The sequence below is a fragment of the Pseudomonas sp. PB106 genome, from assembly GCF_009764645.1.
Taxonomy (GTDB): domain Bacteria; phylum Pseudomonadota; class Gammaproteobacteria; order Pseudomonadales; family Pseudomonadaceae; genus Aquipseudomonas.
This window is the reverse complement of record NZ_RWIM01000209.1, coordinates 1-92,938: the sequence shown is the minus strand read 5'-3', so window position 1 is coordinate 92,938 and position 92,938 is coordinate 1. Positions and strand designations below refer to the sequence as shown.

The window sequence follows — 92,938 nt, the reverse complement described above, 5'->3', positions numbered from 1 at the left end:
CATTGAAAAATCAAAGTCAAAAGATCGCAGCCTGCGGCAGCTCCTACAGGGGAATGTATCGGGCATAAAAAAGCCCGCGCTGCCTTCACAGGCAACGCGGGCTGATCGTTCCCACGCTCCGCGTGGGAATGCATCCAGTGACGCTCCGCGTCACCGGCCAAACGCTTACTTCTCGACGAACGCACGCTCGATCAGGTAATCACCCGGCTCGCGCATCCGCGCCGAAATCTTCAGACCGAAGCTGTCGAGCACTTCGCTGGTCTCGTCGAGCATGCTTGGGCTACCGCAGATCATCGCGCGGTCGTCCTGCGGGTTGATCGGTGGCAGACCGATGTCGCTGAACAGCTTGCCGCTGCGCATCAGGTCGGTCAGACGGCCCTGATTCTCGAAAGGCTCGCGGGTCACGGTTGGGTAATAGATCAGCTTGTCACGCAGCGCTTCGCCGAAGAATTCGTTCTGCGGCAGGTGCTCGGTGATGAATTCGCGGTAGGCGACTTCGTTGACGTAACGCACACCGTGAACCAGGATCACTTTTTCAAAGCGCTCGTAGGTTTCCGGGTCCTGGATCACGCTCATGAACGGCGCCAGGCCAGTGCCGGTGCTCAGCAGATACAAGTGCTTGCCCGGGTTCAGGTCGTCGAGCACCAGGGTGCCGGTAGGCTTCTTCGAGATGATGATCTCGTCGCCTTCCTTCAAGTGCTGCAGCTGCGAGGTCAGCGGGCCGTCCTGCACCTTGATGCTGAAGAACTCCAGATGCTCTTCCCAGTTCGGGCTAGCGATCGAGTAAGCGCGCATAAGCGGGCGGCCGTTAGGCTGTTGCAGGCCGATCATCACGAACTGACCGTTCTCGAAGCGCAGGCCCGGATCGCGGGTGCACTTGAAGCTGAACAGAGTGTCGTTCCAGTGATGAACACTGAGGACACGCTCGTGGTTCATGTTGCTCATGTACGTTTGACTCCTGGAGATTGGGTCTGCGCTGGCTTTTGAAGGCGACGGTGCGCAATTGCATCGCATTCTAATAGCGACGACAATATCTGTTAACTGGATTATTAAGATAAGGGTTATCGGTTATATCGATATGCGATTTACTCTCCGTCAACTGCAAGTCTTCGTCGCCGTCGCTCAGCAGGAAAGCGTATCCCGTGCTGCGGGTCTGCTCAACCTCTCGCAGTCGGCCGCGAGCACGTCGATCACCGAACTGGAGCGCCAATCCAGCTGCCAGCTGTTCGACCGCGCCGGCAAACGGCTGAGCCTCAACGCCCTCGGCAAACAGCTGCTGCCGCAGGCGGTAGCCCTGCTCGATCAGGCCAAGGAAATCGAAGACCTGCTCAACGGCAAATCCGGTTTCGGCTCGCTGTCGGTGGGTGCGACCCTGACCATCGGCAATTATCTGGCGACCCTGTTGATCGGCAGCTTCATGCAGCGCCACCCGGAAAGCCAGGTGAAGCTGCATGTGCAGAACACTGCCAATATCGTGCAACAAGTCGCTCATTACGAAATTGATCTGGGTCTAATCGAAGGCGATTGCAGCCACCCGGACATCGAAGTGCAGAGTTGGGTCGAGGATGAACTGGTGGTGTTCTGTGCGCCGCAGCATCCGCTGGCGCAACGCGGCAGCGCGACCATGGAGGAGTTGACTCACGAAGCGTGGATTCTGCGCGAACAAGGTTCCGGCACGCGGCTGACTTTCGATCAGGCCATGCGTCACCATCGCAGTGCGCTGAATATCCGTCTGGAGCTGGAACACACCGAAGCGATCAAACGCGCGGTGGAGTCGGGGCTGGGGATTGGCTGCATCTCGCGGCTGGCGCTGCGTGATGCGTTCCGGCGCGGCAGTCTGGTGCCGGTGGAAACGCCGGACCTGGACCTGGCCCGGCAGTTTTACTTCATTTGGCACAAGCAGAAGTACCAGACCTCGGCGATGCGCGAGTTTCTAGAGCTGTGCCGCGCGTTCACCGCCGGGGTGCAGCGCAGCGACGAGATCGTCTTGCCGACAATCGCTTAAAGCAGAATCACCGCCCACACCAACGCGATCATGCTCAGCGCGACGAATTGCGCGGCGCTGCCCATGTCCTTGGCGTTCTTCGACAGTGGGTGCAGTTCCAGCGAGATGCGGTCGATGGCCGCTTCCACCGCCGAATTGAGCAGCTCGACAATCAACGCCAACAGGCACACCGCGATCAACAGCGCCTGTTCCACACGGCTGACATTCAGAAAGAACGTCACCGGAATCAGCACCACATTGAGCAGCACCAGTTGGCGGAACGCCGCTTCACCGGTGAAGGCGGCGCGCAGACCGTCCAGCGAGTAACCGGAGGCGTTGAGGATGCGTTTCAGGCCGGTCTGGCCCTTGAAAGGTGACATAAGGTAGAAACCAACAAAAAAGGAGTGGGAAAGCTAGATCAACAAAAGTCAAAAAAGCGTGAAGACGCCAGTCTTTATTGGCTCGGAATTGACTCAAGTTGTTGCAGCAGTAAAGCCGCTTGCGTGCGAGTGCGCACATTCAGCTTGCGAAAGATCGCGGTGACGTGGGCCTTGATGGTCGCTTCCGACACGCTCAGCTCGTAGGCAATCTGCTTGTTCAGCAGGCCTTCGCAGACCATGGTCAACACGCGAAACTGCTGCGGGGTCAGGCTGGCGAGCCCGTCGCTGGCGGCTTTGGCTTCATCGGAAACGGCGACCGCTTCGAACGCTTGTGGCGGCCAGAACACATCGCCATCGAGCACTTTGCGCACGGCTTCCTGAATCACACTGAGGTCGCTGGACTTGGGAATGAAGCCACTGGCGCCGAACTCACGGGATTTGACCATCACCGACGCTTCTTCCTGCGCCGAAACCATCACCACCGGAATCTGCGGGTATTGTCCGCGCAGCAGCACCAGCCCGGAAAAACCGTAGGCGCCGGGCATGTTCAGGTCCAGCAGGACCAGGTCCCAGTCAGCCTTTTCGGTCAGGCGGGTCTCCAGTTCGGCGATGCTCGCCACTTCAACCAAGCGTACATCCGGGCCAAGGCCCAGCGTCACCGCTTGATGCAGGGCGCTACGAAACAGGGGGTGATCATCGGCAATCAGGATGTCGTATGTGGCCATTTTTCAAATGATCCTGTTTTTTGATGGCAGACACGGTGCATTCCGGTCTGGCCAAAGCAACTCAAGATGCCGCTTTTGAAGCGATATCCACAGGGGCACGTTCAACGCCAATCAACAGCAAACACGGCGTTTCAAACCTTGGCCGCACCCTAATCGGCGCCAAGCATGCCCAGCGAAGACTGGGTGGTCAAGCAGCACGGCCGCCGCTGCGTACAGTATGGGCCACTATTGGGCCAACTCCGGCTGCGGCTTTCGTATATAGGGCAGCAGCTCGGCGTGCGCGGGGGTCGATTCATTCATGTCCAGTTGTTGCTTGGCACCAAGGTAGTGCTGGCTGAACACGTCGAAATAGGCGTCCAGCGCAGAAGCCGCGTCGCTGTCACCCGCCAGTTCGAGACATAGCGCAGCCACTTCGGCGGTGCACAGATGTTCGCTGCGGGTCGAACGGCGCAGACGATAGCGCGAGAGTTTGTCGGGTAGCAGGCTCAAGATCGGCAAACGGTCGAAATACGGGCTCTTGCGGAAGATCTTCCGCGCTTCAGTCCACGTGGCGTCGAGCAGAATAAACAGTGGGCGTTTGCTGCTATCGACAGCGACGGTATTGGTCACCCGCGACGGCTCGACGTATTCGCCGGGAAACACCAGATACGGCTGCCATTGCGGGTCATTGAGCAATTCGAGCATCTGCGGATCAGGCTCGGTGCGCGACCAGATGAACGCGTGGTTATCGCGCACTACATCAGCAATCAGCCAACCGGTGTTGCTCGGTTTGAACACTTCCTTGCCGGTCATGATCAGGCACACGCCCGAGCGCGTTTCAACGCTCGGCCGCCACGCGCACAGACAATGGCTGATGATCACCCGGCAGTCGCGGCAACGTTCGGAGCGAAAGCCACGGGCCTGAATCGGCTTGATGCCCTCATCTTCGCGCTGGTCGCGCAGACGGGCGACGGCGTTGGGGGCATGGTTCATCGTAGATAACGCCGAAAAGCAGGAAAACTCGACACGAACAACACTCGGCAGGGCAATAAAGGCCGGCAGTTTACCAGAGCGACGGGCACAAGCCTGTACCCTCCCGACCGGCTCCCCTATAATTCGCCGCCACTGAACGCACAGCCCCGAGGCTGGTCGAACCACCAGTCACCGAATCAGGAGAGTTTCATGCTGCGCCTTATCGTTCCCACCGCTGCCATTCTGCTGGCGTCGTCCTTCACCGCTCAGGCCGCCTCCCTGAGTGAGCAGAATCTGAACCGCGAGCTGCGCAACGTCGCCGCCCAGAGCAGCGTCGGCACGCCACGCGCCATCAGCGAAGACATTCTTGATCAGGGCTTCACCGTTGAAGGCACGCAGTTGATCAATCACCTGAGCGTGCAGAAGAGCCACGCCGACAAAATGCGCGCTGACCCAAAAGCGGTGTATTTCCAGTTGGGCGCCTCGGTGTGCAACAACCCGTCGTTCCGCAAGCTGATGGCCAAGGGCGCGATCATGCGTTACGACTTCACCGAAGTGAAAACCAACAAAGCGATCGGTTCCGCCAGCTACCAGGAATCGGATTGCCCGAAAGCCGGCCCGGCGAAGAAGAAGTAATCATCGCGAATTGGCGCGCCGCTGTTCATCCTCGGCGCGCAGTTCGGCCAGCAAGGCCTGTAGATAGTGCGAACGGCGCTCGCCACCCGCCAACCGCCGGCAGCACTCCTCTTCGAGACTGACCTGATGGGTCTCGGCTGATGCCTTCAACATTCGATACAACTGCGTATCGATCTCCAGAATCACTCTGGCCATGTGTCCCGCCTCCTTGCCACCCGCAAATCCTTGAATAGCGTGCACCTTGCGTACGGTCGTTGACGCAAAGCTGTCGTACGGCGCCTGTAAGTTAGTTAATCAGAGGGATTGCCACCCGGCGCACGTTCAGACGAGCGGTGTCGGCATTGGCTGAACACAATAAACGGTTGCCAGCCAGAACGTTGCGGCGCAATGATCGAGTCGGCGCAAATCCTCGCAAGCGTCTAGATTCAGAGTACTCCCGATCATTTTTTCAACGGCAGAAAAGGAACTGCCGATCGTGTGTTTTTTTGCAGCGCGGCACTGACGTCGCTCGTCAGGGCCGCCCGCTCTGTGCAGAAGGAGACGTTGAATGCCTTACCAACCGAATGACCTCCTAAGTCGTCATTTTCAGGAAAGCGGTCCCGACCTCATCACTCAGGTCGAAGAACAACTCCGCCGTGTTTCCCCCAACAGCCCCAACCTTCCCATCTACCGCGACATGATCCTGACCGTGCTGCGCATGGCCCAGGAAGACCACAACCGCTGGAACGCCAAGATCACCCTGCAAGCCCTGCGCGAACTGGAGCAAGCGTTCCGGGTGCTGGAGCAATTCAAGGGTCGACGCAAAGTCACCGTATTCGGCTCGGCACGTACACCGGTCGAACACCCGCTGTATGCCATGGCCCGAGAACTCGGTGCGGCGTTGACGCGCTCGGACATGATGGTCATTACCGGCGCCGGAGGCGGCATCATGGCTGCCGCCCATGAGGGTGCCGGTCGTGATCACAGCCTCGGGTTCAATATCACCCTGCCCTTCGAACAACATGCCAACCCGACCGTCGACGGCACCGGCAATCTGCTGCCGTTCCATTTCTTCTTCACCCGAAAACTGTTCTTCGTCAAAGAAGCCGATGCACTGGTGTTATGCCCGGGTGGTTTCGGCACGCTGGATGAGGCGCTGGAAGTGTTGACGCTGATCCAGACCGGTAAGAGCCCGTTGGTGCCGGTGGTTTTACTGGATGCGCCGGGTGGCACGTTCTGGCACGGGGCGATGGACTTCATTCGTCAGCAACTGGAGGACAACCGTTACATCCTGCCCACCGACATGAAACTGATGCGCCTGGTTTACAGCGTCGAAGAGGCGGTGGAACAGATCAATCAGTTCTACAGCAACTTCCACTCCAGCCGCTGGCTGAAGCGCCAATTCGTGATCCGCATGCATCACAAGCTCAGCGATCAAGCGCTGGCGCACATGCAGGAAGCGTTCGTCGATCTGTGCCTGAGCGACCAGTTTCATCAACACGCCTACAACGGCGAGGAACACGACGAAGCACAATTCAGCCATCTGGCCCGACTGGCCTTCGCCTTCAACGCGCGCACCCACGGGCGCCTGCGGGAGTTGATCGATTACATCAACCTGCCGGAAAACTGGGCTGATTCCAAACCGCAAACGGCGCAACGCGGCCGCGAACCGTCACAGGTAATTTGAAGGCAAAAAAAAACGGCCCGCTATTTTCATAGCGGGCCGTTTTTATTGAATCGGATTAATCGTCCATGCCTCGACCGCTGAACAAGCGGTTGATCATCTCCATCGAAAACCCCCGATACGCAAGAAACCGGCCTTGCTTGGCCCGTTCTTTTGCATCAATCGGTAAATGTCCGGAGAACTTCCTGCGCCAGGTGTCCTGGAGTTGTTCCTGCCAACTGATACCGCTTTCGCGCAGGGCGAGTTCGATATCGGCACGCTGCAAACCGCGCTGGCTCAGTTCCTCACGAATCCGCAGAGGGCCATAACCGGAACGCGCCCGGTAAGAAACAAAGCTTTCAAGGTAACGGGCTTCGGAAAGCAGCCCCTCTTCCGTCAAACGGTCGAGGGCTGTTTCGATCATCTCCGCCTCGGCGCCGCGCTGGCGCAATTTGCGCGTCAGTTCGACTCGACCATGCTCGCGACGTGCGAGCAGGTCCATGGCGGTTCGCCGCACCGCGACGAGGGTATCGAGTACGGCGGTGGTCATCGCTGCAATCAGATGTCAGCGTCGGCCAGGTCGTCTTCAGTCTCTTTGACTGCAGAAGCCTTGGAGTCGATCACCGCCGGAGTCAGCAGCTTGTCACGCAGTTGCTTCTCGAGCTTCGCGGCGATTTCCGGGTTGTCTGCCAGGAACTTGGCCGAGTTGGCCTTGCCCTGACCGATCTTGGTGCCTTCGTAGGCATACCAGGCGCCGGACTTCTCGACGAAACCGTGCAGCACGCCCAGGTCGATCATCTCACCGTTGAGGTAGATGCCCTTGCCGTAAAGAATCTGGAACTCGGCCTGACGGAACGGCGAAGCGACCTTGTTCTTCACAACCTTGACGCGGGTTTCGCTGCCGACCACTTCGTCGCCTTCCTTCACCGCGCCCGTACGGCGGATGTCGAGACGAACCGAAGCGTAGAACTTCAGCGCGTTACCACCGGTGGTGGTTTCCGGGCTACCGAACATCACACCGATCTTCATACGGATCTGGTTGATGAAGATCACCAGGCAGTTGGCGTTCTTGATGTTACCGGTGATTTTACGCAGCGCCTGGGACATCAGACGGGCTTGCAGGCCCACGTGCATGTCACCCATTTCGCCTTCGATTTCAGCCTTCGGTACCAGAGCTGCCACGGAGTCGACGATGATCACGTCAACGGCGTTGGAGCGCACCAGCATGTCGGTGATTTCCAGAGCCTGTTCACCGGTGTCCGGCTGGGACACCAGCAGGTCATCAACGTTGACGCCCAGCTTGCCGGCGTACTCTGGGTCGAGGGCGTGTTCGGCGTCGACGAATGCGCAGGTCGCGCCAGCTTTCTGAGCCTGAGCGATCACGGACAGTGTCAGTGTGGTTTTACCGGAAGATTCCGGACCGTAGATTTCAACGATACGGCCTTTTGGCAGACCGCCAATGCCGAGCGCGATGTCCAGACCCAGAGAGCCAGTGGAAATAGCCGGGATCGCCTGACGGTCCTGATCGCCCATACGCATCACGGCACCCTTGCCGAATTGACGTTCGATCTGACCCAGGGCCGCAGCCAAGGCTTTCTTCTTGTTGTCGTCCATTAAAGTCCTCACGTAATCAATAAGGCCTGACGGCCAACACCTGTATAAGTAGCCAGTATTATTCCACAGCGTTCGCGGATCGCCTACCCCTGATTTTCGATTTCTCGTGCCGCTAGTCGCAGGAGCCCCTCTAGCGCGGCCTTCACCGTTTGTCGGCGGACTTCATCGCGGTTACCGGGGAAGTGCTGAACCTCACTGATCACCGTCTCGCCAACGCCCCAGGCCAACCACACCGTACCGACCGGCTTGTTCGGCGAGCCACCGTCCGGCCCGGCAATGCCGCTGACCGCCACGGCAAACCGCGCCAGGCTTTTTTCCTGCGCGCCACGCACCATCGCTTCGACCACTTCAGGACTGACCGCGCCCACCGTCTCGAATAGCTCGTGTGGGACATTCAGCTGCTGGGTTTTCTGCCGGTTGGAATACGTCACATAACCGGCTTCGAACCACGCTGAACTGCCCGGAATACGGGTGATCGCTTCTGCAATGCCGCCGCCGGTACACGACTCGGCGGTGGTGACGTGGGCATTGAGCACTTGCAGACGTCGGCCCAGTTCGGCGGCCAATTGGGTGGTCTCTTTCACGGCATGCTCCGGATCGTGTGGAATGCCTCCACCGTACACGAGCCGGTTGCGCTTTCAATACACAGACTCATTCAAAATGTTCGGGTTCCAGTGCTCTGACATAGGCCTGACAGGCCTGCAAGGCGATCAATCCGCGGTCGCCCGTGTCGGTGATGGCGATAATTCGTTGAGCATGCGCCGGGTCAAGTCGGGCGCGTACGGTTGCAGGATCCACGCGGCCGGCGCCGGCGGTGGCTGGCACGTTGCAGCCTGGGGCAACGTCGCTGGCGTCGAGAAGGACTGACAGGCGCACATCAGCAGTAGCAAGAAGATCGCGCAGGCGATCCTGATCACGTTGGGCATCGCTCAGTGCTCGGTAATGGCTTTGTTCACTGGTCGCGAGCCGTTGCTCCAGCGCCAGACGTTTATCCCGTTCAACCTGTTGGGCGGTCGCGGCGGTCAGGGTCAGTTGATTGAGGTTTTCGGCGTTTAACCGCGCTTGCTCAGCCAGTTGTTGCCCGTAACGCCAATCCTGCAACTGCCAGGCCACGGCAAAAGCTCCCAGCGCCAACAACAAGATGCCGATCATTCGCCAGGGGATTGGCATAACACCGCCCTCGCCCGCGCCCAGATTTCCAGGCGATCCTGCAAACCGTTCAACCCGCCGTTGATGCGACGGGTGATCGTGTTGAACTGCTCACGGTCGGCCAGCTCGTTCAAGCCGTTCTGCTCCCAGAACCACGCAGCGGATTCAGCCGCCCATTGCGGTTGCTCGAGCAGCTCGGGCAACGATAACAGCCGCTCATCGCCAAACAGGCCAACGCTGCATTGTCGATAATTGCTACGGCCAGTGATTTGTATCAGCCCACGTCCGCGATACTTTTGCCCGTCGCCATCAGCCTCTGGCGTATTGCCCAGACGCAGCGCCAATGTGCCGGTGTCGTATTTGCTCAGGTATTGGTTGTTGCCCAGCTCGCGCACATAGCGCAGTTGCCCCGACTCGTGGCCGACCTGCGCCAGAAACGCAGCCATGCGTTTGGGCGTGTCGATACGACGCCGCGTCATGGCGGCGTTGAGCACCGAAACAAAAACGCCCGCTTGGGAGCGGGCGTTGGGCATGATGTCGATAAGGTTGTTTTCAGTTATTTGCATAATGCTTGATCCTCCCTGGATGTGCTGCGATTGAACCATGGCCGACGGCCCAGACCTGCCAGCCATTTCTTTCCGGAGTTTTCCGCGCCAGCATCCTCGGGGAATAAAGTGGGCTCACAGAGCCGCTGCCAACCAGCGCGGCGCCACCGGACGATGCTCACTGAAAGGAAAGAACGACCCTTGCGGCCAGTCGCGCAACCCGCGCCGATAGGTTTGCAGTTCGGCGTATTGATCGGTGGTCAATGTCGTAACACCGTCGTATTCAAGTTCATCGCGGTCTCGCGCAACCAAGCCGTCGGTGGCGGCCAGTTGCGCGGTACGCCAGCGACGCTCTGTGGCTTCGACTTCCTCTACCGAGGGCGGCGGTGGGTCAACCAGAATTGGATAGCCATTTTCCGTGCACGCTCCAATCATTTCTGGACTGAGCGCCAGTTGCTGTAGCAGCGCGATCCAGTATCCCTGCAGTATCTCCATGACGTCGTCGGGAATATCCGCGGAGTTCACAGCCTGAGGGTAAGCGCCCCGTGTACTGGCGCTGAACAACATAGGGTAAATGTTCATTCGATAGCCCTTTGCAATATAGTTCACGCTCCACCTGCACTTGATTAACGGGCAGCATTGCGGATTTCATCCTTCAACCCAGCAGGCTCCCTTAGGGATTCAAGGCGCAGAGAAATCAGTCCTTGGCTGCAGCCTTCGGATCCAGGCACGCGGCATCAATCACGCAGCGATAGCTGTTTTCACGATTGCCGCTGGCAGTGACTTTTTCGATCGACCAGCGCCCACGCATGAAGTCTGGCCAGGTGTCGTCGAGCAACAACAGTCCTTCAGCCGTCAGCAGTGGATTGCCCGGACAGGTGACTTTCACCTTGTACTTTTTGCGCAGCATCTTGCGCACTTCACCCTCGCCGACCGCGATGGCGTCGGCTTCGTTGGGCTGTTGCTGGCGGATAACCTTGTGCGGCGCCACACCGGTTTCAATCCAGCGCACCACAGCCGCCGCCGCATCCCAGAAACAGGTCTTGCAGCCTTGTGTCTGCTCGCGCGCGGCCTCTTCCAGGGTGGCGCTGATGAAGGCCTGATCGCCGGGACGATTATCGTGGGTGACCGACAACGTCACATCCGGCAGGTCCTGGCCCGAGATTGTTTTGATCTGACCGGGGCGCGCCAGCACATACGCATCGCCATAAGGTTTGGCGACCAGGTTGTACTTCTTCGCCAGCCGCGTCAGAAAGCCCATGTCGGTTTCATTGGACTGGTCGACGTGGGCGATTTTGATCATCGCCACGTCCGCTGCGACGCGCGATGAAAAACCGTGCTGCGTCACCAGTTTGCTGAACAATTGGCCGAGCGTCGTGGGCCCATGACTGGCGGTGCGGCGCTGCTTGAAGCCGGTTTCATCATCCTTGGTAAACGGCGCGGCAGTGGCCACCAGAGTCAGGCGAAACGGAAACAGTGTCGGCGTCAGGCGAGTGACTTTGAACTGGCCTTTGTCGACCATCTCCTCCATTTCCAGGTAACCCACCAGCAGGCCGATTTTTCCGCCGAGACTTGGCAGCCCTTCGAGTCCTTCCAGATCAATGGTCAGGGTCAGTTGATCGGACTCGATACCGGCGGCGTCAATGTGCTCCCAACTGATCAGACGCTGGTTGAGCAGATCGGCGTTTGCGCCATAAATCTGCACGACCGGGGTAAAACCCAGTGCCATACAACCTCCTTAATCCCAGGCCGTGAGTGCTTTGATCGGGGTGGATTTGCTGTCGAGTTCAGGCAACACGACCCAGATGCCAGCAGGCAAAACCGGGCCGTGCTCGGCCAAAGTCGGGTTGAGTTTCCACAGCGCTTGTTCGGCGGCGTCATCGCTGCGCCCGGTTTCGCGGTAGAGCAGCAGATTCACTGAATCACCGGCCACGCTTCGTACCTTACGCATTGTTGAACTCCGCTAACTCGATGACCCAATCGACCACCATCGCGGTGCCGTCATCGATGATCTGGGTCTGGGTTTCCTGAACGTTGTTGATCCGCCACAGACCCCAATTGCGCCCGATGCCATCAATCAGCGGCAGCGGGATTCGTAGCGCCTGCAAGGCACGCAATTCATCGAGTCGATCCATGGCCACGGCGTACATCGACTTGCCGGTGATGGTCAGGGTTTCCGGTTTCTGCCCGGTCTGACTGGATTTGGGCTTGCTGGTGAGGATGGGCAAATCCGTCCAGCCGCCATCGGTTTTGCGCAACAACTGGTGGTACGCAAAGTTGCGCGACAGGCCGAAAATGAAACTGCCCAGTGCCATTTGTTGTTTCATCAGGCGACTCCATCGGTCAGGGCTGCGTCACGTCGTGTGGCGAGAGGATTGGTCGGCATGATCTGGCCCAACTGAATCATTGTTGTCTGCACCACCAGATTGGCCAGTGCCTGGGCGCTGCCCTGATCCTGACCATTGATGTGAATGGTAGAGTTGAACGTGACAGGCTGGTTGGCGGCTGTGGAGGCAAGTGCCGCAGGGATCGTGGAGGTCGCCGAGGTCGCGATGAGGTCTTTACTGACCTGTGCAGGAGAGCCGAGACGATCGACTTGTGTCCCTAGCTTTTCGCCCAGGGATTCACCGATGGCCCCGCCCGCCATGCTCCCCAGCCACCCGCCGACCATGGTGCCCACACCCGGCAGAATCAACGTACCCAGTGCAGCACCGACAGCGGCACCCACAGACGACCCGGCTAACGATGCACCGGACGACACGACGGCACGCTTATCGCCGCTCATGACGCCGTTGACCATTTCATATCCGGCGCTGAGCAACCGCAGCGGCGGTGCCCGTCTGGCAAGCAGTCTGCCTGCCCTGGCGTAAGAACCGGCCAGTGGAGCAGCCGGTGCAGAACTGACGGCTGATGAGCCTGCAAATGCCGTCATGGTTCCCGGCCAGTACGTGCCGGACATGCGGGGCAGAACGGGTGGTGCCGGTGGAGCACTGATCCGTGGTGGCCGAGGGATCACCGTGCGAGGGCTTTTCGCACCTTGACCGGTTTGTTTACGTCGGACTCGAGGCTTGATGCTTGACCGGCGAGGCTTGAGTCTGTCACCCGTCCCGCCGCCCAGCGGTTTGCAACAGCAGTCATGGCCCGCGCCATTTCCGGCCGACGTTTTCTTTGCTTTCGGGTCTTCAATATCGGCAATCAAACCGCCAAGACCGAACGGCAATTTTGAAGCGACGCCCTTGAGTAGTTTGTCGGTGAAATTGCCGAATGCCTTGGCGATCACCGCCACCACGATGGCCGACAGTCCCACGCCCGCAAGGGCCAACGCCGTCGAGGTCTTGGGATGGGCTTCAGCCATATCGGCCACGCCATTGGTCATATTCGTCAGCGAATCCAGCGTGCCGGTCGCATCCGGCGCCAACGCCGTGATCAGACGATTGAGACTGGCATCGAACGCGTTCCAGCTTCGCTGAGGGTCTTTGCCCGCAGGCTCGGCGCTGCGTTCAATCGCGCCGCTGTAAGCCGGGGTCAGTGGATCATTGGGCTTGAGCAATGAAAGCGGCGTCTGAACCTCGCCGGGTTTGCCCATCCACTGAAGCACGCCCCCCTCACCCTTGAATGCCGATGCGAGGCTGCTCTGGGTCGCTTGCGAGGACACAAGCGACGACGTTCCTTCCAGTTTGGCCGGAGCGACCAGCGAAATCGCTTTTTGCAGGTCTTCGGGTTTCGCCAGCAGTTTGCGTACACCGTCGTCGCCACTGAAAAGTGTCTTGATCAGCGCTGCTTGCTGCTCTGCCGGTTGTTGCTTCAATGCCGCCAACGCTTTGACAAGGTTGTCCGGTACGTTTTCGGTCAACTTGCCGGGATCAAGCCCCAACGCCTTCCACGCCGACTGCTCGGCCGCCGACCCTTGGGGCCCTTTGGCCAGGGCTGCGCTGATGCTTTTCACCGACGCCCCGGCACCGGCCTTGTCGACGTCAGCATTGAGCAACGCGGCTGACAGCGCCGCCAACTGCTCGGGCAGGATCCCCGCTGCAACGGCCGATTCGCCGGATTGCTGCACGACCGAGCCGATGTCGGCAGCCGTCGCATTCAGTCCACTGTTGCCCAGATGCTGAGTCGCATCAGCCAGCAGCTGACCTTGAGTGTGATCCAGTCTCATCGAGACTTGCCAGGCCGACAGCATTTCACCGGCCGACTTCAGACTGATGCCGAACGCCGACGCATTGACCGCTGCATCCAGGGCAAAATCCAGCAGCACTTGTTCCTTGTCGGCGCCCTTGAGACCCGCACCAATCCCGGATCTGCCAGCCGCGACTTCGACCTGCACCAGATCCACGACCGTCGCCCCACTGCCGGAAACCCGTTTGTCGGTGGCCAGTTTGAGGTTGGCTTTCGACAGTGTGTCGAGGTCGCCACTCAGGCCTTGAACCTGCTTGAGCTGAGCCATGGCGGTTTCCAGGGCCATGTCCGATTGCAGATAGGCCGGAGGCGAGCGTTGTTCAATCTCAGCCTTGAGCTTTGACTTGCTATCGCCGCCTGCCGCCGGCGCGGTAGCTCCCACTGGCACCTTGAATGATGCCAGTGCCGTGTTCAGCCCCAGCACAACAGCGCCGAGTTTGATCTGTTCACGCACCAGACTGCGGATGTTCAGGCTGGCCGTAAGCAGCGCCTCTTTCAGTTCGGACAGTGGTTTGACCAGGCTGTCTGTGGCCGATCCCCCTGCCGACAAGCCGGAACCCGCGCCTGCGGTTTGCGCGGCGTACATCAGCGAAAACGATTTGTCTGCCATTGCCGCTCTACTCCTGTTTCACGCCAAGGCGAGTGATCGCTATGCCGTAGCGGCGCAACGCCTTTTCGGCGTCCCATTCCAGAATTTCCGCTTCACTTACCGGGTAAATGAGCGGGACGATATCGAGGATTACTTCGATATCGCGTTCCGAAAGTAGGCCGCCGGCTGGTTTAAAAAATCGTCTATGCGCACCTGCAATTGCGTCCAGTCCGGGACGGTCATCAGGGCCAGATCGGGGATCATCAGGCCGGTGCAATGGGCGGTGATGAACTCGGCGCGTTCCTTGGCCGTTTGCAGTTTCTTCATCACTTTGGTGGCACGCAGCACCGGCATTTCCAGGCTCAGCGAGGTCACGGTGCGGCCGGTCACGGCGAGCGGTTGCAGCAGTTGCACCTGATCGGGATCAACGGACTTTTCCGCGTCTTCGACCTGGTCGAGAAAATGCGAAGACGGTTGGGTCGACATCTCGTGCACGTACTGCGCGATGCTCACGTAGTCCGGGCGTTTGAGCTGGTCGAGTTCCTTGACCGACAGGCCGGTGGCGAGCAGTGCCAGTTCGAAGAACTGATCGTCTTCATCATCGCCGGCGCGTTGCAGCGCTTCTTTTTGCGCGGCGTAGAACAGTGGCTTGAGCTGGATTGTCTCGATCTGCGAACCGTCGTCACCGGTGATCGGCGACAGCAGCTCATGTTGGGGTGGCATCCACGACATGTATGAATTCCTTGGTGATTCTGGGGGTGTAGACATTCCCTTGTAGGAGTGAGCCTGCTCGCGATAGCGATCCTTCAGTCAGATCGATGTCGACTGGACTGACGTCATCGCGAGCAGGCTCACTCCTACAGGGGGTTGGCGCTGTGCCGGATTACGGCATCAGCACCGCACGACGGGCATCACCAAGGATGTCGACGCCGTTGAGTACGAACTTCTGGGTGCGCACGTCGATGTCGATCACCGGCACGCCGTTTTCCAGACGGTTGTAGGTACGGCAGGACAGCTCCAGTGTGGTGATGGCTTTGCTACCCATTTTCAGCGCATCTTCAGCCAGAGATTTCAGCTTGCCGCCTACTGTGTGATAGGTGAACCAGGTGTTGCCGTCCTGATCCTGTCCGGCTTCACGCACGTTCAGCAGGATGTCGTCGCCCAGTTTCACGCCCATCGCCAACAACACTTCAGCACCGGTGCCTTGCAGCTTGAGCGTGGCATTCAGCGCCTTCGCGCTCTTGGCCATTTCCTCAACGATGAAGCGCCCGCCCGTCATGCTTTCCATGTCGAAGTCGATCTTCGGCGGGGTGAATTCCTCAACGGTCGCCGACAGCGGCAAGCCTTGCAGGGTGGCCGCGATGGCCTGTCTTACGCGGTTGGTAAACATTAGAGAACGTCCTCCAGGAACTGCTCGATGATTTCATCGCGGGCGTTGAGTTGATAAACCATGTGTTCGTTCGGCGCGTAGCGGCCGTAATCGATGACCACGTACCAAGTGCCGTTCTTGTACTTCTCGACGCTGTTCAGTTCCGGGTGCAGGTACACGCTGCCGCCAGGAATGGTTTCGTCGGCGACCAGGGTTTGCAGCCAGTCGTTGATGCGCTTGACCTCTTGATCCATGAAGGATTTGGTGAGGTTTTTGGCCATGGCTTTCTGGCCGGCTTTGACCAGCTTGCGGCTGATCGCATCTTCGAGACCGACGTAGCTGATGAACTTGCCGGTGATCGAGCGGTTGCCCAGCAGCGAGAAGCCGCCAAGCACGGTGCGGGCGTAGTAGCTGACGCCGTAGCGGTTGAGCAGATCGCCTTCGGTGGAGGTGTCGAGGATGTTGTATTCAACGACCCGCGACACGTCTTCGGCGTAAGTCACCTGATTGCCCGGGCTCTCCCACTGCTTGACCTTGGCCAGCGCGGCAATCGCCAGGCTGGAAGGCGACAGGAAAACGTTTTTCTTCGCCGCTTTCGAGTACACGGCGGGCATGTTGTGCACCACCAGGCAACGGTCGAAACCGAGGTCGGCGCCACCGAGTTCCTGGCTGTACAGCACTTGATCAGCGACCGAGGCGTCCTTGCCGTCCAGCACCACACGGGCCTTGATGCGCTTGCCGAACGAGGCGAACTCGCCGGCCACCGCTTTGGTCCCGGTGAAGCCCGGCGCGCCGATGATGGTCAGGTCTTCCGGGACACTGCCCAGCGCGGCCAGACCGAGCTTGCGACCGGTCAGCGGATCGACGCCGCCGATCACGTTGTTGACGGTGTCGGCCGGCGTCGCGCCCGCTTCGACGATGACCACGTACACCGGCACCTTGACCACTTTGAGGATCTGGTAAACCGCGTGGTACAGGGTGCCCTCTTCCGCACCGGTCGGATCGAGCAGCGCATGGGTGGTGAAGCTATTGATGCGGAACGCTGCGTTACGCGGAATCAGCGGATCGGCGTTCGGCGCAGTGCCGACCAGACCGATGACGTTGTCACCCAGGCCACCCATGGCCTCGGGGGATTCGGTGGCATTGACGGTAATGCCGTTGTGCTCGAAGTTCAAAACCTCAGCCATGTTCAGTCAGCCTTCTTGGCAGCGGCCTTTTTGGCCTGGGTGGATTGGGTTTTCAGTTCCAGTCGACCGGCGAAGTGCAAGGCACTCGCTTCGACGTCAAGCAGATCAAGGTCTTGGCCGATGCTCGACCAGTGCCCACCGCCGGTGGGGAATGGGACGAGCACGGTGTAGGTTTGGCGGTTTGCCATATAGGTTTCTCCAGAGACGAAAAAGCCCCTTCGTTTGAGGAAGGGGCCAAATTGCTGATCAGCGGGCAAAAAAACGCCCCGACAGTGCGGGGCGTTTTTAATCAGGCAGGCTGGCGAGCCATTCCGGCGCTGCCGGCCGGTGTTCGCTCAAGGGCGACTCGCCGCCCACCGGCCAGATACGAAGCGCGCGACGGTACGTTTGCAACTCGATGTATTGCGCTGGCGTCAGCAGCGTCGGCCAACGCTCCACTTCATCGCGGTAACGGGTCACAACGCTGTCAGTGCTTGCCAGTTGCACGTTGCGCCATGCACGTTCAAACGCTTCCAGTTGCCCCGGAGGATCAATCAGCACCGGGTAGCCGTCATCATTCGCGACGATGATCTTGCCGCTAGACTGGCCGTTCAATAATTCCATCCAATACTCTTGCGTGATTTCAACAGCATCGCTTGGAATGTTGGTGTTAATGGCAGGATTGTAAAAACCGCCAGTGGATTTCGAATAAAACATAGGTTCTTCCTTGTTTGATAACCAACAATCTAATCGACCCGGCTGGATAGCCAGATAGGAAAACGCCCCAAGGTGTGGGGCGTTTGTTGAGGCACTGGGACGGGTCACACTGGCGCAGGGTCCGGCCAGCCTTCGTTGAGCATCACGTCCGAATAGGTGCTCGCTTCAACTGCCTGCAGCAACTCAAGTTCACGATCAAAACACGCTTGAACGTGTGCGCGGACCGCTTTGGCAATGGCGAGAATCTGGCCGGCGTCGATCTCGACGAAACCGTTGAGTGTTTTGAAGTTGCAGCGGTAACTCGGGTCGAGAATCGCTGAGAGTCCAGTGCTGGCAATCAGCGACTGGCTGTCACGTGAAGTATCGATCTGCAGCTCATTGACGATGACGCCCGCAGCCTCCTGCACATAGCGTTGCTCAGCGATCAACGCTTGCACTTCAGGTTTCGACAGAACTGGGTCGGACGGCGGGGTAAACGTCCATTCAGTCCCCGATTCGACGGCTGACCAGCCACGCGCCGGCATGACCCCCTCAGGTACTTGAACCCAAGTAAATGCGGGATGAAACTCGGCGCAGACGTCATCATCCAGCTGCTTCAATTCTGCGACGATATCGTCACAGATCCATGCGTAGGTTTTCATGCATATTCCTCGAAGATTGCCACGCCATTGGCACCGGCCGCGCCTGGTCTGGCGACACTCGAAGGCCCGACAGGGGAGCCACTGGCACCAGAGCCGTAACCAGATCCTGGTTTAGCGCTTGCAGCAACATAGCCGCCACCTCCGAAAGGTGAACTCCCGCCAGTTCCAGCCAGAGTCGAGCCATTGGTGGAGATGCCATATCCGCCAGACATCCCTGCACCGTTGAACACGGTTCCACCCTGGGCAGGCAACCCCGGTATTCCTGCGCCCCAAAGCCCGGAGATACTGGTCGATACCGAAGTGCTCGGACTTGATCCACCTCCCCCAGGGCAGGCCATCAAAGTTCCAACAGTCGTACTGCCACCGGGCTGGCCGGCAGCTCCAGCCGAACCACCCGCCCCACCCTCGCCTACAGAGACAAACAGGCCTGCGCCGATTTCGCTTGCAGCAAACCAGCCTTCAGCCCAACTGCCGCCCGCACCACCACCGGAAGCCGAGCTTGCTGCGGCGCCTGTTGCGGCAGTTCCACCGCTACCACCACCGCCGCCGATTGCCCTGATGCGAACTTTCTTCATACCGGGGGTGGGAATGTATTGAGCTGTTGAAGTGATAACCTGCGTGCCGAGATACCGACCTGTTCGCGCGGCCAGCTCGGCGATGTCGATGTTTCCCTGATTGACCGGTGCGCTCCAGGCCTTGATGCACCACATGACCGCGATGTTGCGAGAGCGGGTCTCAGACGCCAGCCGAGCGCCGGCCGCTCCTGTAGCGAGAATCCTGCCGTTAACCAAGCCGCCCTTGTAGTATGGAACAGTCGGAAAATCGAACGTGGTGATGTTGCCGTCTGTCGGCATCACTGAGCCGCTGCCAGGTGTCAGCACGGTGTGCCAATGCTCTTGCAATGCATCAGCCTGCAAGCTGCCGATCAAACGACCAGCGTCCACACCGCGCCCATGGTCCCAGCCACGCAGGAACTCACCACGCGATTCCGGCAGTCGGAAATTACCCGCGCCTTCATCGCCTTTGTTGTAGGTAGTGCCGAGGTATGAGGCAAGGTCTGGATAAGTTGCAATGCTTTGCACACTGCCATTCAGTTCGAGAAAACCTGCCGGCACGGTGCCTGTAGGGAAGGCCAGAACGGCGCCCACCGGAACGGTGGATTTAACCTGTTCCACATCCTTGGCCAACGCGGCAATGTCGATGTTTCCCTGATTGATCGGCGCGTTCCAGGCTTTGATGCACCACATGACCGCGAGGTTGCGTGGACGAGCAGAGCCATAGACAGAGGCTGAGCCAAGCGGTGCCGCAGTAGAAGGAACGCCAGACTCTGCAACACCTGGGTAAAGCCCGGCTGCCACAGTATCCGCACCAAATGAAGCAATGGTGTCCGCCGACGCCGCCGTTGTTCTCGGCGCCTGAATGCCTGCACCACCGGCTGAAGTGTCATAACTGACCAGCGTGCCCTTCTGCCAGCTACCCACCGTGCGATCTGCATCAACGCCACGCCCATGATCCCAACCACGCAGGAATTCGCCGCGGGAATCCGGCAGCCGGAAGCTGCCTGCACCTTCATCACCTTTGTTGTAGGTGGCGCCTAGGTACGCAGCCAGATCCGGATAAGTCGCAATGCTCTGCACACTGCCATCCAGCTCCAGAAAACCGGGTGGAACGATACCTGTAGGGAAAGCCATTACCGCACCGACTGGGACGGCTGATCCGAGCCGCGATACTTCCTTGACCAGTGCTGCTACGTCGATGTTTCCCTGATTGACCGGGGCGTTCCAGGCTTTGATGCACCACATGACGGCGATGTTGCGCGGTCTTACAACTCCGCCATCCGCCAGTATCGATGAGGTTACAACCCCCGAAGTCGTATAGGTCCTGGCTACTCCAGGATAGTCAGCGGAAATAAATACATCCGCTTGCGCAGCCGCCACCGATGCCTGCACAACTTCGACCGTGAGGTTCGGATTAGGATTACTGTCAAAAGTAGTTACCGTACCCTTTTGGGGCGAGCCAACTACACGGCCAGCATCGACGCCTCGTCCATGATCCCAACCACGCAAGAATTCCCCACGCGCCTCAGGCAAACGGAAGTTTCCTACGCCCTCATCACCCTTATCAAACTTGCCGCCCAGATAAGCACTCAAGTCCGGGTACGTCTCGCTGCTCTTGACGCTGTTATCCAGCTCGAGAAAACCCGGCGGTGGTGCATCAACCGGAAACGCGACAATCGAACCCACCGGCAACGCCGATGCTTTGGCGATCAGCGCTTCAACTTCAGCCTTGGTATACGAATCCTTGATGCCAAATCCAGCCAACGTTTCAGGATTCGCACCCGCCGTCGCCCGGCCATATTCATCAACCGTCAGGCTCTTGTAAGTCCCGGCAGCAATCCCGGTACGACCGGCGAGCATCTTGAACGTCAGCGCAGTTGTGCCGAGGGTGATCGGCGCGTTGGTGGTCAGGTGCCACAGCGAATCTCCGTTCGCCGTACCCTCCTCGACCATGACCGTCAGGCCCGGCGTGACCTTGGCGTTGCTGTTGGCATCCGTCGCCCGCACCCAGTCACCATTGGCAACAACCCACAAGCCGTTGTCCTTGGCCAGTGTTTGACTCGGCAATAGCACACGGTCACCAGCGACCACGGCGACACCGTCAATCTGCTGCGCGCCGTTCAGCACGACATTGCCAGTCGCAGCGACCCGCACCGATTGTTTGCCATCCAGTTTGCCGAGTTCTTCGGCGAGATAACTCATGACCCAGGCACGCGTGGCTTTGACCACGGTGTCGTCAATCTGCAACGTCACCAGCGATGCATTACTCGTTTCGAAAATCGAGCGAATGTAGAACTCTTTACCGGAACCCGACGTTGCCAGAACCGGTTTGAACGACTCCGGGTATTTGACGATGGCGTAGAGAATCCCGGTGTCGGTCCACAGCCCTGCTTCGCGCACATACCAGCCGCCAACATCTGGCGGAATGGTCACTTCGGCGAGCAGCCAGCTCGGATTTTTCTCGTCCTGGAACAGCGCATTGAGCGGACCACGCCAGACTTCGCGTTTCAGCGCGGTGGCGGTGGCCGCCGGGTTGTAGACCGTGCCGCCGCCGTCGCCGACGGAAATCTGCGTCAACTTGATCGGCGTGCCTGCGGCTTTGCACGCCGTTTCGTAGGCAATCCCTGCGTTGGTGAGCAGGGTGTAATAGTCAGCCATTCAGGCCCCCTGAGGATAAATAGTGGATGTTTCGACGGTGTAGAGCGCCGCCGCCATGAACGCTTCGCCCGAGGTTTCGAGCCCTTCGATGACGATCGGATAAACCGTGGTCAGCTCACCGCAGAACGTCGCGGCGCCGATGACGTGATTGCCGAACGCGCTGAGCCCCACCGAGACCGTCAGCACATCCCGCTCGCTTTTCGCATCGGCCAGGCGTCGGTCGAGACGGGCGTCGATGGCTTCGCTATAGGGTTGTTCGCTGAAGGCGCGCACGGAAAAGCTGTACGGCGCGCCGGGCGGTGTCTGTTCGTACCAGGCGCGGATTTCCGGGCGCAGTTGCAAACCCTTGGCGGCGTTTTCCAGCGCCTTGCGAATGCCGGCCTGACGCGCCGTGGGCCAGGCTAATTCGACGGTCAGGCGTTTTTCCGCTTCCGGCGCATCGGTGCTCCATTCGGCGACACCCCGATCCGCTGCCAGATACGGCAGAAAAGCGACCGGCGTTTCGCTGGGGTTCATCAATTCGGGGAACGGCGGCGCGATGCGATCCAGCAATGCAGCGAAGCCCAGATCCAGCCCGCGTTCGGGGGTCGAGCTGTTGGCGGGCAACAGCGTCGGGCGCTGAGTTGTTTCACTCATAGCGTCAGCACCTCGACTTCAACCGCCGTGCAGTACGGCGCTTGAAACGCCGAGGTCACGATCGGCGCCAGCGGTTCAAGAATCTGCAATTGCACGGCGCCGGCGCTGTGCAGCGTGAAGTCGATCCAGCTCGGATCGACCCGGCCTTCGAGGCGATGACAGCTGTCAGCGTAGGCCTGTAATTGCTGCTGCGCCGCGACTTTTGTCAGGCCGGAATCAGGGCCGGAATTGATCTTGGCGACGACGCGAATTTTGTAGCGCTGAATGTCGGCAGACTTGACGGTGACGAGGTCGGTTTCCGGTCGCACATCGGGCCGTGCGAAATGCTGCCGCACACCGTCGAGCAAGGTTTCGGACGCTGTGCCGTCGCCCTCTCGCGCCAGCACCGTGACTTGCACTTCGCCGGGCGCGGTGCGGCGGCCATTGCCATCCTTGACCTGCGCGGCGAGGCCGTCCGGGTTGAAGGTGTACGTGACGTTCACAACCCCGGCATCGCTGGATTCGACGCTCACCGTTGGCCGCTCACCGAGGGTGAACACTTCGCGGCGATACTGCATTCGCGAACCCGCCGCCGGTGCATGGGGCGCCAGGTAATAGCGCAACCGCGCATCGTCGTCGCTTTCATAAATCGCCGGCACCGGTGGGAATGCGGCCGGGTCGCCGGCATCCAGCAATTGCCGCTCAAGGCCCATGTCGGCCAGTCGCGCATCGAGGTTGCTGCCCGTCGCCCACCACGCCAGCATCTGCTTGATACGTGCGTTGTATTTGCGTTCGTGGGTTTGCAGCCGGACGCAAAAGGCTTCCAGCGCCAGGGTCAGCAACTCGCTTTCGTTGTCGAGACTGGTCTTGAGTTTTGCCGCGCTGTCCGGCGAGCGCGCAGCGACGTATTCGATGACGAACGCCTTGAACTCGGCGAGCAAATCCTCAAAGGCCTCGACGGTGATCAGCGAAGGTTCGGCCAGTTGGTTCTGCCCGGGAATCAACATGCTCATGTCACGACCTCGAAGGTTTGTTGACGGTTTTTCCAGGTGCCGGCGAAGCGCAGCAGCAGTCCAGCGCCCTGACGGCTGGCGACGATCACTTGCGGCTGAAAATCACTGATGCCGTTTTGCGCGTTGTAGAACGCTTGCGCCGCGTGGCTCTGCGCTAGCAGCAAGACGTCGTCACCGAGGTTCTGCCCCAACAGCGAGGGGATCAGCGATCCGTACAAGGGCCGTTTTTGCCGGGTGCCCAGCGGCGTGGTCAGGGCCCGGGTCGCGCGCTGCACAAACTGCAGCCAGTCGTCGACCGTGGCCCCGCTGTCTCTATCGATTCCGATCATGGGAAACTCTTGAATCAGGGGCTGATGACGCGGCCCTGGTGATCGACCAATGGGCCGCTGAAGTGCACGCCGGAGGCGTCGATGGTCAGGCCGACAGCGCCCAGTTGCAGGTTGATCGCTTGTGGCGTCATGGTCAGTTGCGCCGGGCCGATGCTCAGTTCCAGCGCTTCACGAGAACCGCTGAAAGCGGCCGGGCCGTTCTGCCAGTGCAGGGTGTGGGTGGCGTCGTCGTAGCCGCTTTCGCTGCCGTCCTGATGTACACGACGAGTCAACGTCGGCACCGTCGAGGCCGGTGGAAAACGGTCACTGTTCAAACCGAACAAAGCCACGCTCTGCGCGCCGCTTTCGCCGCTGCCGTAGTTGAACAGCAAGCACTGCTCGCCCACGCTCGGGATCCGCGATTCGCTCTGCGCCCCGGCACTCGGGTTGAAGAACTTGATGGCCGGCGTCAGCAAGCCGCCGTGGCTGACCTGACAGGTGTTGCTCGCTGCATCGACCGTCTGGCAAATGCCGATGCGGCAGAAGCTCTCGGCGCGGCGGTTCAGGTCTTCGATCTCCGCTTCCATTTCCGCCAGGCGCTCGATGAGCGGGCCCAGTTGCATGCGCAGTAATGCGTCGAACATCGGTCAGCCCTCCAGCGCGGTGTATTGATCGGGATCGTCGATGTTGCTGACCTCCCAGGTGCGGGCGAATTTTGGCGTGCCGAGCGGGTCGTCAAGCAAGGTCGGACCGAGGTAGAGGGTCTGCTCGAACGTCAGGGTCCAGGCCTTGAATTGCTCGCCGAACAATGACGGCAAGCCATCGATGTTGGTCGGCAAATCACATTGATCAGCGGGCAAGTTCCAGCGGTTATCGGTGATCAGGTTTTTCAGCACGGCAATCAGATCGCACGCGGCAAACGCGGTCGCAGAAAGCGCTGGAATGACTTGCAGCGACACCGTCATGACATGAGCGATACGCCCGTCAGCGGCACGCACTCCTGATGCATTGCGGTCGAAGTCGATCAGCACCCAGGCCTGATCGCCTGGCGCCGTGAAATCGTCGTGATTGCCGACGCTGATATTGAGCCCGGCGGTGTTGCGCAGCGTCGTCGCGATGGCGGTGAACAATTGCGACGGCTGTTGGATCGGTGTGGGCATACATGACCTCCTTTTCAATCGTCCACGCGCAGCCCTGCCGCCCAAAGGGCGGCACGAATGACATTCAAGGTTAAGGCTGGTCGCGGGGTGGAACTTCGCAGACGCCGATGCGCTTGGCGGCCCAGCGTTCGTACAGACCGATGGCCACGTCGGCACCGGCCATTGCGGTGAGGCAGCCGAAGGCGCCAGCGGCCCAGATCGACATGCCGGCGGCATACAGCAGCATGATCGCCGACACGCCGCAGATCATGCAGGCGCCAGAGCGCAATGCCAGCCGCCGCAGCAGTGGCCAGCCACGAGCGCCCTCTTTGTCGGCGCGCCACATTTCGCCGGACACCCCGCCGACGACGGCGAAGAGGATGACTAGCCAGATCGGCATGTCCGCCAACGCTTGTTGCTCGTTTGTCATGTCACGCCTCCTGGGGGTGATTGATGAGTGGTGTGTGTTGGGTTCAATCGGGTTCTCTTGAGGTAGGCATTCCAAAAAGCCCGGCGCGGCGGCCGGGCTTTTCAGTAATGCAGACCAGAACAATCAGACCGACACTCAGGCCAGGGAAAAAGGTACGGTTTTGAGCTCTTCAGTAAGGGGCAACTGGCCAGACGATCGTCGCCGGGTAGCCCGGTTGTTTGTCGATGTCGCTGACGGCAATCGAATAGAGCTTGTGCGCCAACAACTTTGACTGCTCGTCAGGCGTGGCGACGTTAATGTCAGCCTTGAACTGCAAGGAGTTGAGCAGCAGCCAGTTGGCCGCTGCGTTCAACAATTGCCATTTCTGCAATTGCGCTTGATCGATCAGCTCTTGCTCGGTCGGTGGCGGCGGCACGTAGGCGGCGAATGTCCAGACACCGTCGGTTTTGGTCGCGACCCAACCCAGTTGCACTTCGGGGTGGTCGGTCACTTCTGCCCAGATGATGCTGGGGTGAAACATTTGCGTGATGTCACCGTCAGTTTCGAAGAACTCGACGATTCGATCCTGATCAACACGTCCATATCGGCGCATGGTGTTTTCCTTTTCAGAGTGGCTGGTTGAACGACTTGTCGACATGCAGTGCCTGCGGCAATGGATGGCGATGTTTGAGCCTCAGGCAGGCATTCCGAAAAGCCCGGCCACGATGCACCGGGCTTTTCAGTAATGCGCTCCTTCGCCTTCCTTCAAATCCTGTGTCCAAGAAGGAAGCTGACTTTTCGGCGCTACTGGCGCGGTACGAGTCCGTTCATATTGTTTTTCCGACCGCGGTCCCTGCCCGCCGGATAACTGCTTCTGGTGCTTTACGCTGCACACCCGGGTCAGTTGCCAACCCTCTGAACCGTTTAGGCCGGTTCATCGCTGCCTGTTCTTGTGGAACTAAAGAGCTTTCTTGCCAGCCGCTTTGTCGAGCGGCTTGGTAGCAAGAATATGCATGGATGCATATACAGTCAATGCATAAATGCATTTATTTATGCACTTAAAATGCACAGACGCATGGAGACCCCGTCCAGCAAGGCTTTGAGGGTTTTCTGCAGGCGAAAAAAAACCCGCCGAGAGGGCGGGTTTCATTTGAAGTCGATCAGATCAGCGGGCGTACATGCCCCACCAGAAGACGTGTCCGAGGATGACGATCTGCTCTTCCTGGATCTCATGGAAGCTGTAGTCCTCGTCCGGATGTTCATCGCGATTGAAGCTGCGCAGACGAATGCCGGTCGGCAAGCGGTAGAGTTGCTTCACCCGTAACTGACCATTGTGATTGATCGCATACAGGTCGCCATCAATGATGTCGCCGATGCCGCACTTGCCCGCGTTGACACCGACGGTGGCGCCATCACGCAGCACCGGCAACATGCTGTTGCCACGCACGGTCACGCATTTGGCCTGGTCGAACTGCACACCGTTATGGCGCAGGCTGCGCTTGCCGAAGCGCAGGCTAGAGCGCTCGCTCTCTTCAATGACGAATCTTCCTGATCCTGCTGCCAATTCAACCTCGCGAAGGAACGGCACCGATACTTCGTCATCATCGACAGGCGTGTCGTCGTCCCACAGCATTATGTCCTTGAGTTCCGCGTGTACGGCATCACGCGTGGCGCCTGCCGCCTGCGCGACATCCGCGCGCCCGCGCAACTGATCGGTACTGACATTGAAGTACTCGGCAATCTTCGAAATGTGTTTATCCGAGGGATCGACGATCTTCCCGCTGAGAATCCGCGAGAGAGTGGATTGAGGCACGCCGGTGCGACGGTGGAGCTCCGTGGGGGAGATCCCGTGCTGGTCGAGCAGTGCTCTTAAGACGGAGGCTACGTTGCGTTTTTGCATAACGTGCATAGTGCTTGAACTCTTTTGCGAACACAAATGCTGATTTGCATAAATCACGCATAAAGACTCATCGGCACCCAATCGTTTCACGGCTGCGACGTGCTAATGAGCCGTGGTAACCTAGCGCCAATTAGGAAACTTCCTACAAGCTCATCAGAACAATCTTATTTAAATCCAGCCTCCTTCAAATCCGACGCTGAAACGATTTCAGCCCGGAACAAGCAACTGTCGCCTCTGGCCCAGCCTGCAGGACTGGACAGTCGAGCGATCGATCAACACTGAGCCAACCATGACCACACCCCATGTAAAACAGCGCAAGAACAGCGACATTGAAGCGTTGCGTGCGCTGGCGATTGTCCTTGTCATCTTTGCCCACATTGCCTTGATCCTGTCCCCGCAATCGCTCTACTGGAACGTGCTGGCGGACTATCGATTCGGCTACGGCGTGGATATTTTTTTCTGCGTTTCCGGGTTCATCATTACCAAATCGATTGCCGGTGAGATTCCAGCCAGCCGAAGCTTTCGTGACCTGCTGGAGTTGAGCGTGCCGTTCTGGGTCAGGCGGTTCTGGCGACTGATGCCATCGGCCCTGTTCTGGATTGCGGTATCGCTGCTGCTGTCTTATCTGTACGGCGGCAAAGGGGTGTTTTTGCAGTTGGAGATTTTCGTCCACTCCGCCCTCGCCGCTGCCTTGCAGTACATGAATGTGGTGTATGCCGTCAGCCGAGACACCGGTACGCTGGGTGATGCCGGGATTTACTGGAGCCTTTCTCTGGAAAACCAGTTTTATCTGGTGCTGCCGATCATCGCGGTGCTGGCCGGTCGGCGCTGGATGCCTGCGGTATTCATTGCGGTATTCCTGGCGCAGTTCTTTCTGACCCGGCAACTGATTCGCCCTACGCCCGAGTTGTGGGCGTTCCGTACCGACGCCATTTCCCTGGGTGTGTTGTTGGCCCTGTGGCACGGCAGCGAAAGTTACCAGCGCCTGGAACCGACCTTCCTGAAAAACAAGGCAGCCGTTGTGCTGCTACTGGCGGCGATGATCTGGCTCCTTGCCGCGCTGACCGCCCCTAACCCACCCCTGCCTTTCGCCATGGGACTGACCGCTGTCGGCTCAGGTTTGCTGGTCTGGATCGCGAGCTACAACAAGGATTATCTGACGCCCAACCGCGCCTTGGCAGCCTTGTGCAACTATATCGGCTCGCGCTCCTACGCCATCTATCTGACGCACGTCATTGCGCTGTCGCTGGTCAGGCATTGGTTCTTTGCCGCACCTGGCGACACGCAGCCAACGCCTTTCGGCGGTGGATACACAGCGTTGTATATCGGTGTTTTTGTCGCGATCACTTTGTTGTTTTCCGAATTCAACTACCGCTACATCGAAAACCCGATGAGAAGGCACGGCGAGAAATTGTCGCGCAACCTCAAGTCCCGATTCGCAGTGGCTTGAATGTCGCGTAAGGGCAAAAAGCGTTGTGGCACCACGCATTTTTGCCCTCGCCTGCGCCTGACACTGCGCTTGTGCGGATCAAATGTCCGCTACGCGTTCAACCAGCTCAGCCTTTGACTCGACGTGCCGCCGCATTGGCGCGCTTGAGCCGATCATTCCTGGCTTTTTTCTGATAATCGTCTTTGGCGCTCATGATGCCGCCCGCGGCGTGCACCCAATCGGTGGCGGTGCAGCCAGAAAGCAGCACAGCCGTTGTGAAGACTGAGGTAAAGACAAGTACGCTTTTCATATTGAGTTTCCACGTTCAACGATAAATCACCCAGCCGATCCCTTACTCATTCAACAGCCTTTGCAGCCTGGATTCGGCCCGCTCGAGTCTGGCTTCATGCTTCTTGACGACTTTCACATCACCGTACTGACGCGCCGCCTTCAGATGGTTTTGTCTGCGCCGAACTTCCGCTTCGGCCTTCTGAATAGCCCTTTCGTGCTCATCCTCTGCAGAGGGCTCGCGACAGTAACGCTCGACATTGGCCAGCGCCTGCTCCAGGCCGGCCTTGCGATAAACATAATCCGCCGCCTCCGCGCGCTCTATTTGCCGAACAAGTTCAATGCGGCGCTCGGCGCAACTTTGGTGCGAGTCGGCGAACGAACATTCAGCGATTAAAAAGCAACTGACCGTCAGCGTCAGGCTGCAAAAAATACCCAACTTCATCAAACGAACCTCAGATAACGCTTCTCACCAGAACGGCCGCAGAAATAACTAACGCGGTTCCAGGCATCACGGCAATTCAAGATTTTCTGTAGACCGTGTAAGGCGGCTGAGACCATTTCGCGACAGCATGCCTTGCACGTTGGGAAGTGCTCGACCATCCACGCCATTGGCACATAAACATGATCAAAACACAGTAACACCGGCGTACGGTCAGACAGCGTGGATAGACTCACGTCTTTCTCTTTGCCACCAATTGCCGCTGCAACAAATACAGTGCCCTCTCTATTAATGGCAATGGATCGTTTCCAGGCCGGGGCTTGAACCCCATGAGAACTGCGCACACAAAACCAGAGCATCGATAACCCCCCTAACACCGTAAACGTCATCACATTCTTCAAGACAATAAAAACAGCCTGCTGCGCTGACTCTTCGGTACAGTCGCAGAGGCTGTTGGCTTGACGCGAATCACATTAACAACGCAGGGTCGTCGAGGCCTTACTGGCGTCTTACTCAGTCTTACTCATTCGCTCCAGGGCCTTGCACCCTTGGGTTTTCGCTAGCGCGGGACGTGGCAGACGCCATTGATGAGATTGTTGATGTTGTAGTAATACTCGGTATCAGAGAAGTAATTGAAGGTGACCATACCGCCTTGGAAACCTCTTTCCATAAAGGGCAGTTCATCTCCTGCCGTGTCGGCATCAAACTTCACAATGGATCGCGTTTTGAACAGAAACCTGGAAGTGTCGAGATGAGTAAATGCAATCTCAAATTTGCGGTCAAAGGTAACAACTTTACCCTCGGGCGTTTTCACCACGTAATACACATAAAGAGCACCTTCTTTCGGATCAATCGTCATATCACCGACGCCATGCCAACGAACTTTGTGGTCAGGGGTATGTACAAAGTCGATCGAAGCGAAACATGGCGCACGCGGAATATCACGATTGATCAAATAAAAATAGCTGATGATCAATGCGCCGAAAATCAACACCGAAGAAACGGCCGACAACGCGATTATTTTTTTCCAACGAGCTGGTAGTTCACGCATATGGCCTCCCCTTTACTTTCAGGCTTGACGCACTTGATCAATAACTGGGAGAGCGGCTTTCGCACGTAGTAATTGGTGTCGGACAGTTCAATGGGCGGCTCGAACTCGCTGAGTGCTTTTACAATTTGCTCCTTGGACATCTTTTCACTTTCTTCCACATACAACTTCGCCTCGCCTTCCTGCCAGATGAGTTTCCACTCTTCCAGGTCGGCGGGTTTCCTGATGATCAAGTACGCGTAAAACAGCGGAAGAACAATCGCGGGGACTACGATTGCGGGCAACAGATAGCGCCAATAGCGGCGCGACGACTGCGTTATGGTGATGGACGCCTGCTCGTCAGGCACTGACAGTGCCGTCTCGGACTCAGGCTCCGCAACCTCAGCGCTGACCAACCGGATCTCACACAGCAGCACCACGCCGCGGCGTGGCAAAGTCTTGAGGCTGTCCCTTGGCAAACCCACGTCGGCGAAATGTGCGCGAAGCATGTGCAGGGTTTTGTAGTAACTGCTGTCGGAAATCACCAGGCCGCGATCACCCCAGACTCGCGAGATCAGTTGTTCTTTATCGGTGACGCCGGCGATCAATGCCAGTAACAGATCACTTTCATTGCTGCCCAGACAGGCTGATCGCCCTGCCCGACTGAGGGTCATTTTTTCCGCATCGTAGAAACAATCGCTCGATGATGCTCCTGAGCCGATGCCCTCTGACTGTTCCAAACTGTGTCCTCACCTGACCTGCCATCCACGAATTCCGATCATTCGATAGCTTTTCGGCACTATAGGACACAATGCCAACCCGAGCGGCGGCGCGTTGCTGCATCCACCTCAAAAAAACTTCATACTCGGCTCCACTGAATCAACCCACGGGTCGCATCGCTGGCAAACAACCGCCATTTCGAAGATGTGAATGCCCCCGTTTTTGCCTTGTCACTCATTCCGGTAAAGCTAAACCCCTGATGAATAAAGCTATTTCAGACCTGTCCTCCCACACTCCGATGATGCAGCAGTACTGGCGCCTGAAGAATCAGCACCCGGATCAGCTGATGTTCTACCGCATGGGCGACTTCTACGAGATCTTCTATGAAGACGCGAAGAAGGCTGCCAAGTTGCTGGACATCACCCTGACCGCGCGCGGGCAGTCGGCGGGGCAGGCGATTCCGATGTGTGGGATTCCTTACCACGCGGCGGAAGGCTATCTGGCGAAACTGGTCAAGCTCGGCGAGTCGGTGGTGATCTGTGAGCAGGTCGGGGACCCGGCGACCAGCAAAGGTCCGGTCGAACGTCAGGTGGTGCGTATTCTCACGCCGGGCACGGTCAGTGACGAGGCGCTGCTCGACGAGCGCCGCGACAACCTGATTGCCGCCCTACTGGGTGACGAGCGCTTGTTCGGTCTGGCCGTGCTGGACATCACCAGCGGCAGCTTCAGCGTGTCGGAAATCAAAGGTTGGGAAAATCTGCTGGCGGAACTGGAGCGGGTCAACCCGGTGGAACTGCTGATCCCGGATGACTGGCCACGTGATCTGCCGGCGGAAAAACGCCGTGGCGTCAGCCGTCGCGCGCCGTGGGATTTCGAGCGTGACTCGGCGCTGAAGAGCCTTTGCCAGCAATTCTCCACCCAGGACCTGAAAGGCTTTGGTTGCGAGAACCTGACCCTGGCAATCGGCGCTGCGGGCTGCCTGTTGGCCTATGCCAAGGAAACCCAGCGCACCGCCCTGCCGCATTTGCGCAGCCTGCGTCATGAACGTCTCGACGACACCGTGGTTCTGGATGGCGCTAGCCGCCGTAACCTGGAACTCGACACCAACCTCGCCGGTGGCCGTGACAACACCCTGCAATCGGTGGTCGATCGCTGCCAGACCGCCATGGGCAGCCGTTTGCTGACCCGTTGGCTGAACCGGCCATTGCGCGACTTGACCGTGTTGCTCGCGCGCCAGACCTCGATCACTTGCCTGCTCGATCGCTATCGCTTCGAAAAGCTGCAACCGCAGCTCAAGGAAATTGGTGACATCGAGCGGATTCTCGCGCGAATCGGTTTGCGCAATGCGCGTCCCCGTGACCTTGCTCGCCTGCGCGACGCGCTTGGCGCCTTGCCCGAACTGCAAGTGGCGATGACCGATCTGGAAGCGCCACACCTGCAAGCGCTGGCGACCACCACCAGCACTTACCCGGAACTGGCAGCATTGCTGGAAAAAGCCATTATCGATAACCCGCCGGCGGTGATCCGTGACGGCGGCGTGCTCAAAACCGGTTACGACAGTGAACTCGACGAGCTGCAATCGCTGAGCGAAAACGCCGGCCAGTTCCTCATCGATCTGGAAGCACGGGAAAAGGCGCGCACGGGCTTGAGCCACCTGAAGGTCGGCTACAACCGCATTCACGGCTACTTCATCGAGCTGCCGAGCAAGCAGGCGGAATCGGCCCCGGCGGATTACATCCGTCGCCAGACCCTCAAGGGCGCCGAGCGCTTCATCACGCCGGAGCTGAAGGAGTTCGAAGACAAGGCGCTGTCGGCCAAGAGCCGCGCCCTCGCCCGCGAGAAGATGCTCTACGAAGCGCTGCTGGAAGATCTGATCAGCCAGCTCCCGCCATTGCAGGACACCGCCGGTGCGTTGGCCGAACTCGACGTACTGAGCAACCTCGCCGAGCGTGCGCTGAACCTTGATCTGAATTGCCCGCGGTTCGTCAGCGAGCCGTGCATGCGCATCACTCAGGGCCGTCACCCGGTGGTCGAGCAAGTGCTGACCACGCCGTTCGTGGCCAACGACCTGAGCCTCGATGACAACACGCGCATGCTGGTAATCACCGGCCCGAACATGGGCGGTAAATCCACTTACATGCGCCAGACCGCGTTGATTGTGCTGTTGGCGCATATCGGCAGCTTCGTGCCGGCCGCCAGTTGCGAATTGTCATTGGTGGACCGCATCTTTACCCGAATCGGCTCCAGCGATGACCTCGCCGGCGGCCGCTCGACCTTCATGGTCGAAATGAGCGAAACCGCCAACATCCTGCACAACGCGACCGAGCGCAGTCTGGTGCTGATGGACGAAGTCGGTCGCGGCACCAGCACCTTCGACGGCCTGTCGCTGGCGTGGGCGGCCGCCGAGCGTCTGGCGCAGCTGCGCGCCTATACTTTGTTTGCCACTCACTATTTCGAGCTGACGGTATTGCCGGAAGCCGAGCCGCTGGTGGCCAACGTGCACCTCAATGCGACCGAGCACAACGAACGCATCGTGTTCCTGCACCACGTGCTGCCGGGGCCGGCGAGCCAAAGCTACGGTCTGGCGGTGGCGCAATTGGCCGGCGTGCCGAGCGAAGTGATCGTGCGCGCGCGCGAGCACTTGAGCCGACTGGAAGACACCGCTCTGCCTCATGAGGCGCCTAAACCCGCCGCCAAGGGCAAACCGTCGACGCCGCAGCAAAGCGACATGTTCGCCAGCCTGCCGCATCCGGTGCTGGATGAGTTGGCGAAAGTCGATCTGGATGACCTGACCCCACGCCAAGCGCTCGAAATGCTCTATGCACTGAAGAACCGGATATAAGCACTGAAGAAGCGGATATAACGCAAACCGCTTCAAGCTGTTAGAATCTCGCGCGGTTTGGGATGCTGCTGGCTAATAGCCTGGCCAGCAGGTATCGCTCCCGAACCTGGCGACCCCAACCGTGAAGGGGCAACGCTGCCGCCGCCTGAGGAGAAAATTAGAAATGACCTTCGTCGTCACCGACAACTGCATCAAGTGCAAGTACACCGACTGCGTAGAAGTGTGTCCGGTGGACTGCTTTTACGAAGGCCCGAACTTCCTGGTGATTCACCCGGATGAGTGCATCGACTGCGCCCTGTGCGAACCAGAATGCCCGGCCGTTGCCATTTTCTCCGAGGACGAAGTCCCAGAGGACATGCAGGAATTCATTCAGCTGAACGTTGATCTGGCTGAAATCTGGCCAAATATCACCGAGAAGAAAGAATCGCTGCCGGATGCCGAAGAGTGGGATGGCGTCAAAGGCAAGATCAAAGACCTCGAACGCTGATCTGTCGCGCGCTCGAATAAAAGGCCCCTCGCGGGCCTTTTTGCTTTTCTGCGTTTTACTTTTCTGCAGGCAAAAAAAGGGGCGGTATGACCCGCCCACATTTTTCCCTATTCCCTGTATTCCTTTTCATCGTCCTGATGAATCGCTTCCTGCGATGTGCTTCCCCCTCTTCCTTGAGGGGCGTGTCTGTCCGTCGACACAACCCGGATACTAAAGAGTTCCCTGACGAGAGCAATCAGTCCTCCACGCTGAAACGCGACGTAATATGCCTTTCACATTAGAAAATAAACATGAAAATCAACGAGTTAAATACTTAGCTTGAGCATGATCGTCGTCTTCCGCAGAGTAAAAATAACGAACACTTACGAAACAGTAAGCATTGGCTTACAGCGAATGACTACATCGGTCTCGATCAGACCAATGGCTTTCCCGGAAAACAAAAAGCCCCGAACCAGTCGGGGCTTTTTGCGGGCGGTCGTTTGAGGCGCTTACTGGAACAGCGACTCGCTCGACAGGCCATTCTTCTCGAGAATTTCACGAAGGCGCTTGAGGCCTTCCACCTGGATCTGCCGCACCCGCTCACGGGTCAGGCCGATCTCCAGGCCGACATCTTCCAGCGTGCTGCTCTCATGACCGCGCAGACCGAAGCGGCGTATCACCACCTCGCGTTGCTTGTCGGTCAACTCAGACAGCCATTGATCAATGCTTTGCGACAGGTCGTCATCCTGCAGCAGTTCGCACGGATCGGTCGGACGATCATCGGTGAGGGTGTCCAGCAGGGTTTTATCCGAATCCGGACCCAGCGAGACGTCGACCGAAGAAACCCGTTCGTTCAGGCCCAGCATGCGCTTGACCTCACCCACCGGTTTTTCCAGCAGGTTGGCGATTTCTTCGGGTGAAGGTTCGTGGTCGAGTTTTTGCGTCAGCTCTCGCGCAGCCCGCAGGTACACGTTGAGTTCCTTGACCACATGAATCGGCAGCCGGATGGTCCGGGTCTGATTCATGATCGCGCGCTCGATGGTTTGACGAATCCACCAGGTCGCGTAGGTCGAGAAGCGGAAGCCGCGCTCGGGATCGAACTTTTCCACCGCGCGGATCAATCCGAGGTTGCCCTCTTCGATCAGATCCAGCAGCGACAGCCCCCGATTGACGTAACGCCGGGCGATTTTCACCACCAGTCGCAGGTTACTTTCAATCATGCGCTTGCGCCCGGCCGGATCGCCACTTTGCGACAGTCGCGCAAAATGAACTTCTTCCTCCGGGGAGAGCAGTGGGGAAAAGCCGATTTCGTTGAGATACAACTGCGTGGCATCAAGTGCCCGCGTGTAGTCGATGTACTTATGTTGTTTAAGTGAAGCGGAGTGTTTGGATTTGGAACGAACGGAAGGTGGAGCAGCCCCTTCATCATTCGACATCGAAGAATCCGAATCGATGCCGGTCTCCATAAGGAGAACCTCATCGTCGATGTCAAACTCCGGCACTTCTTTACTGAGAGCCATTGTTATAGTCCTTTGGTGAGTTCGACCCCAAGCTCAAGCGACGCCTTTATCCTTGGCAGCGCTGGAGCCTGTCCCCTCTACGCGATGGAACAGGCTGACTTGCAAATCAACGTCTTGGCAGGAACTGCAGCGGATCTACAGGTTTACCTTGGCGGCGAATCTCAAAATGCAGTTTCACCCGGTCTGTACCCGTTGACCCCATTTCGGCAATTGTCTGTCCGACCTTGACCTGCTGTCCCTCCCGAACCAACAGCCTGCGGTTATGTCCGTAAGCACTGACGTAGGTTTCGCTGTGTTTGATGATGACTAATTCGCCGTAGCCCCTTAAGCCACTCCCGGCGTAAACCACCGTCCCATCAGACGCAGCTAAAACAGGCTGTCCCAAATCTCCGGCGATATCAATTCCTTTATTCAAACTACCGTTTGAAGAGAATTTTCCAATCAGAATGCCATTAGATGGCCATCCCCAGCCGGTCGGGGCCGGGCCTGCGGGAGGCAGTGGAGCAGGCGCTGGCTTGTTGCCGACGGACGGTGCAACCCCCGTAGAACCGGTGGTTGTCGTGGTCGTCGTGCCATTTGCCTGGCGCCGGATTACCGTGGTTTTACTCGACGAAGAAGGCGATGAACTGCTGTTGCTCACCACCGCAGTCGGCGTTGAACCGGTACGCCCGTCAAAGCGAATTGTCTGACCCGGGTGGATCGTATACGGCGTAGGAATATTGTTCCGGGCAGCGAGGGCTTTGTAGTCCCAGCCGTAGCGAAATGCGATCGAAAACATCGTATCGCCCGGACGGACTACATACTGCCCCGTCGTCACGGTAGGACGTTGTGCAACCGTGTTGTTGCGATCGACCACGCGCACGTTGTTCGATTTGGTGCTAGAGCAACCCACCAGCAAGGTGCTCAAGACAAGGCCAGTCACCAGGCGCTGAAAGCTTGTGTTACCCATACGCTGCGCAATGACTGTGAGACTCACCCGCCGCTCCCTTTGTGGTGGCTGAAAAATTTGGAATGCCGAATTCCGGCATGAGGTGTCGCAAGTATAACGGGCCGAATCGGCTTTACCCTTAATGAAGCGAAATCGCTTCGCGCACACGTTTGCAAGCTGACAATCTGCGCGTTTAAACCATCGTTGCCGGAGTAAGACATGGGCGAACGAAAGGAATTCAGCGCCTGCCAATAAATGCTCAGGCTAGTGGCCCATTGAGCAACGGCACGAAGCGCACGGCACCCAGAACATGTCGGGAAAAGCCGTTTTCTTCACGCACGATCAGCAGCAGTTGCTGCACCTCTCCCGAGCCGACCGGAATCACCATGCGTCCGCCAGGTGCCAGTTGATCGAGCAACGCTTGGGGTACGTCGGTGGCCACAGCCGTCACGATAATGCCGTTATAAGGTGCCAGCGCCGGCCAGCCTTCCCAGCCATCGCCCCAGCGGAACACCACGTTGCGCAAGTTCAGTTCGACCAGACGTTCCTTGGCCCGATCCTGCAGCACTTTGATGCGCTCGACCGAAAACACGCGCTCGACCAGTTGCGACAACACGGCAGTCTGATAACCGGAGCCCGTGCCGATCTCCAGCACTTTATCCAGCGGCCCGGCCTCCAGTAGCAGCTCGCTCATGCGCGCCACCATATAAGGCTGGGAAATGGTCTGGTTGTTGCCGATCGGCAGCGCCGTGTCTTCATAGGCGCGATGCGCCAGCGCTTCGTCGACGAACAGGTGCCGCGGCGTGCGGCGGATGACTTCCAGCACCTTGGCGTTGCACACGCCTTCTTCATACAAGCGCTGGATCAGCCGCTCCCGGGTACGTTGGGAGGTCATGCCGATCCCGCTGCGCAATCTGTCTTCGTGTTCGCGGGACATCAGCGCAGTCCCTCCAGCCAGCCGTCGAGGCTTCTGAACGCATCGTTGAAGGTGCGATCAAGCTGCAATGGCGTGATGGACACATAGCCCTGCATCACCGCATGGAAGTCAGTGCCCGGCCCGCCGTCTTCGGCGTCGCCGGCAGCGGCAATCCAGTACCCGGCCTTGCCACGCGGATCGACCACTTTCATCGGCGCCGCCGCCCGGGCCCGGTGGCCGAGGCGAGTCAGCTGAATACCGCGAATGTGGTCGATCGGCAGATTGGGAATGTTCACGTTGAGCACCGTGCGCGGCGGCAGATCGAGCCCGGCATGGGCCTCGACCAGTTTGCGCGCAAAGTAGGCCGCCGTCGGCAGATTATCCACCTGACGCGAGACCAGTGAGAAGGCAAACGACGGACGTTCGAGAAAGCGCCCTTCGAGCGCTGCCGCGACGGTGCCGGAATACAACACGTCATCACCCAGATTGGCGCCGAGGTTGATCCCGGACACCACCATGTCCGCTTGGCGCTCCAGCAAGCCGTTAAGGCCCAGGTGCACACAGTCGGTCGGTGTGCCGTTGAGGCTGATAAAGCCGTTGGCCAGGTATTGCGGGTGCAGCGGACGGTCGAGCGTCAGCGAACTGCTGGCGCCGCTTTTGTCCTGTTCCGGGGCGATAACCACGCACTCGGTGTAATCCGCCAGCGCAGCATAAAGCGCGGCAAGACCGGGTGCGGTTACCCCATCGTCGTTAGAAATCAGAATACGCATGGGCTGTCCGTCTGCCCCACCGGCACCAGATCAACGAGTTCGCGCACCAATACAGTGGCGAAGCATCCGGCCGGGAGGACGAATTCCAGTTGCAGAATGTCAGGCTGGGGATAATGCCACGTCAACCCGCCAATGGGCAGCCGCAGGATGCGACGTTCGTGGCTCATGCCGGCGTGAATCAACCAATCGCGCAGCTCCGCTTCACCGGCGGCAATCCCCTGCTCCAGTTCATGGACAACGCCTGCGGTCGGCGAGTCACCTTCGCCCCACTGCGGGCCGGTCGGGTGCAGGTCGAGAATCGCCAGGCGCGGGTCGCTGCACTCAGCTTCACCGGCCGGAAAAAAGCTGCGGCTGTCGGTGAAGGCCAGCAGATCGCCGACCTGGGCTTGTTGCCAGGTGCCATCAGCCACACGCGCCGCCAACACTTTGTTGAACAAATAACTGCGCGCGGTCGAGAGCAAGCGCGAACGTACATTGCGCTGCTCCGGCAAGGCTTTGCGTGCCGCCCACGAACGCGCATCGACGACATTGCCGCCGTCATGGCCAAAACGCTGGGCGCCGAAATAATTGGGAATGCCTTGTTTAGCGATCCGTTGCAGACGCTGTTCAATCGCGTCTTTGTCGCCACTGAACTGAGTCAGGCGCAAGGTAAAACCGTTGGCCGAATGCGCGCCACGTTGCAGCTTGCGCTTGTGGCGAGTGGTCTTGAGGATCTTCAGCGTGTCGTTTTCTGCCGCCGACAGATCAGGGTCAGCCTTGCCCGGCAGTTGCACGCTGAACCACTGACGGGTCAGCGCCTGACGATCCTTGAGGCCGGCATAGCTGACGGTGCGCAATGGCACACCGGCAGCCTTGGCGATGCGCCGCGCGGCTTCTTCAGTGTTCAGGCCACGCTTTTCCACCCAGATCCACAGGTGTTCACCATCGCCACTGAATGGGATGTCGAGCACTTCATCGACCTGGAAGTCTTCAGCGATGGCTTTCAGTACCGCGGTGCCGAGGGCTTCGCCATAGGCACGCGGGCCGAGCAATTGCAGTTCGTTCATGCGCGCAGCAACAAGGCAACGGAGTGTACGGCGATGCCTTCTTCGCGACCGACAAAGCCGAGCTTTTCGGTGGTGGTAGCTTTCACGTTCACTTGATCCAACTCAACTTGAAGATCCGCCGCGATCAGCGCGCGCATCGATTCGATATGCGGCGCCATTTTCGGCGCCTGGGCAACGATGGTGTTGTCGACGTTGCCGACTTTCCAGCCTTTGGCATGGATCAGCGCGACCACATGACGCAGCAGCGCACGGCTGTCAGCGCCTTTGAATTGCGGGTCGGTGTCCGGGAAGTGTTTGCCGATATCACCCAGCGCCGCAGCGCCGAGCAAGGCATCGCTCAAGGCGTGCAGCAGGACGTCACCGTCGGAATGAGCGAGCAGCCCGAAGCTGTGTGCAATGCGCACGCCGCCCAGAGTAATGAAATCGCCTTCAGCGAAACGGTGCACATCGTAGCCGTGGCCAATACGCATAAAAAAACGCCCCGATTTTTGTCAGGGCGTGATTCTACCTGCATTAACCGCGCAGGGCGCGTGCGTGATGCTGCAAGTGGTCATCTATGAAGCTTGCGATGAAGAAATAGCTGTGGTCGTAGCCCGGTTGCAGGCGTAGCTCCAGCGGATGGCCGGCTTGTTTTGCCGCTTGTTGCAAGGCTTCGGGTTTGAGCTGGTTCTCGAGAAAGTCGTCACGATCACCTTGATCGACCAGCAGCGGCAATTTTTCATCCGCTTCGGCGATCAGCGCGCAGGCATCCCACTCCTTCCATTTGGAACGGTCTTCGCCCAGATAACGCGAGAACGCCTTCTGGCCCCACGGGCAATCCATAGGATTGTTGATCGGCGAAAACGCCGACACCGATTGATAGCGACCCGGATTGCGCAACGCACAGACCAACGCACCGTGACCACCCATGGAGTGGCCGCTGATGCTGCGTTTGTCCGACGCGGGGAAATGCGCCTCAACCAGTGAAGGCAATTCCTGCACGACATAGTCATGCATCCGATAGTGGCGCGACCAAGGCTCTTGGGTGGCATTCAGATAGAACCCGGCGCCGAGGCCGAAATCCCACGCGCCATCCGGATCGCCCGGCACATCCGGCCCACGCGGGCTGGTGTCCGGCGCAACGATGATCAAACCCAGTTCGGCGGCCATGCGCATCGCGCCGGCCTTCTGCATGAAGTTCTCATCGGTGCAGGTCAGGCCCGACAGCCAGTACAACACCGGCAACTTGCCGCCCTGCTCCGCCTGCGGCGGCAGGTATACGGCAAACACCATGTCGCAACCGAGCACGTCGGAGCGATGGCGATAACGCTTGTGCCAGCCACCGAAACTCTTCTGACAGGAGATGTTTTCCAGACTCATGGGGATTCTCCCAGCTGCAAGTGGCAAGCTTCGAGCTTCAAGAAAAGGCAGAAGCGCCTTTGCTTGCAGCTTGAAGCTTGTAACTTGGGGCTGCTTTTAGAAATGAATGACGGTACGGATGCTCTTGCCTTCGTGCATCAGGTCGAAGGCCTTGTTGATGTCTTCCAGGCCCATGGTGTGGGTGATGAAAGTATCCAGCGGGATTTCGCCGCTCTGGGCCATGTCGACATAGCTTGGCAACTCGGTACGACCGCGCACGCCGCCGAATGCCGAACCGCGCCAGACGCGACCGGTGACCAACTGGAACGGACGGGTAGCGATTTCCTGACCGGCACCGGCCACGCCGATGATGACCGACTCGCCCCAACCTTTATGGCAGCACTCAAGCGCTGCACGCATCAGTTGCACATTGCCGATGCACTCGAAGGAGAAGTCGACGCCGCCATCGGTCATGTCGACGATCACTTCCTGGATCGGACGATCGAAATCTTTCGGGTTCACGCAGTCAGTGGCGCCGAGTTGTTTGGCGATCTCGAATTTGGCCGGGTTGATGTCGATGGCAATGATGCGCGCAGCCTTGGCCTTAACAGCACCGATCACCGCCGACAGACCGATGCCGCCCAGACCAAAGATGGCCACGGTGTCACCCGGTTTGACCTTGGCCGTGTTGAGTACGGCGCCGATACCGGTGGTGACGCCGCAACCGAGCAGGCAAACCTTTTCCAGCGGCGCGTCTTTGGAAATTTTGGCCACGGAGATTTCCGGCAGCACGGTGTATTCCGAGAAAGTCGAAGTACCCATGTAGTGGAAAATCGTTTCGCCCTTGTAGGAAAAGCGCGAAGTGCCGTCTGGCATCAGGCCTTTGCCCTGAGTCGCGCGAATCGCCTGACACAGGTTGGTCTTGCCCGACTTACAGAATTTGCACTGGCCGCATTCCGGGGTGTACAGCGGAATGACGTGATCGCCCACGGCAACCGAAGTCACGCCCTCGCCGATGGCTTCAACGATGGCGCCCCCCTCGTGGCCGAGGATCGACGGGAAGATGCCTTCCGGGTCGGCACCGGACAGGGTGTAAGCGTCGGTGTGGCAAACACCAGAAGCGACGACACGCAGGAGGACTTCACCGGCCTTGGGCATGGCGACATCGACTTCTACGATTTCCAGCGGCTTCTTGGCCTCGAAGGCTACGGCGGCGCGCGACTTGATCATGCTGACTCTCCAGTGAATCCAATGAATAAAAACCAGACAAGGAGTGTAATACATGGCTTTACGATGAATAATCAGGGCAAAAGCAAAACATTATTGCCATACAGGGATAATCTCGATGTCCGAAAATCGCTGGGAAGGCATCGACGAGTTTGTCGCTGTTGCCGAGTGCAGCCAGTTCACCGCTGCAGCCGAGCGTCTTGGCGTCTCTTCCTCACACGTCAGTCGACAAATCGTACGCCTGGAAGAGCGTTTACAGACGCGCCTGCTCTATCGCAGTACCCGGCGGGTGACGCTGACCGAGGCCGGGCAGACGTTTCTCCAGCACTGCCAACGTTTACAGGACGGTCGCGAAGAAGCGTTACGCGCGGTCGGCGACTTGACCAGCGAACCGAAAGGCATGCTGCGCATGACCTGCGCCGTCGCTTACGGCGAACGCTTTATCGTGCCGCTGGTGACACGGTTCATGGGTTTGTATCCGCAGCTGCGCATCGATATCGAGCTGAGCAATCGCCAACTCGATCTGGTGCACGAGGGGCTGGATCTGGCGATTCGCTTGGGTCGGCTGCAGGACTCGCGCCTGGTCGCGACGCGGCTGGCGCCTCGCCGGATGTTTCTCTGCGCGTCACCGTCCTACATTGAGCGGTACGGGCGCCCACACAGTTTGTCGGAACTGAGCCGGCATAATTGCCTGATCGGTAGTACGGACATCTGGCAGCTTGAGCAGAATGGGCGGGAATTTTCCCAGCGGGTGCAGGGAAACTGGCGTTGTAACAGTGGGCAAGCGGTACTGGACGCGGCACTTCAGGGGGTGGGGTTGTGTCAGTTGCCGGACTATTACGTACTTGAACATCTGCACAGTGGCGCGTTGATTTCGCTGCTGGAGGCACATCAGCCGCCAAATACCGCGGTGTGGGCGTTGTATCCGCAGCAGCGGCATTTGTCCCCGAAGGTGCGCAAGTTGGTGGATTTTTTGAAAGTTGGGTTGGCTGAACGGCCGGAATATCGAGATTGAAAAGCACAAGATCGCAGCCTTCGGCAGCTCCTACAAAGGCATGCGATCCATGCAGGAGCTGCCGAAGGCTGCGATCTTTTGATCTTTTAGCGGCGGTTGGCCCAACGCTGACGCAGCCACTCCAGATCTTCCGGCCGCGTAACCTTGAGGTTATCCGCCCGTCCTTCGATCAGTCGCGGCGCCAACCCGGCCCACTCCATCGCCGAAGCTTCATCGGTGATCACGGCATCGGCGACCAGACTGTCCGCCAACGCCCGGTGCAATGCGCCGAGGCGGAACATCTGCGGCGTATACGCCTGCCAGATCACGCTGCGATCAACGGTTTCGACCACACGCCCACGTTTGTCGACCCGTTTCAACGTGTCGCGCGCAGGCACTGCGAGCAATCCGCCGACCGGGTCATCCGCCAGTTCATCCAGTAGCTTGTCGAGATCTTCGCGACTCAGATTCGGTCGTGCCGCATCGTGCACCAGCACCCAATCCTCATCATCGGCACCCTGCGCATGCAAATGCAGCAAGGCATTGAGCACCGAGCCAGAACGCTCAGCCCCGCCTTCAACGCGCTGAATTCGCGAGTCGCCAGCGCACGCCAGGTTCGGCCAGTACGGATCATCAACAGCAAGACTGACCACCAACCCTTTGAGGCTTGGGTGATCGAGAAAACAGCCGAGGCTGTGTTCGAGAATTGTGCGCCCGCCCAGTTGCAAATATTGCTTGGGACGGTCCGCGGCCATTCGGGCACCGACGCCCGCGGCAGGAATCACGGCCCAGAAGGCCGGCAGGGAATTGATCATTGGGCCAACTGGTAAAGGGTTTCGCCGTCCTTGACCATGCCCAATTCGTGACGAGCCCGCTCTTCAACGGTCTCCATGCCCTTTTTCAACTCGCTGACTTCAGCGTCCATCACCCGGTTGCGCTCCAGCAAACCTTCGTTCTCGGCATGTTGATCAGCAATCTGCTGATTCAGCTCGGCGACCTGCGCCAGACTGCCATTGCCCACCCACAGGCGGTACTGCAGACCGGCCAGCAGCAAGAGCAAAACGAGAAACAACCAGTAAGGACTGCGCATCGAATATCAGGTATCCAGTGAAAAAAGACAGCCACGCAAAAATTTGAAGCATCTGATAGCACGAAGCCTGGAAGATCCAGGCTTGTGCTGTTAAGGCATCAGATTAGTGGCAAATCCATCGCTGTCACGACTTTTTCGACACAATCCGGTGTCCTTTTATCAGTTCGTACTTAGCCGCGGAATTCGCTGCGACCGTTGTACTTGGCCTTGCCATTCAACTGCTCTTCGATACGCAGCAGTTGGTTGTACTTGGAAACGCGGTCGGAACGGCACAGCGAACCAGTCTTGATCTGGCCAGCCGAGGTGCCCACGGCCAGGTCGGCAATGGTCGAATCCTCGGTTTCGCCGGAACGGTGCGAGATCACTGCGGTGTAACCGGCGGCCTTGGCCATCTGGATGGCTTCCAGGGTTTCGGTCAGAGTGCCGATCTGGTTGAACTTGATCAGGATCGAGTTGGCGATCTTTTTATCAATGCCCTCTTTCAGGATCTTGGTGTTGGTCACGAACAAGTCGTCGCCTACCAGTTGAACCTTCTCGCCAATCTTGTCGGTGAGGATCTTCCAGCCAGCCCAGTCGGACTCGTCCAGACCGTCTTCGATCGAGATGATCGGGTAACGTTCGGTCAGACCTTTCAGGTAATCAGCGAAACCTTCAGCAGTGAACACCTGGCCTTCGCCGGACAGGTTGTACTTGCCGTCTTCGTAGAATTCGCTCGCCGCGCAGTCCAGCGCCAGGGTCACGTCGGTGCCCAGCTTGTAACCGGCGTTGGCGACAGCTTCGGAGATCACTTTCAGCGCGTCTTCGTTGGAGGCCAGGTTCGGTGCGAAACCACCTTCGTCGCCAACGGCAGTGCTCAGGCCGCGGGCCTTCAGCACAGCTTTCAAGTGATGGAAAATCTCGGTACCCATGCGCAGACCTTCCGAGAAAGACTTGGCGCCAACCGGCTGCACCATGAATTCCTGGATGTCGACGTTGTTATCGGCGTGTTCGCCACCGTTGATGATGTTCATCATCGGCACCGGCATCGAGTAAACACCCGGAGTGCCGTTGAGGTTGGCGATGTGTGCGTACAGCGGCAGGTCCTGATCCTGTGCAGCAGCCTTGGCCGCAGCCAGGGATACGGCGAGGATGGCGTTGGCGCCCAGGGTCGCTTTGTTTTCGGTACCGTCGAGCTTGATCATCGCGTGATCCAGGGCTTTCTGGTCGCTTGGGTCAGTGCCCAGCAGCAGATCGCGGATCGGACCGTTGATGTTGGCTACCGCTTTGAGCACGCCCTTGCCCAGGTAACGGCTCTTGTCGCCATCACGCAGCTCGAGCGCTTCACGCGAGCCAGTGGATGCACCGGACGGCGCGCACGCGCTGCCGATGATGCCGTTGTCGAGAAGCACGTCCGCTTCCACGGTGGGATTGCCACGGGAGTCGAGAACTTCACGACCTTTGATGTCGACGATTTTTGCCATTGTTGTAAACACTCCAAAGTTGACGAAAACGACGCAGCTAGAGGAAATCTTTTTACCGTCGGCAAGTGGTGTGCAGCGGGCAGCTTGCAGACGACAACGCACATGCCCGAGGGCATGTGCGACAAATCGTGCGGTACTTTACCGGAGAATTGAGTGTTACGCGGTTTCTACCGTCGGAAAACTCTTCACCAGTTCGTCCAAAGCTTTGAGCTGGGCCAGAAATGGCTCCAGTTTGTCCAGACGCAAGGCGCAAGGGCCGTCGCATTTGGCATTGTCCGGGTCCGGGTGAGCTTCGAGAAACAGACCCGCCAGCGACTGGCTCATGCCCGCCTTGGCCAGATCCAGAACCTGCGCACGGCGACCGCCGGCGGAGTCGGCACGACCACCCGGCATTTGCAGCGCGTGGGTGACGTCGAAGAAAACCGGGTACTCGAACTGCTTCATGATGCCGAAGCCGAGCATATCGACCACGAGGTTGTTGTAGCCGAAGCTCGAACCACGCTCGCAGAGGATCAGTTGGTCGTTACCCGCTTCAACGCACTTGTTCAGGATGTGTTTCATTTCCTGAGGCGCGAGGAACTGGGCTTTCTTGATGTTGATCACTGCATTGGTCTTGGCCATCGCAACGACCAGATCGGTCTGGCGCGACAGGAAGGCCGGCAGTTGAATGATGTCGCAGACCTCAGCGACGACCGCAGCCTGATCAGGCTCGTGGACGTCGGTGATGATCGGTACGCCGAAGGCTTGTTTGATGTCCTGGAAGATGCGCATGCCCTCTTCCAGGCCAGGACCACGATAAGAGGTCACAGAAGACCGGTTGGCCTTGTCGAAACTGGCCTTGAACACGTAAGGGATACCGAGTTTTTCGGTGACCTTCACGTACTCTTCGCAAACCTGCATAGCCATGTCACGGCTTTCCAGCACGTTCATGCCGCCGAACAGCACCATGGGTTTGTCGTTGGCAATCTCGATGTCGCCGACGCGGATGATCTTCTGTGCCATCGGGGTTACGCCTTCTTCTGGTGTTGAGCCAACGCAGCTTTGACAAAACCGCTGAACAGCGGATGGCCATCGCGAGGGGTCGAGGTGAACTCAGGGTGGAACTGGCAAGCCACGAACCATGGATGATCCGGTGCTTCAACCACTTCAACCAGCGCCGCGTCAGCGGAGCGGCCGGAGATTTTCAGGCCGGCTTCGATCAGCTGTGGCAGCAGGTTGTTGTTCACTTCGTAGCGGTGACGATGACGCTCGACGATCACGTCCTTGCCGTAGCAGTCGTGCACCTTGGAACCGGCTTCAAGCAGGCAGTCCTGAGCGCCGAGGCGCATGGTGCCGCCCAGGTCGGACGACTCGGTACGTACTTCAACGGCACCGGTAGCGTCTTCCCACTCGGTGATCAGACCGACAACCGGGTGGCCGCTGGCACGATCGAACTCGGTGGAGTTGGCGTCTTTCCAGCCCATCACGTTACGGGCGAACTCGATGACCGCCACTTGCATACCGAGGCAGATACCCAGATACGGAACCTTGTTTTCGCGAGCGTACTGAACGGCTGTGATCTTGCCTTCCACGCCGCGCAGACCGAAGCCGCCTGGTACGAGGATCGCGTCGACACCTTCGAGCAGCGCAGTGCCCTGGTTTTCGATGTCTTCGGAATCGATGTAACGCAGGTTGACCTTGGTGCGGTTGCTGATGCCGGCATGGCTCATCGCTTCGATCAGCGACTTGTAGGCGTCCAGCAGTTCCATGTACTTGCCGACCATGGCGATGGTCACTTCGTGTTCCGGGTTCAGCTTGGCGTCAACCACCGCTTCCCACTCGGACAGATCAGCGCTGCCGCACTGCAGACCGAAACGCTCAACAACGAAATCGTCGAGACCCTGCGAGTGCAGGATGCCCGGGATCTTGTAGATGGTGTCGGCGTCTTCCAGCGCGATCACCGCACGTTCTTCAACGTTGGTGAACTGAGCGATCTTGCGACGCGACGAGATGTCGATCGGGTGATCGGAACGGCACACGAGCACATCTGGCTGCAGGCCGATCGAACGCAATTCTTTTACCGAGTGCTGAGTTGGCTTGGTCTTGGTCTCGCCAGCGGTGGCGATGTAAGGAACCAGCGTCAGGTGCATCAGCATCGCGCGCTTGGCGCCGACTTCGAAACGCAGTTGACGGATCGCTTCGAGGAACGGTTGCGACTCGATGTCACCGACGGTGCCACCGATTTCGACCATGGCCACGTCAGCGTCGCCAGCACCCTTGATAATGCGGCGCTTGATTTCGTCGGTGATGTGCGGGATCACCTGGATGGTTGCACCCAGGTAGTCACCACGGCGCTCTTTGCGCAGCACGTGCTCGTAGACACGGCCAGTGGTGAAGTTGTTGTTCTGGGTCATGGTCGTGCGGATGAACCGCTCGTAGTGGCCCAGGTCCAGGTCGGTCTCGGCGCCGTCGTGGGTGACGAACACTTCACCGTGCTGGAACGGGCTCATCGTGCCCGGGTCGACGTTGATGTACGGGTCCAGCTTCAGCATGGTGACCTTAAGTCCCCGCGCCTCCAGGATGGCCGCCAATGAAGCCGATGCAATGCCTTTCCCCAAAGAAGAAACAACACCGCCCGTGACGAATATGTAGCGCGTCATGAAAAACCCTAGAAGTCTGCGTTAAAGCGGTACGAGCCGCCGGGGAAAGCGAAGGAAGGCCGAAGCCCCCGATCACCTGCATTAATCACAGTGCACCTTTCAAAAAAACCGCCGCGTTGGGACAGACCGGCAGATGAAACACCGGTACGTTGCTCGCTACACATTTTTTGGAATCGCCCAGCAAAGACTGCTTGGTAATCGGCAACTCCTGTAATTCAGGCGAATCCACAGAAGTTGTATCAAGAAGGGAGCGTAGTCTACCGGAATGCTCCTTTCAGCTCAAACCTTGATCTTCGTCTGTTGGCTGCCAATGCAATTTCCAGGCGCCATGCTCAGGGCCGTCAAGACCCGCCAGGTTCGCCACCGCGAGCAATTCTTCGCTGCGAAACAGCAGCGGCAATCTGCCACGCACAAAACACGGCACCCCACGTTCATTAAGCAAGCGCTTGAGGTCGCGATGACCGCGAACCGCCAACTGCATCACTTCGCCTCCCTGTCGGTAGCGGATCTGCAAAGATCCGGCGGGAGTCTGCCCGCTGAACATGACACGTCCGTTGTCGGCCAAGCGTAGCGCTGAAGACGGGGTCTGCCACTCGCAACCGATCACTGGCGTGCGCAGCCACTCACCGCTGAGCCACCAGACCCGTCCGGCGCTGCGGTGCAGCTCGCCATCGGCCAGTCGCCAGATCGGCGAGGCATCATGAGCAGCCTCGCAGAGATCGCTCCAACCCGACCAATGGTCGGTGTCAGGCAGGCGCGTCAGCGGCTCAAGCCAGTGACTGAGGGCGTTTCGCTGGCGCGCGGCAGACAACATCGCCAGCGGCGCCAACTCCAGAGACGGTAATCCCAGCCATTCGAATTCATGAGCGGTGGCGGCCTGCGTCAGATCGATCTGCGCCAGCTCATCCAGCAGCCCTTGGGCTTCACGCAGATGCGCGGCACTACGAGCCATGCTTGTCTGCGCTTGCGGCCAGCGCTCGGTCATCAACGGCATGACCTGATGCCGCAGATAATTGCGCGAGAACTGCCGATCTTGATTCGACGGGTCTTCGATCCAGCTCAGTTGATGAGCTTGCGCATACGCTTCGAGTTCAGCCCGGGAAACATCGAGCAAGGGACGAATCAGCGTCCCCTGCCCCACCGAACGCTGTCGCGGCATCGCGGATAGTCCACGCACACCGGCACCGCGCAACAGACGAAACAGCAGCGTTTCTGCCTGGTCATCGCGATGCTGGCCAGTCAGCAAAACGTCATTGGCCTTGGTAAGCGAACTGAACACCGCGTACCGCGCATCCCGCGCCGCCCGCTCCAGACTCGCGCCCGACCGAACTGTCACGCGCTCGATCAACAGCGGCACGCCCAGCGCATCGCATACGGACTGGCAATGCTGCGGCCAAGCATCAGCCACAGCCTGAAGGCCGTGATGGATATGAACTGCGCTTAACAGAGGAAGGGATTCGGATTTTGCGAGATGGGCGAGCAGATGCAGCAGAACAGTGGAATCAAGGCCACCGGAGAACGCGACGCGCCAATGAGCGGCATTGCGCCAAGGCTCAAGGTTGCGCAGAAGCCGTGAAGGCAAATCAATCATGGACTGACCCATATTTAACTCTTTGCCCCAAAACAAATGTAGGAGTGAGCCTGCTCGCGATAGCGGTGTGACAGCCAACACATTGGTTGAATGTTACGCCCTCATCGCGAGCAGGCTCACTCCTACAGAGGTATTGCGTTCGACTTAGAGACCGTAGCTCATCAGTCGATCATAACGACGCTTCAACAGCGCTTCGTTATCGAACTTCTTCAGCATCGCCAGTTGCGAGCTCAGCTCGGCACGGATCGATGCAGCCGCAGCCGCCGGATCACGGTGGGCGCCGCCCAAAGGCTCGCCAATCACCTTGTCGACAATGCCCAGGCCTTTCAGACGCTCGGCGGTGATGCCCATCGCTTCAGCAGCATCCGGGGCCTTTTCTGCGGTTTTCCACAGAATCGAAGCGCAACCTTCCGGCGAGATCACCGCGTAGGTCGAATATTGCAGCATGTTCAACTGGTCGCAGACGCCGATGGCCAGTGCACCACCGGAACCACCTTCACCGATAACGGTGGCGATGATCGGGGTCTTCAGGCGCGACATCACACGCAGGTTCCAGGCGATGGCTTCGCTCTGGTTGCGCTCTTCAGCGTCAATACCTGGGTAGGCACCCGGGGTGTCGATGAAGGTCAGGATCGGCATTTTGAAACGCTCGGCCATTTCCATCAGGCGGCAAGCCTTTCGGTAGCCTTCCGGACGTGGCATGCCGAAGTTGCGGCGTACCTTCTCGCGGACTTCACGGCCCTTTTGGTGACCGATGATCATCACCGGCTGGTCTTCCAGGCGGGCGATACCGCCGACGATTGCCGCGTCGTCAGAGAAGTGACGGTCGCCGTGCAGTTCGTCGAACTCGGTGAAGATGTGCTGGATGTAGTCGAGGGTGTACGGGCGTTTCGGGTGACGCGCCAGGCGTGCGATCTGCCAGCTGGTCAGCTTGCCGAAGATGTCTTCGGTCAGCGTTTTGCTCTTGTCCTGCAGGCGGGAGATCTCATCGCCGATATTCAGCGAATTGTCATTACCGACCAAGCGCAACTCTTCGATCTTGGCTTGCAGGTCGGCGATCGGCTGTTCGAAATCTAGAAAATTCGGGTTCATAGGCGTCCGTCTTGGGTCGTGTCCCAAATGAGCTTGGGCCGGCCGGTTGTCTATTCGCGCCCTACCTTAAGGGAGAGGCGCGCTGAGGTCGAGATTAAAAATTCAGGTTGCGGGCAAGCGCCATGATGGCACTCGCCGGTCAACGGTATTGGAGGAAGACGTTGTCTCGCCCGAACTGGTCACGCAGAGCCTGAATCAAGGCATCCGCCGGGTCGATTCGCCACGTCTCACCGAACTGCAGCAAGGTCTTCGCATCCGGGCTGGTGTACTCCATGGTGATCGGGCACGCGCCGCGATGACGCTTGAGCAGATCGCCCAACCAGCGTAGCTGATCGCCCTTCAGGTCCTGGGTCTGCAGCTTCAGGCGCAGGCTCTCGGCAAGGTTGGTGCGCGCATCTTCCATGCTCATCACGCGCTTGACCCGCAGCTTCAGGCCGCCGGAGAAGTCGTCATTGCTGACCTCGCCTTCGACGACCACCATCGCGTCAGTCTGCAACAACGACTGCGCCGCATGGAACGACTCGGAAAACAGCGAGGCCTCGATGCGTCCAGAGCGGTCATCCAGGGTGATGAACCCCATCTTGTCGCCCTTCTTGTTCTTCATGACCCGCAGCGCAATGATCATGCCTGCGACGGTCTGGGTATCTCGCGCCGGTTTCAGATCAATGATGCGCTGGCGGGCGAAACGACGGATTTCACCTTCGTATTCATCAATCGGGTGACCGGTCAGGTACAGGCCCAGGGTGTCTTTCTCCCCTTTGAGCCGCTCCTTGAGCGTCAACTCCTTGGCCTTGCGATGGTTGGCGTAAACGTCAGCGTCTTCTTCGACGAAGAGTCCACCGAACAGGTCCGAGTGCCCGCTATCCTGAGTGCGTGCAGTTTGTTCGGCGGCCTTGATCGCCTCTTCCATGGCCGTCAGCAGCACCGCGCGGTTGCGGTCAATGTTGGCTTGGTAGGCTTTTTGCTCATCGTGGAAGTACGGGCCAAGGCGATCCAGAGCGCCGCTGCGGATCAAGCCGTCGAGCGTGCGCTTGTTGATGCGCTTGAGGTCGACCCGAGCGCAGAAATCGAACAGATCCTTGAACGGCCCGCCCTCGCGCGCCTCAGTGATCGCCTCAACCGGCCCCTCGCCTACGCCTTTGATCGCGCCGAGACCATAAATGATGCGGCCTTCGTCGTTCACCGTGAACTTGAACTCCGAAGTATTCACATCCGGCGCGTCGAGACGCAGCTTCATGGTGCGAATTTCTTCGATCAAGGTCACGACTTTGTCGGTGTTGTGCATGTCCGCCGACAGTACCGCGGCCATGAACGGCGCCGGGTAGTGGGTTTTCAGCCACGCGGTCTGGTACGAAACCAGACCGTAAGCAGCCGAGTGAGACTTGTTGAAGCCGTAACCGGCGAATTTTTCCACCAGGTCAAAAATGTTACCGGCGAGGTCGGCGTCGATATTGTTGGTCTTGCAACCTTCAATGAAACCGCCGCGCTGCTTGGCCATCTCTTCAGGCTTTTTCTTACCCATGGCGCGACGGAGCATGTCTGCGCCGCCGAGGGTGTAGCCGGCCATGACCTGGGCAATCTGCATCACCTGTTCCTGATACAGAATGATGCCGTAGGTCGGCGCCAGTACTGGCTTGAGGCCTTCGTATTGATAGTCGGAGTGCGGATACGCCAGCTCGGCGCGACCGTGCTTACGGTTGATAAAGTCGTCAACCATGCCCGATTGCAGCGGGCCCGGACGGAACAGGGCCACCAGTGCGATCAAGTCTTCCAGGCAGTCGGGCTTGAGCTTTTTGATCAGCTCTTTCATGCCGCGGGATTCAAGCTGGAACACCGCGGTGGTTTCAGCTTTTTGCAGCAGCGTGTACGTCGGTTTGTCGTCCAGCGGGATGAACGCGATGTCCAGCGGCGGTTCGTCGACCTTGGCGCGGTCGCGGTTGATGGTCTTCAGCGCCCAGTCGATCACCGTCAACGTCCGCAGACCGAGGAAGTCGAACTTCACCAGGCCGGCCGCCTCAACGTCGTCCTTGTCGAACTGGGTTACCAGACCGTCGCCGGCCTCGTCGCAATAGATTGGCGAGAAGTCAGTCAGCTTGGTCGGCGCGATCACCACACCACCGGCGTGTTTACCAACGTTACGCACAACGCCTTCAAGCTTGCGCGCCATCTCCCAGATTTCCGCCGCCTCTTCATCGACCTTGATGAAGTCACGCAGGATTTCTTCCTGCTCGTAGGCTTTTTCCAGGGTCATGCCGACTTCGAACGGAATCATCTTCGACAGACGATCCGCCAGGCCGTAGGACTTGCCCTGCACCCGCGCCACGTCGCGCACCACAGCCTTGGCGGCCATGGAACCGAAAGTGATGATCTGGCTTACCGCGTTGCGCCCGTATTTCTCGGCCACATAATCGATGACGCGGTCGCGACCGTCCATGCAGAAGTCGACGTCGAAGTCGGGCATCGATACCCGTTCCGGGTTAAGGAAACGTTCGAACAGCAAATCGTATTCCAGTGGGTCGAGGTCGGTGATCTTCTGCACATAAGCCACCAGCGAACCGGCACCCGACCCCCGGCCAGGACCTACCGGCACGCCGTTGCTCTTGGCCCACTGGATAAAGTCCATAACGATCAGGAAGTAACCGGGGAAGCCCATCTGGATGATGATATCCAGCTCGAAATTCAGCCGGTCGACGTAGACCTGACGCTTGGCTTCGTAGTCTTCGGTGGTGTCTTTTGGCAGCAGGACCGTCAAGCGTTCTTCGAGACCGTCGAAGGACACCTTGCGGAAATACTCGTCGATGGTCATGCCATCGGGAATCGGGAAGTTGGGCAGGAAGTGAGTGCCCAGCTTCACTTCGATGTTGCAGCGCTTGGCGATCTCGACGGTGTTTTCGATGGCGTCGGGAATATCGCTGAACAGCTCGAGCATTTCCTCGGCGCTTTTCAGGTATTGCTGATCGCTGTAGTTCTTCGAGCGCCGAGGATCGTCGAGGGCGCGGCCCTCACCGATGCACACGCGGGTTTCGTGGGCGGCAAAGTCTTCCTGCTTGATGAAGCGCACATCGTTGGTCGCCACCAGCGGCGCGCCGAGTTTGTCGGCGAGGGCGACGGCGCCGTGCAGTTGTTCTTCATCGTTGGGGCGGTTGGTGCGCTGGATTTCCAGATAAAAACGATCCGGGAATACCGACATCCACTCACGGGCCAAGGCTTCGGCTTCGGCCGGGTTGCCGCCGATCATGGCCATGCCGATCTCGCCTTCTTTGGCGGCGGACAGCATGATCAGGCCTTCGTTGGCCTCGGCGACCCACTCGCGCTCGACGATGATCATGCCGTTGCGCTGGCCTTCGATGAAGCCGCGCGAGATCAACTCGGTGAGGTTGCGATAGCCCTTGGCATTCATCACCAACAGGCTGAGCCGGCTCAGTGGTGCATCCGGATCCTTGTTCGACAGCCACAGGTCGGCGCCGCAGATCGGCTTGATGCCCGCGCCCATGGTGTTTTTATAGAATTTGACCAGGGAACACATGTTGTTCTGGTCGGTGACCGCGACGGCAGGCATGTTCATGCCAGTCAGGGCCTTGACCAGTGGCTTGATCCGCACCAGCCCGTCGACCAGCGAGTATTCAGTGTGCAGGCGTAGATGAACGAATGAAGCCGGCATAGTGATCCTGTCCAGTTACATAGAGACAACAAGGCCCGGATTGTACCGGGCCTCGAACAAAACATCAGCCTTGCGACTAAACCTGCGTCAGGCCTTCGAGCGCTTCATAAGCCTGACGCACCGGGGCGAACGAGCGCCGGTGAATCGGCGTCGGGCCGAGACGCACCAACGCTTCCAGATGAACGGGCGTCGGATAACCTTTGTGGCCGCCGATGCCGTAACCCGGGTAGATCAATTCGAATGCCGCCATTTCACGGTCGCGACTGACCTTGGCCAGAATCGACGCGGCAGCGATGGCCGGCACCTTGCCGTCGCCCTGCACCACCGCCTCGGCGCGCATCGGCAATTGCGGGCAGCGGTTGCCATCGATCATCGCCAGTTTCGGCTGGATGTGCAGACCGGCCACTGCGCGCTGCATGGCCAGCATGGTCGCGTGGAGGATATTCAGCTCGTCGATTTCTTCGACTTCGGCGCGGGCGATGCACCAGCTCAGCGACTTCTCGATGATTTCGTCGTAGAGCTTTTCGCGCTTGGCTTCAGTGAGTTTCTTCGAGTCATTGAGACCGAGGATCGGCCGGTTCGGATCGAGGATCACCGCCGCCGTGACCACCGCGCCGCACAACGGGCCGCGACCGACTTCATCGACGCCGGCGACCAACTCTTCGACTTCGGCGACCAGGGTGAAATCCAGGCCCATCTGCATGCTTGTCTTACTCATCGTGTCTGGCCGATCAGGTTGAGGACGGCGTCCGCCGCCTGATTGGAAGCATCCAGCCGCAGCGTGCGGTGGATTTCGTCGAAACCACGAGTCTGTTCTTCGCCGCCTTCGATCAGCGGCGACAGGGTCTGGGCCAGCGCCTCGACCGTAGCATCATCCTGCAACAATTCTGGCACCAGCAGACGCTGGGCCAACAGGTTTGGCAGGGACACGTACGGGCTCTTGACCATGCGCTTGAGGATCCAGAACGTCAGCGGCGCCAAACGATAAGCCACCACCATCGGCCGCTTGTACAGCAGCGCTTCGAGGGTGGCGGTGCCGGAGGCGATCAGCACGGCGTTGCACGCAGCCAGTGCCAGATGAGATTTGCCATCGAGCAGAGTCACCGGCAGGTCGCGACCGGCAAGCAGCTCTTCGAGCTGTACGCGGCGCTCCGGGTTGGCACACGGAATGACAAAGCGCAAACCCGGGCGCATCGCCCGCAGACGTTCAGCGGTATCGAGGAACAGCGCACCCAGCCGCGAGACTTCGCCACCACGACTGCCAGGCATCAACGCCACCAGCGGGCCGTCGGGCAAGCCCAGTTCGGCGCGCGCCGCAGCGCGATCGGCTTCCAGCGGAATGGTATCGGCCAGCGTATGACCGACGAACCGCACCGGCACGCCTTTTTCTTCGTAGAATTTTGCTTCGAACGGCAGCAACGTGAGCATCAGGTCGCAGCCTTCGCGGATCTTCAGCACGCGCTTCTGCCGCCACGCCCACACCGACGGGCTGACGTAATGCACGGTCTTGATCCCGGCCTGACGCAGCTTCAGTTCGATATTGAGGTTGAAGTCCGGTGCATCAATGCCGATGAACACATCCGGCTTTTCAGCGATCAGCGTGGCGATCAGGTCTTTGCGGCGCTTGAGCAACTCACGCAGGCGACCGAGGACTTCCACCAGGCCCATGACCGACAAGCGCTCCATGGGAAAGTACGAAGTCAGGCCTTCAGCTTGCATCAACGGGCCACCAACGCCGATGAACTCAACCGCCGGATGCTGTGCCTTGAGGGCGCGCATGAGACCGGCGCCGAGAATGTCACCGGAAGCTTCACCCGCCACCAGCGCAATACGCAGACTGGCCATGATCAGCGGGTGATGCCGCGAGTCGACGACTGAATGGAATCGCGGAATATCGCGACTTCCGGGAACTGTGCGGCAGGTTCGGCCAGCTCAGCCAATGCCTGCTCGACCGTCAGGCCTTGGCGGTAGACGGTCTTGTAGGCGCGACGCAGGGTGTGAATCGCGTCTTCGCTGAAACCACGACGGCGCATGCCCTCGAAGTTCATGCTGCGCGCTTCGGCCGGGTTGCCGAACACGGTGACGAATGCCGGAACATCCTTGCCAATCGCGGTGCCCATTCCGGAGAAACTGTGCGCGCCAATATGGCAATACTGATGCACCAGGGTAAAACCGGAGAGGATCGCCCAGTCATCGACATGCACGTGGCCAGCCAGTGCGGTGTTGTTGACCAGAATGCAGTTGTTGCCAATGACGCTGTCGTGACCGATGTGGGCATAGGCCATGATCAGGTTGTGATCGCCCAGCGTGGTTTCCGAACGGTCCTGCACGGTGCCACGATGAATGGTTACGCCCTCTCGGATGACGTTATGGTCACCGATGACGAGACGGGTTTCTTCACCTTTGTACTTCAGATCGGGCGTGTCTTCGCCTACCGAGGAAAACTGGTAGATACGATTGTGCTTGCCGATGCGGGTCGGGCCTTTGAGGATTACATGCGGCCCGATCACGGTACCCTCGCCGATTTCCACACCTGCGCCGATGATCGACCACGGGCCGACCTCGACGCCGTCAGCCAGAACGGCCGACGGATCGATGATTGCGCGAGGGTCAATCAAACTCATAGCTTGCGTTCCGCGCAGATGATTTCAGCGGAGCAGACCGGCTTGCCGTCGACCGAAGCCTGGCACTCGAATTTCCAGATCTGACGCTTGCAGCTGATGAACTTGGCTTCGAGGATCAACTGGTCGCCCGGCAGCACAGGCTGGCGGAAGCGCAGCTTGTCGGAACCGACGAAGTAGTAAAGCGTGCCGTCGGCAGGCTTCACATCAAGCATTTTGAAACCGAGGATCCCGGCAGCCTGAGCCATCGCTTCGATGATCAGCACGCCCGGCATGATTGGATGCGCCGGGAAGTGACCATTGAAGAACGGTTCATTGATGCTGACATTCTTGTAGGCGCGAATGCGCTTGCCTTCAGTGTCCAGTTCCACCACCCGGTCCACCAGCAGGAACGGGTAACGGTGAGGCAGGTATTCGCGAATCTCGTTGATGTCCATCATTTCGGGGGGAAGCCTATGTAAAGATTGGGAGCGCGACTGACGCGCACTCCTCTAGCAAATCAAGGAGGCAGTCTAGAGGCTGTGCACACTTGATATGGAAATGGTATCAGCCATCTGATGAAGCATTGCCGTCAGGGGTCACTTCCCCTACGCGCTTTTCCAGCTGTTTCAAACGTCGCGCGATGTCATCGAGCTGACGAATACGGGCCGCGCTTTTGCGCCATTCGGCCGCCGGTTGCATGGCTGTGCCGGAAGAATAGGCACCCGGCTCGGTAATCGAGTGAGTCACCATGGTCATCCCGGTCAGGAAAACGTTGTCGCAAATATCGATATGACCGACCAGACCAACGCCACCGGCCAGCATGCAATGCTTGCCGATTTTGGTGCTCCCGGAGATACCTACGCACGCGGCCATGGCGGTGTGGTCACCGACCTGGACGTTGTGGGCAATCTGGATCTGGTTGTCGAGTTTCACGCCGTTGCCGATCACGGTATCGGCCAACGCGCCGCGGTCGATGGCGGTATTTACGCCAATCTCCACATCGTCGCCGATGGTCACGCCGCCGATCTGGGCGATTTTCTGCCAGATACCTTTTTCGTTGGCAAAGCCGAAGCCTTCACCACCGAGCACGGCACCCGACTGGATCACCACTCGCTTGCCGATGCGCACGTCGTGATAGAGCGTCACCCGTGGAGCAAGCCAGCCGCCTTCACCGATTTCACTGCGCGCGCCGATGAAGCAATGCGCGCCCAGTGTCACCTGCGCAGCGATTCGCGCGCCTGCTTCGATCACCACGAATGGGCCGATGCTGGCGGTTGGATCAATCACAGCGTCGTCCGCAATCACTGCCGATGGGTGGATGCCCGCCGCAGCTTTTGGTTTCGGATCGAACAGGTGGGAGATACGCGCATAGGCCAGGTAAGGATCAGGCACCACCAGCGCATTACCGGCAAAACCCTCGGCATCGGCTTCCTTGAGCAACAGTGCTGCTGCTTGCGAGCCGGCAAGAAATTTGCGGTATTGGGGGTTTGCCAGAAAGCTCAACTGAGCTGGGCCGGCCTCTTGCAAAGTGGCCAGCCCAGTAATTTGCTTCTCCGGGTCGCCACGCAGGGTGGCGCCGAGGAACTCGGCCAACTGGCCGAGTTTTATAGTCGCGGTCATGGGTTACTTCAGCTGATTCATGCGCTCGATAACCTGGCGCGTGATGTCGTACTGAGGTTTGACATCAATCACTGCGCCACGCTCGAACACCAGGTCAAAACCACCTTTCTTGATGACTTCTTCCACTGCGCTATCCAGTTTCGGCTTCAGTTGCTTGAGCATTTCGCGGTCAGCAACAGCTTTGGCTTCGTTCAGTTCCTTGGACTGGAACTGGAAGTCACGGGCCTTTTGCTTGAATTCAAGCTCCAGACGCTCACGCTCGCCCTGCTGCATTTTGTCGCCACCGGCCATCAGACGATCCTGAATGCCTTTGGCGCTGCTCTCCAGGGTTTTCAGCTTGGTCAGTTGCGGACCGAACTTCTTCTCGGCATCCACGGCGTACTTCTTGGCGGCGTCGGATTCGAGCAAAGCCATCTGATAATTCAGAACAGCGATTTTCATGTCGGCAAATGCCGGGCCTGCCACCATCAAGGAGGCCAGGAGAACCAATTGAGTCAACTTACGCACGATGCACTCCTACAAAATCCATTGTCGTTATCTTGGGTCAGACGCTTAGAACGTCTGGCCGAGGGAGAATTGGAACACTTGAGTTTCAGCCTCATCCGGCTTCTTGATCGGCATGGCCAACGCGAAGCTCAGAGGACCCAGTGCGGTGACCCAGGTCACACCCACACCCACGGAACTGGCCATGTTGCTCAGGCTGATGTCGTTGCACTTGGTGTTCGACGTCGAGCCGTTCGCATTGGTAGTGTCCTTGCACTGCGAGTCAAATACGTTACCCACATCCCAGAATACCGAAGTACGCAGGGAGCGCTGATCCTTGACGAATGGCAGCGGGAACAGAACTTCGACGCCACCCTGGATCAGGACGTTACCACCGAACGGCAGCGGATCCTGGTCCGGGTCAGCCAGCGTACCCGGGTTATTACCACGGCTCGGCGTACTGCGGGGGCCAAGGGTGCTGTCCTTGAAGCCACGAACCGAGTTGAAACCACCAGCATAGTAGTTTTCATAGAACGGCAAGCCGTCGGTTCCGCCGTAGCCGTCGCCATAACCCAGCTCAGTGTGCAGACGCAGGGTGTAGTTCTCGCTGATCGGCTGGAACAACTGACCACGGTAATCAAGTTTGTAGAACGACAGGTCGCTGCCTGGAATAGTCGATTCCAGCGTCAGGCTCTGCGAACGACCACGGGTCGGCAGTACACCCTTGTTCAGGGTCGACTCGGACCAGCCGGCCGACGCCTTGAAGTTCAGGTACTTGTCGCCCTCTTTGTTAACGAAGTCGAAAATCTCGTCAACGGTGTAGGTACCGGTCTTGATCTCGTCCTGTTGAACGGACAGACCAAAGGTCAGACGCGAAGTCTCGCTGATCGGGTAACCAACGTTCACGCCGGCACCCAGGCTGTCTACCGCATAGCTTGCTACGTCGACGTCGAGGTCTTTGTAGTCAGTAGTGCGATAGAACGCGTTGTAACCCAGGCTCACGCCATCGGCGGTCCAGTACGGGTCAACGTAGCCGAAGTTGTAGCGGCTCTGGTATTCGCTTCGGGTCAGACCGACGCTGACGCGGTTACCGGTACCGAGGAAGTTGTTCTGGGTGATCGAACCACCGAGGATCAGACCGGCACTCTGGGCGAAACCGACGCTGGCGGTAATCGAACCCGAGGCCTGCTCTTCCACGGCGTAGTTCACGTCAACCTGGTCGTCGACACCTGGCACAGCCGGGGTTTCAACGTTGACTTCTTTAAAGAAGCCCAGACGCTCAAGACGTGTTTTGGATTGATCGATCAGGTAGGTCGAAGCCCAGCCGCCTTCCATCTGACGCATTTCACGACGCAGCACTTCGTCTTCGGACTTGGTGTTGCCACGGAAGTTGATGCGGTTGACGTAAGCACGCTTGCCTGGATCGACAGCAAACAGGATGTCGACGGTGTGGTCATCATCGTGTGGCTGAGGCACGCCATTGACGTTGGCGAAGGTGTAGCCCTCGTTACCCAGACGACGGGTGATCAGTTCGGATGTGGTGGTCATCAGCTTGCGCGAGAACACCTGGCCTTTCTGCACCAGCAGCAAGGATTTGACCTGATCTTCAGGGACTTTCAGATCACCGCTGAGCTTGACGTCACGAACGGTGTACTTCTCGCCTTCAGTCACGTTGACGGTGATGTAGACGTGCTTCTTGTCAGGGGTGATGGACACCTGGGTCGAAGCGATATCCATGTTGATGTAGCCACGGTCCAGGTAGTAGGAACGCAGACGCTCCAGGTCACCGGACAGTTTTTCACGGGCGTACTTGTCATCGTTCTTGAAGAACGACAGCCAGTTGGTGGTTTTCAGTTCGAACAGGTCGGTCAGGTCTTCCTCGGGGAACACCGTGTTGCCCACCACGTTGATGTGCTGAATGGCGGCAACGGTACCTTCGTTGATCTTGACCTTCAGACCCACGCGGTTACGCGGCTGCGAGACCACTTCGGTATCGACGGTAGCCGAGTAGCGGCCTTGCGCAACGTACTGACGTTGCAGTTCGTTACGCACACCTTCGAGGGTGGCACGCTGGAAGATCTCGCCTTCGGCCAGACCGGATTGCTTGAGGCCTTTCATCAGGTCTTCAGTGGAGATCGCCTTGTTACCCTCGATCTCGATACTGGCGACGGATGGACGCTCGACAACCGTGATTACCAGTACGTTGCCTTCGCGGCCCAGCTGGATATCTTGAAAGAAACCGGTTTTGAACAACGCACGAGTGGATTCCACCAGGCGACGATCATCCGCCTGCTCGCCGACGTTCAACGGCAAGGCACCAAAGACACTACCCGCGGAGACCCGCTGGAGGCCATTGACGCGAATATCAGAGATAGTGAAGGACTCGGCGTGAACTTCGGCGATCATCAATACGGTGAGAACCGCAGTTAGCAGCAGACGTTTCATGAAGTCCTTTCTTATTCCAACTGGCAATAAACAAACTGCCGCAAAATGCGGCAGATTCGCAATTCAGCGAAGCGTTACAGTCGACCCAGATCGTTGACCAGAGCAAGCAACATCACCCCGACCACCAAACTGATACCGATCTGTATCCCCCAACCTTGCACCCGATCCGACAAGGGACGACCACGCGCCCACTCGATCAGATAAAACAACAAATGCCCCCCATCCAGTACAGGAATGGGCAGCAAATTCAGAACACCCAGGCTAATACTCAGATAAGCAAGGAAATTCAGGAAATCAGCGACGCCCGACTGGGCAGAAGCGCCCGCCACTTTAGCAATGGTTATCGGTCCACTCAAGTTTTTTACCGAGAGCTCGCCGAACAGCATTTTCTTCAGTGAATCCAGCGTCAGAATGCTCATGGTCCAAGTGCGACGGGCGCCCTCGCCAATCGCGGCCAGCGGCCCGTAACTGACTTCGCGGATCATCTCCGGTGGCCAGTCGACAGCTTTCACCCCTGCCCCCAGATAACCGCTCGGCGGTTTGCTTTCGCCACGCGCCGCCAAGGTCACCGGGACGTCGATTTGAGCATTGTCGCGCTCGATGCGCAGCATGATTTTGGTATCAGGACGCGTACGAACGGTATCAACAACTTGTTGCCAGTCATTAAGAGCCTGACCGTCAAGCGACAGCAGACGATCACCGGTTTTCAGGCCGGCAGCCTGCGCGGGACCTTTCGGATCGAGCTCGGCGAGCACCGGTGGCAAAGCCGGGCGCCATGGACGAATGCCCAGCGAACGGATCGGATCCGGCTCATCAGCCCCTTTGAGCCAGTGGTCCAGCGCCAGTTCACGCGGCGAATCCGCAGTGGATCCCTGATCGCGCACCATCAATTGCAAAGAACCGCTTTCGCCGAGACGCCGCACCAACTGCAGATTGACCGCTGCCCAGCCCGAAGTCGGCTCACCATCGATGGCAACGATTTCCTGACCTGACGTCAAACCCGCCTTGGCGGCGATACTGCCGGACTCGACCGCACCGATGACCGGGCGGATCTGCTCGCTGCCAAGCATGGCCAGCACCCAGAAGAACACCAGGGCCAAAAGAAAGTTGGCGATAGGGCCCGCTGCAACAATGGCGATACGCTGACGCACCGATTTGCGATTGAACGACTGATCGATCTGATCGACCGGCACTTCCCCTTCGCGCTCGTCGAGCATCTTGACGTAGCCACCCAGCGGGATCGCCGCAACAACGAACTCGGTGCCTTGCTTGTCGTGCCAGCGCAACAGCGGCATGCCGAAGCCTACGGAGAAACGCAGAACCTTGACGCCACAGCGACGCGCGACCCAAAAGTGGCCGAATTCGTGAAAGGTGACCAGCACACCCAAGGCGATCAGGGTGCCGGCAATCATATAGAGCGCGCTCATCTACTTTCTCCGCAATCCTGTTCAGTGCCGCGTGTAGCCATTGTGTTGCAAAACCTATCGACTGTGCCGACTCAACCACTGCTCAGCGAGAGTGCGAGCCTTGGCGTCCGCCGTGAATACGCTATCAAGATCATCCAGTGCAACAACCGGTTCACGGCTCAAAACGTCTTCGATGATACTCGCGATTTCCAGGTAGCGAACCCGCCCATCGAGAAACGCTGCGACGGCGACTTCGTTGGCGGCATTCAACATGGCCGGCGCACTGTCACCCGCTTCAGCAGCTTGCCGTGCCAGGCGCAGACAAGGGAAGCGCTCTTCATCGGGCGCTTCGAAGTCCAGACGCGCGATCGCAAACAGATCCAAGGGCGCCACGCCAGAGTCGATGCGCTCCGGCCAGGCCAGCGCATTCGCGATGGGGGTGCGCATGTCGGGATTACCCAATTGCGCCAGCACCGAGCCATCCACGTAATCGACCAGCGAATGGATCACGCTTTGCGGGTGGATCACCACCTCAACCTGCGAAGGTTTGGCATCGAACAACCAGCAGGCCTCAATCAGCTCAAGCCCCTTGTTCATCATGCTCGCCGAGTCCACGGAGATTTTGCGCCCCATCGACCAGTTCGGATGCGCACAGGCCTGATCAGGTGAAACATGCTCCAACTCGGCCATCGGCGTCTGCCGGAAAGGGCCACCGGAGGCTGTCAGTAAAATCCGACGCACACCTACCGAACTCAGCCCACGGGCAAAATCCTGTGGCATGCACTGAAAAATCGCGTTGTGCTCACTGTCGATCGGCAGCAAAACAGAACCGCTTTTGCGTACAGCCTGCATGAACAAGGCGCCGGACATCACCAGCGCCTCTTTATTGGCCAGAAGAATTTTCTTCCCTGCCTCGACTGCTGCCAGCGTCGGACGCAGCCCCGCCGCACCGACAATCGCCGCCATCACGGCGTCGACTTCTGGCGCGGAAGCGACCTGACACAGGCCCTCCTCCCCAACCAGCACGCGGGTCGGCAACCCTGCGGCACGCAGATCGTCCTGCAGACCGCGAGCCGCTTCGACCTGTGGCACCACCGCAAACTGCGGCACATGGCGCACGCACAGGGCAAACAACTCACTCAGTCGAGTGAAGCCTGTCAGCGCGAAAACCTGGTAACGCTCGGGATGACGAGCGATGACATCAAGGGTGCTCAGACCGATCGAACCGGTGGCCCCTAAAACAGTGATCTGCTGAGGACGACTCACGGCGCCGCCATCCAGAGCAACACGGCAAACACTGGAATGGCAGCCGTCAGACTGTCGATTCGGTCCAGTACTCCGCCATGCCCGGGCAGCAGATTACTGCTGTCCTTGATGCCGGACTGACGCTTGAACATGCTTTCAGTGAGGTCGCCCACCACCGAAATGAACACGATCAATGCCGCACCGATCAGACCCTTGAGCAATTCGGCTACGGTCCAGTCGCGCACCAGGCCGACGATTGCGGTAATCACCAGGCTCAATGCCAGGCCACCGTAAACGCCTTCCCAGCTTTTACCCGGACTGACCTGCGGCGCCAGCTTGCGCTTGCCAAAGGCACGGCCCGAGAAGTAGGCACCGATATCCGCGCCCCACACCAACACCATCACCGCCATGATCAGCCAGTTGCCCAACGGGTACTGTTTGATCTGCACCAGACCTTGCCAGGCCGGCAGCAGGATCAACAGACCGATCACCAGTTTGGTGGCAGCGCTGGACCAATGTTCACTGGAACGTGGATAGGTCAGCACCAGCCAGGTCGCCACCGCCCACCACAACACGGATGCACCGAGCACCCACGGAGCGAGGCCGGGCAGGATGTACATGACGAACAGCATCAAAGCGACCATAGCGGCAAAGCCGACACGGAACGATTGTGCCTTGAAGCCTGCCAGACGCGCCCATTCCCAGGCACCCAGACTCACGACCAGACCGATGAACAACGCAAACCCGGAACCTTCAAGCAGGAAGAACCCGCACAAGGCGATCGGCAGCAGGATCAGTGCAGTAATGATTCGTTGTTTAAGCATTAAACCCGGGCTCCAGCTTCGACCTGCTCGCTCGTTTTACCGAAACGACGTTGGCGTGAAGCGAAATCGGCCAGCGCATTGCGCATGGCATCGTGTTTGAAGTCCGGCCAGAACAGGTCGGAGAAATACAGCTCGGCGTATGCCAGCTGCCACAGCAGGAAGTTGCTGATGCGATGCTCGCCACCGGTGCGGATGCACAGATCAGGCAACGGCAGATCGCCCGTCGCCAGGCAGGTCTGCAACAGATCCGGCGTGATGTCTTCCGGGCGCAAATGGCCAGCCTGGACTTCACGGGCCAGTCGCTGTGCAGCCTGAGCAATATCCCACTGACCACCATAGTTGGCAGCGATCTGCAGCACAAAGCGATTTGCACCGACTGTCATGGCTTCGGCTTCGCGCATCGCCGCCTGCAACTCCGGATGGAAGCGCGAGCGGTCACCGATGATACGCAGGCTGATGTTGTTGTCGTTGAGGCGCTTGGCTTCACGACGCAACGCCTTGAAAAACAGGTCCATCAAGGCGCTGACCTCATCGGCCGGGCGCTGCCAGTTTTCACTGGAGAAAGCGAACAAGGTCAACACTTCGACCTTGGCCTCGGCACACACCTCGATCACCGCACGCACAGCATCCACGCCCGCTTTATGCCCGGCGACACCCGGCATAAAGCGTTTTTTAGCCCAGCGATTGTTACCATCCATGATGATCGCGACATGGCGCGGCACCGCGGACGGCGCAGTCTGCTTGGTCTTGTCCATTAAAAACTCGACCCTTAAACGGCCATCAGATCCGCTTCTTTTTGCTTGGTAGCCGCGTCGATATCAGCTTCAGCCTTGTCGGTGATCTTCTGAATATCGGCAGCAGCACGACGCTCTTCGTCTTCGCTGATTTCTTTGTCCTTGACCAGCTTCTTCAGCTCGCCCAAGGCGTCACGACGAATGTTGCGCACGGCAACACGAGCGTCTTCGGCAGCACTGCGCGCCTGCTTGGTGAAGCCCTTGCGGGTTTCTTCAGTCAGGGCAGGCATGGAGATCAGCAACAACTCGCCCAGGTTGGTCGGGTTGAGGTTCAGGCCAGCGCTCTGAATTGCCTTGTCGACCGCTGCGAGCATGTTGCGCTCGAACGCGACGACTTGCAGAGTGCGCGAGTCTTTAACAGTGATGTTGGCCACTTGAGTGATGGAGGTGTCTGCGCCGTAGTACGGCACCATCACGCTACCCAGAATGCTTGGGTGAGCCTTGCCGGTACGAATCTGACCGAAAGCGTGAGTCAGAGAGTCCAGAGATTTCTGCATGCGCTCTTGAGCGTCTTTTTTGATTTCGTTGATCATTGTTGACCTTCCTCGATCAGGGTGCCTTCAGCGCCGCCATGGACGATGTTCAGCAGGGCACCAGGCTTGTTCATGTTGAATACGCGCAACGGCATCTTGTGGTCGCGGCACAGGCAAATAGCGGTCAGATCCATCACGCCCAGCTTGCGATCCAGTACTTCATCATAAGTCAGATGATCGAACTTCTCGGCATGCGGGTCTTTGAACGGGTCTGCAGTGTAAACACCATCGACCTTGGTCGCCTTGAGCACAACATCGGCGTCGATTTCGATAGCACGCAAGCAGGCTGCGGAATCCGTGGTGAAGAACGGATTACCGGTACCGGCCGCGAAGATCACGACGTCTTTGGAGTTGAGGTGGCGCATGGCTTTGCGGCGGTCATAGTGATCGGTCACGCCAACCATGGAAATGGCCGACATCACGATGGCCGAGATATTGGCACGTTCCAGCGCATCGCGCATGGCCAGGGCGTTCATCACAGTGGCAAGCATGCCCATGTGGTCGCCTGTGACCCGATCCATACCGGCTTTGCTCAGGGCTTCGCCACGGAACAGGTTGCCACCGCCGATCACCAGACCGACCTGTACGCCGATGCCGACCAGTTGGCCGACTTCCAGCGCCATGCGATCCAGTACTTTCGGATCGATCCCGAACTCTTCCGAGCCCATCAGGGCCTCGCCGCTAAGCTTGAGTAGAATGCGTTTATAGCGAGCCTGATAACCACTGCCCTGCTGAGCCATTGCGAATCTCTCCTGCGGCGTATTTTAAAAATTCTTTGCGAGCTGTTTACAGCTGGCGTTCACTCTAGCTTGGCGCTGCTTCAGCGCCATCGGAACATGGCTTTGTAAGTCAGTTCCAGAGGTAAACCAATTAAAAATTGGTTACCCCATCTGAAAAGAGGCTGCGCGCGTGAGCGGGCAGCCTCTTTCGGGCGACAGTTGAAAACTGTCTTATTGCTTGGCGGCAGCCAGCTGGGCAGCAACTTCTTCAGCGAAGTTGTCGACCGGCTTCTCGATGCCTTCGCCTACTTTGTAGTAAGTGAAGGAAACGATTTCAGCGCCGCCTTTCTTGGCCAGCTCGCCAACCTTGATTTCAGGGTTCTTGACGAACGCCTGCTCAACCAGGCTTGCTTCTGCCAGGAACTTGCTGATACGGCCTTTGACCATGTTCTCAACAATGTTTTCTGGCTTGCCTTTGATCTTCTCTTCGTTCAACTGCAGGAACACAGCTTTTTCACGCTCGATCGCTTCAGCCGAAACTTGCGAAGGCAGCAGGAACTCAGGGTTGCTTGCAGCTACGTGCATCGCGATGTCTTTGGCCAGCTCGACGTCACCGCCTTTCAGAGCCACAACAACACCGATCTTGTTGCCGTGCAGGTACGAACCTACAACGTCACCTTCGATGCGGGTCAGACGACGGATGTTGACGTTTTCGCCTACTTTGGCAACCAGTGCTTCGCGAGCAGCTTCTTGCGAAGCGATCAGCGGAGCTGCGTCGGTCAGCTTGTCAGCGAAGGCTTTTTCAACGCTGGCAGCAACGAAGTTTTTGAAGTCGTCTTGCAGAGCCAGGAAGTCGGTCTGCGAGTTCACTTCCAGGATAACGGCAGCTTTACCGTCGTCCTTGATTGCGATTGCGCCTTCAGCGGCAACGTTGCCAGCCTTCTTCGCAGCCTTGATCGCGCCCGAAGCACGCATGTCATCAATGGCTTTTTCGATGTCGCCGTCAGCCTTTTCCAGGGCTTTCTTGCAGTCCATCATGCCTTCGCCGGTACGCTCGCGCAGTTCTTTAACCAACGCTGCAGTAATTGCTGCCATTTTCAAATTCCTCTTGGATAGGTTTTCAACCATTCCACCCGATCGAACGGGCGTTCAATTCGTCCCGAGCCCCACCTTGTAGCTGCTGCACGTTACAGGAGCTGTAGCTGCGCCGCCGACAAATGGTTTTCGAGGTGGCAAAAAGGGGGCCAAGCCCCCTTTTTGCTTACTGAGTCAACGCCAGGGCGTCAATTACTCAGCTGCAGCCTGAGTTTCTTCAGCTGCGAATTCAACAGTACCGCCAGCAACGTTGTTGCGACCGCGGATAACTGCGTCAGCCATCGAACCCATGTACAGCTGGATAGCGCGGATTGCGTCATCGTTGCCTGGGATGATGTAGTCAACGCCTTCCGGGCTGCTGTTGGTGTCGACAACGCCGATTACCGGGATGCCCAGCTTGTTGGCTTCGGTGATCGCGATGCGCTCGTGGTCAACGTCGATCACGAACAGTGCGTCTGGCAGACCGCCCATGTCCTTGATGCCGCCCAGCGAACGATCCAGCTTTTCCAGGTCACGGGAGCGCATCAGCGCTTCTTTCTTGGTCAGCTTGGCGAAAGTACCGTCTTCGGCTTGAACTTCAAGGTCACGCAGACGCTTGATGGAAGCACGAATGGTTTTGAAGTTGGTCAGCATGCCGCCCAACCAGCGGTGATCGACGTACGGCGAACCGCAACGTGCTGCTTCTTCAGCAACGATCTTGCCAGCGGAACGCTTGGTGCCGACGAACAGAATCTTGTTTTTGCCCTGGGCCAGACGCTCTACGAAAGTCAGAGCTTCGTTGAACATTGGCAGGGTTTTTTCAAGGTTGATGATGTGAATCTTGTTACGCGCGCCGAAAATGTACTTACCCATTTTCGGATTCCAGTAACGGGTTTGGTGACCGAAGTGCACACCGGCCTTCAGCATATCGCGCATGTTGACTTGGGACATGATAGTTCCTTAATAAGTCGGGTTTGGCCTCCACGTATCCCAATGACCAACCAATGGCATTAAGCCAAGGGCACCCAGGTCATCGTGTCGACACGTGTGTGGATTTAAGCCTTTCGGGGTATCCCCGGAAAGCGGCGCATTTTATACCACAGGGTGCGCAGAAACGGAACACGAAATCTGTATTCGCACCAAGGACATGGGCGCAGCCCCCTTGGAATCGGCGTCAGGCGCACCATTGTATAGAGAGAAGCGATGCACGCGGGCGCGGATTTGCGCCGTGTGTCTGTTAGAATCGCGTTTTTGAGGGTCGCAAAACGAACACTTGCCACCCCATTCGTATCAGCAAGCGCCGCCGAGCGCAGAGAGAGCCTGTATGACCGTCAACCTCAAAACTCCCGAGGACATCGCTGGCATGCGTGTCGCCGGCAAACTGGCCGCCGATGTGCTGGAAATGATTGCCGAACATGTCAAACCGGGCGTCACCACCGATGAGCTGAACCAGATCTGCCATGACTACATCGTCAATGTGCAGAAAGCCATCCCTGCCCCGCTCAACTACAAGGGCTACCCGAAGTCGATCTGCACCTCGATCAACCATGTGGTCTGCCACGGGATTCCGAACGACAAGCCGCTGAAAAACGGCGACACCCTGAACATCGACGTGACCGTGATCAAGGATGGCTACCACGGCGACACCAGCCGCATGTTCCACGTCGGCGAAGTGCCAGTCTGGGCCGAGCGTCTGTCGCAGATCACTCAGGAATGCATGTACAAGGCGATCGAAATCGTCAAACCCGGCTGCCGTCTCGGCGACATCGGCGAAGTCATCCAGAAGCACGCCGAAAAGAACGGCTTCTCGGTGGTTCGCGAGTTTTGTGGCCACGGCATCGGCAAGGTTTTCCACGAAGAGCCGCAGATCCTGCACTACGGCCGCGCGGGCACCGGCATGGAACTGAAGGCCGGCATGACTTTCACCATCGAGCCGATGATCAACCAAGGCAAGGCCGACACCAAAGTATTGGGCGACGGCTGGACCGCGATAACCAAGGACCGCAAGCTGTCGGCGCAGTGGGAACACACCCTGCTGGTGACCGATACCGGGTACGAGATCTTCACTCTGCGCGCCGACGACACCATCCCGCGCATCTCGGCCTGATCCAGAAAACGCTCCCAGCCTTATAGAAGGAAAGCCAATCGATGCCGCAGGTGGATCCCGAACTCTTCGACCGCGGCCAGTTCCAGGCTGAACTGGCCCTTAAAGCGAGTCCTATCGCGGCGTTCAAGAAGGCGATCCGCCAGGCTCGCGAGGTACTCGACACGCGTTTTCGCAATGGCCGCGACATTCGCCGCCTGATCGAAGACCGCGCCTGGTTCGTCGATAACATCCTGCAAAAGGCCTGGGACCAGTTCAACTGGAGCGAAGACGCCGACATCGCACTGGTGGCGGTCGGCGGTTATGGTCGCGGCGAGCTGCACCCTTATTCCGATATCGACCTGCTGATCCTGCTGGACAGCGCCGATCACGAAGTCTTCCGCGATTCCATCGAGCGTTTTCTCACTTTGCTGTGGGACATTGGCCTGGAAGTCGGTCAGAGCGTGCGCTCGGTCGATGAATGCGCCGAAGAAGCCCGCGCTGACCTGACGGTGGTTACCAACCTGATGGAAAGCCGCACCATTTGCGGCCCCGAGCGTTTGCGCCAGCGCATGCTCGATGTCACCAGCACCGCACACATGTGGCCGGCGAAGGAATTCTTCCTGGCCAAGCGCGCCGAACAGAAGGCTCGCCATCACAAATACAACGACACCGAATACAACCTGGAACCCAACGTCAAAGGCTCGCCGGGCGGACTGCGGGATATTCAGACCATTTTGTGGGTTGCCCGTCGTCAATACGGCACCCTGAATCTACGCGCCCTCGCCGGCGAAGGCTTCCTGGTCGAGAGCGAAAATGCCCTGCTCGCCTCCTCCCAGGAATTCCTCTGGAAAGTGCGCTATGCCCTGCACATGCTCGCTGGCCGCTCCGAAGACCGCTTACTGTTCGACCATCAGCGCACTATCGCCGGCTTGCTCGGTTTTGAAGGCGACGACGCCAAACAGGCCGTCGAAAACTTCATGCAACAGTATTTCCGCGTGGTAATGAGCATTGCCCAGCTCAGCGACCTGATCATCCAGCATTTCGAGGAAGTCATCCTCGCCCCGGAAGACGAAGCGCCGCCGCAGCCGATCAACGCGCGCTTCCAGCTGCATGACGGCTACATCGAGGCGCGCAACGACAATGTGTTCCGCCGCACGCCGTTCGCCATGCTCGAGATCTTCGTGCTGATGGCGCAACAACCGGAAATCAAAGGTGTGCGCGCCGACACCATTCGCCTGCTGCGCGAGAACCGTCACCTGATCGATGACAATTTCCGCAACGATATTCGCAACACCAGCCTGTTCATCGAGCTGTTCAAGTGCAAGATCGGCATTCACCGCAACCTGCGCCGGATGAACCGTTACGGCATCCTTGGCCGCTATCTGCCGGAGTTCGGTTTTATCGTCGGGCAGATGCAGCACGACCTGTTCCACATCTATACGGTCGATGCGCACACGCTGAACCTGATCAAGCACCTGCGCAAATTGCAGTACACGCAAGTGTCGGAAAAATTCCCGCTGGCCGCCAAGCTTATGGCCAAGCTGCCCAAGCCAGAGCTGATCTACATGGCCGGCCTGTACCACGACATCGGCAAGGGTCGGCACGGCGATCACTCGGAAATCGGCGCGGTCGATGCCGAGGCGTTCTGCCAGCGCCACCAATTGCCGGTGTGGGACAGCCGCTTGATCGTCTGGCTGGTGCAGAACCACTTGGTGATGTCGACCACCGCCCAGCGCAAGGACTTGTCCGACCCTCAGGTGATCCACGATTTCGCGCAGGCGGTCGGCGATGAAACCCGCCTCGACTATCTGTACGTGCTGACCGTCGCCGACATCAACGCGACCAACCCGACACTGTGGAATTCGTGGCGCGCCAGCCTGTTGCGCCAGCTCTACACCGAGACCAAACGCGCCTTGCGTCGCGGCCTGGAAAATCCAGTCGACCGCGAAGAGCAGATCCGCCAGACCCAGAGCGCCGCACTGGATATTCTGGTGCGCGGCGGCACCGATCCTGATGACGTCGAGCAGTTGTGGGCGCAACTGGGTGATGACTATTTCCTGCGCCACACCGCTGGCGACGTGGCCTGGCACAGCGATGCGATCCTGCAGCAGCCCGTCGATGGCGGGCCGCTGGTGCTGATCAAGGAAACCACCCAGCGCGAATTCGAAGGCGGCACGCAGATCTTCATTTATGCACCGGATCAGCACGACTTTTTCGCCGTGACCGTGGCCGCCATGGATCAGCTCAACCTGAACATTCACGACGCCCGGGTCATCACCTCGAGCAGCCAGTTCACCCTCGACACCTACATCGTGCTCGACAACGAAGGCGAATCGATCGGCGACAACCCGGCGCGGGTCAAACAGATCCGCGAAGGCCTCACCGAAGCCCTGCGCGACCCGGATGACTACCCGACGATCATTCAGCGCCGGGTGCCGCGCCAGCTCAAGCATTTCGCCTTCGCGCCGCAGGTGACGATTCACAACGACGCCCAGCGCCCGGTGACCGTGCTCGAATTGACTGCGCCTGACCGCCCTGGACTGTTGGCGCGGATCGGCGGGATTTTCCTCGAGTTCGACCTGTCGCTGCAGAATGCCAAGATTGCGACCTTGGGCGAGCGGGTGGAAGACGTGTTCTTCATCACCGACGCGCACAACCAACCGTTGTCCGACCCGCTGCTGTGCAGCCGCTTGCAGGATGCGATCGTCGAGCAGTTGAGCGTCAATCAGGAACCCGACATCAAGCTTTCGCGCCTCAGTATCTGATGGCGCGCACGGACTCAAATGGCTTAGCACGAGACCCAGCCCCCATGAACAACGCTTTGAACCAGCTCCAGCCCTACCCGTTCGAAAAGCTCCGCGCCCTGCTCGGCACCGTGACACCAAACCCGGACAAACGCCCGATCGCGCTGTCGATCGGCGAGCCGAAACACCGCTCACCGAGCTTTGTCGCCGAAGCGCTGGCCAACAGTCTGGATCAGATGGCGGTGTACCCGACCACACTGGGTATTCCGGCCCTGCGCGAAGCCATCGCCGGCTGGTGCGAGCGTCGTTTCGGCGTGCCGAGCGGCTGGATCGATCCGGCGCGCAACGTGCTGCCGGTCAATGGCACCCGTGAAGCCCTGTTCGCGTTCACCCAGACCGTGGTCAACCGTGGCGATGACGCGCTGGTGGTCAGCCCGAATCCGTTCTATCAAATCTACGAAGGCGCGGCGTTCCTCGCCGGGGCCAAGCCGCACTACCTGCCGTGCCTCGACGAGAACGGCTTCAATCCGGATTTCGACGCGGTCTCCCCGGACATCTGGCAGCGCTGCCAGATCCTGTTTCTGTGCTCGCCGGGCAACCCGACTGGCGCACTGATTCCGGTCGGCGTGCTGAAGAAACTGATCGCGCTGGCTGACGAATACGATTTCATAATCGCCGCCGACGAGTGCTACAGCGAGCTGTACTTCGACGAACAAACGCCGCCGCCGGGCTTGCTCACTGCGTGTGTCGAATTGGGCCGTCAGGATTTCAAGCGCTGCGTGGTGTTCCACAGCCTATCCAAGCGCTCCAACCTGCCGGGCCTGCGTTCCGGTTTTGTCGCCGGCGACGCTGACATTCTTAAGGGCTTCCTGCTCTATCGCACGTACCACGGCTGTGCGATGCCGGTGCAAACGCAATTGGCCAGCGTCGCGGCCTGGAACGACGAAGTCCATGTGCGCGCCAACCGTGCGCTGTACCGCGAGAAGTTCGACGCCGTGCTGGCCATTCTCAGCCCAGTGATGGATGTGCAGCGCCCCGATGGCAGCTTCTACCTGTGGCCGAACGTGCAGGGTGATGACGCCGCATTCTGCCGCGATCTGTTCGCTGAAGAGCACGTCACCGTGGTGCCGGGCTCCTATCTTTCGCGCGACGTCGACGGTGTCAATCCGGGCGCCAGACGTGTACGCATGGCGCTGGTCGCACCGCTGGCCGAATGCGTAGAAGCGGCTGAACGAATTCGCGACTTTATTATCCGTCGCAAATAACTAAAAAGTGCCCGCGCCAGGCAATCTGGCGCGCTGGCTTAATTGCCAAGTTACATATCAAATTATTTCCCGGCTTTCTCCTCTTGCAGACCGAAGTTAGTGTTGAAGTACTAAGCCACTTCCACTCATCAAACTTTTACTGCCAGGAAGAAAACCCACATGCATTCGATTCTGGATTTGCAATTAGCGCCCGCCTTAGATGACCGGGTGTCTTTCGAGGCCGCAATTAACGAGAATGCGGCGAATGCTGGCGCGTCCACGGGTAATCGTCGCAAGCGCTCCCTTGTGAACTACTCGAAGCTCTGGGCTAATGGTCGAACACTGAAAATTGCCTTTATGGATAATCCTGAAGTCGAGCACAAACAGAAGATCATCGATATTGCCAGCCAGTGGATGCAGTACGTGAATCTGAACTTTGACTTCGTCGAGGGCAAGGAAGGTGATATCCGCATTGCGACCGAGACACCCTACAACAGCTCGGTTCTGGGCACCGACGCACTGATCATTGTGCCTTACCAGGCCACTCTGAACCTTGGCGTCAAGCCTGGTCATGAAGACTTCGTCACCATCGTACTTCACGAGTTTGGCCACGCTCTCGGCGCGATGCATGAACACCAGCACCCAAAAGCCAATATCCCGTGGGACAAGCCAAAAGTTTATCAACACTATCAAACCCGCGAGATGAATCCGCTGACAAAAGAGCAAGTGGATCAGAACATCTTCACGCCTTTCGATTCATTCGAGGCGCTGTATCTGGATTACGACAGAAAATCGATCATGCACTACCCAGTGCTCAACAGTTTGACCTTGGGTAACTGGCACATTTCGACCAACCGAAAAATCAGTAAGAAAGACAAACAACTGATGCGATTGCTTTACCCAAAATAACCCCCCACCCACTCAAACTAAAACACAAACCTTCCAAATAAATAACAAGGACTGTTAATAATGAACACACCCAATACATGCACGACTGTAAAACCCTCGGACCTGGCCGCTTCCTATGCAGCGGCCATCACTGAAAACCCCGCGAACAGCGCCGCGTCCTCTTCCAGTCGTAAAAAGCGCGGCGTCGCCCGGCATACAAAATTCTGGGCTCCAGGACGAACTTTGCGGATTGCGTTCCTGAGCGGAAGTCAGGCATTCAAAGACGGCGTCAAGGCAGCCGCCAGTCAGTGGCTACCTCACATCAATCTAAAGTTCGAATTCGTTGAAGGAGTTGAAGGTGATATTCGAATTCAAGCAGGGGAAGGCCAGTACTGGTCGAAAATCGGCACGGACGCGCTGCTCGAAACAGACGGCCCGACCATGGAAATTGGAGAGTGGATGCTCCAGCCGAAAGTCTTCGCTCATTACGTGATGCATGAATTTGGTCACGCACTGGGGGCAGAACATGAGCACTTGCACCCCGAGGCGAACATTCCATGGAACAAAGACGCGGTTTACAAAGCGCATTGGATTCCCGACGACGCCGACGAAGACGACCTCCGACGCAAAACAGTTGAAGAACGCTACTTCAATCTTCTGGACAAGAGCGAAGTCAATTATTCGGCTTACGATCCGAAATCCATCATGCACTACCAGATTTATCAATCATGGACACACGGAGATTTTGAAATATGGTTGAACCTGGATCTCAGCGAGAAAGATAAAGCCTTTATGGCGTCGGCTTATCCCGCCGTTGACAGCACCGTCGAGACTATTTGACCTGCCCCAGGTTGGCTTCACTCAAATCGAGATCGGCCAGCACTTCCCTGAGCACGTCATCACCGATCTGGTGGTGACGGCTGAGGCTGTAGAGTTCCAGGCGCTGAGCCCGCAGGGCTTTGAGGCGTAACCGTCGTTCCAGCAAATCCATCTGGAATGCCAACGCCTGGGCTTCGGCAGAGTCATTGAAGACTTCGAGCTGATGGCGATATTCGGACATGATCCGTGCCTTCAACTCTGCCGCCAGCGCCGCTTGAGCCGCATCCTGCGGGGCGGCCTCCTCAGTCTCCAGCGCATGAATCGCCGCCTCGGCGGTTTTGCGCCAGGCGTCGCGAACCTCCTGACGACGCTTGTCATCCGGACTCTTCTCGATGCCACGCAATAACAACGGCAGAGCGATACAGGCCGAGATCAGCGACAGCAGAATCACGCCCGCAGCAATGAAGATCAGCAGATCACGCTCGGGAAATGCCTCTGCGCCCATCAACATCGGCACCGACATCACACCCGCCAGCGTCACCGCCCCGCGCACGCCACCGACCGTCAGTAACCAGCAGGAGCGCGCGGTCGGCACTTGGGTCAGATCGCCCTTCCCGCGCCAACGTCGCAACAGCACCGACAAACGCCAGATGCTCTGCACCCAGATAAACCGCAGCACCACCAGGGCGAGGAAGATTGCAATGACATCGAGGCAGCGATAAAACAGCGTCGGCCACAACGTCGGTTCATGGCTGACCACGGCTTTGATGATGTCCGGCAATTGCAGACCGAGCAGCAGGAAGATCAAACCGTTGAAGGCAAACTCCAGCAACGACCAGACACTACGGTTGAGCAAACGGGTGCTGGTCTGCCGTGGCAGCAGATCGAGCCAGCTCTGCATCATTCCCGCCGCCACGGCCGAGAGAATGCCCGAGACGCCGAGCCGCTCGGCCAAGACATACGCGGCAAACGGCAACAGCAGCATGAACACCACGTGCGTGGCCGGATCGTCCCAACCGCGCGCGATCATCCACGCGCGCAGACGCCCGACCAGCCAGCTCAAGGCCACACCGACGGCCAGCCCGCCCAGCGCTACAACGACAAAGGTCAGGCTGGCGTTGGTCAGCGAAAACACCCCGGTGATGGCTGCGGCCAAGGCGAACTTGAACGTCACCAGACCCGACGCATCGTTCATCAGTGCCTCGCCTTGCAGCATGTGCATCAGCGGCGTCGGCAAGCGGTTCTGCGAAATCGCCGATACCGCCACGGCGTCAGTCGGCGACAGCACGGCGGCCAGGGCAAATGCCACCGGCAACGGAATTGCCGGCAGCAGCCAATGAATGAAGTACCCGGCGCCGACCACCGTAAACAGCACCAACCCGACAGCCAGCGTCAGAATCGGCCCGCGCAAGTGCCAGAACTCACGCTTGGGCATGCGCCAGCCATCGGAAAACAGCAGCGGTGGCAGGAACAGAAACAGGAACAACTCCGGGTCCAGCGCTACATGCAGACCGAGCGTTGGCCAGGCGAGCAAGGCACCGGCGGCGATTTGTACCAGAGGCAATGGCAGCGGGATGACCCGACCGACCAGACGCGAGACGCTGACCAGCATCAGCAGGATCAGAACGGTGTAGGCGGTTTGCATAAAGCGGAAATCTCAGACAATCGACAGCGTTGAACTGCCATATTAGCCGCTTAGGCTGTGTCTGACCGTTGCACCTATGTCGCACAGCCCCAACTGATGTCCGCACAAAAATGTGTAGGAGCTGCGGCACGCTGCGATCTTTTGATCTTTAAAGACACAATCAAAAGATCGCAGCCTCGTTTCACTCGACAGCTCCTACAGGGTTTTGCGTATTCGCCGAAGGGTCATGGCATAATCCGTCACCATTTTTCTCCAGCACCTGTAAAGGGGGCAATTCCTTGACCGTTTCAAGTAAAACGTTGCACCTTTTCGGCATCAAAGCCTGCGACACCATGAAGAAGGCGCGCACCTGGCTCGATGAACACGCTGTCAGCTACGACTTTCACGATTACAAAACCGCCGGCATCGACCGTGAGCACCTGACCCAATGGTGTGACGAACACGGCTGGCAAACGGTGTTGAACCGCGCAGGCACGACCTTTCGCAAACTCGACGACGAACGCAAAGCCGATCTCGACCAGTCGAAAGCCATCGAACTGATGCTCGCTCAACCCTCGATGATCAAGCGCCCGGTGCTCGATCTCGGTGACCGAACCCTGATTGGCTTCAAGCCAGATATCTACGCGGCCGCTCTGAAGTAAGCAGCCCGTCACTCTTTGTAGAGGTGTATTTACATGTCCAATTCCCTGTTCAGCATCGCCTTTGGTGTCGGCACTCAGAACCGTCAAGGCGCGTGGCTGGAAGTGTTCTACGCACAGCCGCTGCTCAATCCTTCGGCCGAACTGGTCGCTGCTGTTGCGCCGATCCTCGGTTACACCGAAGGCAACCAGGCCATCACCTTCACCACCGCACAAGCGGCGCAACTGGCTGAAGCCGTGAAAGGCATCGATGCCGTGCAAGGCAAGCTGCTGACCCGTCTGGCTGAAAGCCACAAGCCGCTGGTCGCCACTTTGCTGGCTGAAGATGCTCAACTGACTTCGACGCCTGAGGCTTACCTCAAGCTGCACCTGCTGTCGCACCGTCTGGTCAAGCCGCACGGCGTGAGCCTGGCCGGGATTTTCCCGCTGCTGCCGAACGTGGCGTGGACCAGCCAAGGCGCCATCGACCTGAGCGAACTGGCGGAAATGCAACTGGAAGCCCGTCTGCGTGGCGATCTGCTGGAAGTGTTCTCGGTGGACAAATTCCCGAAAATGACCGACTACGTGGTTCCGGCCGGCGTGCGTATCGCTGATGCGGCACGTCTGCGTCTGGGCGCTTACGTGGGCGAAGGCACCACCGTGATGCACGAAGGTTTCATCAACTTCAACGCCGGCACCGAAGGCCCGGGCATGATCGAAGGCCGCGTATCGGCTGGCGTGTTCGTCGGGAAGGGTTCGGACCTGGGCGGCGGTTGCTCGACCATGGGCACCCTGTCGGGCGGCGGCAACATCGTGATCAAGGTTGGCGAAGGCTGCCTGATCGGCGCCAACGCTGGTATCGGCATTCCGTTGGGCGACCGCAACACTGTTGAGTCGGGCCTGTACGTGACCGCTGGCACCAAGGTTGCGCTGCTGGACGAAAACAACAACCTGGTTAAAGTCGTGAAGGCACGTGAGCTGGCCGGTCAGGCTGACCTGCTGTTCCGTCGCAATTCGGAAACCGGCGCTGTGGAATGCAAAACCCACAAGTCGGCGATCGAACTGAACGAAGCGCTGCACGCTCACAACTAAGCAGCCATACGATCCCCCTGTGGGAGCGAGCTTGCTCGCGAAGGCGTCCGGTCAGTCAACAACAGTGCTGAATGACACGACGCTTTCGCGAGCAAGCTCGCTCCCACAAGGTTCGGTGTATACCCGCCCAAGTTCACAGGGCTGAACAGATGATGATTCCCTCCCCGTGGCGTGCCGACTTCCCGGCCATCGCCGCACTGCAACGGCAAGACCAGACTTATCTGGACAACGCCGCCACCACGCAAAAACCCCAAGCCCTGCTCGACGCACTGACGCATTACTACGCCAATGGCGCAGCCAATGTGCATCGTGCGCAACACCTGCCGGGCGCTCACGCGACGCAGGCGTTCGAGGACAGTCGGCTCAAGGTCGCGCAATGGCTGAATGCTGGTGACAGCGGGCAGATCATCTTTACCCACGGCGCCACCAGTGCGCTGAACCTCTTGGCCTATGGCCTTGAACATCTTCTCCATCCGGGCGATGAAATTGTCATCAGCGCCCTGGAGCATCACGCCAACCTGCTGCCGTGGCAGCAACTGGCACAACGGCGCCATCTGAAACTGGTGATCCTGCCGCTGGACGTCGACGGCTTGATCGACCTTGCTGCCGCCGTGCACTTGATCGGCCCGCGCACGCGATTGCTCGCGGTCAGTCAACTTTCCAACGTGTTGGGTGCGTGGCAACCGCTGCCGGCACTGCTGGGCATGGCCAAAGCGCAGAACGCGTTGACCGTGGTCGATGGCGCGCAAGGTGTGGTGCATGGTCGCCATGACGTGCAGGCGCTGGGTTGCGACTTCTATGTATTTTCCAGTCACAAGCTGTATGGACCGGATGGTCTGGGCGTTCTGTTCGGGCGCAATGCTGCACTTGAACAACTGAAGCCTTGGCAGTTTGGCGGCGAAATGGTGCTGGAAGCCAACTATCAGGATTCGCGCTTCCGCCCTGCTCCGTTGGGTTTCGAAGCGGGGACGCCGCCGATAGCCAGCGTGATCGGCCTCGGCGCGACGCTCGATTATCTGGCCGGCCTGGATCAAGACGCGGTGTCGGCCCATGAAGCGGCGCTGCATGATTATTTACTGCGTGGCCTCGCGGCGCGTAACGGCATTCGATTGCTCGGCAAGCCGCAATTGGCGCTGGCCAGTTTTGTCGTGGAAGGTGTGCACAACGCCGATCTGGCGCACTTGCTCACCGAACAAGGCATCGCCGTGCGCGCCGGACATCATTGCGCAATGCCGCTGTTGAAAAGCTTCGAGCTGGCCGGGGCGATACGTGTGTCGCTGGCGCTGTACAACGATTCCGAAGATCTGGAGCGCTTCTTTGAAGCGCTGGATCAGGCGCTGGAGTTGTTGCGATGAGCTTGCCGGTCGAGGCTGCCGAAGCGCTGCAAACGTTTCAAAACGCGGCTGGCTGGGAACAGCGGGCGCGGTTGTTGATGCAGTTGGGTGATCGTCTGCCGCAGCTGGATGACGCGGACAAGTGCGAGGCCAACCGGGTGCATGGCTGTGAGAGTCAGGTGTGGCTGGTTGGGGATTTGCGTGACGGTCACTGGCAATTCAGCGCCAGCAGCGATGCGCGGATGATTCGCGGGTTGGTGGCGTTATTGCTGTTGCGGGTTAACGGGTTGTCGGCGGCTGAATTGCAGCAGGTTGATTTGCCGGACTGGTTCAATCAGCTCGGCCTTTCGCGCCAGCTATCGCCCTCGCGCAGCAATGGCCTGAATGCCGTGCTCCAGCGGATGAATGAGTTGGCGCGCTAACCGATGATCGTTCCCACGCTCTGCGTGGGAATGACTCCACGGACGCTCCGCGTTCCACTTTGGGTGGGACGCGGAGCGTCCCGGGCTGCATTCCCACGCGGAGCGTGGGAACGATCAAAGCCCCAACGTCAGACCTGAGGTTTAACCCGATCTGAAGGACGCCGCACACCCGCGACAATCTTGTCCACAGCCTTGGTCGCCGCGACCATGCCGAACGTTGCCGTAACCATCATCACCGCACCAAACCCGCCGGCACAGTCCAGCTTCACACCGTCGCCAACAAAACTCTTCTGCAAACAAATGCTGCCATCCGGCTTCGGATAGCGCAGTTGTTCCGTGGAAAACACGCACGGCACGCTGTAATGGCGGGTCATGGTACGTGAGAAGCCGTAATCACGACGCAACGTCGAACGCACTTTCGAGGCCAACGGGTCATTGAACGTGCGGTTGAGGTCGCACACCTGAATCAGCGTCGGATCAATCTGCCCGCCGGCGCCGCCAGTGGTGATGATCTGGATCTTGCGGCGCTTGCACCAGGCAATCAGCGCAGCCTTGGCGTTGACCGCGTCGATGCAGTCAATCACGCAATCAATATTCGGCGTGATGTATTCGGCCATGGTGTCGCGGGTGACGAAATCCGCCACCGCATGCACGGTGCAATCCGGGTTGATCCCGCGCAGGCGCTCGGCCATGACCTCGACTTTGGGTTTGCCGACGGTGCTGTCCAGCGCGTGCAACTGGCGGTTGGCGTTGCTGACGCAGACGTCATCGAGGTCGAACAGCGAAATCTCGCCAACCCCACACCGGGCCATGGCTTCCGCCGCCCAGGAACCGACGCCACCGACGCCGACAATCGCCACATGGGCCGCGCGCAAGCGCTCCAGGCCCTCGATGCCATACAAACGGGCGATGCCTGCAAACCGCGGATCTTCTGTACTCATGACCATTACCCCAAAAACCGGCGCGCATTATAGGGCCACGCGACGACAAGTTCTAAGCCTGCAGCTACAAGTGTAAGAACTTAAGTCAAAGTCGGCTGCCCAATGTCGGGCATTTCCCTGTCCGATGTACGACTTGTGAACTGCCGGTGTAGGATGCGCGCCCCTCGGGCGTCTAGCCGACCGATCCTTCGTTCCACAGCCTTTGGAACCCGAAATAGCTATGTCATCGCGTAAATTTGGACTCAACCTGGTGGTGGTTCTGGCAATCGCTGCCCTGTTCACCGGTTTCTGGGCGCTGATCAATCGCCCGGTTTCCGCGCCGAACTGGCCGGAGCAGATCTCCGGTTTCTCCTATTCGCCGTTCCAGCAGGGACAATATCCGCAGAAGGATCAGTATCCGTCTGACGAAGAAATGCGCCGCGACCTGGAGATCATGAGCAAGCTGACGGACAACATCCGCATCTACTCAGTCGACGGTTCGCTGCAAGACATCCCGAAACTGGCTGAGGAATTCGGCCTGCGCGTGACGTTGGGGATCTGGATCAGCCCCGATCAGGAACGCAACGAACGGGAAATCCAGCGCGCCATCGAACTGGCCAACACCTCGCGCAGCGTGGTTCGCGTGGTGGTCGGTAACGAAGCGATCTTCCGCAAGGAAATCACCGCCGAACAACTCAGCGTGCTGCTTGATCGCGTGCGCGCGGCGGTGAAAGTGCCGGTGACTACCTCCGAGCAATGGCATGTTTGGGAAGAACACCCGGAGCTGGCCAAGCACGTTGACCTGATCGCCGCCCACGTTCTGCCGTACTGGGAGTTCATCCCGGTCGATAAGGCCGGGCAGTTCGTGTTCGACCGCGCTCGCGACTTGAAAAAGCTGTTCCCGAAGAAACCGCTGCTACTCTCCGAGGTCGGCTGGCCGAGCAACGGCCGCATGCGCGGTGGCGCCGATGCGTCGCCGGCGGATCAGGCGATCTATCTGCGCAATCTGGTCAACAAGCTCAACCGCCAGGGCTTCAACTACTTCGTGATCGAAGCGTTTGACCAGCCGTGGAAGGCCAGCGACGAAGGCTCGGTCGGCGCGTATTGGGGCGTGTTCAACGCTGCGCGCCAGCAGAAATTCAACTTCGAAGGCCCGGTGGTCGCCATCCCGCAATGGCGCGTGCTGGCCATCGGCTCAGTGGTGCTGGCGCTGTTGTCGCTGACCTTGCTGATGATCGACGGCTCGGCCCTGCGTCAGCGCGGGCGGATCTTCCTGACCTTTATCGCGTTCCTTTGCGGATCGGTGCTGGTATGGATCGGTTACGACTACAGCCTGCAATACAGCACCTGGTTCAGTTTGACGGTCGGTTTCCTCTTGGCGCTCGGCGCGCTCGGGGTGTTTATCGTACTGCTCACCGAAGCGCATGAACTGGCCGAAGCGGTGTGGATTCCCAAGCGCCGACGCGAATTCCTGCCGGTCGAGGGCGACTCCAGCTATCGCCCGAAAGTGTCGATCCACGTGCCGTGCTACAACGAGCCGCCGGAGATGGTCAAACAGACCCTCGACGCCCTCGCCGCCCTCGATTACCCGGACTACGAAGTCCTGATCATCGACAACAACACCAAGGATCCAGCGGTGTGGGAACCGGTGCGCGACTATTGCGCAACCCTCGGCCCACGCTTCAAGTTCTTCCACGTCTCGCCCCTGGCCGGGTTCAAGGGCGGCGCGCTGAACTACCTGATTCCGCACACCGCCAAGGACGCCGAAGTGATCGCGGTGATCGACTCCGATTACTGCGTGCACCCGAAATGGCTCAAGCACATGGTGCCGCACTTCGCCGACCCGAAAATCGCCGTGGTGCAGTCGCCGCAGGATTATCGCGACCAGAACGAAAGCACCTTCAAGAAGCTCTGCTACGCCGAATACAAAGGCTTCTTCCACATCGGCATGGTCACTCGAAACGACCGTGACGCGATCATCCAGCACGGCACCATGACCATGACCCGTCGTTCGGTGCTGGAAGAGTTGGGCTGGGCTGACTGGTGCATCTGTGAAGACGCCGAACTCGGTCTGCGCGTGTTCGAAAAAGGCCTGTCGGCAGCGTATTACCACGACAGTTACGGCAAAGGGTTGATGCCCGATACGTTCATCGACTTCAAAAAGCAGCGTTTCCGCTGGGCCTACGGTGCGATCCAGATCATCAAGCGTCACACCGGCAGCCTGCTGCGCGGCAAGGACACCGAACTGACGCGCGGCCAGCGCTACCACTTCCTCGCGGGCTGGTTGCCGTGGGTCGCGGACGGCATGAACATTTTCTTCACCGTCGGCGCGCTGTTGTGGTCGGCGGCGATGATCATCGTGCCGCAGCGGGTCGATCCGCCGCTGCTGATTTTCGCAATCCCGCCGCTGGCGCTGTTTGTGTTCAAGGTCGGCAAGATCATCTTCCTCTACCGTCGCGCTGTCGGCGTGAACCTGAAAGATGCCTTCTGCGCGGCACTGGCCGGGCTGGCGTTGTCGCACACCATCGCCAAAGCGGTGCTGTACGGCTTCTTCACCAGCAGCATTCCGTTCTTCCGCACGCCGAAAAACGCCGACAACCACGGCTTCTGGGTGGCGATTTCCGAAGCGCGGGAAGAGTTGTTCATCATGCTGCTGCTGTGGGGCGCGGCACTGGGGATCTATCTAGTCAACGGCATCCCGAGCAACGACATGCGCTTCTGGGTGGTGATGTTGCTGGTGCAGTCGCTGCCGTATCTGGCGGCGCTGATCATGGCGTTCCTGTCGTCGTTGCCGAAACCGGCGGCCAAGCCTGAACCGGCAGCAGCATAATCGGTCACGGATAACGTCAAACGGCGGCCTTCGGGCCGCCGTTTTGCTTTAGAATGACCGCCTTTTTCAATGCCAACAAACTCGGTAGGCGCTGCCGAAGGCTGCGATCTTTTGATCTTGCTGTTGATTTTAAAAAACAAAATCAAAAGATCGCAGCCTTCGGCAGCTCCTACAGGTTTACCGTGCGCACCCGGAGTTATTACATGACGGCCCACGCCGACCTTTCGCCGACCCTCCAACTCGCCATCGACCTGATCCGCCGTCCGTCCGTGACGCCGGTCGACGCCGATTGCCAGAAGCAGATGATGCAGCGCCTGGGCGATGCCGGTTTCACCCTCGAGCCGATGCGCATCGAGGATGTGGATAACTTCTGGGCGACCCACGGCAACCACGACGGCCCGGTGCTGTGCTTCGCCGGCCACACCGACGTGGTGCCGACCGGCCCGGTCACGGCGTGGCAGATCGACCCGTTCAACGCGCTGATCGATGAACACGGCATGCTCTGCGGCCGTGGCGCAGCGGACATGAAAGGCAGCCTGGCATCGATGACCGTCGCCGCCGAGCGTTTCGTCGCCGATTACCCGAACCACAAAGGCAAGGTCGCGTTCCTGATCACCAGCGACGAAGAAGGCCCGGCGCACCACGGCACCAAAGCGGTGGTTGAGCGTCTCGCTGCGCGTAACGAGCGTCTGGACTGGTGCATCGTCGGCGAACCGTCCAGCACCACTTTGGTTGGGGACGTGGTGAAAAACGGCCGTCGCGGCTCGCTGGGCGCCAAGCTCACGGTCAAAGGCATTCAGGGTCACGTGGCCTATCCCCATCTGGCGAAGAATCCGATCCACCTCGCCGCTCCGGCGCTGGCCGAACTGGCCGCCGAGCATTGGGATCATGGCAACGATTTCTTCCCGCCGACCAGTTTCCAGATCTCCAACGTCAACTCCGGCACCGGCGCGACCAACGTGATTCCGGGCGATCTGGTGGCGGTGTTCAACTTCCGTTTCTCCACCGAATCGACCGTCGAAGGCCTGCAGAAACGTGTGGCCGATATCCTCGACAAGCACGATCTGGACTGGCACATCGACTGGGCCTTGTCCGGCCTGCCATTCCTCACCGAACCGGGCGCACTGCTCGACGCGGTGTCGGCAAGCATCAAGGACATCACCGGTCGCGAGACCAAGGCGTCGACCAGCGGCGGCACCTCGGATGGCCGTTTCATCGCGACCATGGGCACGCAAGTGGTTGAACTGGGCCCGGTCAACGCGACCATTCACCAGGTCAACGAGCGCGTGCTGGCGGCGGATCTCGACGTGCTGACCGAGATCTACTACCAGACCCTGATCAAGTTGCTCGCCTGATGCTCGCGTGCCCCATTTGCAGTGAACCGCTGAATGCGGTGGACAACGGCGTGGTCTGCCCCGCCGGCCACCGCTTCGACCGTGCGCGCCAGGGTTACCTCAACCTGCTGCCGGTGCAGCACAAGAACAGCCGCGACCCTGGCGATAACCAGGCCATGGTCGAGGCGCGTCGCGACTTCTTGAACGCCGGGCATTACGCGCCGGTGGCCAAGCGTCTGGCCGAACTGGCGACGAGTTACGCGCCGGATCGCTGGGTCGACATCGGTTGTGGCGAGGGTTATTACACCGCACAGATCGCCGAGGCCTTGCCGAACGCTGATGGTTACGCGCTGGACATCTCCCGCGAAGCCGTCAAGCGCGCCTGCAAACGCAACCCGGCAATCACTTGGTTGATCGCCAGTATGGCCCGGGTGCCGTTGGCGTCGGGCAGTTGCCAGTTTCTCGCCAGCGTTTTCAGTCCGCTGGACTGGGAAGAGGCCAAGCGTCTGCTCAGTGTTGGCGGCGGTCTGATGAAAGTCGGCCCGACCAGCGGCCATCTGATGGAACTGCGCGAACGCCTGTACGACGAAGTGCGCGAGTACACCGACGACAAGCATCTGGCCCTAGTGCCGGAGGGCATGGCGCTGGCGCACAGTGAAACCCTGGAATTCAAACTGACGCTGGACAAGCCCGAGGATCGCGCCAACCTGTTGGCGATGACGCCCCACGGCTGGCGCGCCAGTGCCGAGCGGCGTGCGGCAGTGATCGAACAGGCCGAGCCGTTCGAGACCACCGTGTCGATGCGCTACGATTATTTCGTTCTTCAATAAACTTTTGGTCTCGGGCACGTGCCCGGGGCCGGCTAAATCCGCGAATGGATTTTTCAGACCCGCAGTGAGGACATCCATGCGCCAACCGGATATCGAGATTTACCTGAAAGACGCCGACGTCGACCACAAGGCCATTTCCGCCTGGCTCGGCGAAGCCCTTGGCCCGTGCAGCGACTGGGTACAGAAAGGCCAGACCTACAAGTGCAAGGCCGGCAACGTGCCGGTGACCTGGCTGCCGAAAGCCGTGGGCAAATGGAACAGCCTGTACCTGGAAAGCGACCAGACCCCATGGGACGACGACATCGCCTGCGCCCGCGCCGCGTTTGCTGCGCTGAACGTGGAAGTGCGTTGCGCGCCGGGGACGTGGGTCGAGGAAGAAGGTGAGGAAACGGCGGATCGCTGGATGCGCATCAGCGCAGACGGTGAAGAAGAGATCACCTGGAAAACGGCTTAAAAGCAAAAGATCGTCCGATCGCGGCCCGAGCCTTCGGCAGCTCCTACAGGGTCATGTGTACACCTGTAGGAGCTGCCGAAGGCTGCGATCTTTGATCGTTCCCACGCTCCGCGTGGGAATGCAGTCCGGGACGCTCTGCGTCCCAAAGCGAACGCGGAGCGTCCGTTGAGGCATTCCCACGCAGAGCGTGGGAACGATCATTACAAGCCTACAACGTCTTCCGCCTGCAATCCCTTCTCGCCAGTAATCACCGCGTATTCAACCTGCTGGCCTTCAGTCAGCGACCGATGCCCTTCGCCGCGAATCGCGCGGTAGTGCACGAACACGTCCACTCCGTCTTCGCGCTGGATAAAGCCGTAGCCCTTGGCGTCGTTGAACCACTTCACGTTGCCGGTTTCACGTGTTGCCATCTGTTCATACTCCTTTTTTATTATTAAACAGGCTTTTCGCAGGAAAGCCTTTGCGGAACGTCAGCCTGTGTCCGACGTCCATAAAGGGCCGCGGCGACAGAGCGCCGAGTATATGACAGGCGCAAAAAGTCTCAACAGGAGAATACTTCGCCGCTTTTTTGCCGATTTTCGCCTAATACGGCAAACTGTCGCCCACCCGAGCAAACGCTCGGTTTTATTCACTCACGCAGAAGCCGTATGACCCGTTCCCCGTTCCGCCGTCTTGTGTTTGGCACCCTGCGCCGACTGTTGTATCTCTGGGTTCGCTCGGAGACGATCAATCAGTCGTCGTTCACCCTCAACCTCGACCGCAGTCGTCCGGTGTTCTACGTCCTGCAAAACCCTTCGCTGACCGATCTGGCCGTGCTCGACACCGAGTGCACCAAGGCCGGCCTGCCGCGTCCGGTGCTGCCGGTGTCGGTGGGTTCGCTGATTGAACCGGCGGCGTTTTTCTACCTGACGCCGGATCCGGACTGGCTCGGTCGCCAGGACAAACGTGGCGCACCGCCGACCCTGACCCGCCTCGTGAGCGCCCTCACCCAGAACGCTGCCGAAGACGCGCAGATCATTCCGGTCAGCGTGTTCTGGGGCCAATCGCCGGACAGCGAAAACAGTCCGTGGAAACTGTTGTTCGCCGACAGTTGGGCCGTCACCGGGCGTTTGCGCCGGCTGCTGAGCATTATTGTTCTCGGGCGTAAAACCCGTGTGCAGTTCTCCGCGCCGATCCATCTGCGCGAGCTGATCGATCACAACAAGGGCCACGAACGCACCGTGCGCATGGCCCAGCGAATCCTGCGCGTGCACTTCCGCAATCTCAAAGCCGCTGTAATCGGCCCGGACATTTCCCACCGTCGAAATCTGGTCAAAGGCCTGCTCAATCAGCCGCTGGTTAAGCAAGCGATCCTCGAGGAAGCCGAGCGCGAAAACATCTCCCCAGAGAAAGCCAAGGCCCAGGCCCTGCGCTACGGCAACGAGATCGCCTCGGACTACACCTACACCGCGATCCGCTTTCTGGAAGTGGTGCTGAGCTGGTTCTGGAACAAGATTTACGACGGCATCAAGGTCAACCACATCGAAGGCGTGCAGAAGGTTGCCCAGGGTCACGAAGTGATCTACGTGCCGTGCCACCGCAGCCACATCGACTACCTGCTGCTCTCGTACCTGCTGTTCCGCAACGGCCTGACCCCGCCGCACATCGCCGCGGGGATCAACTTGAACATGCCGGTGATCGGCAGCCTGCTGCGGCGTGGCGGCGCGTTCTTCATGCGCCGCACATTCAAGGGCAATCCGCTGTACACCTCGGTGTTCAACGAATACCTGCACACCCTGTTCACCAAAGGTTTCCCGGTCGAATACTTCGTCGAGGGCGGCCGCTCGCGCACCGGACGTATGCTGCAACCAAAAACCGGCATGCTCGCGATCACCATGCGCAGCTTTCTGCGTTCGTCGCGGATGCCAATCGTGTTTGTGCCGGTGTACATCGGTTACGAGCGCGTGCTGGAAGGGCGTACCTACCTCGGCGAATTGCGCGGGGCGAGCAAGAAGAAAGAATCGATCTTCGATATTTTCAAAGTCATCGGCGCGCTCAAGCAGCGCTTCGGTCAAGTCGCTGTCAACTTCGGCGAGCCGATCAAACTCGCAGAATTCCTCGACGCCGAGCAACCGGACTGGCGCCAGCAGGAACTCGGCCCGCAGTACAAACCGGCGTGGCTTAATGAAACCACCAATCGGCTTGGCGAAAAAGTCGCGCAGCACCTGAATGAAGCCGCCGCGATCAACCCGGTCAATCTGGTGGCGCTGGCACTGCTGTCGACTACGCGCCTGGCGCTCGACGATCGCGCCATGGCGCGCGTACTGGATCTGTATCTGGCGCTGCTGCGCAAGGTCCCTTACTCGCCGCACACCACGCTGCCGGAAGGCGGTGGCCGGGCGCTGATCGAGCACGTGAAGGACATGGATCTGCTGTCCGAGCAGAACGATGCGCTGGGCAAGATTCTTTATCTGGACGAGCAGAACGCCGTCCTGATGACCTATTACCGCAACAACGTATTGCACATCTTCGCCCTGCCGGCGCTGCTGGCGAGCTTCTTCCAGAGTGCTTCGCGCATGAGCCGCGAACAGATCCTGCGCTACACCCGCGCACTGTATCCGTACTTGCAGTCGGAGCTGTTTATTCGCTGGTCGCTGGACGAACTGGACGGCGTTGTCGATCAGTGGCTGGAAGCGTTTGTCGAGCAAGGCCTGCTGCGTTTCGAGAAAGATGTCTATCTGCGTCCGGCGCCAAGTTCGCGGCATTTCGTACTGCTGACGCTGCTGTCGAAGAGCATCGCCCAGACCCTGCAGCGCTTCTACATGACCGTCTCCTTGCTGCTCAACAGCGGCCAGAACAGCATCAGCGCCGAAGAGCTGGAAGACCTCTGCACCGTCATGGCCCAACGCCTGTCGATCCTCCATGGCCTCAACGCTCCGGAGTTCTTCGACAAGAGTCTGTTCCGCCACTTCATCCAGACGCTGCTCGACCTCGACGTGCTGCGCCGCGATGAGGCCGGCAAACTGAGCTATCACGAACTGCTCGGCGAGCTGGCCGAAGGTGCAGCCAAGCGTGTGCTGCCAGCGGATATTCGTTTGTCGATCCGTCAGGTCGCCTTGCATCGCAGTGAAGATGCGGCAGAAACGGCGGTCAGCGCCGAGGTCTGAAACTTGCCGACAACTAACGGGGAGCTTGCCGGGTTTTCTCGTTAGTTGATTCGTGGATAAATAGGCTCACTTTAATAATCACGATAAGGATATCGAGATGAGCCTTTTGCAGAAAAAAACTCCCACCGTTACTGTCGACTTCCGTTTGCCCGCTAACTTCCGCGCACCCCAAGGCGGCGAGCATGAAACGGTTGTCAGCGTCAAAGTCGTCAATTCGAAGTCGCCAATCAACGTCAAAGACTGGCGACACTCTTCAATCTTCGATGTTGGCTGGAAGTTCTCATTTCCGCATCACTACAGCGATGTCGGCGTGAAGTACCAGATCAACGTGCAGATGTTCCATGACCAACAGCCTTTGCTGGTGGAACTGGACTACTTTGTTATCGTCAATAAAGCCCCGCACCGGCAGACGCTGCATTTGAGCCCGATTGGCTTTCTGTATGTCGAAGTGCAAGAGCCTCGCGCTATTGCCGAGCATGAAGCCGTGACGATCAGTCTGCACGATGCGGACAACCCCAATGCTGAACTGGCCAGTGCCACCCACGATGAACAAACAGCCACTTCGTTCTATATGGAATACGATCCTGACAGCGTCGTTGCGGGCAAACGCTATACATTGAGCGGCATTGAAAACCGCTACCACCAATCCATTCTGGTCACGCCGTGGTATGTCGAACTTGCCCCGGTTTCGCGTAACTTGCGTGCGCGACTATCGCATTGGATTTCGCAGCGCCTGGAAAAACCATTACGTTTGTTCACTGACGCTAATGGCAAAATCCGCTAGATTTCCCTTCGGCGCCGGGATTCTTCCGGCGCAAAAGTATTAGAGGTTCCGATGAAAAAATTGACCCTGCTCGCCGCTGCTACATTGCTCAGCGCCTGCCAATCGACCACCCCAGCCAGCAAGGCCAGCCTCGACGGCGAAGTGTTCTATCTGCAACGCATCGCCCTGCCACCGAGCGCGACCTTGAGCGTGAGCCTGCAGGATGTTTCCCTGGCGGATGCGCCGGCAGTGGTGCTCGACGAGCAGAAGGGTCCGGTTCAAGGCCAGGTGCCGCTGCCCTTCCATTTGAGCTACGATCCCGCCCAGGTCAAACCGGGCCACCGCTATTCGGTCAGCGCGCGTATCGAAGTCAACGGTGAGTTGATGTTCATCACCACCGAAAACCATGCCGTACAACTCGACGGCAACGATCCGCAACCGCTGAAAATCCGCGTCGACGCCATTCGCTGATTCATTGTCCGTCACCCCTTTACCGCAACAAGGAAGCCGTCATGCTCCGCCCTACCCTTCGCTTTGCCGGCCTGTGCGCGGGCCTGATGATCTGCGCCAACGCCCTCGCCCTCTCGCTGAGCGACCTGTCACAGAAAGACGCCACTGGCGGCCTCAAGGATGCCCTGACCCAAGGCGCGCAAATCGCCGTCAAACAATTGGGCACGCCAGGTGGTTTCAGCAACAACCCGGACGTGAAGATCGAACTGCCGGGCAAACTCGGCAAAGCCGCGAGCAAGATGAAAGCCTTCGGCATGGGCGCCCAGGTCGAAGAACTGGAAACCGCGATGAACAAAGCGGCCGAAGGCGCCGTGACTCAGGCCCAGCCGATCCTCGTCGACGCCGTGAAAAAAATGAGCGTGGCAGACGCCAAAGGCATCCTCAGCGGCGGCAATGACTCAGCCACGCAATACCTCGACAAATCCAGCCGCGAACAGATCCGCGCCAAGTTCCTGCCGATCGTCAAACAGGCGACCGACAAGGTTGGCGTGGCGCAGAAGTACAACTCGTTCGCCGGCCAGGCTGCCGCGTTCGGTGTGGTGGACGCGAAGAGTGCGAATGTCGAGAACTACGTGACCGAACAAGCGCTGAATGGCTTGTTCGAAATGATCGGCAAACAGGAAGAAACCATCCGCCAGAACCCGGCTGCAGCGGCGACCAGTCTGGCGAAGAAAGTGTTTGGGACGTTGTAAGGTCTTGCACGATAAAAAAGCCCGCTGGACCTCCCAGGTTCAACGGGCTTTTTTGTGGGTGTCAGTTTGCGGATCAGCTTGATCGAGGACGCGATTCACCGATGACTCCGCGAGGAAAATCATTTGCTGAATGCCCAACAGCGCGCTGCATGTGAGTCCGTTCAGCGTGAATGCCAACTCAGTGGCCATGACATTCGCAGAGGCAAGCGTTTCGCAGGCTTGGGTAAGTAGAATTTCAGTTAGAGAGTGGTTGGCTGTGAGGCCACCATCGCCAGCAGGGCTGGCTCCCACAGTTGGATTGAGTGCATGCAGTTAGAGAGTGGTCGGCTGTCAGGCCGCTATCGCCAGCAGGGCTAGCTCCTACAGTTGGATCGAGTGTTTCAGTTAGGGAGTGGTCGGCTGTCAGGCCGCTATCGCTGGCAAGCCAGCTCCCACAGTTGGATCGAGTGC

General features: G+C 58.8%; 92 protein-coding genes and 1 pseudogene. 24 read left to right on the top strand and 69 right to left on the bottom strand.

From position 1 onward, the window contains the following. Positions 1-165: 165 nt before the first annotated feature. Positions 166-945 carry a ferredoxin-NADP reductase gene (gene fpr / locus EJA71_RS26010; RefSeq protein ID WP_007908723.1) on the bottom strand — a complete coding sequence of 260 codons (780 nt, stop codon included), beginning with the start codon at positions 943-945 and terminating at the stop codon, positions 166-168. A gap of 133 nt (positions 946-1,078) precedes the next feature. Here fpr and EJA71_RS26005 point away from each other — a divergent pair, with 133 nt between their 5' ends. Beyond that, positions 1,079-2,005: a LysR family transcriptional regulator gene (locus EJA71_RS26005; protein WP_034154937.1), complete on the top strand. Its 927-nt coding sequence runs from the start codon at positions 1,079-1,081 to the stop codon at positions 2,003-2,005. Here EJA71_RS26005 and EJA71_RS26000 read toward each other — a convergent pair. From EJA71_RS26000 to EJA71_RS25990, 3 genes are all read right to left on the bottom strand, one after another. Continuing rightward, complete coding sequence (locus EJA71_RS26000; protein ID WP_158960759.1) at positions 2,002-2,364, bottom strand: diacylglycerol kinase; 363 nt, start codon at positions 2,362-2,364, stop codon at positions 2,002-2,004. The two genes, EJA71_RS26005 and EJA71_RS26000, sit on opposite strands and share 4 nt — an antisense overlap. A gap of 74 nt (positions 2,365-2,438) precedes the next feature. Further along, positions 2,439-3,089, bottom strand: coding sequence for a response regulator transcription factor ErdR (gene erdR, locus EJA71_RS25995; RefSeq protein ID WP_158960756.1), 651 nt, complete (start codon positions 3,087-3,089; stop codon positions 2,439-2,441). A gap of 225 nt (positions 3,090-3,314) precedes the next feature. Beyond that, positions 3,315-4,061, bottom strand: a complete 747-nt coding sequence (locus tag EJA71_RS25990; protein WP_158960753.1) for a tRNA-uridine aminocarboxypropyltransferase — start codon at positions 4,059-4,061, stop codon at positions 3,315-3,317. Positions 4,062-4,250: 189 nt separating this feature from the next. On the opposite strand from EJA71_RS25990, the gene EJA71_RS25985 reads away from it, so the two are divergent. Further along, the gene (locus tag EJA71_RS25985) at positions 4,251-4,676 is read left to right on the top strand and encodes a PA3611 family quorum-sensing-regulated virulence factor (RefSeq protein ID WP_008077172.1); all 426 of its coding nucleotides are present in this window, start codon (positions 4,251-4,253) and stop codon (positions 4,674-4,676) included. Here the strand turns inward: EJA71_RS25985 and EJA71_RS25980 are convergent, their stop codons facing one another. Continuing rightward, positions 4,677-4,871 (bottom strand): hypothetical protein, encoded by a 195-nt coding sequence (locus EJA71_RS25980; RefSeq protein WP_122591456.1) that lies wholly within the window; start codon positions 4,869-4,871, stop codon positions 4,677-4,679. Between the two features lie 352 nt (positions 4,872-5,223). On the opposite strand from EJA71_RS25980, the gene EJA71_RS25975 reads away from it, so the two are divergent. Then, entirely contained in the window at positions 5,224-6,342 is a 1,119-nt protein-coding gene (locus EJA71_RS25975) for a TIGR00730 family Rossman fold protein (protein WP_158960750.1), read from the top strand. Positions 6,343-6,397: 55 nt separating this feature from the next. Here EJA71_RS25975 and recX read toward each other — a convergent pair whose 3' ends face one another. The 25 genes from recX to EJA71_RS25850 form a co-directional block, all read right to left on the bottom strand. Then, positions 6,398-6,868, bottom strand: coding sequence for a recombination regulator RecX (recX, locus tag EJA71_RS25970; RefSeq protein ID WP_008077166.1), 471 nt, complete (start codon positions 6,866-6,868; stop codon positions 6,398-6,400). Positions 6,869-6,876: 8 nt separating this feature from the next. Further along, positions 6,877-7,932 (bottom strand): recombinase RecA, encoded by a 1,056-nt coding sequence (gene recA, locus EJA71_RS25965; RefSeq protein WP_007908746.1) that lies wholly within the window; start codon positions 7,930-7,932, stop codon positions 6,877-6,879. Between the two features lie 83 nt (positions 7,933-8,015). Next, entirely contained in the window at positions 8,016-8,516 is a 501-nt protein-coding gene (locus tag EJA71_RS25960; RefSeq protein WP_158960747.1) for a CinA family protein, read from the bottom strand. A 67-nt stretch (positions 8,517-8,583) separates the two neighbouring features. Then, on the bottom strand, positions 8,584-9,102 hold the full coding sequence (locus EJA71_RS25955; protein ID WP_158960744.1) for a lysis system i-spanin subunit Rz: 519 nt from the start codon (positions 9,100-9,102) through the stop codon (positions 8,584-8,586). Further along, entirely contained in the window at positions 9,081-9,647 is a 567-nt protein-coding gene (locus EJA71_RS25950; RefSeq protein ID WP_158960741.1) for a glycoside hydrolase family 19 protein, read from the bottom strand. Before EJA71_RS25950 ends, EJA71_RS25955 begins: the two co-directional genes overlap by 22 nt. A gap of 114 nt (positions 9,648-9,761) precedes the next feature. Continuing rightward, a complete protein-coding gene (locus EJA71_RS25945; protein WP_158960738.1) occupies positions 9,762-10,208 on the bottom strand; it encodes a hypothetical protein in 447 nt (148 codons plus the stop codon). A 115-nt stretch (positions 10,209-10,323) separates the two neighbouring features. Then, complete coding sequence (locus tag EJA71_RS25940) at positions 10,324-11,355, bottom strand: phage late control D family protein (RefSeq protein WP_158960733.1); 1,032 nt, start codon at positions 11,353-11,355, stop codon at positions 10,324-10,326. Between the two features lie 9 nt (positions 11,356-11,364). Further along, positions 11,365-11,577 carry a tail protein X gene (locus tag EJA71_RS25935; protein ID WP_158960730.1) on the bottom strand — a complete coding sequence of 71 codons (213 nt, stop codon included), beginning with the start codon at positions 11,575-11,577 and terminating at the stop codon, positions 11,365-11,367. Continuing rightward, positions 11,570-11,953 carry a phage tail protein gene (locus EJA71_RS25930; protein WP_158960727.1) on the bottom strand — a complete coding sequence of 128 codons (384 nt, stop codon included), beginning with the start codon at positions 11,951-11,953 and terminating at the stop codon, positions 11,570-11,572. Before EJA71_RS25930 ends, EJA71_RS25935 begins: the two co-directional genes overlap by 8 nt. Then, positions 11,953-14,415, bottom strand: a complete 2,463-nt coding sequence (locus EJA71_RS25925; protein WP_158960724.1) for a phage tail tape measure protein — start codon at positions 14,413-14,415, stop codon at positions 11,953-11,955. The genes EJA71_RS25930 and EJA71_RS25925 overlap by 1 nt, the downstream gene beginning before the upstream one ends. 129 nt (positions 14,416-14,544) lie before the next feature. Further along, positions 14,545-15,126, bottom strand: coding sequence for a phage tail assembly protein (locus tag EJA71_RS25920; RefSeq protein WP_158960721.1), 582 nt, complete (start codon positions 15,124-15,126; stop codon positions 14,545-14,547). 151 nt (positions 15,127-15,277) lie between these two features. Next, positions 15,278-15,784, bottom strand: coding sequence for a phage major tail tube protein (locus EJA71_RS25915; protein ID WP_158960718.1), 507 nt, complete (start codon positions 15,782-15,784; stop codon positions 15,278-15,280). Then, positions 15,784-16,950 carry a phage tail protein gene (locus EJA71_RS25910; RefSeq protein ID WP_158960715.1) on the bottom strand — a complete coding sequence of 389 codons (1,167 nt, stop codon included), beginning with the start codon at positions 16,948-16,950 and terminating at the stop codon, positions 15,784-15,786. Before EJA71_RS25910 ends, EJA71_RS25915 begins: the two co-directional genes overlap by 1 nt. A gap of 2 nt (positions 16,951-16,952) precedes the next feature. Continuing rightward, positions 16,953-17,138 carry a hypothetical protein gene (locus EJA71_RS25905; RefSeq protein ID WP_158960712.1) on the bottom strand — a complete coding sequence of 62 codons (186 nt, stop codon included), beginning with the start codon at positions 17,136-17,138 and terminating at the stop codon, positions 16,953-16,955. 97 nt (positions 17,139-17,235) lie between these two features. After that, positions 17,236-17,646: a phage tail protein gene (locus tag EJA71_RS25900; RefSeq protein ID WP_158960708.1), complete on the bottom strand. Its 411-nt coding sequence runs from the start codon at positions 17,644-17,646 to the stop codon at positions 17,236-17,238. A gap of 104 nt (positions 17,647-17,750) precedes the next feature. After that, a complete protein-coding gene (locus EJA71_RS25895) occupies positions 17,751-18,287 on the bottom strand; it encodes a DUF4376 domain-containing protein (RefSeq protein WP_256671824.1) in 537 nt (178 codons plus the stop codon). Continuing rightward, positions 18,284-21,502 carry a tail fiber protein gene (locus tag EJA71_RS27650; RefSeq protein WP_256671823.1) on the bottom strand — a complete coding sequence of 1,073 codons (3,219 nt, stop codon included), beginning with the start codon at positions 21,500-21,502 and terminating at the stop codon, positions 18,284-18,286. Before EJA71_RS27650 ends, EJA71_RS25895 begins: the two co-directional genes overlap by 4 nt. Then, entirely contained in the window at positions 21,503-22,138 is a 636-nt protein-coding gene (locus EJA71_RS25885; RefSeq protein WP_158960705.1) for a phage tail protein I, read from the bottom strand. Beyond that, entirely contained in the window at positions 22,135-23,130 is a 996-nt protein-coding gene (locus EJA71_RS25880) for a baseplate J/gp47 family protein (RefSeq protein ID WP_158960702.1), read from the bottom strand. Before EJA71_RS25880 ends, EJA71_RS25885 begins: the two co-directional genes overlap by 4 nt. Continuing rightward, entirely contained in the window at positions 23,127-23,459 is a 333-nt protein-coding gene (locus EJA71_RS25875) for a phage baseplate protein (RefSeq protein ID WP_007908814.1), read from the bottom strand. Before EJA71_RS25875 ends, EJA71_RS25880 begins: the two co-directional genes overlap by 4 nt. Before the next feature lie 14 nt (positions 23,460-23,473). Further along, complete coding sequence (locus tag EJA71_RS25870) at positions 23,474-24,082, bottom strand: phage baseplate assembly protein V (RefSeq protein ID WP_158960699.1); 609 nt, start codon at positions 24,080-24,082, stop codon at positions 23,474-23,476. Positions 24,083-24,085: 3 nt separating this feature from the next. Beyond that, positions 24,086-24,598, bottom strand: coding sequence for a hypothetical protein (locus EJA71_RS25865; protein ID WP_158960696.1), 513 nt, complete (start codon positions 24,596-24,598; stop codon positions 24,086-24,088). A gap of 70 nt (positions 24,599-24,668) precedes the next feature. After that, a complete protein-coding gene (locus EJA71_RS25860) occupies positions 24,669-25,007 on the bottom strand; it encodes a phage holin family protein (RefSeq protein ID WP_158960693.1) in 339 nt (112 codons plus the stop codon). A gap of 169 nt (positions 25,008-25,176) precedes the next feature. After that, positions 25,177-25,599 carry a tail fiber assembly protein gene (locus EJA71_RS25855; protein WP_158960690.1) on the bottom strand — a complete coding sequence of 141 codons (423 nt, stop codon included), beginning with the start codon at positions 25,597-25,599 and terminating at the stop codon, positions 25,177-25,179. 552 nt (positions 25,600-26,151) lie between these two features. Beyond that, complete coding sequence (locus tag EJA71_RS25850; RefSeq protein ID WP_158960761.1) at positions 26,152-26,886, bottom strand: XRE family transcriptional regulator; 735 nt, start codon at positions 26,884-26,886, stop codon at positions 26,152-26,154. 289 nt (positions 26,887-27,175) lie between these two features. Between EJA71_RS25850 and EJA71_RS25845 the strand changes: the two genes are divergently transcribed. Beyond that, positions 27,176-28,336 (top strand): acyltransferase, encoded by a 1,161-nt coding sequence (locus EJA71_RS25845; protein ID WP_158960687.1) that lies wholly within the window; start codon positions 27,176-27,178, stop codon positions 28,334-28,336. A 106-nt stretch (positions 28,337-28,442) separates the two neighbouring features. Here EJA71_RS25845 and EJA71_RS25840 read toward each other — a convergent pair whose 3' ends face one another. From EJA71_RS25840 to EJA71_RS25825, 4 genes are all read right to left on the bottom strand, one after another. After that, complete coding sequence (locus EJA71_RS25840) at positions 28,443-28,625, bottom strand: hypothetical protein (protein WP_158960684.1); 183 nt, start codon at positions 28,623-28,625, stop codon at positions 28,443-28,445. Between the two features lie 42 nt (positions 28,626-28,667). After that, complete coding sequence (locus EJA71_RS25835; RefSeq protein ID WP_158960681.1) at positions 28,668-29,048, bottom strand: DUF1090 family protein; 381 nt, start codon at positions 29,046-29,048, stop codon at positions 28,668-28,670. A 556-nt stretch (positions 29,049-29,604) separates the two neighbouring features. Beyond that, entirely contained in the window at positions 29,605-30,096 is a 492-nt protein-coding gene (locus EJA71_RS25830) for a hypothetical protein (RefSeq protein ID WP_158960678.1), read from the bottom strand. After that, a complete protein-coding gene (locus tag EJA71_RS25825) occupies positions 30,063-30,812 on the bottom strand; it encodes a DNA-binding protein (protein ID WP_158960676.1) in 750 nt (249 codons plus the stop codon). The genes EJA71_RS25830 and EJA71_RS25825 overlap by 34 nt, the downstream gene beginning before the upstream one ends. A 251-nt stretch (positions 30,813-31,063) precedes the next feature. On the opposite strand from EJA71_RS25825, the gene mutS reads away from it, so the two are divergent. Then, on the top strand, positions 31,064-33,634 hold the full coding sequence (gene mutS / locus EJA71_RS25820; RefSeq protein ID WP_178113751.1) for a DNA mismatch repair protein MutS: 2,571 nt from the start codon (positions 31,064-31,066) through the stop codon (positions 33,632-33,634). Positions 33,635-33,797: 163 nt separating this feature from the next. Next, entirely contained in the window at positions 33,798-34,121 is a 324-nt protein-coding gene (gene fdxA / locus EJA71_RS25815) for a ferredoxin FdxA (protein ID WP_064393166.1), read from the top strand. A gap of 488 nt (positions 34,122-34,609) precedes the next feature. On the opposite strand, the gene rpoS is transcribed toward fdxA, so the two are convergent. The 8 genes from rpoS to EJA71_RS25770 all read right to left on the bottom strand — a co-directional run bounded on the left by rpoS (position 34,610) and on the right by EJA71_RS25770 (position 41,848). After that, on the bottom strand, positions 34,610-35,620 hold the full coding sequence (gene rpoS, locus EJA71_RS25805) for an RNA polymerase sigma factor RpoS (protein ID WP_129389857.1): 1,011 nt from the start codon (positions 35,618-35,620) through the stop codon (positions 34,610-34,612). 106 nt (positions 35,621-35,726) lie between these two features. Beyond that, complete coding sequence (locus tag EJA71_RS25800; protein WP_158960667.1) at positions 35,727-36,596, bottom strand: peptidoglycan DD-metalloendopeptidase family protein; 870 nt, start codon at positions 36,594-36,596, stop codon at positions 35,727-35,729. A 211-nt stretch (positions 36,597-36,807) separates the two neighbouring features. Further along, complete coding sequence (locus EJA71_RS25795) at positions 36,808-37,443, bottom strand: protein-L-isoaspartate(D-aspartate) O-methyltransferase (protein ID WP_178113750.1); 636 nt, start codon at positions 37,441-37,443, stop codon at positions 36,808-36,810. 41 nt (positions 37,444-37,484) lie between these two features. Then, positions 37,485-38,234: a 5'/3'-nucleotidase SurE gene (surE, locus tag EJA71_RS25790; RefSeq protein ID WP_158960661.1), complete on the bottom strand. Its 750-nt coding sequence runs from the start codon at positions 38,232-38,234 to the stop codon at positions 37,485-37,487. Next, positions 38,222-39,280, bottom strand: coding sequence for a tRNA pseudouridine(13) synthase TruD (gene truD, locus EJA71_RS25785; protein ID WP_158960658.1), 1,059 nt, complete (start codon positions 39,278-39,280; stop codon positions 38,222-38,224). The genes surE and truD overlap by 13 nt, the downstream gene beginning before the upstream one ends. Further along, on the bottom strand, positions 39,277-39,750 hold the full coding sequence (ispF, locus tag EJA71_RS25780; RefSeq protein ID WP_034149878.1) for a 2-C-methyl-D-erythritol 2,4-cyclodiphosphate synthase: 474 nt from the start codon (positions 39,748-39,750) through the stop codon (positions 39,277-39,279). The genes truD and ispF overlap by 4 nt, the downstream gene beginning before the upstream one ends. Positions 39,751-39,793: 43 nt before the next feature. Continuing rightward, complete coding sequence (gene fghA, locus EJA71_RS25775; RefSeq protein WP_178113749.1) at positions 39,794-40,645, bottom strand: S-formylglutathione hydrolase; 852 nt, start codon at positions 40,643-40,645, stop codon at positions 39,794-39,796. A 90-nt stretch (positions 40,646-40,735) separates the two neighbouring features. After that, complete coding sequence (locus tag EJA71_RS25770; protein WP_007908835.1) at positions 40,736-41,848, bottom strand: S-(hydroxymethyl)glutathione dehydrogenase/class III alcohol dehydrogenase; 1,113 nt, start codon at positions 41,846-41,848, stop codon at positions 40,736-40,738. A gap of 115 nt (positions 41,849-41,963) precedes the next feature. On the opposite strand from EJA71_RS25770, the gene EJA71_RS25765 reads away from it, so the two are divergent. Next, positions 41,964-42,860, top strand: a complete 897-nt coding sequence (locus EJA71_RS25765; protein ID WP_158960652.1) for a LysR substrate-binding domain-containing protein — start codon at positions 41,964-41,966, stop codon at positions 42,858-42,860. Between the two features lie 86 nt (positions 42,861-42,946). Here the strand turns inward: EJA71_RS25765 and ispD are convergent, their stop codons facing one another. The 23 genes from ispD to rpsB form a co-directional block, all read right to left on the bottom strand. Next, positions 42,947-43,654 (bottom strand): 2-C-methyl-D-erythritol 4-phosphate cytidylyltransferase, encoded by a 708-nt coding sequence (ispD, locus tag EJA71_RS25760; RefSeq protein ID WP_158960649.1) that lies wholly within the window; start codon positions 43,652-43,654, stop codon positions 42,947-42,949. Continuing rightward, a complete protein-coding gene (gene ftsB, locus EJA71_RS25755; RefSeq protein WP_007908838.1) occupies positions 43,651-43,929 on the bottom strand; it encodes a cell division protein FtsB in 279 nt (92 codons plus the stop codon). The genes ispD and ftsB overlap by 4 nt, the downstream gene beginning before the upstream one ends. A gap of 170 nt (positions 43,930-44,099) precedes the next feature. Then, complete coding sequence (eno, locus tag EJA71_RS25750) at positions 44,100-45,389, bottom strand: phosphopyruvate hydratase (RefSeq protein ID WP_042557893.1); 1,290 nt, start codon at positions 45,387-45,389, stop codon at positions 44,100-44,102. Positions 45,390-45,545: 156 nt separating this feature from the next. Continuing rightward, complete coding sequence (kdsA, locus tag EJA71_RS25745; protein WP_016985082.1) at positions 45,546-46,391, bottom strand: 3-deoxy-8-phosphooctulonate synthase; 846 nt, start codon at positions 46,389-46,391, stop codon at positions 45,546-45,548. Positions 46,392-46,396: 5 nt separating this feature from the next. After that, the gene (locus EJA71_RS25740) at positions 46,397-48,028 is read right to left on the bottom strand and encodes a CTP synthase (RefSeq protein ID WP_158960646.1); all 1,632 of its coding nucleotides are present in this window, start codon (positions 48,026-48,028) and stop codon (positions 46,397-46,399) included. A 274-nt stretch (positions 48,029-48,302) separates the two neighbouring features. Next, positions 48,303-49,631 carry a tRNA lysidine(34) synthetase TilS gene (tilS, locus tag EJA71_RS25735; protein ID WP_158960643.1) on the bottom strand — a complete coding sequence of 443 codons (1,329 nt, stop codon included), beginning with the start codon at positions 49,629-49,631 and terminating at the stop codon, positions 48,303-48,305. Positions 49,632-49,763: 132 nt separating this feature from the next. After that, complete coding sequence (locus tag EJA71_RS25730) at positions 49,764-50,711, bottom strand: acetyl-CoA carboxylase carboxyltransferase subunit alpha (RefSeq protein WP_158960639.1); 948 nt, start codon at positions 50,709-50,711, stop codon at positions 49,764-49,766. Between the two features lie 139 nt (positions 50,712-50,850). Continuing rightward, a complete protein-coding gene (gene dnaE / locus EJA71_RS25725; protein ID WP_158960636.1) occupies positions 50,851-54,372 on the bottom strand; it encodes a DNA polymerase III subunit alpha in 3,522 nt (1,173 codons plus the stop codon). Between the two features lie 76 nt (positions 54,373-54,448). After that, positions 54,449-55,075, bottom strand: coding sequence for a ribonuclease HII (gene rnhB, locus EJA71_RS25720; protein WP_007908845.1), 627 nt, complete (start codon positions 55,073-55,075; stop codon positions 54,449-54,451). 11 nt (positions 55,076-55,086) lie between these two features. Further along, a complete protein-coding gene (gene lpxB / locus EJA71_RS25715; protein WP_158960633.1) occupies positions 55,087-56,217 on the bottom strand; it encodes a lipid-A-disaccharide synthase in 1,131 nt (376 codons plus the stop codon). A 2-nt stretch (positions 56,218-56,219) separates the two neighbouring features. Further along, the gene (gene lpxA / locus EJA71_RS25710; RefSeq protein WP_034156326.1) at positions 56,220-56,996 is read right to left on the bottom strand and encodes an acyl-ACP--UDP-N-acetylglucosamine O-acyltransferase; all 777 of its coding nucleotides are present in this window, start codon (positions 56,994-56,996) and stop codon (positions 56,220-56,222) included. Next, a complete protein-coding gene (fabZ, locus tag EJA71_RS25705) occupies positions 56,993-57,433 on the bottom strand; it encodes a 3-hydroxyacyl-ACP dehydratase FabZ (protein WP_003222142.1) in 441 nt (146 codons plus the stop codon). The genes lpxA and fabZ overlap by 4 nt, the downstream gene beginning before the upstream one ends. A 106-nt stretch (positions 57,434-57,539) precedes the next feature. Beyond that, entirely contained in the window at positions 57,540-58,595 is a 1,056-nt protein-coding gene (gene lpxD / locus EJA71_RS25700; protein ID WP_158960630.1) for a UDP-3-O-(3-hydroxymyristoyl)glucosamine N-acyltransferase, read from the bottom strand. A 3-nt stretch (positions 58,596-58,598) separates the two neighbouring features. Then, on the bottom strand, positions 58,599-59,102 hold the full coding sequence (locus EJA71_RS25695) for an OmpH family outer membrane protein (protein ID WP_007908849.1): 504 nt from the start codon (positions 59,100-59,102) through the stop codon (positions 58,599-58,601). 45 nt (positions 59,103-59,147) lie between these two features. Next, positions 59,148-61,523, bottom strand: a complete 2,376-nt coding sequence (gene bamA, locus EJA71_RS25690; protein ID WP_158960627.1) for an outer membrane protein assembly factor BamA — start codon at positions 61,521-61,523, stop codon at positions 59,148-59,150. A 74-nt stretch (positions 61,524-61,597) separates the two neighbouring features. Then, positions 61,598-62,950, bottom strand: a complete 1,353-nt coding sequence (gene rseP, locus EJA71_RS25685) for a sigma E protease regulator RseP (RefSeq protein WP_158960625.1) — start codon at positions 62,948-62,950, stop codon at positions 61,598-61,600. A gap of 54 nt (positions 62,951-63,004) precedes the next feature. Continuing rightward, on the bottom strand, positions 63,005-64,195 hold the full coding sequence (gene ispC, locus EJA71_RS25680) for a 1-deoxy-D-xylulose-5-phosphate reductoisomerase (protein ID WP_158960622.1): 1,191 nt from the start codon (positions 64,193-64,195) through the stop codon (positions 63,005-63,007). Then, positions 64,192-64,998: a phosphatidate cytidylyltransferase gene (locus EJA71_RS25675; protein ID WP_158960619.1), complete on the bottom strand. Its 807-nt coding sequence runs from the start codon at positions 64,996-64,998 to the stop codon at positions 64,192-64,194. The genes ispC and EJA71_RS25675 overlap by 4 nt, the downstream gene beginning before the upstream one ends. Further along, positions 64,998-65,753, bottom strand: a complete 756-nt coding sequence (gene uppS / locus EJA71_RS25670) for a polyprenyl diphosphate synthase (RefSeq protein ID WP_122591351.1) — start codon at positions 65,751-65,753, stop codon at positions 64,998-65,000. The genes EJA71_RS25675 and uppS overlap by 1 nt, the downstream gene beginning before the upstream one ends. A gap of 14 nt (positions 65,754-65,767) precedes the next feature. Further along, positions 65,768-66,325 carry a ribosome recycling factor gene (gene frr, locus EJA71_RS25665; protein ID WP_034156333.1) on the bottom strand — a complete coding sequence of 186 codons (558 nt, stop codon included), beginning with the start codon at positions 66,323-66,325 and terminating at the stop codon, positions 65,768-65,770. Continuing rightward, on the bottom strand, positions 66,322-67,065 hold the full coding sequence (pyrH, locus tag EJA71_RS25660; RefSeq protein WP_003222124.1) for a UMP kinase: 744 nt from the start codon (positions 67,063-67,065) through the stop codon (positions 66,322-66,324). The genes frr and pyrH overlap by 4 nt, the downstream gene beginning before the upstream one ends. A gap of 210 nt (positions 67,066-67,275) precedes the next feature. After that, positions 67,276-68,139 carry a translation elongation factor Ts gene (tsf, locus tag EJA71_RS25655; RefSeq protein WP_093436595.1) on the bottom strand — a complete coding sequence of 288 codons (864 nt, stop codon included), beginning with the start codon at positions 68,137-68,139 and terminating at the stop codon, positions 67,276-67,278. Between the two features lie 192 nt (positions 68,140-68,331). Next, positions 68,332-69,069 carry a 30S ribosomal protein S2 gene (gene rpsB, locus EJA71_RS25650; protein WP_003222119.1) on the bottom strand — a complete coding sequence of 246 codons (738 nt, stop codon included), beginning with the start codon at positions 69,067-69,069 and terminating at the stop codon, positions 68,332-68,334. 373 nt (positions 69,070-69,442) lie between these two features. Between rpsB and map the strand changes: the two genes are divergently transcribed. The 5 genes from map (at position 69,443) to EJA71_RS25625 (ending at position 75,920) form a co-directional block, all read left to right on the top strand. Further along, positions 69,443-70,225 carry a type I methionyl aminopeptidase gene (gene map, locus EJA71_RS25645; protein WP_158960616.1) on the top strand — a complete coding sequence of 261 codons (783 nt, stop codon included), beginning with the start codon at positions 69,443-69,445 and terminating at the stop codon, positions 70,223-70,225. Between the two features lie 41 nt (positions 70,226-70,266). Beyond that, positions 70,267-72,969: a [protein-PII] uridylyltransferase gene (locus tag EJA71_RS25640; RefSeq protein ID WP_158960613.1), complete on the top strand. Its 2,703-nt coding sequence runs from the start codon at positions 70,267-70,269 to the stop codon at positions 72,967-72,969. 44 nt (positions 72,970-73,013) lie between these two features. Further along, the gene (dapC, locus tag EJA71_RS25635) at positions 73,014-74,213 is read left to right on the top strand and encodes a succinyldiaminopimelate transaminase (protein WP_158960610.1); all 1,200 of its coding nucleotides are present in this window, start codon (positions 73,014-73,016) and stop codon (positions 74,211-74,213) included. A gap of 159 nt (positions 74,214-74,372) precedes the next feature. Next, positions 74,373-75,101, top strand: coding sequence for a M12 family metallopeptidase (locus EJA71_RS25630; RefSeq protein ID WP_158960607.1), 729 nt, complete (start codon positions 74,373-74,375; stop codon positions 75,099-75,101). Positions 75,102-75,161: 60 nt separating this feature from the next. Beyond that, complete coding sequence (locus EJA71_RS25625) at positions 75,162-75,920, top strand: hypothetical protein (RefSeq protein ID WP_158960605.1); 759 nt, start codon at positions 75,162-75,164, stop codon at positions 75,918-75,920. Here EJA71_RS25625 and EJA71_RS25620 read toward each other — a convergent pair. Next, complete coding sequence (locus EJA71_RS25620; protein ID WP_158960602.1) at positions 75,913-77,544, bottom strand: Na+/H+ antiporter; 1,632 nt, start codon at positions 77,542-77,544, stop codon at positions 75,913-75,915. The genes EJA71_RS25625 and EJA71_RS25620 overlap by 8 nt on opposite strands. Positions 77,545-77,822: 278 nt before the next feature. Between EJA71_RS25620 and EJA71_RS25615 the strand changes: the two genes are divergently transcribed. From EJA71_RS25615 to EJA71_RS25600, 4 genes are all read left to right on the top strand, one after another. Beyond that, on the top strand, positions 77,823-78,185 hold the full coding sequence (locus tag EJA71_RS25615; RefSeq protein WP_003222107.1) for an ArsC family reductase: 363 nt from the start codon (positions 77,823-77,825) through the stop codon (positions 78,183-78,185). 33 nt (positions 78,186-78,218) lie between these two features. Continuing rightward, the gene (dapD, locus tag EJA71_RS25610) at positions 78,219-79,253 is read left to right on the top strand and encodes a 2,3,4,5-tetrahydropyridine-2,6-dicarboxylate N-succinyltransferase (protein WP_158960599.1); all 1,035 of its coding nucleotides are present in this window, start codon (positions 78,219-78,221) and stop codon (positions 79,251-79,253) included. Positions 79,254-79,402: 149 nt separating this feature from the next. Next, complete coding sequence (locus EJA71_RS25605) at positions 79,403-80,608, top strand: aminotransferase class V-fold PLP-dependent enzyme (protein ID WP_158960596.1); 1,206 nt, start codon at positions 79,403-79,405, stop codon at positions 80,606-80,608. Beyond that, the gene (locus EJA71_RS25600; RefSeq protein ID WP_158960593.1) at positions 80,605-81,009 is read left to right on the top strand and encodes a SufE family protein; all 405 of its coding nucleotides are present in this window, start codon (positions 80,605-80,607) and stop codon (positions 81,007-81,009) included. Before EJA71_RS25605 ends, EJA71_RS25600 begins: the two co-directional genes overlap by 4 nt. A 128-nt stretch (positions 81,010-81,137) precedes the next feature. On the opposite strand, the gene tcdA is transcribed toward EJA71_RS25600, so the two are convergent. After that, complete coding sequence (gene tcdA / locus EJA71_RS25595; protein ID WP_158960590.1) at positions 81,138-81,956, bottom strand: tRNA cyclic N6-threonylcarbamoyladenosine(37) synthase TcdA; 819 nt, start codon at positions 81,954-81,956, stop codon at positions 81,138-81,140. A gap of 214 nt (positions 81,957-82,170) precedes the next feature. Here tcdA and EJA71_RS25590 point away from each other — a divergent pair, with 214 nt between their 5' ends. The 4 genes from EJA71_RS25590 to EJA71_RS25575 all read left to right on the top strand — a co-directional run bounded on the left by EJA71_RS25590 (position 82,171) and on the right by EJA71_RS25575 (position 87,377). After that, the gene (locus EJA71_RS25590; protein WP_158960587.1) at positions 82,171-84,759 is read left to right on the top strand and encodes a glycosyltransferase; all 2,589 of its coding nucleotides are present in this window, start codon (positions 82,171-82,173) and stop codon (positions 84,757-84,759) included. Between the two features lie 203 nt (positions 84,760-84,962). Beyond that, entirely contained in the window at positions 84,963-86,114 is a 1,152-nt protein-coding gene (gene dapE / locus EJA71_RS25585) for a succinyl-diaminopimelate desuccinylase (RefSeq protein ID WP_158960584.1), read from the top strand. After that, positions 86,114-86,923, top strand: coding sequence for a putative RNA methyltransferase (locus EJA71_RS25580; RefSeq protein ID WP_158960581.1), 810 nt, complete (start codon positions 86,114-86,116; stop codon positions 86,921-86,923). Before dapE ends, EJA71_RS25580 begins: the two co-directional genes overlap by 1 nt. Before the next feature lie 76 nt (positions 86,924-86,999). Continuing rightward, entirely contained in the window at positions 87,000-87,377 is a 378-nt protein-coding gene (locus EJA71_RS25575; protein WP_064120729.1) for a hypothetical protein, read from the top strand. A gap of 200 nt (positions 87,378-87,577) precedes the next feature. Here the strand turns inward: EJA71_RS25575 and EJA71_RS25565 are convergent, their stop codons facing one another. Continuing rightward, entirely contained in the window at positions 87,578-87,787 is a 210-nt protein-coding gene (locus EJA71_RS25565; RefSeq protein ID WP_007908870.1) for a cold-shock protein, read from the bottom strand. A 237-nt stretch (positions 87,788-88,024) separates the two neighbouring features. On the opposite strand from EJA71_RS25565, the gene plsB reads away from it, so the two are divergent. The 4 genes from plsB to EJA71_RS25545 all read left to right on the top strand — a co-directional run bounded on the left by plsB (position 88,025) and on the right by EJA71_RS25545 (position 92,488). After that, a complete protein-coding gene (plsB, locus tag EJA71_RS25560; protein WP_158960575.1) occupies positions 88,025-90,523 on the top strand; it encodes a glycerol-3-phosphate 1-O-acyltransferase PlsB in 2,499 nt (832 codons plus the stop codon). A 97-nt stretch (positions 90,524-90,620) separates the two neighbouring features. After that, positions 90,621-91,307, top strand: a complete 687-nt coding sequence (locus EJA71_RS25555) for a hypothetical protein (protein WP_158960572.1) — start codon at positions 90,621-90,623, stop codon at positions 91,305-91,307. Between the two features lie 51 nt (positions 91,308-91,358). Then, positions 91,359-91,757: a YbaY family lipoprotein gene (locus EJA71_RS25550; RefSeq protein WP_158960570.1), complete on the top strand. Its 399-nt coding sequence runs from the start codon at positions 91,359-91,361 to the stop codon at positions 91,755-91,757. Positions 91,758-91,798: 41 nt separating this feature from the next. Beyond that, positions 91,799-92,488, top strand: coding sequence for a DUF4197 domain-containing protein (locus tag EJA71_RS25545; RefSeq protein ID WP_158960567.1), 690 nt, complete (start codon positions 91,799-91,801; stop codon positions 92,486-92,488). Between the two features lie 39 nt (positions 92,489-92,527). Here EJA71_RS25545 and EJA71_RS27640 read toward each other — a convergent pair. Next, a pseudogene (locus EJA71_RS27640) lies at positions 92,528-92,728 on the bottom strand (DUF6124 family protein); the annotation flags it as partial. Positions 92,729-92,938 lie beyond the last annotated feature (210 nt).

Bases quoted from the DNA above. Each gene is read 5' to 3' on its own strand.
- fpr (WP_007908723.1), bottom strand. From the start codon at position 945: ATGAGCAACATGAACCACGAGCGTGTCCTCAGTGTTCATCACTGGAAC.
- EJA71_RS26005 (WP_034154937.1), top strand. From the start codon at position 1,079: ATGCGATTTACTCTCCGTCAACTGCAAGTCTTCGTCGCCGTCGCTCAG.
- EJA71_RS26000 (WP_158960759.1), bottom strand. From the start codon at position 2,364: ATGTCACCTTTCAAGGGCCAGACCGGCCTGAAACGCATCCTCAACGCC.
- erdR (WP_158960756.1), bottom strand. From the start codon at position 3,089: ATGGCCACATACGACATCCTGATTGCCGATGATCACCCCCTGTTTCGT.
- EJA71_RS25990 (WP_158960753.1), bottom strand. From the start codon at position 4,061: ATGAACCATGCCCCCAACGCCGTCGCCCGTCTGCGCGACCAGCGCGAA.
- EJA71_RS25985 (WP_008077172.1), top strand. From the start codon at position 4,251: ATGCTGCGCCTTATCGTTCCCACCGCTGCCATTCTGCTGGCGTCGTCC.
- EJA71_RS25980 (WP_122591456.1), bottom strand. From the start codon at position 4,871: ATGGCCAGAGTGATTCTGGAGATCGATACGCAGTTGTATCGAATGTTG.
- EJA71_RS25975 (WP_158960750.1), top strand. From the start codon at position 5,224: ATGCCTTACCAACCGAATGACCTCCTAAGTCGTCATTTTCAGGAAAGC.
- recX (WP_008077166.1), bottom strand. From the start codon at position 6,868: ATGACCACCGCCGTACTCGATACCCTCGTCGCGGTGCGGCGAACCGCC.
- recA (WP_007908746.1), bottom strand. From the start codon at position 7,932: ATGGACGACAACAAGAAGAAAGCCTTGGCTGCGGCCCTGGGTCAGATC.
- EJA71_RS25955 (WP_158960744.1), bottom strand. From the start codon at position 9,102: ATGCCAATCCCCTGGCGAATGATCGGCATCTTGTTGTTGGCGCTGGGA.
- EJA71_RS25950 (WP_158960741.1), bottom strand. From the start codon at position 9,647: ATGCAAATAACTGAAAACAACCTTATCGACATCATGCCCAACGCCCGC.
- EJA71_RS25945 (WP_158960738.1), bottom strand. From the start codon at position 10,208: ATGAACATTTACCCTATGTTGTTCAGCGCCAGTACACGGGGCGCTTAC.
- EJA71_RS25940 (WP_158960733.1), bottom strand. From the start codon at position 11,355: ATGGCACTGGGTTTTACCCCGGTCGTGCAGATTTATGGCGCAAACGCC.
- EJA71_RS25935 (WP_158960730.1), bottom strand. From the start codon at position 11,577: ATGCGTAAGGTACGAAGCGTGGCCGGTGATTCAGTGAATCTGCTGCTC.
- EJA71_RS25930 (WP_158960727.1), bottom strand. From the start codon at position 11,953: ATGAAACAACAAATGGCACTGGGCAGTTTCATTTTCGGCCTGTCGCGC.
- EJA71_RS25925 (WP_158960724.1), bottom strand. From the start codon at position 14,415: ATGGCAGACAAATCGTTTTCGCTGATGTACGCCGCGCAAACCGCAGGC.
- EJA71_RS25920 (WP_158960721.1), bottom strand. From the start codon at position 15,126: ATGTCGTGGATGCCACCCCAACATGAGCTGCTGTCGCCGATCACCGGT.
- EJA71_RS25915 (WP_158960718.1), bottom strand. From the start codon at position 15,784: ATGTTTACCAACCGCGTAAGACAGGCCATCGCGGCCACCCTGCAAGGC.
- EJA71_RS25910 (WP_158960715.1), bottom strand. From the start codon at position 16,950: ATGGCTGAGGTTTTGAACTTCGAGCACAACGGCATTACCGTCAATGCC.
- EJA71_RS25905 (WP_158960712.1), bottom strand. From the start codon at position 17,138: ATGGCAAACCGCCAAACCTACACCGTGCTCGTCCCATTCCCCACCGGC.
- EJA71_RS25900 (WP_158960708.1), bottom strand. From the start codon at position 17,646: ATGTTTTATTCGAAATCCACTGGCGGTTTTTACAATCCTGCCATTAAC.
- EJA71_RS25895 (WP_256671824.1), bottom strand. From the start codon at position 18,287: ATGAAAACCTACGCATGGATCTGTGACGATATCGTCGCAGAATTGAAG.
- EJA71_RS27650 (WP_256671823.1), bottom strand. From the start codon at position 21,502: ATGGCTGACTATTACACCCTGCTCACCAACGCAGGGATTGCCTACGAA.
- EJA71_RS25885 (WP_158960705.1), bottom strand. From the start codon at position 22,138: ATGAGTGAAACAACTCAGCGCCCGACGCTGTTGCCCGCCAACAGCTCG.
- EJA71_RS25880 (WP_158960702.1), bottom strand. From the start codon at position 23,130: ATGAGCATGTTGATTCCCGGGCAGAACCAACTGGCCGAACCTTCGCTG.
- EJA71_RS25875 (WP_007908814.1), bottom strand. From the start codon at position 23,459: ATGATCGGAATCGATAGAGACAGCGGGGCCACGGTCGACGACTGGCTG.
- EJA71_RS25870 (WP_158960699.1), bottom strand. From the start codon at position 24,082: ATGTTCGACGCATTACTGCGCATGCAACTGGGCCCGCTCATCGAGCGC.
- EJA71_RS25865 (WP_158960696.1), bottom strand. From the start codon at position 24,598: ATGCCCACACCGATCCAACAGCCGTCGCAATTGTTCACCGCCATCGCG.
- EJA71_RS25860 (WP_158960693.1), bottom strand. From the start codon at position 25,007: ATGACAAACGAGCAACAAGCGTTGGCGGACATGCCGATCTGGCTAGTC.
- EJA71_RS25855 (WP_158960690.1), bottom strand. From the start codon at position 25,599: ATGCGCCGATATGGACGTGTTGATCAGGATCGAATCGTCGAGTTCTTC.
- EJA71_RS25850 (WP_158960761.1), bottom strand. From the start codon at position 26,886: ATGCAAAAACGCAACGTAGCCTCCGTCTTAAGAGCACTGCTCGACCAG.
- EJA71_RS25845 (WP_158960687.1), top strand. From the start codon at position 27,176: ATGACCACACCCCATGTAAAACAGCGCAAGAACAGCGACATTGAAGCG.
- EJA71_RS25840 (WP_158960684.1), bottom strand. From the start codon at position 28,625: ATGAAAAGCGTACTTGTCTTTACCTCAGTCTTCACAACGGCTGTGCTG.
- EJA71_RS25835 (WP_158960681.1), bottom strand. From the start codon at position 29,048: ATGAAGTTGGGTATTTTTTGCAGCCTGACGCTGACGGTCAGTTGCTTT.
- EJA71_RS25830 (WP_158960678.1), bottom strand. From the start codon at position 30,096: ATGCGTGAACTACCAGCTCGTTGGAAAAAAATAATCGCGTTGTCGGCC.
- fdxA (WP_064393166.1), top strand. From the start codon at position 33,798: ATGACCTTCGTCGTCACCGACAACTGCATCAAGTGCAAGTACACCGAC.
- rpoS (WP_129389857.1), bottom strand. From the start codon at position 35,620: ATGGCTCTCAGTAAAGAAGTGCCGGAGTTTGACATCGACGATGAGGTT.
- EJA71_RS25795 (WP_178113750.1), bottom strand. From the start codon at position 37,443: ATGACCTCCCAACGTACCCGGGAGCGGCTGATCCAGCGCTTGTATGAA.
- surE (WP_158960661.1), bottom strand. From the start codon at position 38,234: ATGCGTATTCTGATTTCTAACGACGATGGGGTAACCGCACCCGGTCTT.
- truD (WP_158960658.1), bottom strand. From the start codon at position 39,280: ATGAACGAACTGCAATTGCTCGGCCCGCGTGCCTATGGCGAAGCCCTC.
- ispF (WP_034149878.1), bottom strand. From the start codon at position 39,750: ATGCGTATTGGCCACGGCTACGATGTGCACCGTTTCGCTGAAGGCGAT.
- EJA71_RS25770 (WP_007908835.1), bottom strand. From the start codon at position 41,848: ATGATCAAGTCGCGCGCCGCCGTAGCCTTCGAGGCCAAGAAGCCGCTG.
- EJA71_RS25765 (WP_158960652.1), top strand. From the start codon at position 41,964: ATGTCCGAAAATCGCTGGGAAGGCATCGACGAGTTTGTCGCTGTTGCC.
- ispD (WP_158960649.1), bottom strand. From the start codon at position 43,654: ATGATCAATTCCCTGCCGGCCTTCTGGGCCGTGATTCCTGCCGCGGGC.
- ftsB (WP_007908838.1), bottom strand. From the start codon at position 43,929: ATGCGCAGTCCTTACTGGTTGTTTCTCGTTTTGCTCTTGCTGCTGGCC.
- eno (WP_042557893.1), bottom strand. From the start codon at position 45,389: ATGGCAAAAATCGTCGACATCAAAGGTCGTGAAGTTCTCGACTCCCGT.
- kdsA (WP_016985082.1), bottom strand. From the start codon at position 46,391: ATGGCACAGAAGATCATCCGCGTCGGCGACATCGAGATTGCCAACGAC.
- EJA71_RS25740 (WP_158960646.1), bottom strand. From the start codon at position 48,028: ATGACGCGCTACATATTCGTCACGGGCGGTGTTGTTTCTTCTTTGGGG.
- tilS (WP_158960643.1), bottom strand. From the start codon at position 49,631: ATGGGTCAGTCCATGATTGATTTGCCTTCACGGCTTCTGCGCAACCTT.
- EJA71_RS25730 (WP_158960639.1), bottom strand. From the start codon at position 50,711: ATGAACCCGAATTTTCTAGATTTCGAACAGCCGATCGCCGACCTGCAA.
- dnaE (WP_158960636.1), bottom strand. From the start codon at position 54,372: ATGCCGGCTTCATTCGTTCATCTACGCCTGCACACTGAATACTCGCTG.
- rnhB (WP_007908845.1), bottom strand. From the start codon at position 55,075: ATGCAGATGGGCCTGGATTTCACCCTGGTCGCCGAAGTCGAAGAGTTG.
- lpxB (WP_158960633.1), bottom strand. From the start codon at position 56,217: ATGGCCAGTCTGCGTATTGCGCTGGTGGCGGGTGAAGCTTCCGGTGAC.
- lpxA (WP_034156326.1), bottom strand. From the start codon at position 56,996: ATGAGTTTGATTGACCCTCGCGCAATCATCGATCCGTCGGCCGTTCTG.
- fabZ (WP_003222142.1), bottom strand. From the start codon at position 57,433: ATGATGGACATCAACGAGATTCGCGAATACCTGCCTCACCGTTACCCG.
- lpxD (WP_158960630.1), bottom strand. From the start codon at position 58,595: ATGACCGCGACTATAAAACTCGGCCAGTTGGCCGAGTTCCTCGGCGCC.
- bamA (WP_158960627.1), bottom strand. From the start codon at position 61,523: ATGAAACGTCTGCTGCTAACTGCGGTTCTCACCGTATTGATGATCGCC.
- rseP (WP_158960625.1), bottom strand. From the start codon at position 62,950: ATGAGCGCGCTCTATATGATTGCCGGCACCCTGATCGCCTTGGGTGTG.
- EJA71_RS25675 (WP_158960619.1), bottom strand. From the start codon at position 64,998: ATGCTTAAACAACGAATCATTACTGCACTGATCCTGCTGCCGATCGCC.
- uppS (WP_122591351.1), bottom strand. From the start codon at position 65,753: ATGGACAAGACCAAGCAGACTGCGCCGTCCGCGGTGCCGCGCCATGTC.
- frr (WP_034156333.1), bottom strand. From the start codon at position 66,325: ATGATCAACGAAATCAAAAAAGACGCTCAAGAGCGCATGCAGAAATCT.
- pyrH (WP_003222124.1), bottom strand. From the start codon at position 67,065: ATGGCTCAGCAGGGCAGTGGTTATCAGGCTCGCTATAAACGCATTCTA.
- tsf (WP_093436595.1), bottom strand. From the start codon at position 68,139: ATGGCAGCAATTACTGCAGCGTTGGTTAAAGAACTGCGCGAGCGTACC.
- rpsB (WP_003222119.1), bottom strand. From the start codon at position 69,069: ATGTCCCAAGTCAACATGCGCGATATGCTGAAGGCCGGTGTGCACTTC.
- map (WP_158960616.1), top strand. From the start codon at position 69,443: ATGACCGTCAACCTCAAAACTCCCGAGGACATCGCTGGCATGCGTGTC.
- EJA71_RS25640 (WP_158960613.1), top strand. From the start codon at position 70,267: ATGCCGCAGGTGGATCCCGAACTCTTCGACCGCGGCCAGTTCCAGGCT.
- dapC (WP_158960610.1), top strand. From the start codon at position 73,014: ATGAACAACGCTTTGAACCAGCTCCAGCCCTACCCGTTCGAAAAGCTC.
- EJA71_RS25630 (WP_158960607.1), top strand. From the start codon at position 74,373: ATGCATTCGATTCTGGATTTGCAATTAGCGCCCGCCTTAGATGACCGG.
- EJA71_RS25625 (WP_158960605.1), top strand. From the start codon at position 75,162: ATGAACACACCCAATACATGCACGACTGTAAAACCCTCGGACCTGGCC.
- EJA71_RS25620 (WP_158960602.1), bottom strand. From the start codon at position 77,544: ATGCAAACCGCCTACACCGTTCTGATCCTGCTGATGCTGGTCAGCGTC.
- dapD (WP_158960599.1), top strand. From the start codon at position 78,219: ATGTCCAATTCCCTGTTCAGCATCGCCTTTGGTGTCGGCACTCAGAAC.
- EJA71_RS25605 (WP_158960596.1), top strand. From the start codon at position 79,403: ATGATGATTCCCTCCCCGTGGCGTGCCGACTTCCCGGCCATCGCCGCA.
- EJA71_RS25600 (WP_158960593.1), top strand. From the start codon at position 80,605: ATGAGCTTGCCGGTCGAGGCTGCCGAAGCGCTGCAAACGTTTCAAAAC.
- tcdA (WP_158960590.1), bottom strand. From the start codon at position 81,956: ATGGTCATGAGTACAGAAGATCCGCGGTTTGCAGGCATCGCCCGTTTG.
- EJA71_RS25590 (WP_158960587.1), top strand. From the start codon at position 82,171: ATGTCATCGCGTAAATTTGGACTCAACCTGGTGGTGGTTCTGGCAATC.
- dapE (WP_158960584.1), top strand. From the start codon at position 84,963: ATGACGGCCCACGCCGACCTTTCGCCGACCCTCCAACTCGCCATCGAC.
- EJA71_RS25580 (WP_158960581.1), top strand. From the start codon at position 86,114: ATGCTCGCGTGCCCCATTTGCAGTGAACCGCTGAATGCGGTGGACAAC.
- EJA71_RS25575 (WP_064120729.1), top strand. From the start codon at position 87,000: ATGCGCCAACCGGATATCGAGATTTACCTGAAAGACGCCGACGTCGAC.
- EJA71_RS25565 (WP_007908870.1), bottom strand. From the start codon at position 87,787: ATGGCAACACGTGAAACCGGCAACGTGAAGTGGTTCAACGACGCCAAG.
- plsB (WP_158960575.1), top strand. From the start codon at position 88,025: ATGACCCGTTCCCCGTTCCGCCGTCTTGTGTTTGGCACCCTGCGCCGA.
- EJA71_RS25555 (WP_158960572.1), top strand. From the start codon at position 90,621: ATGAGCCTTTTGCAGAAAAAAACTCCCACCGTTACTGTCGACTTCCGT.
- EJA71_RS25550 (WP_158960570.1), top strand. From the start codon at position 91,359: ATGAAAAAATTGACCCTGCTCGCCGCTGCTACATTGCTCAGCGCCTGC.
- EJA71_RS25545 (WP_158960567.1), top strand. From the start codon at position 91,799: ATGCTCCGCCCTACCCTTCGCTTTGCCGGCCTGTGCGCGGGCCTGATG.